Source organism: uncultured Microbacterium sp. (genome assembly GCF_945952435.1).
In the GTDB taxonomy this organism is placed as follows: Bacteria; Actinomycetota; Actinomycetes; order Actinomycetales; family Microbacteriaceae; genus Microbacterium.
In genome coordinates this window covers 1-109892 of record NZ_CAMFHZ010000005.1, presented here as the reverse complement: position 1 = coordinate 109892, position 109892 = coordinate 1, and the positions used below count along the sequence as shown (strand labels likewise).

Sequence of the window (109892 nt, the reverse complement as noted above, 5' to 3'; positions counted from 1 at the left end):
CTCCTCGGGCGTTCCGACCGTGAACGTGTGGTCGTACTTGTTCGCGTAGTAGCGGGCCTCGTTGGCGCGCAGTCCCGCCAGCGCCTCGGCCACGGGAGAGGCCTCCAGCCCGGCCGTGGAGACGTGGACGAAGTCGACGGTGACGGTCATCATGGGCTCCTGTCCGGGCGGGTTCCCCTCATGGTAGGCCTGGACGTGCTTCGTCGGTGAAGGCGCGGAGCAGCAGCGGACGCGTGATCCGCGTCGCGGCCCAGACCAGCCCGACACCGGCGGCCAGCACGAGGGCGATCGTGACGACCGATTCCGGGGTCGCGATCAGCGCGATCCCCAGCAGCGGCAGGATCAGCAGTCCGGCGCACGCCGCCGATCCGAGCACCGTCAGCAGCAGCGGCGACATGACCGCACGCCGCCGTGCCGCATCGACGGTATCGGCCGGCACGCCGAGCGCGTGCAGGCTTTGGTGCAGCGGGCGCTGATCGAGGATCTCCGACCCCTGGGTCACCGCCACCGAGCACGCCACCATGAGGAACGAGGCGATCAGGGTGATGACCAGGCCCGTGCGCATGTCCTCGACGAGCAGCGCGTCCTCGCGAGAGCCCGTCGCGTCGGATCCGATCGCGTTCATCAGGGCCACCCCCGTGCCGGCGAAGACGGCCATGAAGCTCGACATCGCGACGCCGTTGAGCGGCCGCCAGGCCGCCCGGGGGTCGTCCAGGACGATCCGTGCCGCGAGCAGGCGGCCCGCGTCCTTCGCCCGTCGTAGCCGGGCGCGGCCGCCGACCGCCATCGCCCAGGGGCCGACGAGGTTCAGCACGGTCAGCCCGACCGCGAACACCGCGACGATCCCCGCGACCAGGGCGACGCCGCTGCCGAGCTGGGGCACGAGCTTTCCCAGCGCGAACGCCCCGGCCACGGCGAGCAGCGCCACGACGGCCCTCACACCGTGCACCGAGCGCGCCGCGGCCCTGGTCCGCACGCCGAGAGGAGAGATCACGACCCTGCGCAGACCGATCACCGCGCTCACGACGGCGAGGAGCACGGTGCCCGCTGCGATCGCGAGGACGCCGACGGGGGGAAGCAGCGCCGCCGCGCCGAGCGGGGCGCCGCGGAACGGGATGAGGCCGACCAGGGGAGCGGTGGCGAGGGCGAGGATCACACCGGCCAGCACGCCCGCCGCGGCGATGAGGGTCGACTCGACGACCGCCAGCATGCCCACGCCGACCGGCGTGACCCCCAGCAGCCTCAGCGTCGAGAGGCGCTCGTCCCTGCGGCGCGCCGATAGTCGCGCGGCAGCCCCGCCGAGCGCACCGAGGGGCATCACGAGGAGGACGAGCGCCACGGAGGCGAGGAGTCGATAGAGCAGAGCGCGGTCGTCGGTCCACGTCCAGAAGGCCTGCGCCCCGCCGACCACGAGCAGGACGAGAGCCGACACGAGGGCGAAGGCGGTAGCGGGGATCAGCACGACCCCGAGCGCGCCGGGCGCCGGACGCAGCAGCAGGCGAATGGTCGACAGGTTCATGCGGACACCGCCGGGTCCACCACGAGCCCGTCGCGCACCGCGACGGTGCGCGCGCACCGCGCGGCCACCTGCGGGTCGTGCGTGACGAGGATCAGCGTGCGCCCCTGCCCGGTCGTGGACCACAGCAGCGCGTCGATGACCTCCGCCGACGTGCGGGAGTCGAGCGCGCCGGTGGGTTCGTCCGCGAACACGACCCCCGCGCCGGTGATCTGCGATCGCGCGATCGCGACGCGCTGCGCCTGGCCGCCGGAGAGCTCGCCGATCCGGCGTTCCTCGCTTCCCTGCAGGCCGAGGGCGGCGAGCCTCTCCGCCGCCCGGGCGGTCGCCGCGGCGCGGGGAACGCCGGTGATCATCGCGGCCAGCGCGACGTTCTCCACGGCAGTCAGCTCGGGCAGCAGCAGGCCCTGCTGGAAGACGAAGCCGAACGACTCGCGGCGCAGGCGGGACCGCTCGGCCTCCCGGAGAGCGGTCACCTCGATGGGTGCGGTTCCGGCGGGCCGGAAGACCACGCGCCCGGCATCAGGGCGGGTGATCCCGGCCAGAACGTGCAGCAGGGTCGTCTTGCCGGATCCGGATGCCCCCATGATCGCGACGGACTCGCCCTGATGCACACGGAGGTCGACACCGGCGAGGGCCTGGGTCGCCCCGAAACTCTTGAACAGGCCGTGGGCTTCGATGACGGAAGTGCTCATACGTCCAGCCTGCGCGGGCAGGGATGCCGGGCGCGTCGTCCCTGAGGACCAGATCCGTGGGCGTCCGTCATCCCGTGGGATGAGGGTGCGTACGAACGTCGAGGATACGGATCTGCTCGGGAACGAGCAGAAAACGCACCTCACAGAAATCGTTCAGGTTCGGCTGGATTGTGCTATTTTCTCTCGTATACGGTCCTTTCCTACAAGGAGCCACATTGTCGAGTCTTCCTCTCGTTTCTCCTGATTCCGGCGTGCTTTCCGAGCAGCGTCTGTCTCCGGAGCAGCTGGCGCGCGAGAACATGCCGCTCGCGACGTTCCTGGCCGTCGAGAAGGCGCGCACCGCGGAGCACGTCGATCTCGACGATCTGATCTCCGCGGCTCGACTGGGGCTGGCGCGCGCGGCGATGGCCTACGAGCCCGAGCGCGGGATCCCGTTCGGAGCGTACGCACGATCCCAGATCACCTGGGCGATGCTCGACGAGATGCGAGCGGCGGATCCCGCGGGGGAGCGCGGCCGGGTGAAGATCGAACGCGTGCGTGCGGCGGCCGAGGCGGTGCTGGCCCGCACGGGGCGGCCCGCGACCACCGTCGAACTGGTCCGGGACACGGGACTGGACGCGGAGAACGTGAACCGTGCGCTCGCGCTGGATCAGATGGTCCGCACCGCGACGAGCTTCGAGGCGCACTTCGACGCCGACGACGGGCGCCAGGCCGCGGATCTCACGGACAGCGTGATCCTGCCGGAGCACGCCGTGGAGCAGGCCGAGAGCCGCGCGATGCTGCTGAAGATCGTCGATGCGTTGCCGGCGGCGATGCGCGAGATCATCCGGGGGATCTACCTCGAGGACCGCATGGTCAAGGACATCGCGGCGGAGCTCGCCGTGAGCCACGCCTACGTCTCCAAGCTGCGCAAGACCGGGCTCTCCCTCATGCGGGAGGCGCTGGAGGCATGGGAGTCCGGTGTGCCCGCCGACCGGTCGACCAAGGCACGGGCGGGCTTCTTCGAGGCGGTGTTCGGGGCGCTGCCCGCGGGCGGGGATCGCGTGGGGGACCTCGCGCCCGCGGTCTGAGAGACGTTCGCCGGGAATCTTTCCCTGCGGTGGTTACCCGGTCCCGCCGCCGTCGCGAATGTCGGGAGTGCGGGACCACGGACGGACCCGCTTCCGACCCCCAACCACGGAGGATGAACATGGGTCTTCAGATCGCAACCAACATCGGCGCCCTCAACGCGTACCGCAACCTGGCTCACAACCAGCTGCAGGGCTCCAAGTCGCTGGAGAAGCTGTCCAGCGGCCTGCGCATCAACCGCGCCGCCGACGACGCCGCAGGGCTCGCCATCTCCGAGGGACTCAAGTCCCAGGTGAACGGCCTCAACGTCGCGGCGCGCAACGCCCAGGACGGCATCTCGGTCATCCAGACCGCGGAAGGCGCCCTGACCGAGGTGCACTCCATCCTGCAGCGCATGCGCGACCTCGCGGTGCAGGGCGGAAGCGACGCGAACAACGCCGACTCCCGCACCGCCATCGCCAAGGAGGCCGGTGAGCTCAGCAAGGAGCTGTACCGCGTCTCGCAGTCGACGAACTTCAACGGCATCGACCTGCTCAAGGGCGGCACGGCGCTGACGTTCCAGGTGGGCTCGGGCGCGACGGCGAACGACAAGATCGACGTCGCGCTGGCGGACGTCCCGACGGCCGTCGGCACGCTCGCCTCGGCGGACGGCGTGGCTGTCGGTGCGGGCTTCGACGTGACCAGCAACACCACGGCGCAGGCGACGATCACGGCGATCGACGCCGCGATCAAGAACGTCTCGTCGCAGCGCGCCGGTCTCGGTGCCGCGCAGAACCGCTTCGAGTCGGCCGTGAACAGCCTGAACGTCTCGGCGGAGAACCTGTCGGCCGCGAACAGCCGCATCCGCGACACCGACATGGCGTCCGAGATGGTCAAGTACACCGCCTCGAACATCCTGCAGCAGGCCGGCACCGCCATGCTCGCGCAGGCCAACCAGTCGGGCCAGGGCGTCCTCCAGCTCCTGCGCTGATCCGCCCGCGCCTGAGGCGCATCCCACGGGCCTGGGCGGGGTCGTGCACCCCGTCCAGGCCCGTGCCGCACACCATCTCCCGTAACGCACAGAAGGCTTCCGCGGATGAACATCGACGGGCTGGTCTCCGGTCTCGACACGACCAAGATCATCAACTCCCTGATGGACGTCGCGGCGATCCCGAAGAACCAGATCACCGCGAAGATCACCGACCGCACGTCGGTCATCACCAACCTGCAGTCGCTCAACGCATCGCTGCAGGATCTGGTGGCCAAGGCGAAGACGGCGAAGGACCCGCATTCGCTGGGCGCCTTCACGGCGACCGCGTCCTCGGACGCGGTCAAGGTCGTCGTCGGCGCGTCGGCCTCTCGCTTCAGTACCGGTGTGGTCGTGGACGCGATCGCCCGCGCTCACTCGGTGGTCACTGCGGCGGGCGGGGCGACGACGTGGAGCGGGCCGTTCACCGTCGTGGGCGCGGACGGCAAGACCACGGAGATCCCCGCCGGGGCCGCGAGCGCCGCCGAGCTCGCGAAGAACATCAACGCGGCGAAGGCCGGCGTGACCGCGAGCGTGGTCCCTGCGGGAACCGCGGCCGACGGAACGCCGCTCTCACGGCTGCAGCTGACCGCGACGGCGACGGGGGCCGCGAACACGTTCTCCTTGCAGCGTGGCACGGCGGCCGATGTGGCCACCGGCACGTCCGTCGACATCACGACGGAGCAGGGCGCGGCGATCGTGACGGCCGGCTCCGATGCCCGCATCCGGCTGTTCGCCGGCACAGCGGCGGAGCAGAGCCTGACCAGCGCCGACGGCTCGTTCACCGTGGGCGAGGGGATCACGGTCACCGCCGTCAAGACGACCTCCGATCCGGTGACCGTGGCCGTCTCGCCCGACACGAAGGCGCAGTCGACGACGGCGGAGACGTTCGTGAAGCAGGTCTCCGCGCTGCTCACCCGGATCGACAACGGCTCCAAGGCGACGATCGGGGCGCCCGGCAAGGACACCACGCTGGGCGTGTTCACCGGCGACAGCACGGTGCGCGCCCTGCGCGGAGCGCTCGCGAGCGCGGTGCAGTCCCCCGTGGACGGCGTCTCGCCGTCGACGATCGGTATCTCGATCGACCAGTACGGCGCGCTCAGCTTCGACGCGGACAGGTTCGCCACCGCGATGGCGGCCGATCCCGAGCGCACCCAGGCGATGTTCTCGGCGATCTCGGCCCGCGTCGAGTCTGCGGCAGGCACGTACTCCGACAAGTACGACGGACTGCTCACCCGCCGGATCACGGGCCAGCAGTCGGAGGTCAAATCCCTCCAGGACCAGTCGGACGCCTGGGACATCCGACTCGCGCAGCGCAGGGCGACCCTGGAGCGGACGTACGCGACGCTCGAGACCCAGCTCTCCGCGCTGCAGTCGCAGTCGTCCTGGCTCAGCGGGCAGCTGGGCTCACTCCCGCAGACGAAGTCGTCCCCGTCCTCCTGATCCCTCCGAACCCGAACCGCGAGGAGCACCCGATGTCCACCACGTCCCTGCAGCGCGCGCGGATGCAGTACCTCGAGCAGCAGGTCGCCTCTGCCTCGCCGGAGCGCCTCGTCACGCTGCTCTTCGACCGACTCCTCGTCGACGTGGACCGGGCGATCGCCGCGCAGGACAACGGCGATGCACGCGCGGCGGGGGATCACCTTCTGCACGCGCAGCAGATCGTGACCGAGCTCAACGCCTCGCTCACCGACGCCTGGGACGGCTCCGACGATCTCCGCGCGCTCTACACCTACCTGCACGGGAGGCTCGTGGTGGCCAACGTCGCGCGGGACGTCACGGTCACGGCCGAGTGCCGGGCGATCGTCGCGCCGCTGCGGGACGCCTGGCACGGTGCGGCGGAGGCCGTGGCGACGGCACCCGCGGCGGTGCGCGCCGTTGGCTGATCCCGGCGGATCCGACAATCTTGCCGCCTGGATCGCGTTGCTGGACGGGTTCGAGCGGGCGATCGACGCGGCCGAGGAACAGCTGCTCGTGGAGGAGTTCGTCCCCCCGCCAGGGCCTCCGCCCACGGAAGTCCTCGACAGGGCTCGCGCGACGCTGGCCCGGCAGCAGATGCTGATCGACGGTCTGCGGGTCTCGCGGGCGAACGTCGCGCGCGAGCTCGCCGCTCTCCGCCGGGTACCGGATCCCGGGGCGGGTTCGCCGGCCTTCCTGGACATCGAGGGCTGACTCCGGAGAATCCCGGAACGCATTCTGGTTACGCGCCGCGGATCGCGTCGCGATAGTCGGCCCAGAGCAGGGATCGCTCGACGAGTGGCCACGGATCGGCCTCGCCCCTCACGTCCGGAGTGCCGCCGTGCTCGAATCCGTCACCGCGACCGCGTTGTCCAGCGCGCTCGATGGCCTGTCCCTGCGACAGCGCGCGATCGCCGACAACATCGCCAACATCAACACGCCGGGCTATCACGCGCAGCGGGTGTCGTTCGAGGATCGGCTGCGCGATGCGGTGGCCGACGGCAGCGGCGCCGTCACGGCCGAGACCGCGCGCTCGCTGGAGCCCACGCGGCTGAACGGCAACAACGTCAACCTGGACACCGAGACGCTGTCGAACATCGACACCGTGCTGCGCTATCAGTTCGCCTCGCAGGCGCTCGGTGCGCAGAGCGCGGCCGTGACCAAGGCGATCGGGCAGGCCTCGGCATGACTTTCGACGCGATCGGGGTCGCCGGCACCGGTCTGGACACGCACCGCAAGTGGCTCGACGCCCTCAGCGACAACATCGCCAACGTCAACACGGCGACGCCCGCCGGTCAGGCCCCCTACCGGGAGAAGTTCGTCGTCGTGCGTGAGGGCGTGGACAGCCCCGGTGTGTACGTGGACGGTGTCGAGGAGTCCCAGGCCGAGGGCAAGCGCGTCTACGACCCGAGCCACCCCTACGCCGACGCGAAGGGGTACGTGCAGTACCCGAACGTCGACCTCGGGGACCAGATGAGCATGCTGATCCTGGCGCAGCGCGGCTACCAGGCCAACGCGGCCGTCGTCGACCGGGCCAAGACGCTCTACGAGTCGGCGCTGCAGATCGGCCGCGGCGCATGACCGCCCCCGTCTCCGGCGTGTCGGCCGCGGGTGTCGCCCCGCTCGCGCCGCTGAGCTTCGAGGACCCTGCGCGCGCGCAGGACACCGGATCCGGTTCGTTCGCGAACGCGCTCACCGGTGCCGTCGACGGGCTGCAGCAGCTGCAGTCGACGTCCAACGACCTCGCCGTGCGCGCCGTCACGGGCGACCTGCAGGACATCCATCAGGCGACCATCGCGGCGGCGCGTGCCGCGGTCACGCTCGACGTGGTCGTCGCGGTCCGCGACAGGGGCGTCGCCGCGTTCAACGACATCATGCGGATGCAGGCCTGAGCATGCCGACCTTCCTCGCCGGCTATGTGGATCGGGCCAAGCTCCTCGTCTCGCGCTTCTCGATCGCCCAGCGCACCATCGCCGTGATCGGCGTTGCGCTGCTCGTGCTCGGGGCGATCGCCCTCGGATCCTGGCTCGCGCGCCCGCAGATGAGCCCCCTGTTCACCGGGCTGAGCGCCGCGGACGCCTCGGCGGTGGTCGAGCAGCTGAAGTCGGCCGGCGTCGCGTACGAGCTCACGGACGGCGGCGCGACGATCCTCGTTCCCGACGACAAGGTCTACGCGCAGCGCCTGGCGGCCGCGTCCGCCGGGCTGCCCAGCGACACGAGCAAGGGATACACCCTGCTGGACAAGATGGGCGTCACCGCGAGCGAGTTCCAGCAGTCGGTCACGTACAAGCGCGCGATCGAGGGGGAGCTCGCCAACACGATCGGCGCGATGAACGGGATCACCGCGTCGTCGGTGCAGCTCGCGATCCCGAAGGAGAGCGTCTTCGTCTCGGAGAAGCAGAACCCGACCGCATCGGTGTTCGTGAAGACCCGCAACGGTGCGACCCTCAGCGACGGACAGGTCGAGGCGATCGTGCACCTCACGAGCGCGGCCGTCTCCGGCATGCGGCCGGAGGACGTGACGGTCACGGACCAGAACGGCAAGGTGCTCTCCGCCGCGGGGACGGGACTCACGGGCGGGGGAGCGAAGCAGGCGAGCGAGTACGAGGCGAAGGTGTCCTCTGCAGTCGGCAGCATGCTGGAGACCATCGTCGGCGCGGGCAACGCGACCGTCACCGTCGCCGCGGACGTCGCGAACTCGACCTCGGAGAAGATGGACGAGACCTACACGGTTCCCACCGGATCGCCGACGGGCGCGGAGACGAGCAAGACCGAGACCTACGCGGACGGCAAGGGCGGCAGCAGCGGCGTGCTCGGCCCGGACAACATCGCGGTCCCGAGCGGTGCCGCAGGCAGTGGCGGCTACAAGCTCGAGGAGACCACCAAGGACAACCCGGTCAACAAGACGACCGAGAAGACCGTGACGCCCGCGGGCGAGGTCACCCGTCAGACGGTGAGCGTCGCGCTCAACCAGGACGCCGTGACCGGCGTCTCGGCGGATCAGATCCGTTCCCTCGTCGCCACCGCCGCGGGCATCGACACGAAACGCGGCGACACCGTGACGGTGGAGTTCGTGCCGTTCAGCAAGACCGGCGCGGCGGGTGCCACGGCGGCGCTCGACGCGGCCGAGAAGGAGAAGCAGGACCAGGCGCAGGGCGATCTGCTGCGCACGATGATCATCGCCGCGGCCATCGTTCTCGCCGCGATCATCCTCGTCGCGTTCCTCGCCTTCCGCAGCAGGCAGCGTCGGAGGGGCATGGAGGACTCCGGACCGATCGCGATGCTCGAGACGATGTCGGAGTCGGAGGCGCAGAAGCTGCAGGCGCTGCGCTCGCTGTCCGACCCGATCGCCCTGCCGTTCGCCGATCCGGCGCACGAACTGCCCACGGCGGTCCTCGACCTCGAGGAGGAGCCGGAGGCGGATCAGATCCTCGTGGAGCGTCGCCGCCGCGAGATCGACGAGATCGTGCGCAGCCACCCGGAGTCGGCCGCGCTCGCGCTCGCGAACCTGATGGACGAGGCCTCCGCATGAGCACGGTCGTCACGCCGTCGACCGAGGTCGCGGAGGCCGCGCCGGTGATTCCCGACACGCCGATGAGCGGACTGCGCAAGGCCGCCATCGTGCTGCTCAACATGGATCGGGCGGCGAGCGCCGAGGTCCTGCGCCACCTCGGCGAGGCCAGAGCCGAACTGCTCGCCGCGGAGCTGACGCAGCTGGGCGGGGTGGACGTCGGCGCCACCGCGCGCGCGTTGGGCGAGTTCCGCCGCATCGCCTCGGGCGCCGCGGTGCCTTCGCGGGGCGGCGAGGAGCTCGCGACGGGGCTGCTGGAGACCGCGTTCGGCCGGGAGAAGGCGGTCGGCATGGTCGGGCGCGTCATGTCCCAGGGCGCCGTGTCCTTCGACTTCCTGAACGCCGCGGACCCGGCCCAGCTCGCGACGATCCTCGACGGCGAGCTGCCGACCACGGTCGCGGTCGTGCTGGCCAACCTCCGCGCGGACAGCGCCGCGGCGGTTCTGGCGGCTCTGCCGGACCCGCTGCGCACCGACGTCGCCCAGGCGATCGCGACCATGGGCGTCGCGACCCAGGAGGCGATCTCGATCGTGGCCGAGTCGCTGCGCTCGCGGACCGGGGTCTTCGCGATGCGCGACGCGCACGACGCGATCGGCGGAGTCCAGCCGCTCGTGGAGATTATCAACCGCTCCGACACCGCCCTGGAGAAGGCGCTGCTCGCGAGCCTGGAAGGACGCGATCTCGCCCTGGCCGAGGACATCCGCAGCCGCATGGTCACGTTCGCCGACATCGCCCGCCTCGAGGACCGCGACGCCCAGCGCGTGCTGCGCGGACTGGATCTGCGCATGCTCGCGCTCGCGCTCAAGGGCGCGGACGAGCAGATCGCCGAGGTGATCAGCCGCAACATGACCGAGCGCAACAGGGAGAGCCTCGCAGAGGAGGCGAAGGTGCTCGGCCCGGTGCGCGTGCGTCAGGTCGACGAGGCGCGCGCCGAGATCGTGCGCGTGATCCGCGAGCTCGAGGCCGCGGAGGAGATCACGATCTCGCGCGAGGACGACGAGATCGTCGAGTGACCATGACCGCCTCCGCGCCTTTCACTCCGTTCGTGCCGCCCCGGGTGGGTGAGGTCCCGGTCGACCTCGGGGCCGAGTCGGCGCGTGCGCGCACGCGCGGGTACGCCGAGGGGTACGCGGCGGGCCGCGCCGAGGCGGCGCAGGAGGCGGAGCGGCTGCGGCGTCGCGACGAGGAGGCGTTCCAGGAACGCCAGGACCGGGCCGACGCCGAGAACGCGTCCGCGGCGTCCGCCCTGCGCACGGCCGTCGTCGCGCTCCAGGCGCGGACGGAGGCGCTCGCCGGGCAGAGCACCGAACGGATCGAAGAGCTCGCGCTGTCCCTCGCCACCGTGATCCTCGACGCGGAGCTCTCCGACCCCGCGCGCTCCGCCGCGCACGCCCTGCGCCGTGCGGTCGCGGAGCAGCCCGTGCGGAGCTGGGTGAGGGTGGGTTTCAGCGCACGGGATGCGGCCGTCCTGGCCGCGGACCCCTCGGCGACCGCGCTGCTCGACGGCGTCGAGATCGTCGTCGCCGCGGACGTGGACCCGGGCGGCGCGGTCGTCGACCTGGAGGACGGGGCGGTCGATGCCCGGGTCGGCGCCGCACTCGCGCGCGCGACGGCCGCACATCGCGAGGGCGCATCCGAGATCGGGGAGGAGGTCGGATGAGCGCCACCTGGGAGCACGTCGTGCAGGCGGCCCGTCCCGAGCGATCCGGAACCGTGCAGACCGTGCGCGGTCTGGGCGTGGACGTGCGCGGGATCGCGGGCGCGATCGGCGACCGGGTGAGGATCGACGTCGCCGAGCGCACGGTGGACGCGGAGATCGTCGCCGTCGACGGAGGGACCGCGCGGTGCATGCCGCTCGGACCCGTCGACGGGATCACGGCCCGAGCGCGCGTGCGGCATGCGGGCGCCCCCCTGCTCGTACCGACGGGTTCCGCGCTGCTCGGGCGGGTCCTCGATGCCCAGGGACGCCCGATCGACGGGCGTGGTGCGCTGGCCGGCAGCGTCGCCGTGCCGCTCGGCAACCAGCCCCCTGGCGTGCTCGACCGTCGCCGGATCGACCGTCAGCTCGGGACCGGCGTGCGCGCCCTCGACACGATGACGCCGGTCGGCATCGGTCAGCGCCTCGGCCTGTTCGCCGGATCGGGCGTGGGCAAGTCGTCGCTCCTGTCCATGATCGCTCGCGGCTCGAGCGCGGACGTCGCCGTGATCGCCCTCGTCGGAGAGCGCGGGCGCGAGGTGCGCGAGTTCCTGGAGGACGACCTCGGACCGGAGGGACTCGCCCGGTCCGTGGTCGTCGTCGCGACCTCCGATCAGCCGGCGATGGCGCGACTGCGCTCGGCCTTCGTCGCGACCAGGATCGCCGAGGGCTTCCGCGACGAGGGGCGCGACGTCGTGCTCATGATGGACTCGCTGACGCGGGTCGCGATGGCCCAGCGCGAGATCGGGCTCTCGGCGGGCGAGCCGCCGGCCACGCGAGGGTATCCGCCCTCGACGTTCTCGGTGCTCGCCCGGCTCCTGGAGCGCGCCGGCACCGGCACCGTCGGCTCCCTCACGGGCCTGTACACGGTGCTCGTCGACGGGGACGATCACAACGAACCGGTCGCCGACGCCGCCCGAGGGATCCTCGACGGTCACGTCGTGCTGGACCGCGGCATGGCCGTGCGGGGGCACTTCCCCGCGATCGACGTGCTCGGATCCGTCTCCCGTGTCGTCTCGCAGATCACCGACGAGGGACAACGGCACGATGCGACGGCGCTGCGCAGCGTGCTCGCCGCCCGACGCGCGGCCAACGACCTCATCGACATCGGCGCCTATCGGGCGGGGGCGAATCCGCTCGTCGACGCGGCCCTCGCCCATCAGGACGCCATCGACGGGTTCCTCCGTCAGCGTCGGGACGACCTCGTCACCGCCGACTACGCCTGGCAGCGGCTCGCCGCCCTCGTCGCCCCGTTCGGAGGTCTCACGTCATGACGTTCTCGTTGTCGGGTCTGCTGCGCGTGCGCAGCGCCCAGGAGCGCATCGCCGCGGAGGCGCTGTCCCGGTCCACCGCGCAGCGCGTACGTGCCGAGGCCGCCGAGACCGGCGCCCAGGCGAGCCTCGCCGAGATCGCTGAGGAGGTCGGCGACAGCGCGACGCTCCTGGCGATGGCGGCCGCGCGCGCCGCCGGACGCAGCATGCTCGGGGATCTGCAGACCCTCACCGCGCTGCGTCGCGGCGAGGAGGAGGCGGCGAAAGCCGTCCACATCGAGGCGCGTCGCGAGCTCAAGGGTCTCGAACGGCTGGAAACGGCCGAGCGGGCACGTCGGACCTCGGCGGAGCTGCGTGCGGAGCAGACCGTGCTGGACGAGATCGCCGTCGGCCGTGCGAGCCGAGACGAGGGGAGCGCGGCATGACCGGCCTGGACAGCGTGATCGCCCGCATCGGCGACATCGAGGACCGGCTCGCGGCCCTGCGCTCGTCGGCGTCCCCCGCCGCGACGGCGACGTCCGGCAGCGGGTCGGCGACGTCCGCGTCGTCCGCCACCACGGGCACGGCCTTCGCCGCCGCGCTGGATGCGGCGCAGAAGACGGCGGAGACGGGCGCGGCGACCGCCGCCACGGGCGCCGCCACGGGGGCCGCCACGACCGCCACCGCGTCCGGTGCAGGGACGAGCACGGAGGTGCTCCAGGCGCTGCAGACCCTCTTCCGCGCCTCCTCCTCGACGGGCGCGAGCGCCGCGTCGTCGTCCGGCCTCTCGGGGATCCTCGGATGACCGCGGTCGCCTCGGCTCTCGCGCCCCTGCTCGCCTCGCCGACCGGGTCGGTGCCGCGCGGCGACGCGCCCGCCGATCGAGCGGCGCCCTTTGCGGCGACGCTCGCCGCGGTGGTGCGCGACGCGCCCCGTGGCTCGGATCCGCGCCGGGGTGCCGACGGCGCGGGGGAGGGATCGCGCGGGCGCGACGACGGATCCGCGATGCCGTCGGACGCGGACCTGTCCGCCCGGATGACCGCCGCGGCGCTGTCGCTCGGCGGCGCGGGGCAGACCCCGCCGCCTGCGCAGGCGGCGCAGGAGCGGCAGCTCTCCTCCGCCGAGGCGGATGCCTCGGGTGACACGGCGCTCGCGTCCCTTCTCCCGGGGGAAGCCGCGGCGTCGACCGCGGCGTCGACCGCGGCCGGCGGCGCCGCAGTGTCCGGAACGGTCGCCTTCCTCGACGGCGCGGCCGGGATTGCGACGGAGTCCTCGACCGCGGCCGACCCTGCGTCGCCCGCGGCCGCGGGGCTCGGCGATCCCGGCGCGCTCGGCCCGCCGGCGCACGGTCGGCACGAGGTCGGCCTGCGACCGGCGATCCCGCAGGACGCGTCCGCCGCCTCGCCGTCCGGTGCGATCGCAGCAGGGGATCCGGGCGCCTCCGCCGCCGAGGCAGCGGCCTCCGCACCGGGAAGGACGGCGGCCCCCGGAATGGCGTCCGCACTCGGACCTGCGTCGGGGCGGGGAGCATCGGCGGAGGGAGCCTCGGCGGACGGAGCATCGGCGGCGCACGGCCCGCAGGAGTCCGCGGCGCACGTGGCCGACGCGCCGACGGCGACCGTCCCCGCGATCCTCGCCGTGGACGGATCCACGTCGTCATCCGGCTCGCCGATCGTCTCCGCCTCGGAGGGAACGGCCCCGGCGACGTCCGCTCCCGGGGCGGCTCCCGCGGACACGTCCGCTCCGTCCGGCGCTCCCGTGGGCGTGCCCCTCGTCGCGACCGCGGCGACGAGCCCCCCTCCCGTGGTGCTCGCCGTCCCGACGGCGCCCGAACCGCCGCGCCCGGTCGCGGCGCAGGTCGCCCCCGCCGTGTTCGCGCTCGTCCAGCGTCCCGCCGGCGAACATCGCATGACGCTCACCGTGCATCCCGACAGTCTCGGTCCCGTCACCGTACGCGCGCACATCGGCCAGGACGGCGGGGTGAGGGTCGAGCTCCTCGGCGCCACGGACGCCGGACGCGACGCCCTCCGCGCGATCGTCGCAGATCTCCGCCGCGACCTCGCCGCCGTGCTGCCGCACGCGACCCTCGGCCTCGGCGCCGACGGGCAGCCCGCGGGTGGCCGCGATCCCGGTGCCCCCGGAACCGGACAGGATCCCTCCTCCGGTTCGCACGGCGATCGCGCCCCCAGGGACGCCGCGCCCGCGGGGACGCCCCGCACCGCGTCCGGCGCCGCCGGGACCGTCCCCGATCCGTCCGCCTCGCGAGGCACCGGCCTCGACATCATCGTCTGAGAGGAGCACCCCGTGCCCGTCGATCCGATCACCATCCCCACCGCGGGATCCGCCGCGCAGGCTGCGCCCACTCCCGCGCCCCGCAAGCAGACCCTCGACGGCGAGGTCTTCCTGCGCCTGCTCGTCACCCAGCTGACGAACCAGGATCCGTCGAGCCCGATGGACACGAACGCGATGATCTCGCAGACCACCCAGCTCGCGAGCATGGAACAGCTGACCGCGATGAGCAAGACCGGCACCGAGGCGTTCGCGCTCAGCATGCGCCAGGCCGCCACCGCGCTCATCGGACAGGAGGTCGGCTACACCGACGCCGCCGGCAAGGCCGCGAGCGGCGTCGTCTCCAAGGTCTCCTTCGCCGGCGCCGTCCCCACGGTCACGATCGGCTCCGCGACGGTCGCCCTCGACGCGATCACCGGCATCACCACCCGCACGACCCCCGCACCGACCGGCCAGGCCGGCTGACCCTCCCCACAGGAAGAGAGACACCATGCTCCGCTCGCTCTACTCCGGCATCTCCGGTCTGCGCTCGCACCAGACCATGCTCGACGTGACCGGCAACAACATCGCCAACGTGAACACCGTCGGCTTCAAGGCCTCCTCGGTCGTCTTCGAGGACTCGCTCTCGCAGCTCGTGGGCAACCCCGGCATCCCGGGCGATCAGGTCGGCGGACGCAACCCCGCCCAGGTCGGCCTCGGCGTCCAGGTCGCAGGCGTGCGCACCAACTTCGCACAGGGCTCCGCACAGAACACCGGCCGCGGCGGCGACCTCATGATCGGGGGAGAAGGCTTCTTCGCCGTGCGCTCCGGCGGCGACGTGCTCTACACGAGGGCCGGAGCGTTCTCCTTCGACGGAACGGGCAAGATGGTGACGGCCGACGGCGCCATCGTGCAGGGCTGGGCGGCGCAGAACGGCGTCGTGAACACCGGTCAGACCCCGGGCAACATCGTCCTTCCGCAGGAGGCGATCTCCCCGGCCAAGGCCACGACCTCGGCGACCGTCACCGGCAACCTGCCCTCGACCGCCAAGCCGGGGGACGCGATCGTGCGGGACGTCACCGTCTACGACGCGCAGGGCACCGGCTCGACCCTGAGCCTGACCTTCACGCGCACGGCGACCGGGTGGACGGTGTCCGAGCCCACGAGCGGTGCGACGGGCACCCTGTCCTTCACCGACGGGAAGCAGACCGGCGCGGGTCTGACCCTCACCGCGGGTGCGGTGACCGTCGACCTGACCGCGGTCACCGGTTACGCCGACCTCTCCACCGCCGCGTTCACCGGGCAGGACGGCGCCGCCGCCGGCACGCTGAAGAGCTACAGCATCACGAGCGACGGATCCGTCGTCGGCACCTTCAGCAACGGTCGTACGCAGACGCTCGCGAAGATCGCCCTCGCCACGTTCGCGAACCCCGAAGGACTCGAGAAGGCGGGCGGCACCTCCTACCGGACCACCGTCAACTCCGGGGCCGCGCAGATCGGGGAGGCGGGCAAGGCCGGGTTCGGCACCCTCGGTTCCGGGACGCTCGAGATGAGCAACGTGGACCTCTCCCAGGAGTTCACCAACCTCATCGTCGCGCAGCGCGGCTTCCAGGCGAACGCGCGCGTGATCACGACGAGCGACGAGGTCCTCCAGGAGCTCACGCAGCTCAAGCGGTGACGCCCGTAACGCGGCCCGACCCGGTTACCCGGGGCGGGCCGCGTCACGATAGTCGGAGCTGACCCATTCCCCTCCGCGCCCGCACCGCGCGCCCGTCCCGCCGCACCCGCCCTGATCCGAACCCGGAGCCCCGCTCGATGATCATCGTCACCCGTCTCGACCGCACGCGGTTCGCGGTCAACCCGGATCTGATCACGCGCGTGCTGGTCTCCCCGGACACGACCGTGCACATGGTCGACGGGCGGGTCCATGTGATCCGGGAGGGGCTCGACGAACTCGTCGAGCTCATCGTCGCGTACCGCGCGCGTGTCCTGGCCGCAGCGTCCACGCTCACGGAGGCCTGAGCGTGGATCCCGCATTCCTCATCGGCGTCGTCCTCGCGTTCGGCGCCCTCTTCGCGATGATCTCGATGGAGGGCGCGAACGTCTCGGCGCTCATCCTCCCGCCGCCCATGGTGCTCGTCCTCGGCTCGACGATCGGCGTGGGCATCGCCAGCCACACCCTGCGCGACACGATCCTCTCGGTGAAGAGCCTCGGGCGGATGATCCGGGGGCCGAAGACCACGCCCGCCTCCGTGATCCCCCTCCTCGTCCGCTATGCGGAGAAGGCCCGCAACGAGGGGCTCCTCTCCCTGGAGCAGGAGCTCGACACCGCTCCCGACCTGTTCACCCGTCAGGCGCTGCAGGCCCTCGCCGACGGCACCGACGGCGAGGATCTGCGCCAGGTCATGGAGGACGAGATGTCGGCGACCGCGACGCGCAACCGCGTCGCGTCGAAGTTCTTCTCCTCGCTGGGCGGCTACGCCCCGACCATCGGCATCGTCGGCACCGTCGTCTCGCTCACCCACGTCCTGGAGAAGCTGGACAAGCCGGACACGCTCGGACCGATGATCGCCTCGGCCTTCGTCGCGACGCTCTGGGGCCTGCTCTCGGCGAACTTCCTCTGGAACCCGATCGCGGGCCGGCTCAACCGGATCGCCGCCGTCGAGGAGGAACGGATGACGCTCGTCACGGAGGGACTGCTCGCCATCCAGGCCGGGAGTGCGCCGCGGCTGGTGCAGGAGCGGCTCGAGGCGCTCGTGAGCGTGAAGCCGAAGGCATCGGCCAAGAAGGCCGTGGGAGAGACGTCATGAGCGTCATCCGGCGTGCGGGCGGTCGTGGGCACGACGCGGGCGGCCACGACGAGCCGGACGAGCGCTGGGCCGTCTCCTACGCCGACATGGTGACCGTGCTGATGTGCCTGTTCATCGTGCTGTTCGCGATCTCCAACGTCGACAAGGGCAAGTTCGACCAGCTCGCGAACAGCCTGAGCACCGGATTCGGACAGGAGGCGACGAAGCACGGCGCCGACATCACGAAGGGGCTCGTGATCCCCCCGAAGCTCCTCGTCGCGGACGGCGTGCCGGATCTCGCGACCAGAGCCGCCAAAGAATTCGCCTCCCTCGAGCAACTGCGCGACAAGATGCGCTCCGCTCTCGCCGCGCAGGGCCTGGACAGCAGCGTTGACTTCACGATCGACGACCGAGGACTCAAGGTGGGGCTGATCGGCGCGGAGACGTTCTTCGCCGACAACAGCACCGACCTCTCGCCGAAGGCCGACGCGGTGCTGAACACGATCGGCGGCGTGCTCTCGGGCATCGGCAACCAGCTCAGCATCGAAGGTCACGCCGACCACCGCCTGGCCGCCGCGCCGTTCCCGACGAACTGGGAGCTGTCCGGGGGCCGCGCCACCCAGGTCGCGCGCTTCCTCGTCGAGTCCAAGGGGATCGTGGGGACCCGGGTGAGCGCGACCGGGTTCGGCGACACCCGTCCCCTCGCGGACGGCGACAGTGCGGAGGCGCTCGCGAAGAACCGCCGCGTCGACATCGTCGTGGAGTCGACCGAGCAGGATCCCGTCCGGGCGCTGCTCCCCGCCCTGGCCGCGGCCGCCGCGAAGAAGGGCTGACTCCCACCATGACCGCCCGAGCCGAGGAGAGCGCCCTGAGCACCGCGCTTGTGCACGACGACCACCCAGGCCGTCCCGCCCCGTACGACTTCAGCCGTCCGGCGCAGCTCGGGCGCGAGCACACCCGCCGGCTGGAAGCCGCCTTCGAGTCGTTCGCGCGGCTGTGGTCGTCCCAGCTCACCGCCAAGGTCCGGCTGCGGGCGCATCTGACCCTCGAGGGCGTCGAGCTGGTCTCGTACGACGAGTACGCCCGCACCCTGCCGTCGACGACCGCGATGGTCACGGCCTCCTTCGCCGACCGCGAGGAGCCCTGCGTCGTGCAGTTCCCGCTCGAGAGCGCCCTGCAGTGGGTCGTGCAGATGATGGGCGGAAAGCTCACCGCCCCTCTGGACCCGCGCACCTTCACCCCGATCGAGCTCGCCCTGGTCCGCCACCTCATGGGGGAGACGTTCGAGCACCTGGCCGCGGGCCTCGGCAGCCTTCTCCCCGGTCAGCCGGCGTTCCACGGCGTCCAGTACAACCCGCAGTACATGCAGCTCATCGCGGGCAGCGCGGCGGTGATCGTCGCACGGTACGCGATGCGGCTCGGCGAGAGCGAGTCTAGGGCCACGGTGATGCTGCCGGCCTCTGCGGTGGTCGACCGGCTCGCCGAGACGGACGGCGATCACGCGACGGCGCACGACGCGGCGCACACGCTCGCCCAGGTCCGCAGCACGCCGCTCGATCTGAGCCTGCGGCTCGCGCCGATCCGGATCGCCGCAGGGCAGGTCCTCGATCTCGCCCCCGGCGACCTGATCCGGCTCCCGCACCCCGAGACGCGGCCGTTCGAGCTCGTCGCCGACCGCACGCCGATCGCCCGTGCGACGGCGGGCAGCAGAGGCTCGCGGCTGGCCTGCACGATCACCACCCTTGACGAGGAGAGCACCCGATGAGCACCTTCCACGAGACCGCCGTCGCCGCCGCGATCGCCGGACGGCTCCCGTTCGGGTTCCCCGTGATCCCCGCTCCGTCCACGGACCCCGGCGCCCGCGGCGACGCGGTCGCGATCGCCTTCACGGGCACGCCCGGCGCGCGGATCGCGATCCAGGTCGCGGATCCGGACGCGCTCCAGGACGGATCGGCCGGCGCCGCCCTGGCCGACCGCCTGCATCCCGCTTTCGAGGCCGCGGTGGCCGTGCTGGGCGCCGGCGCGCTCGGCGCCGCGGAGACCGTCCCCGCCACGGAGGTCTTCACGACGCCCGGCACCCAGGTGTTCGACGTGGTCGGTGCCGACGGCACGGTGCTCGCGCGCGTCTCGGTGCGCATCGACGCCGGCGCGGGGACCGGATCGGCGGGGACGTCGGGCCGCCTCAGCAGGATCGCCGGGGTCGAGATGGAGCTGGTCGTCGAGATCGGGCGCACCCGGATGCCGGTGCGGGACGTGCTGACCCTCGAACCGGGCAGGGTCGTCGAGCTCGACAGGGCGGCCGGGTCGCCCGCGGACATCCGTCTCAACGGTCGCCTCATCGGCCACGGCACGGTCGTCGTCGCCGACGGCGACTTCGCCCTGCGCGTCGAGCGCATCCTGGACACCGCGGAAGCCGGCTGAGGATGGACGAGCTCCTCATCGCGCTGCGCGCCGCCGTCGCCCTGGGCGCCGTCCTCGGGCTGCTGTGGTGGATCAGTCGTCGGGTGCAGAAGGGCCAGACGCCCGGTGCCAGATCCGGCGGAGCGCTTTCGAAGAGGATCGGCGCGCTGTTCGCGCCGCGGCCGCCGTCGGGAGCGCGTCGGGACCCGGAGCGGATCACGGTCGTGGCGCGCTCCAGCCTCGGCGGCAGGACGCAGCTCGTGGTCGCGGAGTTCGGCGGGATCCGTTACGTGCTGGGCGTCTCCGAGCACGGCGTGAGCGTGGTGGACACGCAGGAGGCGCCGGGGGAGGAGAGCGAGCCCGAGCCCGGGCCCGTGCGGCGCGCGTCGCGGGTCGAGACGGTCCCGGTCGGCGACCCCTCGCCGTTCGACGGGCACGCGGTTCCGATCTTCCCGGACAGGGCGACGAGCCGCCGCCAGGTGCGCCAGCGGGACGGTTACCGCACGCCGCCGCTGTCGCGATAGTCGGCCGCGAGCACGGATCGCTCACCCCCGGCTACGGATCGGCCACTCATCGATGTCCGGAGTACCGCCGTGCCGCCCCTCGCCCCTGCCGCCCCGCCGCTCCGCGCGAGCGCGCGCCCGGGCACCAGGCTCGTCGCGCTGCTGGCGGCGGCGCTCGGGCTGACGGTCCTGCTCGTGCTGCTGGCCGCGTCCGGGGCGCACGCGGCGACGCCCTCGCCCAGTCCCGCCCCTGGTCCCGGCATCTCCATCACCGGGGTCGACGGCAAACCCTCCGACAGCATCATGACGCTGCTCGGGATCACGGTGCTCTCGGTGGCGCCCGCCCTACTGCTCATGATGTCGAGCTTCACGAAGATCTTCGTGGTGCTCGCCCTCACCCGCAACGCCCTATCGCTGCCCTCGATCCCCCCTAATCAGGTGCTCGCGGGGCTGAGCCTCTTCCTGACGCTGTTCATCATGTGGCCGGTGCTCACCGACATCAACACGGTCGCCGTCGCTCCGTTCTCCGCCGGGCACATCGACTTCGCCCGCGCGTTCGAGCTCGCACAGGAGCCGCTGCGGCACTGGATGCTCGCCTATACCCGGCAGGAGGACATCGCTCTCATGCATCGGGCGGCGCACATGCCGAACCCCACCGACACCTCACACCTGCCGCTCTACACGCTGATCCCGGCGTTCATGCTGAGCGAGCTGCGCGCCGCGTTCCTCATCGGTCTGGTCGTGTTCGTGCCGTTCCTCGTGATCGACCTGGTCGTGGCCAGTTCGCTCATGTCGATGGGCATGATGATGCTGCCGCCCGTGATGATCTCGCTGCCCTTCAAGATCCTGCTGTTCCTGCTCGTCGACGGGTGGGGCATGGTCGTCACCGCGCTCGTGCAGTCGTACGGGGGCAGCGGATGAACCCGGACTCCGTCATGGACATCGGGCAGGCGGCCCTGCTGCTCGGGGCCAAACTCTGCGCCCCGCTGCTGCTGACGGCCCTCGTGGTGGGCTTCGCGATCTCCCTGCTGCAGTCGATCACCCAGGTGCAGGAGATGACGATCTCCTTCGTGCCGAAGCTCGTCGCCGTCGGCATCGCGCTCCTGGTGTGCGGTCACTGGATGATGGCCGAGCTGATCGCGTTCACGAACGAGATGTTCGCCCGCATCCCCGGTCTGCTGAGCGGCGGCTGATGCACATCCCGATCGATTTCGCGTGGCTCGAGGCGACGTCGCTCGCCGGCGTGCGCATCACGGCGTTCCTCGTGCTCGCGCCGCCCTTCAGCCATGCGTCGATCCCGATGCGGATCCGCGCCATGCTCGGGGTGGGGCTGGCCCTCGCCGTCGCCCCCGCGGTGACGGCCGGGTACGTGCGTCAGGACACGGGCGGCTTCCTGCTCTCCCTCGCGGGGCAGGTCGTGACGGGGGCGCTGCTCGGCTTCCTCGTCCTCGTCGTGTTCAGCGCGATCCAGGGCGCGGGGCACCTCGTCGACACGTTCGGCGGATTCCAGCTCGCCCAGGCGTACGACCCGGGAATGGCGATCAACGGTGCGCAGTTCACGCGCCTGTTCCAGATGACCGCGATCGTGCTGCTGTTCGCTTCGGACGGCTATCAGCTCGTCCTCGGGGGTCTGTTCCGTTCCTTCGACGCGATCGGGGTGACCGGCGCCATCGATCTGCGCCGACCCGCCGAGGTGCTCGTCGGCGCCATCGGGCAGATGATGCTCAGCGCGGTGCAGATCGCCGGTCCGCTTCTCATCGTGCTGTTCCTGGCCGATGCCGGCCTCGGCCTCGTCACCCGCGTGGCGCCGGCGTTGAACGCCTTCGCGATGGGCTTCCCGATCAAGATCGGGCTGACCCTCCTGCTCGTGGCCTTCGTCTACGCCGCGCTGCCCGGTGCGGTGGCCGCGCTGACGGGATCGGCCGTCGAGCTGCTCCTGGGGGTGGTCCGGTGAGCGACGCGGGGGAGAAGACCGAGAAGGCCACGGAGAGGCGGCTCAAGGAGGCGCGCCGCAAGGGGCAGATCGGCCGGAGCCAGGACTTCACCGCGTGGATCTGCATCGCCGCGGCGGCCGTCATGATGCCGATCACGATCGGCGCGGCGATCCCCGTGCTCACCGCCCAGGTGCTGCAGGTGATCCAGGTCGCGCGGCATCCGGATCCGGCCGCCGCGCTCGAGGCGATGGGATCGGCGTTGACGGCGACGGGCGGCGTGCTGCTGCCCCTGCTGATCGCCGTGCTCGTCGCGACGGTCGTCACGGCCGTGGCCCAGGGCGGTGTGCACCTGCGCGGGATGGCGTTCCGGGGACAGCAGTTCGACCTGGTGGCAGGGTTCAAGCGGATGTTCGGCGCGCAGGCCCTGTGGGAGGGCGCGAAAGCCCTGCTCAAGACCGCGGCGATCGGCGTCGCGCTGTGGATCGTCGTCTCCGGACTGGTCCCCGTCCTCGTCGCGAGCGGGGGTCACGGGGTCACCTGGCTGATCGGGCAGGCCACCGGCGGGGTCGTCGCCCTGCTCCAGGTCGCGGTCGTCGTGGGGCTGGTGCTGGCGGCGATCGACGTGTGGGTCGTGATGCGCCGCAACCGCAAGCACACGCACATGACCAAGAAGGAAGCGAAGGACGAGCACCGTTCCAGCGAGGGCGATCCGCTCGTGCGGTCCCAGCGCCGTTCCCGCCAGATCGCGATGAGCCGCAATCGCATGATCGCCGCCGTCGGCGAGAGCGACGTGGTGATGGTGAATCCCACGCACGTCGCGGTGGCGCTGCGCTACGTCCGCGGCACCTCGGCCCCGAGGGTCGTGGCGAAGGGGGCGGGCGTCGTGGCGCAGAAGATCCGCGAGAAGGCGGAGGAGCACGGAGTGCCGCTGGTCCGCGACGTCCCGCTCGCCCGCGCGCTGCACTCCGCGTGCGACCTCGGGCAGGAGATCCCCGAGACGCTGTACACCGCCGTCGCCCAGGTGCTCGCGTTCGTCGACCAGCTGCACCGGCGCGGGTCGGCGCGCGGCACCCACACGATGCCGGAGAGCGCGACGAAGGGGCGGGGACTGTGACGCGACGGATCGGACGCGGGGACGACGAGAGGAGAAGGGCATGATCGGGAACGTGCTGTCCAAGGCGGCGGTGCCGGTCGGGGTCGTGGGGATCATCCTGCTCCTCATCGTGCCGATCCCCACCCCGCTGCTGGACGTCCTGATCGTCGTGAACATCTCGTTCGCGCTGCTGATCCTGCTGACGTCGATGTTCGTGCGCAAGCCGCTCGATTTCTCGGTGTTCCCGAGCCTCCTGCTCGTCGCGACGCTGTTCCGGCTCGGTCTCAACGTCGCCTCGACCCGGCTCGTGCTCAGCGAGGCGCACGCGGGACAGGTGATTCAGGCGTTCGGTCAGATCACGGTGAGCGGCTCGCTCGTGATCGGCGCGGTGATCTTCCTGATCCTCACCGTGATCCAGTTCGTCGTGGTCACCAAAGGTGCGGAGCGCGTCGCGGAGGTCGGCGCGCGGTTCACGCTCGACGCGATGCCCGGCAAGCAGATGGCGATCGACGCCGATCTGAACGCCGGCCTCATCAGCGACGTCGAGGCACGTGCCCGACGGGCCGACGTCGCCGCCGAGGCCGACTTCTACGGCGCGATGGACGGCGCGTCCAAGTTCGTCAAGGGCGACGCGATCGCCGGCATCGTCATCGTGGTGATCAACTTCGTCGGCGGCATCGTCATCGGGATGGTGCAGCACGGGATGGAGATCGGCACCGCGCTGTCGACGTACAGCCTGCTGACGATCGGCGACGGCCTGGTCACCCAGATCCCTGCGCTGCTCATGGCGGTGTCGACCGGCATGATCGTCACCAGGGAGAACGCCGAGGCGGAGATCGGCCAGGCCGCGGGCCGTCAGCTCATGCAGTCCCGCAACGCCCTCATCATCACGGGCCTCGCGGCGATCGCGATGGGCTTCATCCCCGGCATGCCGTTGCCGGCGTTCCTCGCGATCGGTGCCGTGCTGCTCTTCACGGCCTCCCGCGTCAAGGCGAACCGCACACGCAGCGAGGCGGAGCAGGCGGATCTTCGCGCGCTTGAGGCCGCGGAGGCGTCGGGCGACGGCCCGGAGGAGCTCATGGAGCGGATGAGGGTGCACGCCCTGGAGATCTCGCTGTCCCCGGACATCGTCGACCTGGCCTCGGGTGGCGCGGGGGATCTGCTCGGCCGGGTCAAGTCCCTGCGTCGCAAGATCGCGATGGACATCGGGTTCGTGATGCCGCCCGTACGCACGCGGGACAGCGTCGAACTGCCCGCCGAGACGTACGCGATCCTCATCGCCGGCGTCGAAGCGGGTCGGGGGACGGTGCCGCGGGGTCACGTCCTCGCGATCGGCGCCGAGCTCGACGCGCTGCCGGGGCGCGCGGTCGTGGATCCGGTCTTCGGGCTGGAGGGCAAGTGGGTGCCCACCGAGATGTCGCATGCGGCCGACATGGCCGGGGCGACGGTGATCGACCGCGCGAGCGTCATCATCACCCATCTCAGCGACCTGGTGCAGGCCCAGGCTCATCGCCTGCTGTCGCTCGAGGACGTGCGCCGGCTCACCGACCACCTCAAGCAGGGGAGCCCGGCATCGGTCGAGGAGCTGACTCCGGCGCTGCTCCCGCTGGCGGGCGTGCACCGGGTGCTCGTGGGACTGCTCGCGGAGCGGGTGCCGATCAACGACCTGGGGCGCATCTACGAGGCACTGGCCCTGCGCGCGCGGACCGCGACCGACACCACAGGACTGGTCGAGGCGGCACGCGCCGCCCTCGGCCCGGCGATCGCGGCTCCCTTCGCCGAGGACGGACGGCTCCGCGTGGTGATGTTCGACCCGATGCTCGAGCAGCAGATGCTCGAAGGGATGCGGATCGTCGAGTCGGAGCCCCAGATCGTGCTCACGCCGGAGAGCACGATGCACGTGCTGGAGGCCGTCCGCCGGACGATCGAGGAACTGGATCCGGTGGGGCCGGAGCCGGTGCTCGTGTGCGCCCCGTCCCTCCGGTCCGCGGTGCGACGCCTCGTGGTGTCGCAGGTCCCAGGACTGCCCGTGCTGTCTTACGACGAGGCGGCTGTCGGGGGGTTCGCCACCGACGTCGTCGGCGTGATCCGCCCCGGGCAGCCCGCGCTCGGTGCGGTCACGGGCTGAGCCGGATCCGCTCGTTTACCAACCGTCCGGCGCTATGCTGATCGCGGGACGACGCCGCGCGCACGCCGCGCCGCGTCGGTGTCGCGCAGAGGGCGCGACACCGCTGCCATGGAGGGCGGACGACATGCTGGTGCTCACGCGGCGGACGAACGAAAGCATCCTGATCGGCGACGACATCACGGTCACGATCCTGGGTGTGACGGCGGGCGGCGTGCGGATCGGGATCGACGCGCCGCGCGACCGGCGGATCAACCGCGCCGAGATCGTGATCGCCGTCGGCGCCGAGAACAAGGGCGCCGTCCGCGCCTCGGCGGACGCCACCGCGGAGGACGTGCTGCTCCAGGCGTTCGGACGGCTCGGCTCCGCCGACTGAGTTGCGCGGGCCCGCGGCCCCTGCCTACGGTGTCTTCACCGGTCCGCTCCGGGTTACCGCGGCGCTGCGCGTCGCGATAGTCGGGGGTGTGACGGGAGATCCCGTCGGAAGCCCCCGATAGCCCGAGACGTGACGAGGTGACGCACCGTGCCCGCCCATGAGCTGAGCATGCAGCTGCTGCGAGAACGAGACCTGCTCGAACTCCTGCTCTTCAAGCTGGACGTGCAGCAGACACTCCTCGCGACGGGTCGGACCCGGTGGGTCAAGCACGCCGCGAACGAGATCGAGCGCGTCGTCCAGGCGATGCCCGACGCCGCGATGCGTCGCGACGCGCTGGTCGCGACCGTCGCAGAGGCCTGGCATGCGCCCGAGGCGACCACGCTGCGCGAGCTCATCGCCGCCGCGCCCACCGAAGCCTGGCGCGAGGTGCTCTCCGGGCACCTCGATGCGATGACCGTCCTCGCCGAGGAGATCTCCGAGATGAAGAAGGTCAATGAGCAACGCCTGCGCACGGCCCTGCGCGTCACACAGGAGACGATCGCGAGCCTCGGCGATCCCACCGGGGCGTACGACACCCACGGAGGAGTGGTCCGCGACGGCGGCTCGCACCTTCTCGACACGAGGGCGTGACGGCGTGTCGACCTTCTCCGGACTGCGCGTCGCCGAGTCGGGGCTCGCGGCCGCCCGCGCGGCGATGACCGTCACCGGGCAGAACATCGCGAACCAGAACACCACCGGATACACCCGTCAGCGCGTGGACCAGACGCCCGTGGGCGCCACCGCGCAGACCGGCCTGTGGACCCTCGCCCCCGGGTTCGGCGGCGGGGTCGCCGTGACCGGAATCGCGCGCCTCGGCGACGACGTCCTCGACGCCCGCGTCCGCGACGCGCTCGCCACGAGCGGGTTCTGGGCCGTGCGGGCGAAAGCCGCCGACAACGCGGAGGCGGTGATGGCCGAGCCGACCTCCGACGGTCTCGCCGCGAACCTCAACCGCTTCTGGGCGGGGTGGTCCGATCTCGCGAACACCCCGACGCCGGCCGCCGCCGAGGCGGTGCTCACGAATGCGAACGTCGTCGCGAGTCAGATCGCCGAGGGGTATCGGAGCATCGCGGGCCAGTGGAGCGATCTGCGCGGCCAGCTGGACCGCCAGGTCTCCGACGTGAACGCGGAGGCCGCTCAGGTCGCCGACCTGAACGGACGGATCCGCGAGGCGCTGCAGTCCGGACGCAACGCGAACGAGCTCATCGACCAGCGCAACACCCTCGCCGAGAAGCTCGCCACCGCGGTCGGCGCGACCGGACGCGTCGAGGCCGACGGAACGCTCACGCTCCGTGTCGACGGCAACGCCCTCGTCTCGGGCGACCGCAGCCGAGCACTCGTCGCCGACGGCCCGCACGGGGTCGCGGAAGGCGGCCGCATCACGGTCGCCTGGGCGGATCGGCCGGGCGTCGCCGTGGCCGCGGGAGGCGTGCTCGCCGGCACCGTCAGCACGCTCGCGCCCGCGGAGGACGGAGGAACCCTCGCCCGGGTCGCGAAGGCTTACGACGACACGGCCGTCTCGCTCGCCACGGCCGTCAACGCCCTGCATCGCAGCGGCGTCACCTCGACGGGCGCCGCGGGTGGGGACTTCTTCGCCGTGGACGCCGCCGGACCCGCGGCGCTCGGACTCCACGTCGTGCCGAAGACGCTGGCGGAGCTCGCCGTCGCCGCGCCCGGTGCGGGGGCGAAGGACACGACCATCGCGGATCGCATCGCCGCCCTCGCGCACTCCGATACGGGTCCGAGCGCCCAGTGGTCCACCTTCGTGACCGGCCTCGCCGTCTCGGTCGCGGGCGATCGCCAGCGTGCGGAGATCGCCGACAGCGGTGCCGTCGCAGCCGTCACCGCGCAGCAGTCCGGCGCCTCGGTCGACGGCGACGAGGAGACCGTGAACCTGTTGACCTATCAGACCGCCTACCAGGCCGCGGCACGCGTACTCACGGCCGTCGACGAGGCGCTCGACGTCCTGATCAACCGCACCGGCCTCGTCGGCCGCTGACCGTCCCGGAGCTCCCCATGATCGGCCGCATCTCCAGCAGCACGCTGACGCAGCAGACGCTGCGCACCCTGCAGTCCCATCTCCAGGATCGGGATCGCCTGCAGAACCAGGCCACCTCGCAGCGCGCGTTCCGGGTTCCGAGCGAGGATCCCGCGGCCGCGGCCACGACGCTCGGTGTGCACGGCGAGCAGTCGCGGGTCGCACAGTACGCGCGCAACATCGGCGACGGGATCGCCTGGGTCACGAGCGCCGACAGCGCGCTCGCGTCGAGCGTCGGGATGCTGAACCGGGCCCGCGACCTCATCGTGCAGGGCGCGAACTCGGGAGCGCTGAACGACGCCGCCAGGGCGTCGATCGCGGCCGAGCTCGACGGCATCTCGAAGGAGCTCCTCTCCCAGGCCAACACGACCATGGCCGGCCGCAACATCTTCGCCGGTACGAGCGACGAGGGGGAGGCGTTCGATCCGACGACGTTCGCGTTCCGAGGCGTCCCGGGCGACGGCGTGCAGCGCCGGGTCGACGACGACACCTCGGTCCGTGTCGACGTGGACGGTGCGCAGGTCTACGGCGAGGGCGCGGGCAGCGTGTTCGCCCTTCTCGGCGACATCGCCGCGCAGCTCCGCAGCGGCGCGGCGGTCGGTCCGCGGCTGGACGACATCGACGCGCGACTCAAGACGATGGTCTCGGCGCAGGGCGCCGTCGGCGCCCGCCAGGCCCAGCTCGAGCGCGCCTCTTCGCAGAACCTGGCGTCGTCGACCGATCTCGAGGCGCGGAGGGCGTCGGTGGAGAACGTGGACAGTGTCGAGGTGCTCGTGAAGCTGCAGTCCGCCGAGCTGGTGTACCAGTCGGCCCTGCAGGTCACGGCGAAGAGCCTGCAGAGCAATCTCCTGGAGTTCCTGCGATGAGCACGGTGTCCACGGACGTGGTCACGGTCGCGTTCGTCTCCCCGCCGCCCGGGCTGCATCCCTTCACGGACTTCGAGCTCGACGCGATCCCCGGCGCCAGCGGCCTGCATGCGCTGCGGGCCGTCGACGCGGACGTGCGGCTGTTCGTCGTGGATCCGGCGGCGATCGGGCACCCCTATCCGGCCGCGACGCTGTCGGCGGCACTCGCGACGGTCTCCGCAGAGGTGCCGGAGGAGGCGAGGGTCTTCGTGGTGGTCAACCCGACGGCGGAGGGCGTCAGGGTGAACCTGCGCGCGCCCATCGTCGTGCATCGGCGCACGGGAAGGGCGACCCAGACGATCCTGGAGGGTCAGGAGCTGCCGGTGCGGCTGCTGCTCGACGTCTGAGGGTGTTCCCGCCGGCGAGGGCGGGTGCGCGATCCGGCGTGGTGCGCTGGAATGTGGAGCGAAACGAAGATTTCCCGGGTTTATCAGGGAAGAAGCGCTATTCTCTTCGTCAAGGCATCGGGCGATCCCGATGCGGGGGACATTTTGGGGAACGTCCTGCACGGCCGTGACGGCGGGCAGGACGCATCAGTCCGTTCTCGGAACGGCACACCTTGGGACGGTGAAGACGATGAACATGACGGATCTCGAACGAGGCAGGGTCAGCAAACGCGAGTTCGTGCAGCGCTTCGCACGGCGGGGGAATCTTCCTCTGCCGGTCGCGCAGCAGGCGTACGACGCGATGATCGAAGAGCTCCTGGACCTCGTGGGACAGGGCAACAGGGTCACTCTGACCGGCTTCGGCAAGTTCTACCCCCAGGAGCACAAGGGTCATCGCGTGCGCTTCGGCGAAGGCGGGGACGACGGGTCGGACGAGATCGGCGACTACACGGTGCTCAAGTTCTCGGCCACGCGCGCCGTGAACCGGAGCATCGACGTCGGCGATCGCTGATCCCTACGGCCATCAGGGGGTTCGCGTTCCCGGTCAGGCCAGCGTCTTCTTCCAGGCGCCCTCGTAGGCGATCGCGGCGAACCCGAGCTCCTCGTTGATCGAGAGCATCGGCCTGTTCTCCTCGGCGTTGTAGGTGATGATCTCGCCGGAGTGCGGGTACCTCTCTCGCCAGGACAGCATGCCCGTGGTCTTCACCAGCAGGCCCAGCCGGTGTCCTCGGTGCGCGGCCAGGACGAGCGTGTCCTGCTGGTGGGTCGGCGCGTCGGGAGAGCCGCGATGCTCGAGTTCGCTGAAGGCGGCGAGCTCGCCGCTCGCGCGATGGCGGGCCGCGGTCACCTGGACCGTGCTCCCCATCGCCGCCCAGCGGGCGTCGTTCGCGCGCACGCGCTCCTCGTCCCAGATCTCCTCGGGCGTCTCCATGCCCGCGTCCGGGGCGTCGGTCGACATGCGGGACTTCATCCAGGCGTATCCCGCCCTGTGCTGGTCCGGGGTCGGCAGCATCCACTGCACGACCTCGTAGTCGGCGGCCGCGGCGGTGGCGTCCGCGTTCAGCGACCGCAGGTGCCGATCCGAGCCGGCGGGGTAGGCACTGACGCGGTCGATCTGTTCGAGGGTCCACCCCTGCGCTTCGAGGAAGCGTGCGGTGTGATCGCGGGGCACGCGGCCGAATCCGGTCGGCGCGGCGATCGTCGGATCGTCGGAGGCGGGATGCTCCGCCCACACCCGGAGCGTGCGGACGCCGTCGGTCCGCGCGAGCGCTTCGAGATGGTGCGCGACCGCGGTCCCGATGCCGCGTCCCTGCACCTCCCGGAGCACGCTGATGAAGACGATGGCGGACTCTCCGCCGGCGTCGAGGGAGATGTTCAGCACGGCCACCCCGACCGTGCGGTCCTCACGGAGGATGCGCCACTGCCGCCGCCGCTGGTAGGCATCCGTGGCCAGCAGCGGGAGCAGCTGCGCGGGCGTCAGATGGTCGTCATCGCGGCCCGTCGACTCAGTGAGGCCCCGGTTGCGGGCGTCGGCGTAGTCGTGCAGGGGCGACGGTCCCGCACCCGCTCGCGCGGGGAGCACGAGCGGGTGCAGGACGGCGCCGGCGGTGAGGGGAACAGGCGCCAGGGCACCGGATGCGGCGATCACAGGATCGGCCGGGTGGTGCCGTAGCGGATGAGCTGCGCCTCGTGCTCGGCGAGGATGCGCCGAGCGAGCTCAGCCCGGGCGGCGCGTGCCTCCGCCCGGTCGTCGGAGTGCGCGCGCAGGACGAGGCGCAGCGCGATGCGCAGCGCCAGCCGCTCGGCGAACGTCAGGCGGCGCAGCTCCTCCTCACGGGGGAGACGGAGGGACAGTTCGCGCTCGTCCTGAGCGCGGTGCGTCGACTCGGTGGGAGGCGAAGCGTGCAATGCGGTGTTCACGGTGATTCGCTTTCGTTGGTCGTGCCGGAAAGGCGGTTTCGCTCCACGGCGCGCTCCGGTGGGAGACGTGTCCGTGTCACGGCGAGGGGATCCGGATCCCGGCGGGATCGGATCGTGCGGATGCCCGGATCGACGCAGAACGTGCGGGATCAGGCGGGATGCGGATGCATCGGAGTGGTCGAAGACCGTGCGAGCGAGCGCTCAGCGATCCCGCTCCGGATGCGGAGCGGGACGCGTGCCGCGGACTATGCCGTCGTGCGCGCGAAGCGGCCGACGGAAGGCGCCGAGGACGCATCGAGCCCGCGGGACGGGGTGATGTCAATGCGGATGATCATCATGTCGGCTGCCTCCTCTCTCGGCTGGGATCCCTCACGCTAGCGGTCGTTCACAGCAGACGTCAAGGCGACACCCAGAAATCCCTGAACCTCGGGCGTTTCCCCACGGCTCTCCGCGTCACGGCGCGCTAGCGTAGACGCGTGATCCCCGTTGCCCGCCGAGTGTGCGCATGCACCTGAAGAGCCTGACCCTCAAGGGGTTCAAGTCCTTCGCGCAGCCGACGACCTTCGCGTTCGAGCCGGGGGTGACCTGCATCGTCGGGCCGAACGGTTCCGGCAAGTCGAACGTCGTCGACGCGCTCGCCTGGGTCATGGGCGAACAGGGTGCGAAGACGCTCCGCGGCGGGAAGATGGAGGACGTCATCTTCGCCGGCACCTCGACGCGCGGCCCGCTCGGCCGGGCGGAGGTGCAGCTGACCATCGACAACGGCGACGGTGCGCTCCCGATCGAGTACGCCGAGGTCACGATCAGCCGGACGCTGTTCCGTAACGGATCCAGCGACTACGCGATCAACGGCACGAGCTGTCGGCTGCTCGACGTCCAGGAGTTGCTCAGCGACTCCGGACTGGGTAGGGAGATGCACGTCATCGTCGGACAGGGGCGTCTGGACACGGTGCTGCAGGCCTCGCCGGAGGACCGGCGTGGCTTCATCGAAGAGGCCGCGGGGATCCTGAAGCATCGTCGACGCAAGGAGAAGACGCTCCGCAAGCTCGACGCGATGGAGACCAACCTCACACGGCTCAGCGACCTGGCCGGAGAGATCCGCCGGCAGCTCAAGCCCCTGGGCCGGCAGGCGGAGATCGCCCGCGAGGCGCAGACGATCGCCGCGGTCGTCCGGGACGCGAAGGCGCGGATCTTCGCCGACGACGTCGTGGCCCTGCGCTCCGCCCTGGCTGACCACACGTGCACCGAGCACGAACGCCATGCGGAGCGCGTCGTGCTGAGTGAGCAGGCCGACCGGATCCGTGCCGAGATCACCCGACTGGAGAGCACGCAGAACTCTGCCGCCGTGGACGAGGCGCGTCGCGTCGCCTTCGCGCTGGAACAGGTCCAGGAGCGCATGCGCGGCCTGTTCACCCTCGCGAACCAGCGGCTCGCGCTGCTCGGCACCGACGACGATGACGCGGCCGTGACCGCCGTCACCGTCACCCAGGCGACGATCGACGAGGCGAAGGACGAGGTCGAGGAGTTCTCGTCCGGAATCGGCCGGGCCCAGGATCAGGCGCAGGAGGCCGCCCGAGCGGTCGCGCTCGCCCGCGCCGAGCTGGATGCGCTCGACGGGGAGATCGCGGAACAGAGCGCCCTGGTGTCCGCGCACGACATGCGCCTGACGACGCTGCGGGGTCAGGCGGAGGCCGCCGCATCGGCCCTCGCCGCCGTGCGGGGCGCGGTGCTCCGGCAGGAGAACGCGCGAGCGGCCGCGGACGAACGCCGCCGCCAGGCCGCCGAGGCGCGCGAGCGGATCGAGGGCGGCGAGGCGCCGGAGGGCACCGCCGCGCAGCACGCGGAGACGTACGAGCGCGCGCAGAGCCAGGTCGTGGCCGCGGAGAGCGCGCTGGAGGCACTGCGGGAGCGGCTGCACGCCGCCGAGCGCGAGGCGGAGGCGCTCACGGCCCGCGCGGCCGCGCTCGGCAGCGCGATCTCCGTGACGGGGGGAGCCGCCGAGATCGTGGCGCTGGGCCTTCCCGGCGTGCGTGGTCTCGTCGGCGACGCGGTGCAGGTGCGGTCGGGCTACGAGGCAGCGATCGCAGCGGTGCTGGGACCACTCGCGGAAGGCGTGCTGGTGGACGACGCCGAGGCCGCGTTCGTCGTGGTGGACCGCGCCGTCGGCGTGGGCGCCTTCGACGTCGTCATCGCAGACGGGGCGGCCGCGGCCGTCTCCGACGCGGGGATCCCCGGTGCCGTTCCCGCAACCTCGGTCGTCTCCGCACCGGAGGGCGTTCTCGGGATCCTCTCGCACGTCGTCGTCGTGGACGACCTGGCGGCCGCGCGTGCCGCACTCGCCGCCGCCGCGACCTCCTCCGGCGCTCCCGTCACGCTCGTCACCCGCGGGGGAGAGGTCGTCACGGCGCAGACCGTGCATGCCGGATCCGGCGGGGAGCGCTCCCGGCTGGAGCTGGTCGCCGAGCGGGACGCCGCGGTGGACCGGCTGAGCGAGGTGCGGGTCATCGTCGATTCGCTCCGTGAGGCCCGCGACGAGGGATCCGAGGCGCTCGACACGGCGCGGCGGGCATCGCGCGAGGCCCTGCGCACGCTCCGCGAGCACGACGCCGCTCTCGCCGCGCATACCGAGCAGGTCAACCGCGTGATCGTGCAGCACGAGTCCGCGGTCGCGGAGTGCGAGCGGCTCGAAGCGGGTCTCGCGCAGGCCCAGGCGGCGGTCTCCGAAGCGGAGTCCGCCGCGGAGAAGGCGAAGACCGCCCTCGCCACGGCGGAGGACGTTCCGCGTCCCGTGCTGGACGCGTCGGCACGGGACGGACTGCTCGAGGCGCTCGAAGGCGCGCGCGAGTCGGAGATGGACGCGCGGCTGGGGATCGAGACGCTGCGCGAGCGTGTCAGGGCGGCGCAAGCCCGCGTGGGCTCGCTGGAACGTCAGCGGGAGCGCGAGCGCGAGGCCGCAGCGGAGGCCGCGCGCCGGGCCGTGATCCGCCGCGCCCAGCGCGAGACGGCTGCCGGTGTCGCCGACGAACTGCCCCGGGTCCTCGCCTCGCTGGATCGCTCGGTGGCCGAGGCCAGGGTCTCCCTCGCCTCCGCCGAGGCGGCGCGCGCGGCGCAGAACGAGGAGCTCACCGACCTGCGACGTCAGGACACCACGATCCGGGAGCGCCTCGCCGCCCTCACAGAGAGCGTGCACGGCCTGGAGCTGCAGATCCACGAGAAGAAGCTGCACCTCACCAGCCTGTTGGAGCGGGTGCAGTCCGAGTTGGCGCTCGACGAAGATATTCTCATTGCGGAATATGGTCCCGATCAGCTGATTCCGCGGGACGGAGCGGATCCGGCCCCGAATCCAGTCGCGGAGTGGACGGAGGCGTCCGATCAGGAGTCGGCACCCGTCGCGAGCGGCGTCCCCTTCGACCGACCCGTGCAGCAGCGCCGACTGCAGGAGGCGGAGCGCAAGCTCGCTCAGCTGGGCCGGGTCAATCCGCTCGCGCTCGAGGAGTTCGCCGCGCTCGAACAGCGTCACGCGTTCCTCACCGAGCAGCTCGCCGATCTCACGAAGACCCGCGAGGATCTGCGCACGATCATCGCGGATCTCGACGAGCGGATGCAGACGATCTTCGCGGACGCGTTCGAGGACACGCGACGGGCGTTCGGCGAGGTGTTCCCCCTGCTCTTCCCCGGGGGCGCGGGAAGCATCTCCCTGACCGATCCGGACGACCTGCTGAACACGGGCATCGAGGTGGCCGTGCGGCCGGTGGGCAAGAAGATCGAGCGGCTCTCCCTGCTCTCGGGCGGCGAGCGCTCGCTCGCGGCGGTGGCCCTTCTCGTCGCGATCTTCAAGGCGCGCCCGAGCCCGTTCTACATCCTGGACGAGGTCGAGGCGGCGCTCGACGACGCCAACCTCGGTCGCCTGCTCACCGTGTTCGAGCAGTTGCGGGAGAGCTCGCAGCTGCTCGTGATCACGCACCAGAAGCGCACGATGGAGATCGCGGATGCCCTCTACGGCGTCTCGATGCGGCAGGACGGCGTCTCCGCCGTCGTGGGACAACGCGTGGGGGATCGCGCCGCGGCGACGGTGTGAGCGCCCCGACGCCGAGGGCGAACGTGCCCGTCGCAACGATCCGGGCCCCGTAGGCTGGTCGCATGGCGGAGAAGTCCTGGTCCCTCGGTCGCGCGCTGCGCGGCATGTTCGTCAAGCCCACGATCGACGAGGACACCTGGGACGAGCTCGAGACCGCACTGCTGACGGCGGATTTCGGTCCCGAGATCGCCGAGCGCCTCGTCGAGGAGCTGCGCGCCAAGGTCGAGCGCTATCGCACGACCGATCCCAAGGACCTCCAGCGGATGCTCCGGGAGACGCTCGAAGAGCATTTCGCGAAGTTCGACACGACGCTCAAGCTCACGGAGCGCCCCGCGGTGGTGCTCGTCGTCGGGGTCAACGGCGTCGGCAAGACGACGACGATCGGCAAGTTCACGAAGTTCCTGCGGGGCTATCAGCGCTCGGTCGTCGTCGGCGCCGCCGACACCTTCCGCGCGGCCGCCGTCGAGCAGCTGGCGACGTGGGCGCAGCGCGCCGGCGCCGCGATCGTCCGTCCGCAGCAGCAGGGCCAGGATCCGGCCTCGGTGGCCTACCAGACGGTCGAGTACGCCCAGCGGGAGGGCACGGAGATCGTCATCATCGACACGGCGGGGCGCCTGCACACCAAGGGCGGCCTGATGGACGAGCTCTCGAAGATCCGGCGCGTCGTCGAGAAGCAGGCGCCGATCAGCGAGGTCCTGCTCGTCCTCGATGCGACGACCGGGCAGAACGGCGTGCTGCAGGCCGAGGCCTTCCTCGAGCACGCGGGGGTCACGGGCCTCGTGCTGACCAAGCTCGACGGCTCGGCGAAGGGCGGTTTCGTGCTCGCGGTGCAGGAGCGGACCGGCATCCCGGTCAAGCTGCTGGGGCAGGGTGAGGGCATCGACGACCTCACCGGATTCACCCCGCACGTGTTCGTGCAGGCGCTCGTCGGGGCCTGATCCGGCACTCCGTGCCGATCCGTCCGCCGCGCGCGGGCCGTGCGGACTACCGCGCCGCCGACAAGGCTGGTTCTATAGGCGTATGGCGATCGAACACGACTTCTTCGGATTGCTCTCCTCCGGCCCGGACGGATCGATCTTCTGGTCCGAGACGGTGGAGTTCGGCGATCAGGCGCTCACGGTCGATCTGACCGCGCCCGATCAGGAGGACGTGTCCGCCGACTCGCTCGACATCGCCGCCGCGTTCGTGTCCGGGCTCGAGGCGATCGACGCCAAGGCGCGTCGAGGGATGCTCGCAGAGGTCGACGACCGCACGAGCGAGGTGACCGAGTACATCCTGCAGCAGCAGGAGGAGTACGGCGACGACCTGGAGGAGTACCTCGTCGACGTCTCCGGGGACGCGGCGGTGGACATCATCCGCTCGCTGCGGCTCATGAGCATGACGCTGCTCGTCGACGAGCACGGGGGCAGCGAACCGTTCGCGGTGCTCGAGTACGCGCTCGACGTCGAGGGCAACGAGGACGTGCTCCTGGTCAACTTCGGATCCGACGGATCCGTGCTGTCCGTGATGAGCGCCGACTGAGTTCCGGCGCCGCCGGGGTCAGACCGCCTGAGCGAAGCCCAGGTCGGCCGACGCGGCGATGTGGGCGAGGTGGGGAGGGATCTCCCGGCCCTTCGACACCATCGACTGCGCCCACAGGCGACCGGCGCGATACGAGGAGCGCACGAGCGGCCCGGCGAGCACGCCGAGGAAGCCGATCCGCTCCGCCTCCTCCTTGAACGCGACGAACTCGTCGGGCTTGACCCAGCGCGACACCGGGAGGTGCCGGGGCGTGGGGCGCAGATACTGCGTGATCGTGATGATGTCGCAGCCCGCGTCGTGCAGGTCCTGCAGCGCTTGCACGACCTCCTCCGGCTCCTCGCCCATGCCGAGGATCAGGTTCGACTTGGTGATGAGGCCGGCCTCGCGACCCTGCGTGAGGACGTCGAGCGAGCGCTCGTACCGGAAGGCGGGCCTGATCCGCTTGAAGATCCGCGGCACGGTCTCCACGTTGTGGGCGAACACCTCGGGTCGCGCGTCGAAGATCTGCCCCAGGAAGGCCGGATCCGCGTTGTGCTCGTTGGCGAGCAGCTCGACGCCGGTGTTCGGGTTGAGCTCGTGGATCTTGCGGACCGTCTCCGCGTTCAGCCACGCGCCGGTGTCGGGGAGGTCGTCCCGCGCGACGCTCGTGACCGTGGCGTAGCGCAGGCCCATCTGCTGCACGCTCTCCGCGACACGGCGGGGCTCGTCGGTGTCGTAGTCCGCGGGCTTGCCGGTGTCGATCTGGCAGAAGTCGCAGCGTCTCGTGCACTGCGAGCCGCCGATGAGGAACGTCGCCTCCTTGTCCTCCCAGCACTCGAAGATGTTCGGGCACCCTGCCTCCTGGCACACCGTGTGCAGGCCCTCGTCCTTGACGAGCGAGTGCAGAGCCTTGTACTCGGGGCCCATCCTGGCCTTGGTCTTGATCCACTCCGGCTTGCGCTCGATCGGCGTCTCGGCGTTGCGGATCTCGAGGCGCAGAAGCTTGCGTCCCTCGGGGGCGGCGCTCATGCGGCGACCTCTGTCGCATACTCGGCGGTGAAGGCCGCGGCGACCGCGTCGACGAGGTCGGCGGGGGAGAGGTCGCGCCCGACGATCTCGCTCACGGTCGTCACGCCGGCATCGGTGATGCCGCACGGGATGATCCCGCGGAACCCCGCCAGGCTGTTGTCGCAGTTGATCGCGAAACCGTGCATCGTCACGCCCTGCTGGACGCGCACGCCGATCGCCGCGACCTTGTCCTCGCTGAGCGGGCGGCGCACCCACACGCCGCTGCGTCCGTCGACCTGGTAGCCCTCCACGCCGAAGGGGCCGAGCACGGAGATGAGCAGACGCTCGAGGCGGCGCACGTGCGCCACGACGTCCATCGGCTCGGGCAGACGCACGATCGGATAGCCGACGAGCTGGCCGGGTCCGTGCCAGGTGATCTTGCCGCCGCGGTCCACGTCGACCACGGGCGTGCCGTCCTGCGGACGCTCCTGCGGCTCGGTGCGCTTCCCCGCGGTGTAGACCGCCTCGTGCTCCAGCAGCAGAAGCGTGTCGGGGCGCGAACCGGCCACGACGTCCGCGTGGACGCGGCGCTGCAGCTCCCAGCCGTCGAGGTAGGGCACGAACGCGGGGGCGAGGCCCGCTCTCTGGATGTCGATCATTCGGATCCTTCGGCCGGGGGTTGTTGAATGCTGTCCAACAATACCCCCGATTCGAGCGGGGTGCGCGGCGCGATACGGTGGCGTGGTGACCACCCCTCCCCGCGGAGTGGGCCGCCCCCGCGCGTCATCCCGAGAGACGATCGCCGAGGCCGCCTGCGAGCTCTTCCTCGAGCGCGGCTACGAGCGCACGTCGATCGCCGACATCGCGCAGCGCGCGGGCGTGAGCCGCTCCAGCTTCTTCAACTACTTCGCGTCCAAGAGCGACGTGCTGTGGTCCGGGCTGGACGAGAGGATCGAGCGCGCGATCCGGGCGCTCGCCGCGCCGGGCGCCGATGCGGCGCGGGTGGAGGCGGTGCTTTCCGCGATCCTGGACGGTGTGGAGCCGGATCCCCTCGCGCTCGCCTTCGGCAACGCGACGGCGATGGGGCTGCACGAGGAGCTGCAGCGCGAGTCGGCGCTGCGTCAGGGACGGCTCGCCGCGGCCCTGTCCGCCGCGGCCCGTGAGGTCGGCGTCGAGCCGATCCGCGCGGAGGTGCTCGGAGCGGCCTACGCGGTCGTCGTGCTCAGCTCGCTGCGGGTGTGGGCCGAAGGCGGTGCGGGTCACGGATCGCCCCTCGCCCAGCTTCAGCACGCGCTGCCGCGGATCACCGATCTGCACTGGGGCTGAGCGCCGACGACGAACCGCGCGTCCTCGACGCTCGACGAGGGGTGCGCTCGCGTAGAATTGCTCCACCATGGCTACTTTCAGCACCCTCTCCGATCGGCTCACCGAGACCTTCCGCAACCTGCGCACGAAGGGCAAGCTGACCGCCTCCGACGTCGACGGGACGGTCCGGGAGATCCGTCGCGCCCTGCTCGACGCCGACGTCGCGCTCCCCGTCGTCAAGGAGTTCACCGCCAAGGTGCGCGAGCGGGCGCTGGGCGATGAGGTCAACAGGGCGCTGAACCCCGCGCAGCAGGTCGTGCAGATCGTGAACGAGGAGCTCATCGCGATCCTCGGCGGTCAGCAGCGGCGGCTCGAGTTCGCGAAGAACCCGCCCACCGTGATCATGCTCGCCGGTCTCCAGGGATCCGGAAAGACGACGTTCGCGGGCAAGCTCGCCAAGCAGCTCCAGGGCGAGGGGCACACGCCCCTCCTCGTGGCGGCGGATCTGCAGCGTCCCAACGCGGTCACCCAGCTCACCGTCGTGGCAGAGCAGGCCGGCGCGACGATCTTCGCGCCGGAGCCGGGCAACGGCGTCGGGGATCCGATCCGCGTCGCCCGGGACGGCGTCGAGCACGCACGCCGTCAGCAGCACGACGTCGTGATCATCGACACCGCCGGGCGCCTGGGCGTGGACGCAGAACTCATGAAGCAGGCCTCCGACATCCGAAGGACCGTGGATCCCGACGAGGTGCTCTTCGTCATCGACGCGATGATCGGTCAGGACGCGGTCAACACCGCGAAGGCGTTCCAGGAGGGCGTGGACTTCACCGGCGTCGTGCTCTCCAAGCTGGACGGCGACGCGCGAGGCGGCGCGGCGCTCTCCGTCGCCTCGGTGACGGGGCGCCCGATCATGTTCGCGTCGACCGGCGAGAACCTCGACGACCTCGAGCCGTTCCATCCGGACCGCATGGCGAGCCGCATCCTCGACCTCGGCGACATCCTCACCCTGATCGAGCAGGCGCAGAGCGCCTTCGACGAGGCGGAAGCGCTCAAGGTCGCCGAGAAGCTCGCGACCGAGACCTTCACGCTCGAGGACTTCCTCGAGCAGATGCAGCAGCTGAAGAAGATGGGCTCGATGAAGAAGATGCTCGGGATGCTCCCGGGCATGGGGCAGATGAAGCAGCAGCTCGAGGACTTCGACGAGCGCGAGATCGATCGCACCGAGGCCATCATCCGCTCGATGACCCCGGGGGAGCGGCGCAACCCCAAGGTCCTCAACGGCTCCCGTCGGCTCCGGATCGCCCGCGGCTCCGGCATGACGGTCACCGACGTCAACCAGCTCGTCCAACGATTCGAGCAGGCGGCGAAGATGATGAAGACCGTGGCGCGGGGCGGTACCCCGAACATCCCCGGGATGGGAGCCGTGCCCGGCATGGGCCGCCCCGGGGCGTCGTCCAAGCGAGGGAAGAAGGGCAAGAGCTCCGGCTCCCGCTCCGGGAACCCGGCCAAGCGCGCGGCCGAGAACGCGGGACTCGCCACCTCCGCCCAGAACCCGACGGGCTCGGGCTTCGGTCTGGGCGGGCAGAAGGCGCCGAGCGAGGCCGACATGGCGGAGATCCAGAAGCTGTTCGGCAAGAACTGATCGATACGCGAAAGGCGGGCCGGAGGAGATCCTCCGGCCCGCCTTTCGCGTGCGGATCAGGTCACTTCACGTCGTCGTCGACCCAGTCCATCGACTTGTTCACGGCCTTGCGCCACAGCCGCAGCTGGCGGTCGCGCTCGCCCTCGTCGAGGGTGGGCTCCCAGCGGCGGTCCTCCTGCCAGTTGGCGGAGAGATCGTCCAGACCAGACCAGAAGCCGACGGCCAGACCGGCGGCGTACGCCGCGCCCAGGGCCGTCGTCTCCGCGACGACGGGGCGCACCACCGGCACGCCGAGCACGTCGGCCTGGAACTGCATGAGCGCGTCGTTCGCGACCATGCCGCCGTCGACCTTGAGCTCGGTGAGGTCGACACCCGCGTCGGCGTTGACCGCATCGATCACGTCGCGGGTCTGGAAGGCCACGGCCTCCAGGGCGGCGCGGGCGATGTGGTTCTTGTTCGCGTACCGGGTGAGGCCTACGATGGCGCCGCGCGCGTCCGGACGCCAGTACGGCGCGAACAGGCCCGAGAACGCGGGGACGATGTAGACACCGCCGTTGTCCTCGACCTTGTCGGCCAGCTCCTCGACCTGCGGGGCCGAGTCGATGATGCCGAGCTGGTCGCGCAGCCACTGGATGAGCGAACCTGTCACGGCGATCGAGCCCTCGAGCGCGTAGTGCGTCGGACCGTCGCCCAGCTTGTAGCCGACGGTGGTGAGCAGGCCGTTCTTCGAGTGGACGATCTCCTCGCCCGTGTTGAAGATGAGGAAGCAGCCCGTCCCGTACGTGTTCTTGCTCTCGCCGGTGTTGAACGCCGCCTGGCCGAAAGTGGCGGCCTGCTGGTCGCCGAGGATGCCGGCGATCGGGGTCTCCCGCAGCAGCGAGGAGTCCTCGGCGGCGCCGTAGACCTCGGAGGACGAGCGGATCGACGGCATCATGGACTTCGGCACGCCGAACGCCTCCAGGATGTCGTCGCGCCACTGCAGCGTCTCCAGATCCATGAACATGGTCCGCGAGGCGTTCGTGACGTCGGTCGCGTGCACGCCGCCGTCCGTGCCGCCGGTGAGGTTCCAGAGCACCCAGGTGTCGGTCGTGCCGAACAGCAGGTCGCCTGCCTCGGCCTTTTCGCGCGCGCCCTCCACGTTCTCCAGGATCCAGGCGATCTTGGTGCCGGAGAAATAGGTCGCGAGCGGCAGGCCCACGACCGGCTTGAAGCGCTCGACGCCGCCGTCCGCCGCGAGGCGGTCGACGATGTCCTGCGTGCGGGTGTCCTGCCACACGATCGCGTTGTAGACCGGCTTGCCGGTGGTCTTGTCCCAGACCACCGCCGTCTCGCGCTGGTTGGTGATGCCGACCGCGGCGATGTCGTGACGAGTGAGGTCGGCGCGGCTCAGGGCGAGACCGATGACCTCCTGGACGTTGGCCCAGATCTCGGAGGGGTCGTGCTCGACCCAGCCGGCCTTCGGAAGGATCTGCTCGTGCTCCTTCTGACCGGTCGAGATGATGTTGCCCTTGCGATCGAAGATGATGGCACGACTCGAGGTCGTGCCCTGATCGATGGCGAGGATGTAGTCAGCCATGTGTGTGGTTCTCCTTTGAAACGCTGTTCGGGTCAGTGGACGAGGTGCAGGAGGGCCGGTGCGAGAAGCGCGGCGATCGCGCCACCGATGAGCGGGCCCACGACGGGAACCCAGGAGTAGGCCCAGTCGCTCGAGCCCTTGCCGCGGATCGGGAGGATCGCGTGCGCGATGCGGGGGCCGAGGTCACGGGCGGGGTTGATCGCGTACCCGGTCGGTCCACCGAGGGAGGCACCGATCGCCACGACGAGCAGGGCCACGGGGAGTGCCGTGAGCGGGCCGAGGCCCCCGGGCGTCCCGACCTTGACGTCGCCGTAGTCCGCGAACGCGAAGATGACGAAGACCAGCACGAACGTGCCGATGATCTCGGTCACGAGGTTCCAGCCGTACGAGCGGATCGCGGGGCCGGTCGAGAACACGCCCAGCTTGTTCGCCGGGTCGGGCTCCTCGTCGAAGTGCTGCTTGTAGGCGAGCCAGCACAGGATCGCGCCGATGATCGCGCCCAGCAGTTCGGCGCCGGTGGCGACGAGGAACTGCGCGAACGAGATCTTCTGGGCGATCAGCAGTCCGATGCCCACCGCCGGGTTGAGGATGGCGCCCGAGTACGCCGAGACCAGGACACCGGCGAAGACCGCCAGACCCCAGCCCCAGTTGACCATCAGGAAGCCGCCGTTGAAGCCCTTGTTCTTCGCCAGGGCGACGTTGGCGACGACGCCGCATCCGAGCAGGATGAGCATCGCGGTGCCGACGAGCTCTGACAAGAAGTAGAGCCCGAGATTGACCTCAGTCATGTCTCCATTGACCTTTCGCAGAGCATCGGCCCCTCTGCCGATGCGGTGTTCGAGTACAACGCCGATGAGGGCGGCGGGGGATCCCCGTCAGCCGCGGGTGCGGGCGACGAGGGAAAGTCCGTGCCGGGTATTGAGCAGTTCTCGCGTCTGATCGATCTCGGCCGCCACGCGCGCGCGGTCCCAGTCCAGGAGCGGGGCGAGCGCCTCGGCGATCTCCTCGAGATTCTCCTCGGTGACGTCCCCGGTGAAGGCGAGGCTCGTGCGACGCAGCACGACGTCCTCCAGTCGGACGATCATCTCGTGATCGACCATCCACTCCAGCTCCCGGGTGGAGAGCTGGCCTCCGGCGAGCGGGGTGTCCTCGCCCTGCTCGACGTAGTTCCACACGTCGGCCGCGCGCGTGCCGTAGCGCACCAGCAGCCGCTCGGCACGGTCCCCGGCGCCGGGCAGGTTCTTCGCGAGCCAGGTGCGGCGCGCGGCCTCGCCCTGCGGGTAGTCCTTGCCCCCGCCGATCACGCGGCCGAGAGTCGACACGACGCGGGGGCGACCGAGGATGTCGAGGATCTTGTCGGAGAGCGACTCTCCGAGCGCACGGAACGTGGTCCACTTGCCGCCGACGAGGCTGAGGTGCGGCACCGCGTGGCTCTCGTCGACTTCGACGCGGTAGTCGCGCGAGACGAAACCCGGAGCCGTGTCCTCGTGGCGGGGGAGCGGACGGATTCCGCTGAACCGGTACACGATCTGGTCCCGGTCGACGTCGATCGTCGGGAAGACGTGATGCACGAGGTCGAAGAAGTAATCGACCTCCTCCTCGGTGCACAGCGGCACCTCGCGGGGATCCGCGTCGATGTCCGTGGTGCCCACGAGCACGCGTCCCTTGAGGGGGTAGATCAGCACGATGCGGCCGTCCGAGTGCTCGAAGAAGATCTCGCGTCCCTTGGTCGCTGCGAGCAGCTCGGGGTTGTCGAGCACGATGTGCGAGCCCTTGGTGCCGCCCATGAAGCGCGTGAGCTCGCCCATCGCCTCGTTGGTGAGATCGGTCCAGGGGCCGGAGGTGTTGACGACGACGTCCGCGGCGATGCGGAACTCCGTGCCGGTCTCGCGGTCGCGTACGAGCACGGCGTCCCCGTCGTGACCGATGGCCTCGACGTAGTTCAGTGCCACCGCGCCGGGGTGGGCGGCGCGACCGTCCTGCAGCACGTCGAGGGCGAGACGCTCCGGATCGTGCATCGATGCGTCGTAGTAGGTCGCCGTGTACTTGATCTTCGGATCCATCGAGGGCAGCTCGGCGAGGGACTTCTTGCGGCCCAGGAAGCGATGACGCGGAACCGTCCCCCCGTCGCGGGAGAACGTGTCGTAGATGGTCAGGCCCACCTTGATGAGGAACGCTCCGCGCTCCTTCGGCTTGCCCGACTTGTGCGTGAGGAAGCGGAGGGGCGCGGAGAGGATCCCGGAGAACGTGGAGTAGATCGGGATGGTGGTCTCGAGCGGCTTGACGTAGTGGGGGGCGATCTTGATGAGACCGTTGCGCTCGGTGACCGACTCCTTCACGAGACGGAACTCGCCGTTCTCGAGGTAGCGGATGCCTCCGTGGATCATGTGGCTCGAAGCCGAGGAGGCGCCCGAGGCGAAGTCCCCCCGCTCGACGAGGACGACGTCCACACCCTGCAGCGCCAGATCCCGGAACGTCGAGATCCCGTTGATGCCCCCACCGATCACCAGCACCGTGGTGCGTCCCGCCTCCCGAACGGTCGCGACCTCGGGTCGTTCTGCGGCGGTATGGGTGTTGTCGTTCATGTCCTGGTCCTCCCTGCGGATTGTTCACAGCATTCCCCCAGGTGCCCTTCCTCGCAAGCCTCATGCACGAATGTGCAAGAATCGCTCGCATCGATCCCGAGGAGTGCCCCTATGGATGAACGGAAGCGCCATTCGAAGGCGGTCGCGGCCCTCACCGCCGCGCGTCTCTACTACCTGCAGGACAAGACGATGGACGTCATCGCCAGGGAGCTGGACACGTCGCGCTCCTCAGTGTCGCGACTGCTCAGCTATGCCCGCGAGGTCGGACTCGTCGACATCAGGATCAACTCGCCGCTGGAGCACGCCGGCGAGCTCGAGCAGGAGCTGCACGACCGCCTGCACGTCTCGGCGCACGTCGTCCCGATGCCGGAGAGCGTGACGGAGGTCGAGCGGCTCGAGCGCGTGGCGCTGACAGCGGGCCGGCTACTCACCCAGATCATCGACTCCAACATGGTGGTCGGGCTGGCCTGGGGATCCACGATGAGTGCGGTCAGCCGCGAACTCGGCCAGAAGGAGACCAGGGGGACGACGATCGTGCAGCTCAACGGCGCGGGCAACACCCTCAACAGCGGCGTCGAGTACTCGAGCGAGATCCTGCAACGCTTCGGCACGGCGTTCGGGGCCCAGGTGCAGCAGTTCCCGGTCCCCGCGTTCTTCGACGACCCGCGCACCCGGGAAGCCATGTGGCGCGAGCGCAGCACTCTGCGCGTGCTGGACCTGCAGGCGAAGATGGACCTCGCGGTGTTCAGCGTCGGATCGCCGAGCGCCGACGTGCCGAGCCGGGTCTACGTCGGCGGCTATCTCAGCCGCGACGACTATCGGAGCCTGCGCGACGATCACGCCATCGGGGACGTGGCCACGGTGTTCTTCCGCGCCGACGGGAGCTGGAAGGACATCGCCGTGAACGCGCGTGCGACCGGGCCGGAGCTGGACCGCCTGCGCCGGGTGGCCCGCCGGTTCTGCGTGGTCGCCGGATCCCAGAAGCTGCCGTCGCTGCGCGCCGCGATCGGCGCCCGACTGGTCACCGACGTGGTCCTCGACGAGGGGCTGGCGCGCCAGCTGGTCGAGAGCTGAGCGCGGGCGATCCACGAAGGTCGCCGCGGCGGTGCGCGGCTCAGTCCCGCAGGGACTCGGGGCCCGAGCGGAACTCGCGGATCAGGTGCTCGACGACGGGGCGGAGCTCCCCGCCGTGGGCGTCCGCGACGGCGACCTGGCGCTCGTAGCTCGCCCCGCCGTGCAGGATCCGGGCGACACCGGCGAACTCCTCGGCGCAGCGGAGTTCCGCCGCGACCGGGGCGAGCCGTTCCGTCGTCTCCGCGAGATGGTCCCGCACGGAGCGCTGAGCCCCCCGCTCGTCGACGATGATCTCCGCATCCAGCCCGTAGCGCGCGGTACGCCACTTATTCTCCCGGTGGAACCACGGCCGGAGCGTCGGGAGCGGGCGGCCTTCGTCGAGGTCCCGCGAGAACGACTCCACGAGCGACTGCGCGAGAGCGGCGACGGCGGCGAGTTCGGCCAGCGTGGACATGCCGTCGCAGGCCCGTACCTCGATCGTGCCCCAGCGCGGCGCAGGGCGGATGTCCCAGCGGACCTCCGTCGCGTCGGCCATGACGCCGGTGCGCTGCATGTCGTCGAGGTAGGACTCGAACGCCGCCCAGTCCGGCAGCGCCCAGGGCAGCCCCGCGGTGGGCAGCTGCTGGAACACGAGGGCCCTGTTGGACGCATAGCCCGTCCGTTCTCCCGCCCAGAACGGGCTGGATGCGGCGAGGGCCTGCAGATGCGGGAGGTAGGCGGTGAGCGCGCCGACGATCGGCAGGACCTTGTCCCTGTCCTCCACGCCGACGTGGACGTGGATGCCCCAGATCATCATGTTCCTGCCCCACCACTGCGTCTTCTCGATGAGCGAGTGGTAGCGCGTCTTGTCCGTGACGCGCTGGTCGTACCACTGCGCGAACGGATGGCTCCCCGCGGAGAGGAGCTCGACGCCGGCGGGATCCGCGGCAGAGCGCACGGACGCGATCGCCTCCGCGATGTCTGCGACCGCGTCGGCCACGGTCGCGCCGACCCCGCTCGTGACCTCGATCGTGTTGGTGAGCAGTTCGCCCGTGACCGTGTGCCGTTGGTGGGCGCTCTCGGCCTCGAGGCTCTCCAGCAGCTCCGGCGCGCGCCCGACGAGATCCCCCGTCGTCGGGTCGGCGAGCATGAGCTCCCACTCCAGTCCCACCGTGGAACGGCGGGACGTTGCGAACTCGATCGGCATGGGGCCTCGTTTCGGTGCGGGAACCCGGATGGCCCATGATGGCATGGCGGGCGGGATCCACCGATCCGCGCCGACACCGGAGGACGCACCGCCCGTGTCGTTTCGCGGGAGCGGCCCGGATCTGGCAGAATGGACCGCTGGACCGCCGCTCGACCCTCTATCCGGCCGTGGTCCACCCGCAGAGCTTCCACCGGGTGTGCACCCCACGCTTCTGGTGATCAGTTCGTCTTTCCTTCCACACCATTCAGGAGAATCGTGGCTGTCAAGATCCGTCTCAAGCGCCTGGGCAAGATCCGTGCGCCCTACTACCGCATCGTCGTCGCCGACTCGCGCACCAAGCGCGATGGTCGCGTGATCGAGGAGATCGGCAAGTACCACCCCACCGAGGAGCCCTCCTTCATCGAGGTCGACTCCGAGCGGGCGCAGTACTGGCTCTCCGTCGGCGCCCAGCCGACCGAGCAGGTCACCGCCATCCTCAAGATCACCGGCGACTGGGGCATCTTCAAGGGCGACAAGGACGCGAAGTCCACCCTCAAGGTCGCCGAGGGCAAGGCGGAGTTCACCGCCGACGCCACCAAGAAGTCGGTCATCAAGCCCAAGGTCGAGAAGAAGGCGGAGGCGCCCGCCGAGGACGCCGCCGCCGAGGCTCCGGCCGAGGACGCAGCCGACGCTGCGACCGACGCGGAGTAATCCGTCGTGCTGGCCGCCGCGCTCGAGCACATCGTCTCGGGGATCGTCGATCACCCGGAGGATGTCACCATCACCGCCACCACGTCGCCACGCGGCGACGTCCTCGAGGTGCGCGTGCACCCCGACGACAGGGGGCGCGTGATCGGGCGCGGCGGTCGCACCGCCAAGGCTCTGCGCACACTCATCAGCGCGCTCGCGGACGGGCGTCGCGTGCGCGTCGACGTCGCGGACGACTGAGCGTGGCTGCCGCGGAACGCGCATCCGGCCGCAACCAGCTGCGGGTGGGGCGCCTCGTGAAGGCTCACGGCCTCAAGGGCGCGCTCAAGCTGGAGCTCTACACCGACGACCCCGCGGCGCGTTTCGTGCCCGGAGCGTCCTTCACGTTGCAGGTGCCTGAGGCATCTCCGTGGCACGGCAAGACCGTGACCGTCCGCGAGTACCGCGTCATGAACGGCAGTGCCGTCGTCTTCCTCGACGGCGTCGAGGACCGCACGGCCGCCGAGGGACTCGTCAAGGCGATCCTCTGGATGGATCAGGACGACGCCGAGGAGCCCGAGGACGACGCCTGGTACGACCACCAGCTCACCGGGCTGGACGTCGTCCGCGAGGGTGTCGTCGTCGGCAAGGTGATCCGGGTCGAGCACCTGCCGGCGCAGGATCTGCTCATCGTGCGCCCCACGGTCGGCGGCGGCGAGGTCATGGTGCCGTTCGTGTCGGCCATCGTCCCGACGGTGGACGTCGCCGAGGGCCGGATCGTCGTGACGCCGCCGGCGGGGCTCTTCGAGGAGCTCGAGGACGAGACCGCGGCCGGGGATACGCCCGAGGGCCAGTCGGCCGCCGACCGCTCCGACCGGGACGCGCCCGGTGCGGATTGACGTCCTCTCCATCTTCCCGTCGTACTTCGACGGACTGACGCTCTCGCTGCTCGGCAGGGCACGCGACAGCGGGATCCTGGATCTGTCGGTGCACGATCTGCGCGACTGGACCCACGATCGGCACCGCACGGTCGACGACACCCCCTACGGCGGGGGAGCCGGCATGGTCATGAAGCCCGAGCCGTGGGGCCTCGCGCTCGACGACCTCGCGCCGGCCTCGCCGGGTGGCGCGCGCCCCACGATCGTCTTCCCCTCCCCGGCGGGAGAGGTCTTCCGCCAGTCCACCGCCCGCGATCTCGCGACCCGCGAGCATCTCGTCTTCGGCTGCGGACGATACGAGGGCATCGACGAGCGCGTGTTCGAAGAGGCGTCGACCCGCGGCGAGGTCCGCCTGATCAGCCTCGGCGACTACGTGCTCAACGGGGGAGAGGTCGCGGTCATGGCGATGGTCGAGGCCATCGGTCGCCTCATCCCCGGTGTCGTCGGCAATCCGGAGAGCCTCGTGGAGGAGTCTCACGAGGACGGCCTACTCGAATACCCCTCGTACACGAAGCCCGCGGTCTGGAGGGGGCGCGAGGTGCCGCCGATCCTCCTCAGCGGCAACCACGGTGCGATCGCCGCGTGGCGTCGCGAGCAGCAGCTCGAACGCACCCGACGACGCCGTCCCGATCTGCTGCCCGACGACGAGGACTGAGGCTCGGCGCGGTCCCGCGGCGAGGTGGCTGCTAGCGTCGTCGGCATGGTGGATCTGCGGCTGGCCGCGTCTTTCCGGCGCATCGGCGAGGAATACGACCTGCGCCGCCCCGGTTTTCCCGAGGAGGCCGCGGCCGAGGTCCTCCCTGGCCCGGTCGGAAGTGTCCTGGACCTCGGCGCCGGTACAGGCAAGTTCACCGAACTGCTGATCGACCGCGCCGATCGCGTCATCGCGGTCGAGCCTTCGGACCCGATGCGCGCCGTCCTCATGCGCAAGCTCCCCGCGGTGGACGCCAGGGACGGATCGGCCGAGGAGATCCCGCTCCGCGCGGCAAGCGTCGACGCGGTCGTCGCCGCACAGGCCTTCCACTGGTTCGATCGCGAGCGAGCGTGTGCCGAGATCCGACGGGTGCTCGTCCCGCAGGGAGTGCTCGGGCTCGTCTGGAACCGCTCTGTTCCGGACTGCACCTGGGACCGTGCCTGCAGCCGCATCGCCCACCCGGCCCTGGAACCAGGACCGTCCGCCCTGGATGGCCCGTCCGAGCACCTGCCCGGCTTCGAGGGTCCGCGAGTCGTCCATGTGCCCTGGTTCGAATCGATCGGTCGTGACGAATACATCGCACGCTGGTTGACCGTCAGCTCGTTCCTCGCAGCCGACCCGCTCGAGAGCGCACGGATGGTCGCCCTCATCGAAGACGTGCTCGATACCGACCCCGCGACGGCGGGTCGGTCGCGGTTCACGCTTCCGCAGGTCACGGAGGTCTTCGTCTACCGTTCCCTCTGAACCCGAGGTGGGCGAGCAGCGGGCGTGGCCTTCGGAGCCCTCGTCAGCGCACGCCGAGGAACGAACGGTCGGTGAGGATGATCGGGCCATCCTCGGTGATCGCCACGGTGTGCTCGGCGTGCGCGCCCCGCGAGCCGTCCGCGCTGCGCAGGGTCCACCCGTCGGGGTCCGTGACGAGTTCGTCCGTCGTCGCGAGGAACCACGGCTCGAGCGCCATGACGAGCCCTGCGCGCAGCGGGAAGCCGCGGCCGGCGCGGCCGTCGTTCGGGACGTGCGGGTCGCCGTGCATGACACGTCCGACTCCGTGTCCGCCGAAGTCCGTGTTGATCGAGTAGCCCTCGCCGTGCGCGACCTCGGCGATCGAGGCCGAGATGTCACCGATCCGGTTGCCGACCACGGCGGAGGAGATCGCGGCGTCCAGTGCCCTCTCGGCCGTGTCGATGAGTCGCAGATCCTCATCGCGCGCGGTGCCGACGACGAAGGAGACCGCCGAGTCCGCGACCCAGCCGTCGACCGAGACCGCGAAGTCGAGGGAGACGAGATCGCCGTCCCGCAGGGTGTAGTCGTGAGGCAGGCCGTGCAGCACCGCGTCGTTCACGGAGGTGCAGATGACCTTGCCGAACGGGCTCGCGCCGAACGACGGGTGGTAGTCGATGTAGCAGGACTCTGCCCCGGCCTTGCGGATCATGTCGTGCGCTCGGCGGTCGATCGCGAGCAGGTTCGTGCCGACCTTCGTCTCCTCGCGGAGTGTGGCCAGCGTCTCGGCCACGAACCGCCCCGCGGCCCGCATCTCGTCGATCTCGGCCGGCGTGCGCAGTTCGATCATCGGTGTTCCTCTCGTCCCCTCCATTCTTCCGCATGGGACGGCGCCCTTCGCACCGGACGGGAGGTCGGCGGCCCGAGGCGCGATGCTCTCAGCGAACGCCCAAGGATCGACGCGACGCGCATGCGTACGATCTCGGTATGTGGATCCGGCGCGTGTTCTTCTCCTGGCTCTTCCCGGCCGCGCTCGCCCTGCCCGTCTGGCTGCTCATCGGTTGGGGGATCTTCCACGCCGGGGGATGGGCGTTCCTCTGGACGCTGTTCGTCGCCCTGCCGTCCGTTCTCATCGGCGAGGTGGTGCTCGCGCTGCTGATCCGCGCGCGTCCGACGGTCCGCGAGCAGCGGGCCGTGTCCTGGCGTGACGTCGCGGGGCTCACCCTCTGGCACGGGCTCACGATCGCGGTGGGCTTTTTCCCGCAGGCGGTCTTCGGGTGGATCCTCGCTGCGGCCATCGTCGCGTTCTTGGTGGTGTTCTGGTCGACACTGTGGCAGCTGTGGAAGGACGTGGCTGCTCGCGGGCGTGCCGTGTTCACGGTTGACGGCCGCGCCGCATTCCCAGATCCGAACGGCGGGATCCGAGAGGAAACCGTCCAGGCGGGCGCTCGTCAGGGCGGGGAGATCATCGTGATCTCCGAGACCGGCTCCGCCGGAGACGACCGCGCCGCGCGCTGATCGGCCGCTCCGGCGACGAGGTCGTTTTGGCGGCGTCGGCGAAGCATGGCAGAATAGTGCTTTGTGCCGTGACCCGGTTCTGCCTCAGGGGAACCCGCGGACGCCTCGCGCGCCGTTCGGCACACACCCTTCCTTTTCCTTCTGACGTGCACGCGACCTGAGGCGAGTGCAGAGAGAGACGATCATGCAGATCCTCGACGCCGTCGACGCGGCTTCGCTCCGCTCCGACATCCCCGACTTCTTCCCCGGCGACACCGTGAAGGTGCACGTCAACATCGTCGAGGGCAGCCGCTCTCGTATCCAGGTCTTCCAGGGCGCCGTCATCGGCCGCTCGGGCGACGGCGTGCGCGAGACCTTCACGGTCCGCAAGATCAGCTTCCAGGTGGGCGTCGAGCGCACCTTCCCCGTGCACTCCCCGGTGATCGACCACATCGAGGTCGTCACGCGCGGTGACGTGCGTCGCGCGAAGCTCTACTACCTCCGCAACCTGCGCGGCAAGAAGGCGAAGATCAAGGAGAAGCGCGACGCGCGCTGACCTCGGTCTCCTCGAAGCGCCCCGGGACACGACGTCCCGGGGCGCTTCTTTTGCGCAGGGACGTGAGATGCTGGACGATGCCGTCGGACGACGGTCCACGGCGGTGAAGGATGGCGGATGACGGACGAGATCGCGGTCGAGCCGGTCGGTGAACGGCAGGAGCGCAGGTCGGCTCCGGCTCGCCGGGGATGGCTCGTGTTCCTCCGCGACGTGCTGGTGATCCTGCTCGTCGCCGTCCTCGTCTCGTTCCTCGTGAAGACGTTCGTGGTCCGCAGTTTCTTCATCCCCTCCGGGTCGATGGAGAACACGCTGCTCATCAAGGACCGGATCCTCGTCGACGAGCTCACCCCGCACTGGAACGGGTATCACCGCGGCGACGTGATCGTGTTCAAGGACCCGGGCGGATGGCTGCCCGCCGCCCCGGCTCAGCCGCCGCGTTCGCCGCTTCTGGACGCAGGGGAGTGGTTCCTCACTCTGGTCGGGATCGCCGCACCCGACTCCGACGACCATCTGGTCAAGCGCCTGATCGGGCTTCCGGGCGACCACGTGGTCTGCTGCAACTCGCTCGGCCAGCTCACCGTGAACGGTGCGCCGATCGACGAGACCTCCTACCTCAAGCCGGGCGTCGGCGACGATCGCGCGTCCAGCATCCCGTTCGACGTGACGGTACCCGCGGGCACGGTCTGGGTTCTCGGCGACAACCGCACGCGCTCGGAGGACTCGCGCTACCACCAGCAGCAGCCCGGGCACGGCTTCGTGCCCATGGACAACATCGTGGGCCGTGCGTTCTTCATCACGTGGCCGTTCGATCGCTTCGGCACGATCGACGGGCACTACGCGGTGTTCAACGGCGTGCCCGATCCGCAGGCCCGGGGACGGCGACGACATGGTCGCCGAGCCTAGTCTCACGCTGGAGCGCCGCCTGCTGCGTGAGCACTCGCTGCTGATCTGCCTGGACGAGGTCGGCCGGGGCGCGCTTGCGGGCCCGGTCGCGGTCGGCGCGACGGTCGTCGACGCGGCGGCCGCGCGGCGGCGCGTGCCGCAGGGGTTGCGGGATTCGAAACTGGTCCCCGAGCGCCGCCGCGCCGAGGTGGCGGAGCGCGCCTCCGCCTGGGCGCCCGCGAGCGCCGTCGGCTGGGCGGAGAGCACGGAGATCGACGAGCACGGGATCATGCGGGCCCTGGGGATCGCCGCCTCGCGGGCGATCATCGCCGCCTGCGCCGAGACCTACGACGCCGCAGAGGCGCTGGTCCTGCTCGACGGCAATCACGACTACGTCTCCGCCGTGCACCCTGGCGCCCTCCGCGTGCGCCCGATCGTCAAGGCGGACCGCGACTGCGCCGCGGTCTCCGCCGCGTCGGTGATCGCGAAGGTCGCGCGCGATGCGCTCATGGTGCAGCTCGCTTCCGCGCATGCCGCGTATCAGTGGGAGCGGAACAAGGGGTACGCGAGCGTGGAGCACCGGGCGGCGATCCGAGAGCGAGGACTGACGCGCCATCACCGTTCCTCTTGGGCGATCGCGGACGCACCCACACTGTTCTGACGTCCGATCCGGCGACGGCCTCGCTCACTGCGCGTGCCGCGTTCGGGATGCGCTCCTCGTAGGATGGAGGAACCATGGATGACGACGCCTTCGACGACTACGACCGTGAGCTCGAGCTCGCCCTGTACCGCGAGTACCGCGACGTGGTGCAGCAGTTCCAGTTCGTGGTGGAGACCGAGCGTCGCTTCTACCTCGCGAACGAGGTCAACGTGGTGCGCCGTGACACCGAGCACGACTTCTACTTCGAGGTCTCGATGAACGACGTGTGGGTGTGGGACATCTACCGCGCCGACCGCTTCGTCAAGGCCGTGCGCGTGCTGACGTTCAAGGATGTCAATGTGGAGGAGCTCTCCCGTCGGGAGTTCGAGCTTCCCCAGGAGCTGTCGCTCGACGGGGAGTGATCCTCCGGAACGTCCTCCCCAACCCGGCGTCCTGACCGTCTCCGCACCGGTTGCGCACATCGCGCCCTGCGGCGTCGCCGGGTTGGACATGCTGTCGGCATGACAACAAAGGACGATCTGGGTCGAGCGGGGGAGGACAGGGCCGCGACGCATCTGCGCGCGCTCGGGTACCGGATCCTCGACCGCAACTGGCGGTGCGACCAGGGCGAGCTCGACATCGTCGCGCAGGCGCCCGGCGTCTTGGCGTTCGTCGAGGTGAAGACGAGAAGCACGCTCGACTACGGGCACCCGTTCGAGGCGATCGACGAGCGCAAGCGGGCGCGTCTCTGGCGCCTTGCGCTGGCGTGGGTGCGTGAGCACCCATCGCACGGTGGAGGGGTGGTGCTGCGGCTCGAGGCGATCGGGATCGTCGGCGCGAATCCGGCGACCGGCACGCTCGAGCACCTTCGGGATCTGCGGTGACCGCGCGCACCTGGGCGGTGGCGTTGACGGGTGTCAGCGGCGCGATGATCGATGTCGAGGCCGACCTGTCGCAGCAGACCCCGGGGTTCGATCTGATCGGGCTCGCCGATCGTGCTCTCGGGGAGGCGGTCCGACGCGTGCACAACGCCTGCCGCAACAGCGGGCTCGATCTGCCTCGTCGCAAGCTGACGGTGAACCTGTCGCCGGCCAGCCTGCCCAAACACGGGTCGGCGTTCGACCTGGCCATCGCGATCGCCGCCCTGGGCACCGAGGGAGGTCTCGACGCCTCCTCGCTCGCGCGGACCGTCCACCTCGGCGAACTTGGCCTCGACGGGCGCCTGCGGCCGGTCATGGGGGTGCTCCCGGCGTTGCACGCCGCGCGTCAGGCGGGCTTCGATCGCGCGGTCGTTCCATTCGCGAACGAGGCTGAGGCGCGTTTGGTGCCGGGTATCGAGGTGCATGCGGCCGCGAGCCTTGCGCACGTCGCCCTGCTGCACGGCGCCGAGATCGCGGATCCGGGGTGTCCCGAACCCGTGCTCATCCCGGAGCGTCTCGAGCGGGAGGCCCCCACGGACGAGCTGTCCGATGTGATCGGGCAGGACGATGCGGTCGCCGCGCTCGTGGTGGCGGCGGCCGGAGGCCATCACGTGCTGCTCACCGGACCTCCGGGGGCCGGCAAGACCATGCTCGCCCGCCGTTTGGCGGGAATCCTTCCCGATCTGGACGAGGACGAGGCGCTGGAGGCGACGTCCATCCGCTCGCTCATGGGCGAGCCGCAGACGAGACTCGATCTGCGACCGCCGTTCGTCGCACCGCATCACAGCGCGTCGATCGCCGCGCTCATCGGCGGCGGATCGAGCATCCCGCGGCCCGGCGCGATCGCGAGGGCGCACACCGGCCTGCTGTTCCTCGACGAGGCCGCCGAAGCGCCGCGGGCCGTGCTGGACGCGCTGCGTCAGCCGCTCGAATCCGGCACGATCGAGATCCATCGCTCGGAGTTCACCTCCCGGTTCCCCGCGAGATTCCAGCTCGTGCTGGCCACGAATCCGTGCCCGTGCGGCGTCTACGGCGTGGTCGGCGAGGAGTGCGTGTGTCCGCCGTCCGCCATACGGCGCTACGCCGCGCGCCTGTCCGGTCCGATCCGTGATCGTCTCGACATCGACGTGCACGTGGGCCGGGTCTCCGCGGCGGATGCGGCTCGTCAGGAACGAGGAACACTGACCACCGCGGAGGCGCGTGCCCGGGTGATCGAGGCGAGGGAGCGGGCCGCGCGGCGGTGGCGGGATCTGCCGTGGCGACGGAACGCGCACGTGCCGGGCACCTGGTTGAGGCAGGGCGATCGTCGTCTTCCCGCGGACGCACGGGCTCCGCTCGATCGGGCGCTGCAACGGGGCGCGATCACCCTGCGCGGCTACGACAGAGTGCTGCGGCTGGCATGGTCCGTCGCGGACCTCGACGGAGCTGACACGCCACGACTCGCTCACGTCGGTCGGGCGCTTTTCCTGAAGAAGGGGATCACGGCATGAGCACCGTGCCGGCGAGAACCAGGACGGGGTCGGCAGAGTTGCGTCTCAGGCTGCGGCAGGCGCGTGAGGACGCATCCTTCCGGCAGGACGCGGCGAGGCTTCATGAGGATGCAGACCATCCCTCGGTGCGGGATGCGCTCCTGTGGAACCTGGTCACCGAGCCGGGGGACCGGGTCGCCGGCGCGCTCGTCGCCGCGCTCGGTCCGGAGGATGCGCTGGACTATGTCTTCGGAGATCTGTCCGCACCGCCCGGAGGCGCGGACGACGGTGGCGACGGACGTCCGGCCCTGCGAGCTCTGCAGGAGGGACGGTCGCGCTGGGGCGCCAGACTCGAGGCGACGTATCTGCGTCAGGCGATGAGCACTGCGGTCCGGGTCGGTCTGCGAGTGCTCCTCCCTGGGGACCAGGACTGGCCGGAGCACCTCGCCGATCTCGGAGATCACCGCCCGCTTGCGCTCTGGGTGCGCGGCGATGTCACGGTGCTGTCCGACACGGGTGTCGCGATCGTCGGCGCGCGAGCATCGTCGAATTACGGAGAGCATGTGGCGGGCGAGCTCGCGGGGAGCCTCGCCGCGGACGGACTCGTCGTCGTCTCGGGTGGGGCGTACGGCATCGACGGTGTCGCGCATCGCGCCGCGCTGCGGGCGGGAGGCAAAACCGTGGCTGTGCTCGCCGGTGGTCTCGACCGTGCCTATCCGGCCGGCCACGCCGCGTTGTTCGAACGGATCGTTGCGGATGGCGCCCTGGTGAGCGAGGTCGCCTGCGGGGGAGCGCCGACGCGTTGGCGCTTTCTCGAACGGAACAGAGTGATCGCCGCGCTCGCTCGGGCCACGGTCGTGGTCGAGGCGGGGTGGCGCAGCGGCTCGCTGAACACCGCAGGACACGCCGCGACACTCGGACGCCCGCTCGGCGCCGTGCCTGGCGCCGTGACGTCGGCGACGTCGGCCGGATGCCACCGGCTCCTGCGCGACTACGACGCGCGCTGTGTGACGTCCGCCGCGGACGTCAAGGAGCTTCTCGGACACATCGGCGTGGGGTCGACGATCCCGCAGCAGGATCCTGAGCTCGAGCGCCTCGCCGACGTACTGAGTGCCCGTGTCCCGAGGACGCCCGAGGAGCTCGCACAGCGGAGCGGTCTGAGCGTCGAGCACGTCGAAGCGCTCCTGGGCGTCCTCGAGCTGGAGGGCGGCGTACTCCGGACCGAACGAGGGTGGCGCAGCATGCCCCTTTAGCGACGTCGAGTGAACGATCCGCCCAGTGTGCCGATCGGGAGACGCCGTTGACGGGCGCAGTGCCGTGCGAACGCCATGCAGCGCCAGGACGACGGCCGCGGGCACGGGGACGGACATGGGAGACACCGTCGTCCGCGCGTGCTCCCGGACGGGGCCGCGGCACGCGCCATCCTTGATGACATGCGAGTGTCTGAGGCGGCGGCGACGTTCACGGAGCACCTCGCCCGCGTGCGCCGGCTGTCCCCGTCGACGGTGCGGGCGTATCGCTCCGATCTTCGAGACCTGGCGACGGCGTGCGACGACGCGGACCTCGTTGCCGTCGACCTGGAGTCGCTGCGGGACTGGCTCTGGCGTGCCACACAACGGGGCGACGCCAGGGCGACGCTCGCACGACGGACGGCGGCGGTGCGTGCGTTCTTCGGCTGGGCGGCCGAGGCAGGACTTGTTCCATCGGATCCGAGCCTCCGACTCGTCTCGCCCAAACGGGGGAGGACCTTGCCCGCGGTCGCCTCGGCCGATGCGCTGCGCATCTTGCTCGACGAGATGAGGGATGCGGGGCTGGACGGCGATCCCGTGCACCTGCGCGACAGCGCGATCCTCGAGCTCCTCTACGGATCCGGGATGCGGGTCTCCGAGTTGTGCGGGCTGGCGGTCGACGATCTCGATCTCGATCGAGGCACCGCACGCGTGCTCGGCAAGGGAGGCAAGGAGCGCGTCGTGCCGTACGGAGCCCCCGCTCGCGACGCGATCGCGGCGTACCTCCGGCGTGCGCGTCCGGTGCTCCTGTCCCGGACGGAGCGCCCCGGACCCGCACTCTTCCGCGGAGTCAGAGGAGGGGAGCTCGGCACGCGTGCGGTGTACGAGCTGGTCGCCCGGGTGCTGGCGCCCGTCCTCGGTGCGGAGACCGTGGGACCGCATGCCCTCCGTCACTCCGCGGCGACCCACCTGCTGGACGGTGGCGCCGACCTCCGCGCTGTCCAGGAGATCCTCGGGCACGCGAGCCTCGGCACGACCCAGATCTACACGCACGTCTCGGCGGAGCGGCTCGCGTCCGCGTATCGCCTCGCTCATCCGCGCGCGTGACCGCTTCGCGCTCGCCGGGCGGACGTGCCAGGTTGCACCGGACCCCATGGCATCGGGCGTGGAGCGGTTCGGCGGAGCGATCCTGAAGGTCAGCATCCCCGTTCCCGCTCAACATCCCTCGCTTCCGCAGGGCAGAAGGATCGCACGGGGCACACGTCCGAACAGCGGTAGGGGGTTGATGTACTCCCCGTTCCGGCGCACTCCGACATGCAGCGTTCCGGGCGCGGCGTGGCCGCCCGTGGCGAGCGTCCCCACCGCTTCTCCGCGCTGCACGACGGTCCCCGCCGGAAAGGTCGCGGTCACGGGCTCCAGCGTCGTGACCAGTCCATCCGCGTGCTCGATCGTCAGGAGGGGGCGATCGACGACCGTCCCGGCGAAGGCGATCGTGCCGTCATCGGGAGAGCGCACGACGCCCGCGGCGGCGATGTCGATCCCGCGGTGACCCGGCCCGTACTCGTGGGCGGGCGCACGGAAAGGCTCCCGAACCGACCGGATGCCGTCGACCGGCCACACCCAGACGCGCTCCGGTCTTGCCCGCTCCTGGGAGCCGACATGGTCCCGGGACCAGGCGTGAGCCGGAGATCCGGGATGATCCCCCGACACGTCGTCGGCCGCGACGGCACGCGCGGACCCCGCACCGAGGACCAGCATCACCACCACGACCAGCGAGAGAGACCACGCTCCGAAAGGGAAGCGAGCTCGGGCATCGCGGACCGCACGCGACAGCCGGAAATGGCAGCGGAGGAAGGGAGTGCGTGCGGGCATGCGCCGATTCTGACGACCTCCTCGGGGGCGCGGCGGCCCGATCCTGCATCCGGAACAGAACGCCGCAGTCCCGGTGGTTGTGCAGGACGAACGCGGCGGGTGCGTCCTGCCGCCCGTGCACGCCGCGCAGTGCCAGGCCCTGATATGCTTGCAGGGCATCCCGTCCGTCGGGGTGACTACGCGTGCCCACAGCGTTCAACGTGGCGAACCCTCCACAGGTCCCTTGCAGAAGGGCGGAGTGTGCGCCGGGCACCAGGATCGCCGATCGCCCGATCGGCACTCAACCTCAACAACACAAGGAGTACGACCATGGCCGTCGTCACCATCCGCCAGCTGCTCGACAGCGGCGTTCACTTCGGACACCAGACCCGCCGGTGGAACCCGAAGGTGAAGCGCTTCATCCTCACCGAGCGCAGCGGTATCCACATCATCGACCTGCAGCAGTCGCTCGGCTATATCGACAAGGCCTACGACTTCGTCAAGGAGACGGTCGCCCACGGCGGCACCATCCTCTTCGTCGGCACCAAGAAGCAGGCGCAGGAGATCCTCGCCGAGCAGGCCACGCGTGTGGGCCAGCCCTACGTCAACCAGCGCTGGCTCGGCGGTCTGCTCACCAACTTCTCCACGATCGCGAAGCGTCTCGCCCGCATGAAGGAGCTCGAGGAGCTCGACTACGAGAACCCTGCCGCGTCGGGCTTCACCAAGAAGGAACTGCTGCTCAAGAAGCGCGAGCTCGACAAGCTGCACAAGTCCCTCGGCGGTATCCGCAACCTCACCAAGACGCCGTCCGCCCTGTGGGTCGTCGACGCCAAGCGCGAGCACCTCGCCATCGACGAGGCCAAGAAGCTCGGCATCCCGGTGATCGGCATCCTCGACACCAACGCGGACCCGGACGACTTCCAGTACCCGATCCCCGGCAACGACGACGCGATCCGCTCCGTCTCGCTGCTCACCCGGATCATCGCGGACGCCGCGGCCGAGGGCCTGCAGCAGAAGCACAACCCGGACGCCGGCGACGCCGAGCCGCTCGCCGAGTGGGAGCAGGTCCTCCTCGAGGGCGCGGACGCGCAGGTCGCCGCGACCGAGTCGGCCGCGGACGAGGCCGGCGAAGCGGCCCACGACGAGGCGATCGCCGACGCCGCCGGCGAGACCTCCACCGAGGTCGCCGACGCCGAGGCCGCCGACAAGTAATCCGCACACCCACTCGTACACACACGAAGCAAGGAGCCAGCACAACATGGCCAACTTCACCATCGCCGACATCAAGGCGCTGCGTGAGCAGCTCGGCACGGGAATGGTCGACACCAAGAAGGCGCTCGAGGAGGCCGACGGCAACGTCGAGAAGGCCGTCGAGATCCTGCGTCTGAAGGGTGCCAAGGGCAACGCCAAGCGCGCCGACCGTTCCACGAGCGAGGGCCTGGTCGCCGCGCGCGAGCAGGACGGCACCGTCACGATGATCGAACTCGCCTGCGAGACCGACTTCGTCGCCAAGAACGACCGCTTCCTCGCTCTGGGCGAGAAGGTCCTCGACGCCGCGGCCGCCGTCAAGGCGGACTCCGTGGAGGCCGCCCTCGCCGCCGACGCCGGCGGTCAGTCGGTCGAGCAGCTCATCTCCGACGAGGCCGCGATCATCGGCGAGAAGGTCGAGCTGCGCCGCGTGCGTACGCTGACCGGTGACGCGTTCCAGGTGTACCTGCACCGCACGAGCAAGGACCTCCCGCCGCAGGTCGGCGTGGTCGTCGCCTACACGGGTGACGACGCGGAGACCGCGCGCAGCATCGCACAGCACATCTCGTTCGCGAACCCCTCCTACCTCACCCGTGAGGACGTCCCTGCCGCGGACGTGGAGAAGGAGCGCGAGATCGTCACCGAGATCTCCCGCAACGAGGGCAAGCCCGAGGCCGCCCTGCCGAAGATCGTCGAGGGCCGCGTGACCGCTTTCTTCAAGCAGGTCGCCCTGCTGGAGCAGGACTACGCGAAGGACAACAAGCTGTCCGTGGGCCAGGTCGCGAAGGATGCCGGCATCACGGTGACCGGCTTCGCGCGCTTCAAGGTCGGCGCGTAACAGCAACGAAGGGGTTCGGATCCACCAGGGTCCGGACCCCTTCGTCATGCCCGCCCTCCTGTCACGGGCCGGCGCACGATATCTTTTCCCAGACGAGAGGAAGCACCCATGACCGAACGACAGGGGCGACGACGCGTCGTCCTCAAGCTCTCCGGCGAAGCCTTCGGTGGCGGCCAGCTCGGCGTCAACCCGGACATCGTCAGCCAGATCGCCCGGGAGATCGCCGCGGCGACCGATCAGGTCGAGATCGCGGTGGTCGTCGGCGGCGGCAACTTCTTCCGCGGCGCCGAACTGAGCCAGCGCGGCATGGACCGCTCGCGCGCGGACTACATGGGCATGCTCGGCACGGTCATGAACGCGCTGGCGCTGCAGGACTTCCTGGAGCAGGCGGGAGCCTCCCCGCGGGTGCAGTCGGCGATCGCGATGACGCAGGTCGCCGAGCCTTATCTTCCGCTGCGCGCCGAGCGGCACATGGAGAAGGGGCGCGTCGTGATCTTCGGCGCCGGTGCGGGGCTGCCGTACTTCTCGACCGACACGGTCGCCGCCCAGCGCGCGCTGGAGGTCGGGGCGGACGAGGTCCTCGTCGCGAAGAACGGCGTCGACGCGATCTACACGGCGGATCCGAACAAGGACGCCTCCGCCGAGCGGATCGAGGAGATCACCTTCCAGGACGCGCTCGTGCGCGGCCTCAAGGTCGTCGACTCGACCGCGTTCAGCCTCTGCATGGACAACGGAATGGACATGCGCGTGTTCGGCATGGAGCCCGCGGGCAACATCACCCGCGCGCTGCTCGGCGAGGCGATCGGCACCCGCGTCCTCGCCTCGTGACCTCGGAACCCCGCCCCACGCACCGTGCACAGGGGCGGGGTTCCCGCGCACCCCGGATAGACTGAACCGAACCCCCAGACGATAGGAGTCACCGTGATCGCGGATGTCCTCGCCGACACCACCTCCCGCATGCAGCGCGCCGTCGAGGCCGCCAAGGAGGACTTCAGCACGGTGCGCACCGGCCGCGCCAACCCGCAGATGTTCCAGAAGATCCTGGTCGACTACTACGGCACGCCCACGCCGCTCGCGCAGCTCGCCTCGCTGGCGAATCCCGAGGCCCGCACCCTCAACGTCACGCCCTACGACAAGTCCGCGCTCAAGGCGATCGAGCAGGCGATCCGGGACATGCCGAACCTCGGCGCCAACCCCTCGAACGACGGCAACATCATCCGGGTCACGATGCCCGAGCTGACCGCCGAGCGCCGCAAGGAGTACGTCAAGCTCGTCAAGAGCAAGGGCGAGGACGCGAAGGTGCATGTCCGTGGCATCCGTCGTAAGGCGAAGGACGAGCTGGACGCCCTCAAGAGCGACCTCGGCGAGGACGAGATCGTCCGTGGCGAGAAGGAGCTCGACGTCCTCACGCGCCAGCACGTCGACCTGATCGACGAGGCTGTCAAGCGCAAAGAGGCAGAACTCCTCGAGGTCTGAGAGCGCGCATGACCACCCCACTCGGGGACGACCAGGCGTCGCGGATCCCACCGCGGCCACCCCTGCCGAAGCGTTCCGACGGCGCGTCGCCGGCGCCCCGCACCGGCGACAACCTGCAGGCGCAGTGGCAGGCCAGGAAGGCCGAGTTCGACACCCACGTGTCGCATGCCCGGGATCAGATCGATCTCGCGAACGAGCGGATCAAGGAGCGCACGGGCCGCGATCTCGTGCTCGCCATCCTCGTGGGGCTGCTGATCGGCGCGGTGATCATCGGATCACTCGTGTTCGCGAAGTGGTCCTTCGTCCTCATCGGTCTCGCGATCGTCCTGCTGGCCGTCTGGGAGCTCGTGCTCGCGTTGCGGGCGGGCGGGCGCCGCGTGGATCTGTGGCCGCAGCTCGTCGTCGGAGCCGCCCTGGCCGCGGCCGGCTACTTCGCCGACCCGTGGCTCTGCTGGGTCATGCTGTTCGTCGCGGTCTTCGTCGTGGTGATCTGGCGCCTCCTGGGGCAGATGCTCGCCCGGGACGGGCGCACGTACGGCGATGTGCTCACCGACGTCTTCGCCGGTGGGTTCGTGCAGGTCTACGTGCCGTTCCTCGGCGCCCTGACCCTGCTGCTGCTGCGGCAGCCCCGTGGCGAGTGGTGGGTGCTCGCGTTCATCATCGTGGTCGTCGTCGCCGACACGGCCGCCTACGCCTCCGGACTGCTGTTCGGTCGGGGTGGGCGTCACCCGATGGCCCCCCGGATCAGCCCCAAGAAGACCTGGGAGGGCTTCGCGGGCGCGGTCGTGGCCTCGCTGGCGGCCGGTGCGCTGATCGGCGTGTTCATGCTCGAGATCCCGTGGTGGGCCGGGGTGATCTTCGGCGCCGCGCTCGTGGTCTCGGCGACCCTGGGGGATCTGGGGGAGTCGCTGCTCAAGCGGGACCTCGGCATCAAGGACATGAGTTCCTGGCTGCCCGGTCACGGCGGGCTGCTGGATCGTCTGGACAGCATCCTCCCCTCCGCCGTCGTGGCGCTCGCCCTCTTCCATCTCCTGACACCCTTGGCGGCCGCAGCATGAGCATCTCCACCGAGCAGACGGGCGCCGAGAGCCCGAGCTTCCCCCTCGTCGGGCGACGCGAGAAGGGCTATCAGCGCGCCGCGGTCGACGCCTTCCTCGGCCGCGCGCGTCAGGCGTTCGAACAGGGCGCGACCGGGATCGATGCGGCAGACGTCCGCTCGGCGTCCTTCCCGGTGGTGCGCGGCGGCTATCGCATCGACGCGGTCGATGCGGCGCTCGCGCGCGTGGAGGAGGCGTTCGCTCAACGGGAACGCGCAGCCGCGGTCGCGTCAGAGGGCGCGTCGGCCTGGGTGGGCAAGGCCCGCTCGGAGGCTCAGGTCATCCTCGATCACCTCAGCCGTCCGCCCCGCCACCGTTTCGCCCGTACGGGGATCCTCACGTTCGGATACCGCGTCGACGAGGTCGATCACGTCGCGCAGCGGATCACCCGCTTCCTGCGCGACGGCGACACGCTGAGCGTGGAGCAGGTGCGTCAGACCGCGTTCCGAATGCAGCGTCACGGCTACCGCGAGGAGCAGGTGGATGCGCTGCTGGACGCCACGATCGACGTCCTTCTTGCGATCCGCTGAGCGATTCTCATGGCGGATTCAGGTTCGTCTGGCTAAACTCGGACCCACTGTGACTCCCGATAACGATCTGATCTCGTCGCGCGCCCGAACCGCTGCCACGAAGGATTCCCCGTTCCGCGCACCTCGTGCCGGCGCACCGCGCCCACGTCGTCGCGCCCTGGCCGGCGTGCTCGCCGGCCTTGCCGTCGTCGGGTTCTCGGTCGCGGTGGTCGCACCGGCCGGATTCGCGATGGCGGGTCCCGTGCAGGCAGAGCCCGCTCCGGTGACGGCCTATTCGCTCGCCGCGAAGGATGCCCAGAACATCACCGTCTCCGTCCACGGGGCCGCACCGCAGGCGGCGACGCGGGACGTATTCGAGGTCTACGTCACGCCCAAGCCGACTCCGACGGCCGAGCCGGAGCCCGCGTCCTCGGACAGCTCGCAGAGCGATTCGTCCGCCGCCAACGCTCCGCTCTTCTACAGCGGAGGCGGAGCTCCGGCCGAGTGGATGGCCGCCGCAGGCATCGCGAGCAGCGACTGGGGTTACGTCGACTACATCGTGAGCCGCGAAAGCGGGTGGAACCCGAACGCGACGAACAGCAGCTCGGGTGCCTGCGGACTCGCGCAGGCCTACCCCTGCGGCAAGGTCCCGGGCAACGGCTACGACCCGGTGGACAATCTGCGCTGGGCGAACGGCTATGCCGTGGGGCGGTACGGAAGCTGGGGAGCCGCGCAGGCGTTCTGGTCTGCCAACAACTGGTGGTGAACGGGGTCCTCCATGCCTCGATCGCATCGACGCCGTGAGGAGCGCCCTCGCGAGGACTCGCTGGATCGTCTCATCGCCGGATGGAAGCGCGTCGAGACCCGCGGCGCCGCGCAATGGTACGTACAGCCCCTGAGCGCTGCGCAGGCGCAGAAGGAATACGTCTGCCCCGGCTGCTCCGGCGTCATCCCCGCCGGCACGGCCCATCTCGTCGTCTGGCGCGCGGACGGCGTGCTCGGCGATGCCGCGGACCTGGCCGCTCGGCGGCACTGGCACGCCGGCTGCTGGCGGAGGCGCTGACGTGGAGATCCGCGGACCCCGGGAGCTCCCGGCGCGCCGGGAGAGGATCGCCCTCCGCACGGACGACGGCCTCCGCCTCGTCGGCGAGCTCGCCCTCCCGGCGGACGTGCCGCCCGTCGCGACGCTCGTGACGCTGCATCCCCTGCCCACCGCCGGGGGCTTCATGGATTCGCACATCCTGCGCAAGGCGGCGTCGCGCCTTCCCGCGCAGGCCGATCTCGCCGTGCTCCGATTCAACACGCGAGGCACCTCCTCCCGGCACGGGGCCAGCGAGGGCGCTTTCGACGGTGGACGCGCCGAGCGGCACGACGTGGCGGCGGCGATGGATCTCGTCCGCGAGCGCGCACTGCCCCGTCCCTGGCTCGTCGGCTGGTCGTTCGGGACCGAACTGGCCCTGAAGTACGGTCGGGAGCACGACATCGAGGGCGTCATCCTGCTGTCGCCGCCGCTTCACCGCACGACGCCGGAGGAGGTCGCCGCGTGGGCGGAGGATCGTCGACGGGTTGTGGTGCTCGTGCCGGAGCTCGACGACTATCTGCGCCCCGACGAGGCGGCGGAGCGGTTCCGCGCGATCCCCGGTGCCGAGCTCATCGCCGTCGCCGGCGGACGGCATCTCTGGGTCGGGGAGACGCAGACTCGCCGTGTGCTCGACGAGATCGTGCGCGCCGTTCATCCGGAGGCGCTTCCTCTGCGCATGGACTGGCCCGCCTGATCGGGCGCCTGCGGTCCTGGGGGCGGATCCCGAGGGACCGGATCAGCGCTCGTTCATCCGGGGGATGAGCACCTGCCGGAAGATGATGAGGATGCTGGCCGCGACCGGGATCGCGATGAGGGCACCGAGGAGCCCGAGCAGCGCGCCGCCCGCGAGCGCCGCGATGACCACGACGGCACCCGGCACCGACACCGCGCGCTGCATGACCCGCGGCGAGATCACGTACGCCTCGATCTGCATGTAGACGAGGTAGTAGATCGCCGCGATCAACGCGGTCAGGAACGAGCCGCCGAGACCGGGGATCAGACAGAGCAGCACGATGATGGTCGACCCCGTGAGGGTCCCCACGAGTGGGATCAGGGAGAAGAAGAACGCGATCACGGCGAGCACGATGGGGAACGGCGCCTGCATGATCGAGAGGAAGACGAAGCTCAGGACGCCGTTGATCGCGCCCATCGTGACCTGACCCATCACGTAGTATCCGACGGAGGCGGTGATCTGCTCGGAGAGGTCGATGAACCGATCGCGCTTGGAGGCGGGAACCAGCTGATAGACGGCGCCCTTGAGCGAGGGGATCGCCGCCGTGAAGTAGATGGTGAGGATCAACACGATGAAGGCCCCGGCGAAGGTCGTGAAGACCGCGCTGCCGAGGACGATCACGCTCCGCCCGATCGAGTTGCTGATGTCGCCCAGGTTCTTGTTGACCCAGTCGTTGATGTAGACGAACGCCGTGTCCACATCGAGGTTCGGGAAGGCGTGGTTGATCCATTGCCTCGCATCGGTGAACGCGGTCCCGCTGTTCACGAGCGCCGTGATCTGTTGCACGAGCTGGGAGATCTGGTCGACCAGGATCGGGATCACCATGAGCACGATCCCCGCGAACAGGCCCAGCACGACCAGGATCGTCACGAGCACCGCCGCCCAGCGCGGAAGGCGTCGGCGGGTCAACCAGCTGACCATCGGGTCCAGTCCGAGGCTCAGGAACAGAGCGGTTCCCACGTAGAGCAGGATCGTGGAGAGCGCCTGCACGCTCTGGATGAGCAGGATCCCGAGGCCCACGCCGAGCGTCGCCACCAGGGCGGTGCGGAACGGGTTGTGCAGCTTCATGCGTCGGATCCTCCGTGCTCGGCCACTCAGCGTATCCGGATCGCCGGATGCCTTTCCCGCGCATCGCCGTGGTCGCCGCATCCCGCGGGCGCAGGGCCTGCTCGTGGCGACCTTCCAGGTCGTTTCGCTAGTCTGAAACGTCGAGCGGAGATCCCGGGCATCGGCCCGCGATTCGCGGAGGAGACTTTTCGTGCGATTTGTATGGGCCGTCCTGGCCTTCGTGCTGGCGGCCGTCCTGATCGGGACGGGCATCGCCCAGCGGACCATCTTCCTGGGACCCAGGGACGTCGTCGCGGAGCTGAAGGTCTCCGACCCGCAGCACTACACCGTGATCGATTCGGCGGTTCTCCGATCGCATCCCGGGGAGCAGAAGCTCACCGCGCACGGCGAGGGGACGATCTTCGTCGCGCAGGCGCGCACGGCCGACCTCGAGGCCTGGCTCTCCGACACGAGCTACAACCGCATCCGTCTCACGTCCGACGGCACCACGAAGAGCAGCGTCGTGAAGCCCGCAGAGCGCGCCTCCGACGGGGGATCCACACGCAACCCTGCCGGCTCGGACCTCTGGCTCGACAGCTTCACCGCCAAGGACGCCCTGACCGATCGCATGCAGGTGCCGGAGGGCGTGAGCGTGCTCGTGGCGTCGGATGGGAAGTCACCCGCGCCGACGGACGTGTCGGTGTCCTGGCCCCTCGACACCGCGACGCCCTGGGCCGGGCCGTTGATCGTGATCGGTGGCGCGCTCTTCGTGCTGGGCCTCGTGCTGTACGTCCTCGCGATCCGGCACTCGCGTCGTGGTCGCGGTCCCCGGCGCAAGGCGCCGCCGCCGCTGCCCGCGACCGAGCCGATCGACGTGGCCGATCGTGCGGATGCGGAGCGCGAGCTCGCCGAGACTCCGCGGGACGCCGCCGGTGCTCCCGACGCCGCCGAGACGGAACGGCCCTCGACGGCGGGATCGGAGCATCGCGTGGAGCGCCGCGGCGTGCGACCGAGGCGTCGAGCGCTGCTCGTGGTTCCGGCGATCGGCGTCGCTGCGGCGCTGCTCAGCGGATGCACGCCCGACGCCTGGCCGCACCCGGCGACCACCGCCACCCCGTCGCCGTCGGCCTCGCCCTCCACCGAGGCCGGTCAGCAAGCACCGGCGGTCACGGAGGAGCAGGCCTCCCGGATCCTGGCGAACATCTCGAAGACGCTCGGCGAGGCCGACAAGAAGCTCGATGCGAACCTCGCGGCGACGCGGCTCGAGGGCACGGCGCTGGACGCGCGCAAGACGGCGTACGCCGTGCGCGGGAGCGTCGCGGACTTCGCGCTGCCCGCGTCGATCCCGCCGGACAAGATCAAGATCCTCGTCCCGCAGGCCTACGACGCGTGGCCGCGGACGGTCCTGATGCTCGTCGAGCACGGATCGGACCAGACCGTCGCGCCGCTCATCATGACGATGACGCAGAACGATCCGTGGAGCGAGTACAAGATCTCCTCGGTCGCGGAGATGCAGGCCGCGGCCAAGCTTCCGAACATGGCTCCCGCCTGGCTCGGAGCCAAGCTGACCCCGCCCGATTCGCCTTTTCTCGCCGTCGAGCCGGACAAGCTCGCCGCAGAGTTCGCCGACGTCATCGACCAGGGCGAGAAGAGCGCGTCCTACGACGCGTTCGGCAAGAGCGCCCTCGACTTCGCGACGTCGGTGCAGGACAGTCGCGCCGCCGTGCAGAAGGCGCTGAAGGACGCGAACGCCGACACCACGTCCAGCCTCAGCTTCGCGGCGAAGGCCGGTTCCGCGGTGCCCGTGTCGATGTCCAGCATCGACAGCGGTGCGATCGTGGCAGTCACCGTCGACGACGCGCAGACGATCAAGCCGACGTCGGCGGACGCGGTCATCAAACTCGACAAGAATCCGTCGGCCAAGGCGCTTACGGGCGTCGACCAGTCCGCGGGCGGGTTCGTGTCGGTCTACAGCATCCAGCTGTTCTTCGCGGTCCCGGCTCAGGGATCCAGCGACAAGATCACGCTGCTCGCCGCCAGCCAGCAACTGCAGAGCGTTACGGAGATCAAATGACCGAGCTTTCCGCCGCCGCACTCCGCGGAGCCGTCGACCTGTCCTCGCTGCGCAACCGCCCGGCGGCCTCCGACCAGCCCGCCACCGGCGGGTCGTCTCCGCTCATCGTGCAGGTCACGGATGCGACGTTCCCGCAGATCCTCGAACTGTCCCAGACGGTGCCGATCGTCGTGGATCTCGCGGCCTCGTGGAGCGGACCCAGCACGCAGCTCACGCCCGTGCTGGAGAAGGTCGTGCTCGGACTCGCCGGACGGGTGGTCCTGGCCGAGGTCGACGTGGATGCGAATCCGCAGCTCGCCCAGGGGTTCCGTGCGCAGTCGATCCCTATGGTCGTCGCGCTCGTCGCGGGTCAGCCGGTGCCGCTCTTCAACGGCGCGCTGCCCGAGGAGCAGATCCGCGAGGTGCTGGGGCAGCTGCTCGAGCTGGCCTCGCAGCACGGCGTGACCGGCACGGTCCCGGTCGAGGATGCCGAGGAGACCGCGACGGAGCCCGTCGAGAGGGAACTGCCGCCGCTGCACCAGGCCGCGTTCGACGCGATCGAGGCCGGCGACTACGCCGCGGCGATCTCGGCGTACGAGAAGGCCCTGGCGGAGAACCCGCGCGACGAGGACGCTCGTGCCGGCCTCGGCCAGGTGCGTCTGCTGAACCGCACGCAAGGACTCGACCTGCAGGAGGTCCGTGCGGCCGCCGCGGCGGCGCCGACGGACGTCGACGCCCAGTTCGCGGTCGCGGACCTCGACGTCGCAGGAGGACATGTCGACGACGCATTCGCGCGCCTGCTCGACCTGTTCGCCGTCGTGCCGCCCGAGGAGAAGGGCCGGGTCCGCGAGCGGCTCGTCGAGCTCTTCGGGCTCGTCGGGGACGCGGATCCGCGCGTGGGCGCCGCTCGCAAGCGACTGGCCGCGCTGCTGTTCTGATCCCGGCGCGCCGGGAGAGAGCGTGAGCCGGAATAGCGGGCGCCCGGGCACGGTTGACCACCGTGTGAGCCAACCCATCTCGATCGACATCTGGTCCGACATCGCCTGCCCGTGGTGCTACATCGGCAAGCGCAATCTCGAGGCCGGGCTGGCCGCTCTCGCGGAGGGGGAGAACCCTCCGGAGGTGGATATCACGTTCCACTCCTTCGAGCTCTCGCCGGACACGCCGGTGGACTTCTCGGGGGACGAGGCCGACTTCCTGATGGGCCACAAGGGCATGCCTCGCGCGCAGGTCGAGGAGATGCTCGGACGGGTGACCGGGATCGCCAAGGACGCGGGTCTCGACTACCGCTTCGACCTGCTCCAGCACACGAACACCGTGAAGGCCCACGAGCTGCTCCACCATGCCAAGGCGCAGGGGCGCCAGCACGACATGGAGGAGCGGCTCATGTCCGCGTACTTCACCGAGGGCCGACACGTCGGTCGCGTCGATGACCTCGCAGACCTCGCCGAGGAGATCGGCCTGGACCGCGACGCCGCCCACGAGGCGCTCACCAGCGGGCGCCATCTGAGCGACGTGCGTCAGGACCAGGCGCAGGCCCAGGCGTACGGCATCCAGGGCGTGCCGTTCTTCGTGATCGACGGCAAGTACGGCGTCAGTGGGGCGCAGCCGCCCGAGGCGTTCGCCAACGTGCTCCGGGACCTCTGGGCCGAGCGCGGAGCAGAGCCTAAGGACGTTCCGGCCGACACCGGGGACTGAGCCGGGCTCAGCCCAGGGCGGCTTCGATCGCCGACACGATCTCCGGATCCTCCGGCACCTGGCGGGGGCGGAATCGGCGCACCGACCCGTCGGGCGCGACGAGGAACTTCTCGAAGTTCCACTCCACCCGTCCGGACTTGCCGTGGCCGTCCTCCGTCTGCTTGAGCGACTTGTAGAGCTCCGCGGCGTTGCGGCCGTTGACCTTCACCTTTTCGTTGATGGGGAACGAGATCCCGTAGGTCGTCGAGCAGAAATCGAGGATCTGCTCCATGGACCCCGGTTCCTGGCCGAAGAACTGGTTGCAGGGGAAGCCCACGACGGTGAGACCGCGATCGCCGAAGCGCCGCTGCAGCTCCTCGAGCTGCGCGTACTGCGGGGTCAGCCCGCACTTCGATGCGACGTTGACGACGAGGACCGGTCCCGTGCCGTAGTCGTCGAGGGTGCGCACGGCCCCCTCGGCGTCGGAGAACGGGATCTGGCGGACGGGAGTCTCTGACATAGTGCACAGCCTAGGCGGGGCGGGCACGACCGGCTCCAGATCTGGGACAATGGAGGGGATATGACTCTTGCTCCCGCTTCCGTCCGCCCGCTGCAGATCGGGCCGCTCCGGATCGACGTCCCCGTCGTGCTCGCGCCGATGGCGGGCATCACCAACACCGCCTTCCGTCGACTCTGCCGCGAGTACGGCGCGGGTCTCTACGTCAGCGAGATGATCACGTCGCGCGCCCTCGTCGAGCGCAACGCGATCACGATGCGTCTGATCCAGCATCACGAGAGCGAGACGCCGCGATCCATCCAGCTCTACGGGGTGGATCCGACCACGATCGCGGAGGCCGTGAGGATCATCGTCGCGGAGGACCGCGCCGACCACATCGACCTCAACTTCGGATGCCCCGTGCCCAAGGTCACCCGCAAGGGCGGCGGCGCGGCGCTGCCCTGGAAGATCGGCCTGTTCTCGGAGATCGTCGAGCGCGCCGTCAGAGCGGCGGGCGACGTGCCGCTCACGGTCAAGATGCGCAAGGGCATCAACCGGGAGCACCTGACCTTCCTCGATGCCGGACGCGCAGCGGAGGACGCGGGTGCGGCCGCCGTGGCCCTGCACGCCAGAACGGCCTCCGAGTACTACTCGGGGCACGCCGACTGGCCGGCGATCGGAGAGCTCAAGCAGGCCGTCACGTCGATCCCCGTGCTTGGAAACGGCGATATCTGGAGCGCGGACGACGCGCTGCGGATGATGGCGGAGACGGGCTGCGACGGGGTCGTGGTCGGGCGGGGATGCCTCGGACGTCCGTGGTTGTTCGGCGAGCTGGCCGGTGCGTTCGGGGACGAGCGCGCCACGCGGGTGGATGCGACGCTCGGGTTCGTGAAGGAGGCGTTCCGGCGCCACGCGGAGCTCCTCGTGGAGTTCTTCGAGGACGAGGATCGCGGCTGCAAGGACATCCGCAAGCACGTCGCCTGGTATTTCAAGGGCTATCCCGTCGGGGGAGACATCCGGTCGGCGCTCGCCCGGGTGTCGACGCTCCAGGAGATCGACGACATCCTCGGCGGGCTGGGCGACGCACCGTACCCCGGCGCCCCGGCCGAGGGTCAGCGCGGCCGCGCGGGCACTCCCAAGCGCACCGCGCTGCCCGACGGATGGCTGGACTCCCGCGAGGTCGCGGCGGACACGACCGACATGATGCGCGGCGCGGAGGTCGAGAACAGTGGCGGCTGAGGCATCGGTGGGCGGCAGGCCCTACGCCGAAGGCTACGCCGCGCACGACGCGGCCCGTTTCTTCGCGGAGACCCACCGATCCGAGCGGGACGACTTCGCGCGCGATCGTGCACGCGTGCTGCACTCGGCGGCGCTGCGTCGGCTCGCCGCGAAGACCCAGGTGCTGAGCCCTGCCAGCACCGCCGACTTCGCCCGCAACAGGCTCACGCACTCCCTGGAGGTGGCCCAGGTGGGGCGTGAGCTCGCGGTGGCGCTGGGCGTCTCGGCGGACGTCGTCGACACTGCCTGCCTCAGCCACGACCTCGGGCATCCACCGTTCGGGCACAACGGCGAGCGAGCGCTCAACGACTGGGCCGAGGACATCGGCGGCTTCGAGGGCAATGCGCAGTCGCTGCGCATCCTCACCCGTCTCGAGGCGAAGGTCCTCGACGACGACGGCCGCTCGGTCGGGCTCAACCTCACGCGGGCCAGCCTCGATGCGACCTGCAAGTACCCCTGGACGGCGGACAGCCCCCTGCCGGATCCGGGCGGTCGCCTCAAGTTCGGGGTCTATCCCGACGACGAGGACGTCTTCCGCTGGATGCGCGAGGGCGCGCCAGGGCGACTGCGCTGCATCGAGGCGGAGATCATGGATCTCTCCGACGACATCGCCTACTCCGTGCACGACTTCGAGGACGCGATCGTCAACGGCTATCTCGATGTCGCACAGCTCGCCGACCCGGCGGAGCACCATGCGCTCGTCGGGCGGATCCAGCAGTGGGTCGGCTACGACTACACCCGCGAGGATCTCGCCGACGCGCTCTACCGGCTCACCCGGCAACCGATGTGGTTGACGTCCTTCGATCGGTCGCGACGGGATCTCGCCCGCCTGAAGAACCTCACCAGCGACATGATCGGGCGGTTCGCGCGCGCGGCCGTCGCGGCGACCCGTGAGTCCTACCCGGGAGACACCCTCGCGCGCTACAACGCGCATGTGGTTGTTCCGAACGTGATCGAGGCGGAGATCGCGGTGCTCAAGGGCATCATGGGCCAGGCGATCGTCACGATCGATGCCCGCCGCGGCGTCTACAAGGAGCAGCGGCGGGTGCTCACCCGACTCGCCGACGCCCTCTGGTCGACGGACGCGCTGTGGACTGCGGGGGCCGACGTGCTCGAACCAGCCTTCGCGGCGGACTTCCACGCGGCGGACTCGGACGCCGGTCGGGCCAGGGTCGTGGTCGATCAGATCGCCAGCCTGACCGACCAGACCGCGGTCGACTGGCACAACCGCCTCGTCGGCGACATCGATCCGGCCGAGGTGGGCATCTGGAGCCCGCGTCATGCACGTCCGGGTGCGCGCGCCCGTGCCGCGCACACGACCGCAGCCCTGGCCGGCGGGGTGCCCGCAGGACGCGGCGCGCACTGATGCCGAGGATCCGGCAGGCCGACGTCGACGAAGTGAAGTCGCGCACGAACATCGCCGACATCGTCGGCGAGCGCGTGGCGCTCAAGTCGGCCGGTGTCGGATCCATGAAGGGCCTGTGCCCGTTCCACGACGAGAAGAGTCCCAGCTTCCACGTGCGGCCGCAGGTCGGCTACTACCACTGCTTCGGATGCGGGGCCTCGGGCGACGTCTACTCCTTCCTCCGCGAGATGGATCACGTCAGCTTCACCGAGGCCGTGGAGCGTCTCGCCGCTCGCGTCGGCTACACGCTCCACTACGAGGACGGGGGACCGGCGCCCGAGACCAGCGGGCGCAGCCGGCTCTACGCCGCGAACACGGCGGCGGCGGAGTTCTTCCGCGGCCAATTGCTGACCCCGGAGGCCGAGTCGGCCCGCGCCTTCCTCGGGCAGCGCGGGTTCGACGCAGGCGCGGCCGCGCATTTCGGGGTGGGGTATGCGCCTCGTGGGTGGGAGGGGATGCTCAAGGCCCTCACGGCGCAGGGCTTCACGCGGGAGGAGCTGACGGCGGCGGGCCTGGTGTCGACAGGGCAGCGCGGCGTCTACGACCGTTTCCGTGGGCGCGTGGTGTGGCCGATCAGGGACGTCACCGGCCAGACCATCGGCTTCGGCGCACGCAAGCTCTACGACGACGATCAGGGCCCGAAGTATCTGAACACCCCGGAGACGCCGATCTACAAGAAGGCCCAGGTGCTGTACGGGCTGGACCTGGCCAAGCGCGACATCTCCCGCGGCGATCCCAAGCGCGTGGTCGTCGTCGAGGGCTACACCGACGTGATGGCGTGCCATCTCGCCGGGGTCACGACGGCGATCGCCACGTGCGGCACGGCCTTCGGCGCCGAGCACATCAAACTGCTGCGCCGCGTCATGGGCGACGACTCCGCGGCGGGCGAGGTGGTCTTCACCTTCGACGGTGACGAGGCCGGGCAGAAGGCCGCTCTGCGCGCATTCACCGAGGACGACCGGTTCAACGCGCAGACCTTCGTCGCCGTCGCGCCCGATGGCCTGGACCCGTGCGACCTGCGGCTGCAGCGCGGCGATCAGGCGGTCAGGGCGCTCATGGCGACCAAGGTCCCGATGTTCGAGTTCGTCATCGATCGCAAGATCGGCGCCTTCGATCTGTCCACCGCGGAAGGCCGCGTCGGTGCGCTGCGGGCCGCGGCGCCGATCGTCGCCGAGATCCGCGACGCGCTGCTCCGCCCCGAGTACGAGCGGATCCTCGCCCGCAGGCTGGGAATGGATCCCACGGACGTGCACGCCGAGGTGCGACGCAACGAGGGGCGTCGACGGACCGGCGATGCGGCGACATCCCCGCAGACACCCGCGGAGCGGCAGGGGCGGGGAGAGACGGAGCCTGGTGCGACCCCGATCACGCTCGTGACCCTGGCTACGCTTCCGCGCACCGGCGATGCCGCGCTGGAGCGCGACGCGCTCATGGGCGCGCTGCAGTACGGGCATCAGCTGGACGCGGCGCTGCTGCAGCGCGCGATGGGCGTCGCGTTCGCCGTTCCCGCGCTCGATGCGATCCGCGAAGCGGTCGCGCAGCATCCGGAGCGGCAGCGGCCCGGATGGGCGCTGCAGGCGGTCGACGCCGTCCGCGAACCGTATCGCGCCCTGGCCGGCGAGCTGCTCATGGCCGCGTTCCCCGCACGTGACGAGGAAGGCGCGAGGGCGTCGGCGACCGGCCTGTGCAAGCGGGTCATCGTGCGCGGGCTGGAGCGGGAGAAGAACGAGCTGCTCGGTGAAGTGCAGCGTCTGCCTGCCGACTCCGACGGCGGCAGGGCGCTCCGTGTGCGGCTGCGGGATCTCGACGCGGAACGTCAGGGGTTCCTCGAATCCTGATCGCGGACGCGCGGCGGACAGGGCAGGATGGACGCATGGCGCGTGCGACAGAGGACGGATCAGCGGCGATCGTCTGCGAGGACATCGTGATCGATCGGATCGGCCACTCCGCCCCGACGCGCGCGATCGACGGCGTGAGCTTCTCCCTGCCGGCGGGTGAACTGATGTGCATCTCCGGGGCGACGGGCTCGGGCAAGTCCACCCTCGTGAGTGCGCTCGCCGGTGCGACGGATCCGTCGATCAGGGTCGTCGGCGGATCCGCGACCGTCTGCGGGGTGTCCGTGCGCCATCCCGGCCGACGCCTGCGAGAACTCACCTATCGGGTCGGCTTCCTTCCGCAGAGCGCCGGGGCGGGCCTCACGCCGCAGCTGACGGTGCAGGAGATCATCGCGGAGCCGATCCTGCAGCGCGAACGCCGCGTGAACGTCAAGGCTCTCGCGATCCGCGTGGCCACGCTTCTGGACGAACTGCACCTGCCGCTCGGGCTCGCCTCCTCGTTCCCGTACGAGCTGAGCGCGGGCATGCGCCAGCGCGTGGCGATCGCCCGGTCCTTCGTCCTCGAACCGAGGGTGCTCATCGCGGACGAGCCGCTCGCGAACCTCGACCTGGAGGTCCGGCACGTCGTCTTCGACGCGATCACCCGACGCCGACGGGACCAGGGCATGGCCGCGCTGCTCGTCAGCAACGACGCCGCGTTCGCGCGGGAGCTCGGTGCGGAGACGTTGATGATCCGCGAGGGCCACGTGGTCGCCCGGGGATCCGGCGCCGACCTCCTGTGGACACCAGGAGCCCAGCCTGCCGGCTGACACAGTTCAGTTCGCCGGGATGACCTCGTCGAGCCACGTGGTGAGGGCCGGGAGCGCGAGGTAGGCGACGGTGCCGTGGTCGGCGAGCGGGATCGTGTCGTAGGTCACCGCGATACCGAGGGCACGCTCGTGGACGGCGAAAGCGCGGGTGTCCGCAGGGATGACGAGGGTGTCCTGGGAGCCTTGTGCGAGAAAGAGCGGGGCGTCGAAGGCGCGCCCTCCGGCCGAGTTTTCCTGAAGCAGGGTTTTCCAGGGCTCCGCGGTCGTGGGATCGATGCGGAAGAACCGTCCCACCAGCGGCTGTCCGATCCGGTGCAGCTCGCCGAGATCGGAGAGCAGGCAGAGCGCGTTCATGCGGGAGGAGATCGCGACGGCCTGAGGGGTCAGGACGGATTCGAGCTGCGTGCCCGGCACGTCCGCGTAGACCTGTGCGTAGGCCGCGAACGCATAGGAGCCGATCGTCACCCCGGAGATGTCGTCGAGGTGAGCAGACACAAGCCGGCCGAGGTCCGCTGCGGGGGCCGCCGCGGCGACCGCGTCGATGCGGAGCTCCGGAGCGTAGTCGGCCGCTTCCTCTGCGGCACGCAGCACGGCCTGTCCTCCCTGGGAGTGCCCCCATAGCACGACGCGGTTTCCGACGTGCGCGTCCTCGACGTGCTGCGCAGCCCGCACCGCGTCGAGGACGTTGTGCGCCTCGGTCGCTCCGACGAGATAGGAGTCGGGTCCCTCGACGCCCATCCCGGTGTAGTCGGTCGCGACGACCGCATAGCCGCGGTCGAGCAACGTCCGCAGCCCTTCGATGAGCAGGAAGGGATCGTCCTGGAGTGACGGCGCGCACGCCATGGCGGATCCCGTCGTCGGATGCGCCCAGGACACGACGATGCGACCGCCGGGAGGCGCGGGGGAGAGAGGAGCGATCAGCACGCCGGTGGAAAGGACATCGGCGCCATGCAGATCCGTCGAGTGGTACATCAGCCGCCACCCCCGGGCGAAGAGGGGTGCGCCGATCAACTCCTCGTCGCGGACGATCGTGCCTGGTGCGCCCGGGGGGAGCGGATCCGGTGCCCTGGAAAAGGAGGCTCGACCGGGCGACTCCACCGCGTCGCCCGCGGCCCGCAGCGTCTCCGAGCCCACGACGAGCCCTGCCAGCGCGATGATCGCGGCGATCACGACGGTCGCCGTTCTGCGTAGCCGGGCGTGGGTCGGAGCTGTCCCGGGGATGGGCATGTGCTCATCATGCCCGGACGCGGGGAGGAGCGACAGCAGAAAGCCCCCACCCGAGCGGATCGGGTGGGGGCTTGTGAGCTCCCCGGCTTGGACTCGAACCAAGAACCTGCCGGTTAACAGCCGGCTGCTCTGCCAATTGAGCTACCGAGGAATGCTCCCCGCTGGGCGGGCAACTCGTCAACTATAGCAAAGGATCCTCGCGCGGACCGCCACGGCCGGACTCCCGGGCGCGTCGCTGCACAGCGTCTCCGGGGGCGGCCTGCTCAGCCTTCGAGGTCGTCGATGCCCGGCGTCCAGCTCGCGCCGGGGCGACCCCAGCCGCGCTTGCGGGCGATCTTCTGGACCGTCTTCCAGTCCCCGTCGTCGAGCCGGTCGACGTAGAGGACGCCGTCGAGATGATCGAACTCGTGCTGCATGATGCGAGCCCGCCAGCCGTCGACCTCGATGCGCACCTCGCCCCCTTCGAGGTCGGTTCCGGTCACGAGCACGCGCTCGGAGCGGCGCAGGGCGAAACGCTCACCGGGGAAGGAGAGGCAACCTTCGGACTCGAGGTCGGGATCGGGCGAGCCCGGCTCGAGCGGCGCCATCCAGAGCACGGGGTTGATGATCTCGCCGCGCCACGGGTTCTCGTCTTCGTCGACGTACGAGTACACGAAGATGCGCAGCCCCACGCCCACCTGTGGCGCGGCGAGCCCGACGCCGGGGGCTCGATCCATCGTCTCGTGCATGTCCGCGACCAGAGTGCGGATCTCGTCGGTGATCTCATCGACGGGGGAGGCGGGGGAATGCAGGACGGGATCGCCCATGATGCGAATCGGAAGCACAGCCACGCGTCAACCCTAGTCCGCGCGGATCGGCGGGTATGGTCGAAGGGTGTATCGGGAACTGACGCGGATCATGACCGAGGACGTCGGCGATCACCTCGCCGGAGTCTTCGGAAACCCCGGCCTGCTCTTCGGCATCCCGCTCGCCCTCGCCGGTGCGGTCTTCATGTCGCTCGGCGCGCAGTACCAGCATCGGGGCGTGGAGAAGGTGGAGCGCATCAGCGGCTCCGTCGGCACCACCGGGCTCACGTGGGTGCAGGTGCGCGGACTGCTGACGCGACCGTCGTGGATCGCGGGAACGCTCATGCTGGCCCTCGCGATCGTGTGCCAGCTCGCGGCGCTCACGAAGGCCCCGCTCATCGTCGTGCAGCCTCTCGGCGCGATCGCCCTGGTGATCACGACGCTCCTGAACGCCCGCGTCACCGGTGTCTCACCGACGAGACGGTCGATCATCTCGATCGTCGCGTGCGTCGGCGGGATCTTCATCTTCGTGCTGTTCGCCGCCCTCTTCGCTGCCGAGCACGAGATCACCGAGACGCAGCTGTTCACGATCCTGACCATCCTGCTGCTCGTCATCATCCTGCTCGGGGCCTGCTGGCTGATCCTGCGGCGCAGGATGCGAGCGCTCTTCTACGTCACGGGAGCGGGGATCCTCTACGGATTCGTCGCCACGCTCGCCAAGGTCATCATCAGCCGCATCCAGTTCGGTCAGTTCGACTGGCTGACGGTCGTGTGCGTCATCGCGCTCATCGCGGCCGCATCGGCGGGCGCCTACTTCGTGCAGACCGCCTACAGCTCGGGCCCGCCCGACCTCGTGATCGCGGGACTCACGGTCGTCGACCCCATGGTCGCGGTGCTCATCGGACTCCTGGTGCTCCAGGAGGGGTCCGCGGCGCCGCCCTGGGTCTTCTTCGCCTTCGGCATCTCCGGCGCGATCGCCGGCTGGGGCGTCGTCACGCTCGCCCGGTATCACCCGCAGGTCGTCAACGACAGCCAGGAGCTGCCGATCACCCGGGGCAGCTCCGGCGACGGCGAAGACGACAGCCGTACCGCAGGCGATCCTCCGACCGTGGACGGCGAGCCGTGGCCGCCGAACGTCTCCCCGCTCGCGCGCGAGGACAGGGGCGACCGCGCCGGCGACGGCCCGAGCCGCGAGCACGGGGCCTGACCCCGGGGCAGACCGCGGCGCCCGACTCGGACCGCCTGCCGGTTCAGTAGTCGATGTCGATGAGGTCGGGCGCGACCTCGAGGGCCGCCGCCTCGTCCACGAAGAACACGGTGCGCTTGCGCCCCTTCGCGCCCGCGGCGGGGACGTTCTCGTAGTTCGCTCCCGCCAGCGCCAGCCCGAGCGCGGAGGCCTTCTCCGCGCCGGTGAGCACGAGCCAGACGCGCTTCGACGCGTTGATGACCGGTCGAGTAAGGGTGATCCGTTCCGGCGGCGGTTTGGGAGAGTCCCGCACCGGGAGCACAGCGGCGTCGACGACCGTGATCTCCGGACGGTCGGGGAACAGCGAGGCGATGTGCCCATCGGGGCCGACACCCAGGAAGCAGACGGCGAAAGACGGCCACGCACGGTCGGCGTCGCCGAAGCGGGCGAGCTCCTCGGCATACGCGGAGGCGGCGTCGTCGAGGCTCAGACCCGCGTCACTGGGTGCCATCTCGTGGATGTTCTCGGCAGGGATTGGAAGGCGGTCAAGCAGTGCTTCGCGCGCCTGCCCGGCGTTGCGATCCGGATCCTTCGCGGGGACGAATCGCTCGTCGCCCCACCAGAAGTGGACGAGGGACCAGTCGAGACCTGCGGTGCGGGGATCCTCGGCCACCGCACGGAGCACGGCGCCCCCCATGCTGCCGCCCGTCAGGGCGATGTGCGCGATGCGGCCCTGCCGGACACGTGCGAGCACGCGTACGAGGAAGCGGTCGGCGACGACCCGCGCGAGCACGGCGGGATCGGCGCCGATGACGACACGGCGCACGGGATCGGCCGCCACGTCAGCCGACCTTCTCCGGAGCGGCGAGCTGTGCGAAGCCCTCCGTGATGACGCGACCGTAGAGCACGTCCGGGTCGAGCCGCCGCAGCTCCTCGGCCAGGCACTCGCGCAACGTCCGCCGGGGAAGGTGCAGCTCGTGATCGGGCTGACCGGGCTGAGTAAGGATCGCGGAGCCGGGAACGGGGCGCTCGAGGAGGATGTCGCCGTTCGCCCGGGTCAGTCGGACGGACTTGATTCCATGCGCCCAGTCCGACACGGGCTCGTACGCCCACCGGACCGGCACGTCCAGCGCCAGACCGAGCCAGCTCGCGAGCAGCGCGGTGGACGGCGAATCCGCCGCGCCGCGCACCTCGACCGCGGTGACCTCGTCGAACGGGGGCTGGTCGAGCACGGCGGCGAGCTGCTCGCGCCAGTGCGTGAGCCGCGTCCAGGAGAGATCCGTGTCGCCCGGCACATGCGTGCGACCCAGGACGTCGAGCTGCGCGCGCACGTCGCCCGCCGTCGCGGCATCCGTGATGCGGCGCTGCGCGATCCGGCCGAGGGGGGACTCCGCCGGAGCCTCAGGGGCGACGGTCGGCCACCAGACCACGACAGGGGCGTCGGGCAGGAGCAGCCCGGTGACGAGACTCTCCTCGTTGCTGGCGGCGGCGCCGTACGCGTGCAGCACGACGACCTCGCTCGCGCCCGCGTCGCCGCCGACGCGGATCTGAGCGTCGAGATGCGCCTCTCCCTCGCTCGTCGTCAGCACGATCACGCGCATCGGGTGCTCGCGGGACGCGTCGTTGGCGGCGTCGATCGCGGCCTCCACGTCCTCGTCCGTCGAGGCGATGATGAGCGTCAGCACGCGACCGAGGGCGACGACGCCGCCCTCCTCGCGCGCCTTGACGAGGTTCTTGGCGACCTGGCTGGTCGTGGTGTCGGGCAGATCGATGATCACGGGCGCCTCCAGACACGTCCGTCGCGGGCGAGGAGGGCGTCGGCGGACGCCGGCCCCCAGGATCCGGGAGCGTACTGCTCCAGCGGGCCGCCCTCCGCGGCCCAGAACTCCTCGACGGGATCGAGGATCTTCCAGGAGAGCTCGACCTCCTCGTGGCGGGGGAACAGCGGCGGATCACCGAGCAGCACGTCGAGAATCAGGCGTTCGTACGCCTCGGGGCTGGCTTCGGTGAAGGCGTGACCGTAGCCGAAGTCCATCGTCACGTCGCGGACGTTGGTGCCGTTGCCCGGCACCTTCGATCCGAAGCGGAGCGTGACGCCTTCATCCGGCTGCACACGGATGACGAGGGCGTTCTGACCGAGTTCCGAGGTCTGGCCGCTGGCGAACAGGTGCTCGGGCGCGCGCTTGAACACCACCGCGATCTCCGTGACCCGGCGACCGAGGCGCTTGCCCGTGCGGAGGTAGAAGGGCACGTCGGCCCAGCGGCGGGTGTTGATCTCGAGCTTGACGGCCGCGTACGTCTCCGTCGTGGACTCGGGGTCCATGCCTTCCTCGTCGAGGAATCCGGTGACCTGCTCTCCGCCCTGCCAACCACCCGCATACTGTCCGCGGGCGGTCGCGAGACTCAGGTCGTCCGGAAGGGTGACCGCGGCGAGGACCTTCTCCTTCTCGGCGCGCAGATGCGCGGCGCTGAGGCTGATCGGCTCCTCCATCGCGGTGAGCGCGAGCAGCTGCAGCAGATGGTTCTGGATGACGTCGCGCGCCGCCCCGATGCCGTCGTAGTAGCCGGCACGGCCTCCGACGCCGATGTCCTCGGCCATCGTGATCTGCACGTGGTCGACGTAGTTGCGATTCCAGATCGGCTCGTACAGTTCGTTCGCGAAACGCAGCGCGAGGATGTTCTGCACCGTCTCCTTGCCGAGGTAGTGGTCGATCCGGAAGATCGAGTCGGCGGGGAAGGTGCCCTCGAGCGCGTCGTTCAGCGCGCGCGCGGACGCCAGATCGTGGCCGAACGGCTTCTCGATGACGACACGCCGCCAGTGCTCGTCGGAGTCGGCCTTGCCGTCGACGAGGCCGGAATCGCGCAGTTGCTGCGCGACGAGCGGGAACTGCTTCGGCGGGATGGACAGGTAGTAGGCGTGGTTGCCCATCGTCCCGCGCTCGACGTCGAGCTTCTCGACGGTCTCCCGCAGCCGACGGAACGCCTCCGGATCGCCGAACTCCCCTGAGACGAACCGGATCCCCTGCAGCAGCTGCGCCCACGTCTCCTCACGGAACGGGGTGCGCGCGTGCTCCTTGACCGCGTCATACACCACCTGGGCGAAGTCCTGGTCCTCCCAGTCGCGGCGCGCGAAGCCGACGAGGGCGAACCCCGGAGGCAGCAGGCCGCGGTTGGCGAGGTCGTAGACGGCGGGCATGAGCTTCTTGCGCGACAGATCGCCCGTGACGCCGAAGATCACGAGGGCGCTGGGCCCGGCGATCCGGTTCAGGCGGCGATCGTCGGGATCGCGCAGCGGGTTGTGCCCGCGGGAGATGGGAGCAGTCATCGGTGGGGGAGTCTCCAGTGGAATCTGACCGGGTGACGCGGATCCGCGCTACTGCGCGGCCTCGAACAGATCGAGGACGTCGTCCTGGGGTTCGGTGATCGTGAGGGTGACGACCGGGCGGCCGTGCGCGGCGAGGACACCGGCGTCGCCGGCGGCCTGGGCCTCGATGAGCTGGCCGAAGGTGAACGGGCGCCCGGGGATCTCGAGGTCCACGTCCGTCCGCTCGGTGATCTGCAGGAACACGCCCTGCGCCGGACCGCCCTTGTGGTACTGGCCCGTGGAGTGCAGGAACCGGGGCCCCCAGCCGAACGTCGTGGGCCGTCCGGAGTCGGCGGCCACGAGCTCGCGCAGGCCCTGCAGCTGAGGCATCTCCAGACGGTTCACGTACGCCTGGATCGCGACGTAGCCGTCCTCGCCGAGTCGCGCCCAGAGCGCATCCAGCACGCCGGCGATCGTGCCAGAGGAGACGAGTTCCGGATCGGAGGCGCGGACCTCGACGCCGTCTTCGACGAACGCGGGAGCGTCCTGATCCGGCCGCGCGTCCAGGAGACCGCGCGTGGCGACCTTGGCGGACTCGACGTCGGGCTGATCGAACGGGTCGATGCCCAGCAGGTAGCCGGCGATCGCGGTCGCGTACTCCCAGACGAGGAACTGCGCCCCGAGGGTCCCGCTCACGAGCACCTCCCCGGGATGACGCTCGCGCAGGTGGAACTCGTCGGCGTCGTCCACGAAACGGACGATCTGCAGGTCCGCCGGTGCGGCGTCCACTTCCGGGGAGACGGGGAGCAGGACGACGGGCAGGATCCCGGTGCCGTCCTTGCCCGTCGACTCCGCGATGAGCTGCTCGATCCAGTCCGGCAGCCCGACGATGTGGGTGCCGTCGGTGATGAGTCCCAGCTTGTCGCGGCGGGGGCCGTCGGGACGCTGCCGGCTTCCGGCGATCGCCGCGGCCAGACGCAGAGCGGGGTTCTCGGGGGAGTCGATCGCGACGGGGAGCAGCGTCGCCTCCGCCTCGTCGAGGAGCTCCGCGATGTCGACGCCGGCAAGACCGGTCGGGACGAGCCCGAAGGCGGTCAGCGCCGAGTAGCGTCCTCCCACGTTCGGGTCGGCGGTGAACACGCGGTAGCCCGCCGCGCGGGCCGATTCCTCGAGCGGAGAGCCCGGGTCGGTGACGACGACGATCCGGCCGACGGGATCGATCCCGACGTCGCGGAACGCGGTCTCGAACGTGCGTCGCTGCGCATCGGTCTCGACGGTCGAGCCGGACTTCGACGACACGACGAGCACGGCGTCGTCGAGCCCTGCGTCGATCGCCGCGAGCACCTGCCCCGGCGACGTCGAGTCGAGGATCGTGAGCTCGACTCCGGCGGTCTGCGCGATCACTTCGGGAGCGAGCGAGGATCCGCCCATGCCGGCGAGCACGACCCGCGTGACGCCCTCGGCGTTCAGCTCGTCCCGCAATGCCGTGATCTCCGCGACCAGAGGGCGGGAGACGGACACCGCATCGACCCAGCCGAGCCGACGCGAGGCCTCGTCCTGCGCGCGCGGACCCCAGATCGTCGGGTCGCCGCCGGTGATCCGGGACGCGATGAGGTCGTGGACGAGCCCGGGGACGATCTCGTCGATCGCCGCCTTCGGCGCCCCTGAGGCGTGCAGCGCGAAGCTCACCGCTGCGCGTCCAGGCCTTCGCGCACCTGGGTGAGCAGGTCGTGCCAGGAATCGATGAACTTCGCGACCCCTTCGTCCTCGAGCACCTGGGTCACGTCGGCGAAGTCGATACCGACGGCTTCGAGGCCGGCGAACACGGCCCGCGACGCGTCGTAGGTCCCAGTGATCGTGTCGCCGGTCACGACGGCGTGGTCGTAGGTGGCGTCGAGGGTCTTCTCCGGCATCGTGTTCACGACGTCGGGCGCGACGAGCTCGGTCACGTAGAGCGTGTCCGGCAGCGCGGGGTCCTTCACGCCCGTCGACGCCCACAGGGGACGCTGGCGGTTCGCACCGGCGGCGAGCAGGGCCGCGGCACGGTCCCCGGAGAACACGTCCTCGTAGAGCTCGTAGGCCAGGCGGGCGTTGGCGAGCCCCGCCTTGCTCTTGAGCGCAAGGGCCTCGTCGGTGCCGATCGCGGCGAGCCGCTTGTCGGTCTCCGTGTCGACGCGGGACACGAAGAACGACGCGACCGACTCGATCGTGCTCAGGTCGATGCCGGCGTCCTTGGCCTGCTCCAGTCCGGCGAGGTACGCGTCGATGACCTCGCGGTAGCGCTCCAGGCTGAAGATCAGCGTGACGTTGACGCTGATGCCCGCGGCGATCGCGGCGGTGATCGCGGGCAGACCGGCCTTGGTCGCGGGGATCTTCACGAGCAGGTTGGGGCGATCGACCTTGGCCCACAGTTCCTTGGCCTGCGCGACGGTGCCCTCGGTGTCGTGGGCGAGATCGGGGGAGACCTCGATCGAGACGCGCCCGTCGACGTGACCGGTCTGCTCCCAGACGGGCCGGAACACGTCGAGCGCGTCGCGGACGTCCTGGGTCGTGGCCTCGAAGATCGCCTCCTCGGCGGTGGCCCCGCGCTGCGCGAGCTCCGCGGTCTGGCCGTCATAGGACGTGTCGTCCGGGTTGGTGATCGCGTTGGCGAAGATCGTGGGGTTCGTCGTGACGCCGACGACGTTGCGCGAGGCGATGAGGTCGGCGAGGTTGCCGGACGTGATCCGGGTGCGGGACAGGTCGTCCAGCCAGATCGAGACGCCGGCTTCGGAGAGGGCTGCGGTGGGGGTGGTCATGCGTTCTCCTCGGTTCTGTCTTACTGCGCCGCGTTGGCGGCGATGGTCTCGTGCGCGGCGGCGACGACGGCCTCGGTCGTGATCCCGAACTTCTGGAACAGGGTCTTGTAGTCCGCGGACGCACCGAAGTGGTCGATCCCGACCGAGCGTCCCGTGGTTCCGACGATGCCGTGCCACGTGAGCGTGGATCCGGCCTCGACCGACACGCGGGCCCTGAGCGCGGACGGGAGCACCGACTCGCGGTAGGCCTCGTCCTGCTCGTCGAACCATTCCAGCGACGGGGCGGAGACGACGCGGGCGTTGACGCCCTCGCCGGCCAGCACCTCGCGGGCGGAGACGGCCAGCTGCACCTCGGAGCCGGTGGCGATGATCACGACGTCGGGGTTCCCGCCCGGCGCCTCGGCCAGGATGTACGCGCCCTTGGGCGTGAGGGATGCGGACGCGAGCACGTCACCGGACGCCTCGCCGTCCCCGCGCTCGAAGACCGGCACGTTCTGCCGGGTCAGCGCGATGCCCGCCGGACCCTCGTGGCGGCGGAGGATCTCCATCCACGCCTCGCTGGTCTCGTTGCCGTCCGCCGGGCGCACCACCGTGAAGTTGGGGATGGCGCGCAGGGTGGCCAGCTGCTCGATCGGCTGGTGCGTGGGTCCGTCCTCGCCGAGCGCGACCGAGTCGTGGGTCCAGACGAAGACGCTGGGGATGTTCATCAGGGCCGACAGCCGCACCGGCGGGCGCATGTAGTCGCTGAAGATGAGGAACGTGCCGCCGAAGGGCCTGGTCGGCCCGTGCAGCACGATGCCGTTCACGATCGCGCCCATGGCGTGCTCGCGGATGCCGAAGTGCAGGACACGGCCGTAGGGGTTGCCGCTCCACTCGTGCGTGGACCACTGCTCGGGGATGAACGAGGCCGCCCCCTTGATGGTGGTGAGGTTGGACTCGGCGAGATCCGCCGATCCGCCCCACAGCTCCGGCAACTCGGCCGCGAGCGCGTTGATGACCTGGCCCGACGCGGCACGGGTCGAGACGTCCTTGCCCGCCTCGAACACGGGCAGAGCCTTCTCGATGCCCTCCGGCAGAGCCTTGGCCTCCAGACGGTCCAGGAGCGCCTTGCGCTCCGGGTTCGCCGCGGCCCAGGCGTCGAAGGAGACCTGCCAGGCGGCGCGGACCTCTGCGGCCCGTTCGCCGAGCTCCCTGGTGTGCGCGAGCACCTCGTCCTCGACGACGAACGACTGCTCGGGATCGAAGCCGAGCACCTTCTTCGTCGCGGCGAGCTCGTCGGCGCCGAGCGCGGATCCGTGGATCTTGCCGCTGTTCTGCTTGCCGGGCGAGGGCCAGCCGATGATCGTCTTCAGGATGATGAGGGACGGCTTCGAGGTCTCGCCCTTGGCGGCCTCGATCGCGGCGAACAGCTCGGCGACGTCCTCCTTGTAGACGCCGGTCTTCTTCCAGTCGACCCTGAGCACCTGCCAGCCGTAGGACTCGTAGCGCTGGGCGACGTCCTCGGTGAACGCGACGTTCGTGTCGTCCTCGATCGAGATCTGGTTCGAGTCGTAGATCGCGATGAGGTTGCCGAGCTGCTGATGTCCGGCGAGGGAGCTCGCCTCGCTCGTCACGCCCTCCTGCAGGTCGCCGTCGCCGGCGATCACGTAGATGTAGTGGTCGAAGGGGCTCGTACCCGCGGCCGCATCGGGGTCGAACAGGCCGCGCTCGTAGCGCGAAGCGTACGAGAAGCCCACCGCGGAGGCGAGACCCTGACCGAGGGGACCGGTCGTGATCTCGACGCCCTTGGTGTGGCCGTACTCGGGGTGGCCCGGCGTGAGAGAACCCCAGGTGCGCAGCGCCTCGAGGTCCTTCAGCTCGAGGCCGAAGCCGCCGAGATAGAGCTGCACGTACTGGGTGAGCGAGGAGTGGCCCGCCGACAGGATGAAGCGGTCGCGCCCGATCCAGTGGGTGTCGGCCGGATCGTGACGGAGCACGCGCTGGTACAGCAGATACGCCACCGGAGCGAGGCTCATCGCGGTGCCGGGGTGGCCGTTGCCCACCTTCTCGACGGCATCCGCCGCCAGGACTCGGGCGGTGTCCACCGCTCGCCGATCGATCTCATCCCACAGCAGTTCCGACACTCCAGAGCCCTTTCCGAGACAGTGAGAGCGCCCGGGTGCGCGCTTCCCGCATCGTCACGGAAGAACAAGCACCTTGGGGGCGCACATGTGGTTTCAGCATAGTGCGGTCGCGTCCCCGGCGGTCCGGTCGCGGTGAAGTGTTTCGGCCCTCGGAAGCCGCGTAAGATGGGGGTGTTCCCGTGTGCGCAAGAAGGAGGCGGTCAGCATCGCGACCACCATCGAGTCCGTCTCGGCCGAGCGCTCCGTCAAGCGGACCATCAAGGCCTACGTCGAGCTGACCAAGCCCCGCGTGCTCGAGCTGCTGCTCGTGTCGACCGTGCCGGTGATGTTCCTCGCCCAGCACGGGCTGCCCAACCTCTGGCTCGTGGCCGCGACGGTGATCGGCGGGGCGATGAGCGCGGGGTCGGCCGCGTCGTTCAACATGTACATCGATCGCGACATCGACGCGCACATGCACCGCACCGAGAAGCGTCCGCTCGTGACGGGCGAGGTCACCCCGCGCGGCGCCCTCGTGTTCTCCTGGGCCCTCGCGGTGCTGTCGACGGTCTGGCTGTGGGTCACCACGAACGCCCTCGCGGCCGCGCTGTCCGCAGGCGCGATCTTCTTCTACGTGGTCATCTACACGCTGATCCTCAAGCGGCGCACCGAGCAGAACATCATCTGGGGCGGCATCGCGGGCTGCTTCCCCGTCCTCATCGGCTGGGCGGCCGTGACGGGATCGCTGGACTGGCCGGCGGTCGTGCTCTTCGTCCTCGTGTTCCTGTGGACGCCGGCGCACTACTGGCCGCTGTCGATGAAGTACAAGGACGACTACGAGGACGTCGACGTACCGATGCTCGGCGTCACCCGGTCCGCGCCGCAGGTCGGCCTGCAGGTCATCCTGTACGCCTGGGCGACCCTGGCCTGTTCGCTCCTGCTGATCCCGGTCGCGGGCATGGGCCTGGTGTACTCGATCTCGGCACTCGTGTTCGGCGGCTGGTTCGTGTACGAGTCGCACCGGCTCTACGCGCAGGCGGTGAAGGGCGCAGCGGCGAAGCCGATGCGCGTCTTCCACGCCTCCATCACCTATCTGACGCTGATCTTCGTGGCCGTCGCGGTCGACCCGCTGCTGCCCTTCTGATCCTCATCCTCCGGACGATCCTCGTCCTTCGGCGTCGGATCGCTCGTCGGATCCTCCTCCTGCCGCGTCGCGTCGTCTCCGGGGCGGTCGCCGACGTTCTCCGCGGACGCGCCGTCCTCGTCGGACGCGTCGGTCGGGAGGTCGACGCGGGAGGCGTCGAGCTGCTCCGTCGCGGGCGCGGGCGTGTCGCGGTGCGTGAGCAGCCCGGCGACGATGAGAGCGAGGAGGGACAGCAGGATCCCGAGACCTCCGATCCCGAGCAGGGCGGCGCCGACGACGATCCAGGACTGCCCGGCATACACTTCGAGTCCCGTCGCGCTGCCGTCGGCGAGCGTCTTGGTCATCGTCCCGAGATGCTGGGCGATCACGACTGCTCCGGCGACGGCGAGGAGGACCGACAGAGCGACGAGGACCCAGAACGGGGGACGGCGGAGCACGTTGTTCTTCATGACGTCAAGGCTGCCCACACGATCCTGGCGTCTCCTCTGCGCGCGCTATGAGCGGCCTATCGATCCGTCGTCGGTGTTCCGTACGAACACCCGGCGGAGGGCGCCGACTCCGTTCAGAGGCGGATCGCGGTGGTCGCCGGGGACGCTTCGGCCGGCCGCTTGAGGGTGAGCACGAGAGCCGTGCAGACCGCGACGAGCACCGCCGCCAGCACCATGTGCGCACCGACCGCGAGCGGCGGCAGCGCGTTCCGGGCCTGATACAGGCCGACCGCGATCTGCACCAGCTCGACGGCGAGAAGGGCGATCAGCCATCCCCGGATCGTCGTCAGCCGCTGGGCGACGGCGAGGACGAGCAGCACCACGGTCAGCGCGAAGAGGGCGTACGCCGGCCAGGAGTGCACGTGCTCCAGCACGGTCGCGTCGAAGCCGTTGCGCAGGGTCACCGCGGGATCGCCGGAGTGCGGGCCCGCACCGGTCGTGAGCACGCCGACCACCACGGTGACGGCGAGGACGAAGGAGGTGACGTGCGTCAGGATCGCGACGCCCTTCGGCACCGCGCGCACACGGGCGCCGCGGGGGCGTCCCATCTGCACGAGGAACGCGGCGGAGACCGCGACGAGCACGAGCGAGACGAGGTAGTGGAAGGCGACCATGTTCGGATGCAGCGCGAACAGGACCAGGATCCCGCCGACGATGCCCTGCAGAAGAACGCCGCCGAAGACGATCCATGCCATCACCCACAGGTCCTTGCGGGCCTTCCGGATCTGCGAGAGGAGGACGAGCACGAGGACCGCGGCGAGGCCGACGAAGAAGCTGAGTCCACGGTTGCCGAACTCGATCAGCGAGTGATAGCTCTGGGCGGCGGTCGGGAAGAGGGAGTCCGGGGTGCACAGCGGCCACTCGCAGCCGAGACCGGAGTCGGTCAGACGCACGGCTCCGCCCGTGCCGACGATCGCCACCTCGAAGACGAACGAGATCCACGCCATCACCCGGATCCGGGCGTCCACGCGATCCGGCAGCCATTCCCGGACTCGGGACAGAAAATGAACGCCGACACGCGGGGCGGGCGGGGACGAAGTCTCGGGCATGGCTCCTCCGGAACCCTCCCTGCCCGGCCTGTGCGGCCCGGATGTCGGGGGGAACCTGTAGAATCAGGGGTGTTGGCGATGGCGGCGAGCGCGCGGGACGGATCCCGCACCGGGCTCGCCATCGACTGCACAGTTTAGGCGCGAACGCTATGCGCCGATGATGAGGGCCCCAGAGCGGCACCCGTCCCCTGCAGACTCGACAGGACCGACGGTGTACCGGGGCGGATGAACCGTTACGGCCCAAGAGGAGAGTGTGATGTCGGATGTGCTGATCGACCGCCCGGAGCTGGATGGGCTGGGGGTGTACGAGTTCGGCTGGCACGACCCCGATGCCGCCGGTGCGAGCGCGAGGCGTGGCCTCAGCGAAGCCGTCGTGCGCGACATCTCGGCGCTCAAGAACGAGCCCGAGTGGATGCTGAAGACCCGTCTCAAGGGCCTGCAGCTGTTCGGGCGCAAGCCGATGCCGACCTGGGGCGCCGACCTCAGCGAGATCGACTTCGACAACATCAAGTACTTCGTGCGGTCGACCGAGAAGCAGGCCCAGAGCTGGGAGGATCTTCCGGAGGACATCCGCGAGACCTACGAGCGCCTCGGCATCCCCGAGGCGGAGCGTCAGCGCCTCGTCGCGGGAGTGGCGGCGCAGTACGAGTCCGAGGTCGTCTACCACCAGATCCGTGAGGACCTGGAGGCGCAGGGCGTCATCTTCATGGACACCGACACCGCGCTGCGGGAGCATCCGGAGTTCTTCGAGGAGTACTTCGGCACGGTCATCCCGGCCGGCGACAACAAGTTCGCGGCGCTGAACACGGCGGTATGGTCGGGCGGATCCTTCGTCTACGTCCCCAAGGGCGTGCACGTGGAGATCCCGCTGCAGGCCTACTTCCGGATCAACACCGAGAACATGGGCCAGTTCGAGCGCACGCTGATCATCGCCGACGAGGACAGCTACGTCCACTACATCGAGGGCTGCACGGCGCCGATCTACAAGAGTGACTCGCTGCACTCGGCCGTCGTCGAGATCATCGTGAAGAAGAACGCCCGCGTGCGCTACACGACGATCCAGAACTGGTCGAACAACGTCTACAACCTGGTCACCAAGCGCGCCGTGGCGCACGAGGGAGCGACCATGGAGTGGGTCGACGGCAACATCGGCTCCAAGGTCACGATGAAGTACCCCTCGATCTATCTCATGGGCGAGCACGCCAAGGGCGAGACGCTCTCTGTGGCGTTCGCGGGTCCAGGGCAGCACCAGGACGCGGGCGCCAAGATGATCCACATGGCGCCGTACACGCAGTCGTCGATCGTCTCCAAGTCGATCGCGCGTGGTGGCGGCAGGGCGGGCTACCGCGGAGAGGTGCGGGTGGATGCGAACGCGCACCACTCCGCCAACACCGTGCGCTGCGACGCGCTGCTCGTGGACACCCAGTCCCGCAGCGACACCTACCCGGCGATCGACATCCGCGTGGACGACGTGCAGCTCGGCCACGAGGCCACGGTCTCGAAGGTCAGCGAGGAGCAGCTGTTCTACCTGCAGTCGCGCGGCATGCCCGAGGACGAGGCGATGGCGATGATCGTGCGCGGCTTCATCGAGCCGATCGCGCGCGAGCTGCCGATGGAATACGCGATGGAACTCAACAAGCTCATCGAGATGGGCATGGAAGGCAGTGTCGGCTGAGATGACGGCCCCCACGACCGCGCCCGCAGCGGCGCAGGATACGCATGCCCACATCGACCCGGCCGCCCAGGTCGCGGACGCCGGCAAGACGGTTCCGGTGCAGACCCGCTCCGAGCGCGCGCACTCGTTCGACCCTGCCGCTTTCGGGACGCCCACCGGCCGTGAGGTCAACTGGAAGCACACGCCGATCGATCGCCTCTCGGCGCTCTTCGAGCCCGCGGGCGGTGACGCGCTGACGGTCGAGATCAGCGACGAGGCGCTCCGGCGCGCTCCGCTCGGTTTCAGCGACGCGCCCCGCGGGGAAGTCTTCCGCCCCGAGGACGTCGTGTCGGCGGTGGCCTGGCAGGGATCCGCCGAGGCGTTGCATCTCGCGATTCCGGCCGATCAGGAGATCGCCGAGCCCGTCTTCGTGCAGCTGACGGGACAGGGCGCCGAGGAGCGTGCCGACGCCCACGTGGTCGTCGAAGCGGGCGCGAACAGCTCCGCGACCGTCGTGCTGCGACACGCGGGGTCGGCGCAGCTCGCGCAGAACGTCGAGATCATCGTGCGCGACGGCGCGAAGCTCACCCTCGTGACGGTTCAGCAATGGGAGGACGACGCGGTGCACGCCTCGGCCCATCAGGCCAGGGTCGGACGCGACGCGCATCTCACGCACATCGTCGTCAGCTTCGGCGGCGGCGTGGTGCGGGTGAACCCGAACGTCGAGCTCGCCGGTGCCGGCTCCGAGGCGCGCCTGTACGGCCTCAGCTACGCGGACGCGGGTCAGCACCTCGAGAGCCAGGTGTACCTGCACCACAAGGGTCCGCACACCGTCGGCGACGTCCTCTACAAGGGCGCGCTGCAGGGCGAGAGCGCGCACAGCGTGTGGATCGGCGACGTGCTGATCGGACCAGATGCGACCGGGACCGACTCCTACGAGGCGAACCGCAACCTGGTGCTCACCGAGGGAGCGCGGGCCGACTCGATCCCGAACCTCGAGATCGAGACCGGGGACATCCTCGGCGCCGGGCATGCGAGCGCGACGGGCCGTTTCGACGACGAGCAGCTGTTCTACCTGCAGGCGCGCGGGATCGACGAGGCCGAGGCACGTCGCCTGGTCGTCCTCGGGTTCCTGAGCGACATCGTCCAGCGTCTCGGCATCCCCTCGCTCGAGGAGGAGCTCCTTACGGCGATCGAGGCCGAGCTCGCGGCGGGCGCCTCGTGACCGCGCAGCGCGCCTGCGCGGTGAGCGACCTGCAGGAGGACACGCCGCTGCGTGTGGTGCTCGAGGGAGTGCCTATCGCGGTCGTCCTGGACTCCGACGGGGAGATCCACGCGATCGGCGACACCTGCACGCACGGCGACATCTCGCTGTCCGAGGGATTCGTCGAGGGCAAGACACTGGAGTGCTGGGCGCACGGCTCCGCCTTCTCGCTCTGCTCCGGCAAACCCCTCAACCTCCCGGCCTACGAGCCGGTCCCGGTCTACGTCACCGAGGTCGTCGGCGACGACCTCCTCATCGACCCGACCGTCACGAAGGACGTGTCGGCTCTCTGAGCCCCGCGTTCCGCGAAGCTTCCACGAACCACGAAGGAAAACCATGTCTGTCCTGGAGATCAAGGACCTGCACGTCACCGTCGAGACCGAGGCCGGCACGACGCCGATCCTCAACGGCATCACCCTGACCATGCGCACCGGGGAGACCCACGCGATCATGGGTCCGAACGGATCCGGCAAGTCCACCCTCGCGTACACGATCGCGGGCCACCCGAAGTACACGGTGACCGGCGGCACCATCACGCTGGACGGCGAGGACGTGCTCGCGATGAGCGTCGACGAGCGCGCGCGGGCCGGCCTGTTCCTCGCGATGCAGTATCCGGTCGAGATCCCCGGGGTCACTGTCACCAACTTCCTGCGCACCGCGAAGACCGCGCTGGACGGCGAGGCGCCGTCCATCCGCCAGTGGACCAAGGACGTCAAGGAGGCCATGAAGAACCTCCGCATGGACCCGAAGTTCGCACAGCGCAACGTCAACGAGGGCTTCTCCGGCGGCGAGAAGAAGCGTCACGAGATCCTGCAGCTCGAGGTGCTCAAGCCGAAGATCGCCGTGCTCGACGAGACCGACTCCGGACTCGACGTCGACGCGCTCAAGATCGTCTCCGAGGGTGTGAACCGGGCGAAGGAGCACACCGACCTCGGCGTGCTGCTGATCACCCACTACACCCGCATCCTCCGCTACATCCGCCCCGACTTCGTGCACGTGGTCGTTGCGGGCAAGATCGTCGAGGAGGGCGGCGCGGAGCTCGCCGACCGGCTCGAGGACGAGGGCTATGACCGCTTCCTCGACCCCGCCGCACCCATCGAAGCGTAGGCTGAAGCCATGACGGCAACCCTGACCGGAGAGAAGTACGACGAGGTCACCGAGGCGCTCAAGGACGTGGTCGACCCGGAGCTCGGGATCAACGTCGTCGACCTCGGCCTGATCTACGACCTCTCCTGGGACGAGGAGAATGACGCGCTGGTCATCCACATGACCCTCACGAGCGCCGGATGCCCGTTGACCGATGTGCTCGAGGAGCAGACCGGGCAGGCCCTGGACGATGTCGTGGACCGCTTCCGCATCAACTGGGTGTGGATGCCGCCGTGGGGCCCGGAGCGGATCACTGACGACGGGCGTGACCAGATGCGCGCCCTCGGCTTCGCGATCTGACGCATCCTCTTTCGAAGGCCTGTCACTGTATGACGGTGGCAGGCCTTCGTGGTCGCCCCGCTCGATAGGCTCGATCGTGTGACGATCGCTCCGCTTCAGGCCCTGCCGCTCGATCAGCTCCGTCGTCGATCCAGCACCAAGTGGCGCACCTATCCGGACGACGTCCTCCCTCTGTTCGTCGCCGAGACCGACTTCCCGCTCGCCGATCCGATCGCAGCCCGGCTGCGCGAGGCGGTCGAGCTCGGGGACACGGGCTACACGCCTCCCGAGCCCGGCCTCGGGGACGCCTTCGTCGCCTATGCGCACCGCCGCTTCGGGTGGACCGTCGATCCTGCGCGGGTGCGGTGGACGTGCGACGTGATGATGGGCGTCGTGGAGGTTCTGCGGGCGGTCATCTCGCCGGGCGACAGGGTGATCGTGACCCCGCCCGTGTACCCGCCCTTCTACGACTGCATCGAGGAGGCCGGCGGAGTGGTCGAGCGGGTGCCGCTGCGCGATGTGGACGGGGCGTGGGAGCTCGATCTCGTCGGGATCGAGCGCGCGTTGGCCGAGGGCGCGCGGGCTGTGCTGCTCTGCAATCCGCACAATCCGACCGGTACCGTGCACTCTCGCGCGGCCCTCGCCCGGCTGGCCGAGATCGCGCTCGCGCACGGAGCCGTCGTCGTGAGCGACGAGATCCATGCGCCGCTCGTGCAACCCGGTATCGCCTACACGCCCTTCCTCGACGCGTCGCCGGCGGCCGAAGAGGTCGGGTTCACCGTGACGAGCGCGAGCAAGGCGTACAACCTCGCCGGTCTGAAGTGCGCGGTGATGGTGACCGCGAGCGAGCGCACGGCGGCCGTGGTCCGCTCCTTGCCGGTGGAAGTGGAGTGGCGCACCGGTCTGTTCGGGGCGATGGCCGCGATCGCCGCCTGGGATCCCGCGAGCGACGCCTGGCTCGAGGCTCTTCTCGTCGCACTCGACCGCAACCGTCGTCTACTCGGCGAGCTGCTGGCGGAGCATGTGCCGGAGGCCCGGTATCGGATGCCGCAGGCGGGTTACCTCGCCTGGGTCGACCTGAGCGACCTGGGCTGGGGCGACGACCCTGCACGACGGATCCTGCGCGAGGCGAAGGTCGCGCTCAATCGCGGCCCGACGTTCGGGGACGAGGGTCTCGGGCACGTCCGGTTCAATCTGGGCTGCGCACCCGGGGTGCTGACCGAGGCCGTGCACCGGATCGCCGCGCTGCGCTCGTGAGCGGGCAGGATTCCGGGAGCGCTGCCGCCGCGGAGTCGATCTGGCGGGGGCGCAGGGGCGGGGTGACCGTCGGCGCCTTCGCGCTCATCTTCCTCGCCGCGATCGAGGCCCTGGCCGTCACGACGGTCATGCCGGTGGTGAGCGCGGACCTGCACGGCGAGGCGCTCTATGCCGTCGCGTTCTCCGGCACGCTCGCGACCGGGGTGATCGGGATGGTGGCCGCGGGGGCCGCGTGCGACCGGATGGGACCACGGAGGCCGCTGTACGCCGCGACGCTGCTGTTCCTCGTCGGGCTGGTGATCGCCGGTGTCGCGCCGAGCATGCCGGTGCTGCTCCTCGGGCGCCTGGTGCAAGGGCTCGGAGCCGGCGGCCAGACGGTCGCGCTCTACGTCGTCGTCGCGCGGTTCTACCCGCCGGCGGTGCACGGCCGCGTGTTCGCGGCCTTCGCCGCGGCCTGGGTCGTACCGTCGATGATCGGCCCGTTCCTGGCCGGCGCGGTGACGCAGTACCTGCACTGGCGCTGGGCGTTCCTCGGCGTCGCCGCCCTCGTCGCCCTTGCCTTCGGCCTCGTCGCGTGGCTGCTCCGTGGCGCCGACCTGGGCGGCGGTTCTCCGCGCACCGACGGACGGCTCGGGCAGCGCCTGCTCTGCGCGATCGTCGTCGCGGTCGCGGCGGTGGGCATCGGCTTCGCGGTGGACGCGCCGGGTCCCTCGCGGTGGCCCCTCGCGCTCTCGATCGCGGTCGTGATCGCCGTCGCGATCCGCCCGCTGCTCCCGCCGGGCACGCTTCGCGCGGATCGCGGACTGGCGAGCGTCGTGCTCCTCCGCGGCATCGTCTCGGGGGGTTTCTTCGCCGCCGAGACGTATATCCCGTATCTGCTCATCGCGCGCTACGACGTCACGCCGGTCCTCGCGGGTCTCGCGCTGACCTTCTCCGCCGTAGCATGGTCGACCGGATCCTGGGCGCAAGGACGCTTCGGGGATCGCTGGGGCACGCGAAGGATCGCCCTGGTGAGCGTCGGACTCATCGCCGTGGGCATCGGTGTGCAGCTCGTGGTCGCGCTCGGCGCACTGGCCCCGATCGCGGCGATGGCGGGATGGACGTTCGGCGGGGCCGGCATGGGGCTTCTCTATCCGCGGCTCACGGTGGAGACGCTCGCGGACTCGACGCCGGCCGACCAGGGCTTCAACTCCTCGGCGCTGTCGATCGCGGATTCGACGGGCTCGGCGATGGCGATCGCGATCGCCGGGGTCGTCTCGGGAACGGTCGTCCTCGCGGGTTCCGGATTCCCCGGCGTGTTCCTGGTCGCGCTCGGGGTGATCGCCCTCGGGCTCATCCCTGCGACACGGCTGACCGGCCCGCGCCGCGGCTGAGCAGGGCGAGTCCGGTGGCGAAGACGTCCTGATCGACCGGGGAGTCTGCAGAGGGGGGCGCCGCCGCGCCGTGGCTCTCGGCGTGCATGCGCTGCTGCACGATCAGCGTGTGCCCGAGTACGAACTGGAGCACGGCGGTCGCCGCCGCCGCGTCCTCGTCGAGGGCCGCGAGGAGCAGGTCGTGGGCTCGGGACGGCCCAGGGCGCAGGGCGGCGGAGCTCATCACGACCTCAGCCCCGTCCCGATAGGCGAGCAGAGCGTCCCGGATCCTTCGTGCCGCATCCGGGAGCGAGACGGTCGTCCCGGGTTCCGGCGGCGCGCCGATGCGGGAGAGGATCCGTTCCGCGACGGCAGCGAGGAGGTCCTGCTTGCTCGAGAAGTGCCAGTAGAGGGCGCTGGGCTGCACGTCGAGTTCGGCCGCAAGTCGTCGCATCGTCAGATCGGGAAGGCCGAAGCGGTCGAGGAGATCCAGGGCGACCGAGACGATGTGCTCGCGGTCGTGCCGGCCGGTGCGGGCGGGGGTCATGCTCCGAGTATACTGAACGGCGTTCAGGTGAACACTGTTCAGGAAAGACGATCCGAGGAGACCCATGTCACGCCGCCCCGCTTCTCCCGCCGCCGACATCGCGCGGATCGCGCTGTTCGCGGCCCTCATCGTCGTGCTGGGAGCGGTCGTCGTGCCGTTGTCCGGGGGAGTCCCGGTGACCGGTCAGACGCTCGGCGTGATGCTCGCCGGGGTGGTGCTGGGCGCGCGACGCGCCCCGTTCGCCGTCCTCCTCGTGCTGCTGCTCGCCGCGCTGGGGCTGCCGGTCCTCGCGGGCGGCCGCGGCGGGCTCGGGGTGTTCGTCGGACCGAGCGCGGGCTATCTGCTCGGCTGGGTGGCCGGGGTGGTCGTGATCGGTCTGCTGGTGGGACGAGGGCGGATCCGTGCGTGGCGCGTCGCGCTCGCCTCCCTGCTCGGAGGGATCGGGGTGGTGTATCTCTTCGGCGTCCCCGTGCAGGCGCTCGTCCTCGGCACGCCCCTCGGCGCGACGGCGCTGTCGAGCCTCGTCTTCCTTCCGGGGGATCTCCTCAAGGTCGCCCTCACGACCGTCCTCGCGGTCGCGCTCGCCCGCGCCTATCCCCGCGCGTTCGGGCCGCGCACGGCAGCCGCAGAACGGCCCGTCGCGGAGACCGTGACGCCGTGACCCACGACGGGAAGGGGGAGCGAATCCAGCTCGCGGACGTCACCGTCCACAGGGACGGGACCCGCATCCTCGACGGGGTGGATCTCGATATCCGCGCGCGTCGCATCGCCGTGATCGGCGAGAACGGATCGGGCAAGTCGACCTTCGCCCGCCTGCTCAACGGGCTGCTGACGCCGACGCGGGGGCGGGTGACGGTGCACGGCCTCGACACGGTGCGCGACGGGACAGAGCTGCGTCGTCGCGCGGGCTTCGTCTTCACGGACCCCCAGGCGCAGATCCTCATGCCGACGCCGAGGGAGGACCTCGCGCTCTCCCTGCGGAGCCTCCCGCCGGCGGAGGCCGCGCGCCGCGTCGCCGAGACGCTGGCCGAGCACGGACTGTCCGATCGTGCGGATGCGCCCGCGGCGGAGCTCTCCGGCGGGCAGAAGCAGCTGCTCGCCCTCGCCGCGGTCCTCATCACCGGCCCCGCGCTGCTCATCGCCGACGAGCCGACGACGCTGCTCGACCTGCGCAACGCCCGTCGCATCGGCGATCTCCTCCTGAGTCAGCCCGCTCAGCTCGTGGTCATCACGCACGATCTGGAACTGGCCGCCCGTTGCGACGTGGCCCTCCTGTTCCACGAGGGCAGGCTCGTCGCTCAGGACGAGCCCGCGGCCGTGCTGCACGCCTACCGGATGCAGTGCGCATGATCCAGCTCTTCGTTCCCGGCGACGGCGTGCTCCACCGGCTGCCGGCCGGGGTGAAGCTCGGCGCGCTGGCGGTCGCCGCGCTGCTCCTGTCGCTGGCGCCCAAGGATCCGCTCACCTCCGCGCTGTGTCTGGTCGCGGTGCTGGCGCTGTACCCGCTCGCGCGCCTGCCGTGGGCCGTGCTCGGCGCCGAGCTCTGCCGGCTGAGGTGGCTGGTGCTCGTGCTGGGCGCCGCGCTGTGGATCTTCGGCTCGGCACAGCTCGCGTGGGGGAGTACGACGCGCGTCGTCGCGGTCGCGCTGCTCGCGAGCCTGTTGACGCTGACGACGCGCATGGGCGCACTGCTCGCGGTGCTGCGGTGCCTGCTGCATCCCCTGCGACGGGTGGGGGTGGACGCGGAGGCGGTGGCGCTCACCGTGTCGCTGACGATCACCATGATCCCAGTGGTCGCCGGCTTCGCCGCGCAGATCACGGAGGCCGCCCGCGCCCGGGGGACGCGCCTCGGCGCACGCGCGGCGGTCCCGCTGCTCGTGCGCACGCTGCGCCACGCCGACGCGGTGGGCGAGGCCCTCGGAGCACGCGGCCTCGGATGAGCGTCCTGCGCTCCCGCGGGATCGCGTCCTGCGGGTCCGCCTATACTGGGAGGCTGGCCACCCGGCCGAACTCCCCCTGCTGAAGAACGGACGTCTGCTGTGCTCGCCGTGCACGACCTCGAGATCCGCGTGGGAGCGCGTCTCCTCATGGAGAACGTCTCCTTCCGCGTCGCCGACGGTGACAAGATCGGTCTCGTCGGCCGCAACGGCGCCGGTAAGACGACGCTGACGAAGGTCCTCGCCGGCGACCTGATCCCCTCGGACGGCAAGGTCGAACGCTCGGGCGAGCTCGGCTACCTGCCGCAGGATCCCCGTTCCGGCGACCCGGAGATGCTCGCGCGCACGCGGATCCTCGACGCGCGGGGCCTCGGATCCCTGCAGCTCGGGATCCGCGAGGCCTCGGAGCTCATGGGATCCGAGGACCCCGCCGTCTCCGAGAAGGCGATGCGCCGCTTCGGCACCCTCATGGAGCGCTTCGAGGCGCTGGGAGGCTACGCCGCAGAGGCCGAGGCCGCGTCGATCGCGCACAACCTGTCGCTGCCGGACCGCATCCTCGACCAGCCGCTGAAGACGCTGTCCGGTGGGCAGCGGAGGCGCATCGAACTCGCCCGCATCCTGTTCTCCGACGCCGAGACCATGATCCTCGACGAGCCCACCAACCACCTCGACGCCGACAGCGTCGTGTGGCTGCGCGACTTCCTCAAGGGCTACAAGGGCGGTCTGATCGTGATCAGTCACGACGTGGAGCTCGTCGGCGAGACGGTGAACCGCGTGTTCTACCTCGACGCCAACCGCCAGTGCATCGACATCTACAACATGAACTGGAAGAACTACCTGCGCCAGCGGGTCGCCGACGAGGAGCGCCGCAAGAAGGAGCGCGCGAACGCCGAGAAGAAGGCCACCACGCTGCAGCAGCAGGCCGCGCGGTTCGGTGCCAAGGCCAGCAAGGCGGCCGCCGCGCACCAGATGGTCGCCCGCGCGGAGAAGCTCCTCGCCGGGCTCGAAGACGTGCGTCAGGTCGACCGGGTCGCCAAGCTGCGCTTCCCGAAGCCCGCCCCCTGCGGGAAGACACCGCTCATGGCCTCGGGGCTGTCCAAGTCCTACGGCTCCCTGGAGATCTTCACGGATGTGGACCTCGCGATCGACCGCGGGTCGAAGGTCGTGGTCCTCGGACTCAACGGTGCGGGAAAGACCACGCTGCTGCGGATCCTCGCGGGCGTCGACCGCCCGGACACCGGTCAGCTCGAGCCAGGACACGGTCTCAAGGTCGGCTACTACGCGCAGGAGCACGAGAACCTCGATGTCGCGCGCTCGGTGCTGGAGAACATGATGTCGTCCGCGCCCGACCTCACCGAGACCGAGGCGCGCAAGGTGCTCGGATCGTTCCTGTTCACCGGCGAGGACGTGCACAAGCCCGCCGGCGTGCTCTCGGGCGGGGAGAAGACGCGGTTGTCGCTCGCGACGCTCGTGGTCTCCTCCGCGAACATGCTGCTCCTGGACGAGCCGACGAACAACCTCGATCCGGCGTCGCGGGAGGAGATCCTCGGCGCTCTCGCACACTACGAGGGCGCGGTGGTGCTCGTCTCGCACGACCCCGGTGCCGTCGCCTCGCTCAACCCCGAGCGCGTGCTGATCCTCCCCGACGGCGTCGAGGACATCTGGTCCAAGGACTACCAGGACCTCATCGAGCTCGCCTGAGCCGCGTCCCGCGGACCGCGTCCGCGGCGTGCTCGTGCCTCAGCGGTGCTCGACGGCGTCGAGCACAGCATCCTCGTCGTCCATGTCGCGGTCGCGGCGGCGACGAGGCCGCGGCGTGCGCCCCGCGGCCTCGTCCCGGTGCTTCACGATCTCGGTGCGGATCACGTAGCCGATGAAGATGAAGCCCATCACGGCGAAGAGGATCCACTGGATCGCATAGGACAGGAAGGGTCCCGGATCGTCCGAGGGGGCGTCGAAGGCGGCCGGACGGTGCGGCGGTGCAGGAGACTCCGAGACGAGCTCGCCCCAGGCCCCCGTGTCGACCGCGGATCCGTCGTCGATCTTGTCCGCCACGAGAGGCAGGTTGATGCTCGGGACCTGCCCCTCCGGCGCGCCGCGCCCGGAAGGGGGAAGCGGCTCTCCGGGACGCAGGCGGGCGGTGATCGTCACCTCTCCGGACGGCGGAGGTGGCACGGAGAGCGTCACGCCCTTGTCCGCCGGGGCGACCCAGCCGCGGTTCACGATGAAGACGCGCCCGTCATCGGTGCGGAACGGGACGAGCACCTCGAAGGCGCTCGTCCCGCCGTGCGGACGATTGCGCACGAGGAGCTGCTTGTCCGCCTCGTAGCGGCCGTGCGCCGTGACCGGGTGCCATTCGTCCGAGGCGCGCAGGGGCGCGCCGGGCGAGAGCAGATCGTCCAGGGGGACCGGGGCGGCGTGATAGTTCTCCTGCACGAGGTCGAGCTGCGTCTGACGACCGTCGTTGCGGGAGAACTGCCAGTGCGAGAGGTAGGCGCAGACGATCGCGAACACGATCGCGACGAGCACGTACCCGCCCCATCGGAGGAGCCTTTGACGCATCACTCGACCTCGCCCTCCCCGATGCGGGCATCGATGCGGACGGGGAAGTCCCTGGCGCGCAGATAGTCGTGCAGGAAGGCGAGATGCTCCGGGCATGCGAGCCAGATCTTCTCGCGCTCGGGGCCGTGGATGCGCGGATTGCGCCAGACGATGCGGTGGGTGGCCGCCGCGCGGCAGCCGGCCCGAGAGCATTTCGGGGCAGCGATCTCCGCGTTCACGAGCGAGGCTCGGCGGGGCGCGCGGGCGTCTCGGCAAGAGTGATGACCTGTGGCGAGGTCGTCTCGGGGCGCTGTTCCTCTGCGGCGTGCGGCGCCTCGATGCCGATGCGCGGCGATTCGACGGCGGTCGGCACGGAATCGTCTCCGGCGTTCGCGAAGACCACGGCGATGTAGGGGAGGACGGCGGCGGCGATCCCGAGGACCCAGGTCCACCATCCCAGCGGCTGGATCACGAACATCAGGATGAAGCACGCCGTGCGGATCCCCATCGTGATCGCGTACTGGCGCACGCGTCCCCTGGCCTCGTCCTGCGGTGCCCGCGGGAGAGAGGTCACGGCGGCGTCTGGAGTCCTTCTCACGATGGGTCCAGCCTACGCCGCCGTGACCCTCGCGGATGCTCAGTAGCTGTAGTCGCGGTACGAGAATGCGGCGACGATCGCGATGATGATCAACGCGCCGATGATCAGGCCGAGAGCGATGCCCACGTAGCCGGTGATCAGGCCCGTGATCGCGAGAGCCTTGCCGCCCAGGGTCGAGTCGTTCCTGATCTTCTTGAGCGACATGTGCCCCATGATCACCGCGGGGACACCGGCGAGAAGCGGGAGGATCAGGTAGGCCCAGCAGAACACCACCGAGGCGATGCCGCAGATCATCGACGCGATCGCGAGTCCGTTCGACTTCGCGGGTGCGGGATAGGGCTGTCCGTACGGCTGTGCGTACCCCTGCGGTGGCGCGTAGCCCTGCGGCTGGCCGTAGACCGGAGGCTGCTGCTGCGGATACCCCGGAGCCGTCGGCGCCGCACCGGGGTACGGCTGCGCGATGGGCTGCTGGGGCGGGACGGGTGCGCCTGACGGGCCCTGCGTCGGGGGCTGCGGCGGGACCGGCGCGCCCGGGTAGGCGGGCGGCTGCTGGCCCGGGTTCTGCGGCGCGCCGCTCTGGTCGTTGCTCATGGGATCTCCTCCTGGTCACCACACAGGTTTCCGGTCCGTGCGGTGCCCTGTCAATTCCTTCCGGGCAATCCGGCTCGCTAGGCTTGCGAGCCGTACACCTTCACCTCTGGGAGTCCTGCATGAGCACTGACCGCGTCGTCCTCGTCACCGGTGGGAATCGCGGCATCGGCCGCGCGATCGCCGCGCGTTTCGTCCGGGACGGATATCGCGTCGCGGTGACGGCCCGCAGCGGCGAGGGGCCGGAGGGGACGCTGACCGTGCGCGCCGACGTGACCGACGCCGCCTCGATCGATGCGGCGTTCACGCAGGTCGAGGAGAAGCTCGGCCCGGTGGAGATCGTCGTCGCGAACGCCGGCATCACGAAGGACACGCTGCTGCTGCGCATGTCGGAGGACGACTTCGACAGCGTCATCTCCACGAACCTCGGGGGAACGTTCCGCGTGGTCAAGCGGGCATCCAAGGGCATGCTGAAGGCCCGGTTCGGGCGCGTCATCCTGATCTCGAGCGTCGTCGGACTGCTCGGCTCGGCGGGGCAGATCAACTACGCCGCGTCGAAGAGCGCCCTCGTCGGGTTCGCGCGCTCTCTCACCCGCGAGCTCGGCGCACGAGGGATCACCGCCAACGTCGTCGCACCGGGTTTCATCGAGACGGACATGACGGCGAACCTCCCGGAGGACACCCAGAAGGACTACAAGGGTCGCGTGCCCGCGGGGCGGTTCGGTGCCGCAGACGAGGTCGCGGCCGCCGTCTCCTGGCTCGCCTCCGATGAGGCCTCCTACATCTCGGGGGCCGTGATCCCCGTCGACGGCGGCCTCGGCATGGGGCACTGATCGACAGGGGGCACTGATCGACAGGGTCGCTGATCGGCGCGCGGCCGTGACGAAGGGCGCACCGCCGAACACTCGCCCCTTCCCCAGGGCCGCGGGACGCCGTCTCAGCGGATCGCGGACACCAGGAGCTCGGCGAGACGGTCCGGCACGGAGAACTGGGGCCAGTGCCCGGATCCGAGCTTGACGACCTCGACGTCGTCGATCCGCCGGTACTCGTCCCCGTACGCACCCCACTGCTCGAGGTAGCCTTCGAGCTGTTCCTGCTCGAGAGCGCCCATGAGCATCGTGACGGGGACGTGGTATCGGCGTTCGTCGACGAGCGCGATCGGATCGGTCGGCACCTGCCGCGGAACGCTGAGCATGAGCGGTGCCGTGCGGGCTCGGGTGGCGTCGTCCAGATCGGACACGTCCTCGTCCGGGAAGAAGTCCCAGCCGGGGAAGGGGATCACCCCGTCGGCCACTTCGAACTCGCTGATGCCGCTGCCGGGAGGTGGGGGCACCGTGTCGACGAACACCGCGCGACGGATGCGATCGGGGCGCTGCTCCGTCGCGCCCCAGATCACGTTGCCGCCGCCCGAGTGACCGACCAGGACGACGTCGCCATCCGCGGCGTCGATCTCGGCGACGACCGCGGCGATCCAGTCGTCGAGGCGCAGATCGCCGGACGTCTCGGAATCGGCGCCGACGCCGGGGAGGGTGAGCGGTCGTGGATCGTGTCCGGCGGCACGCAACGGCTCGAGAACGGGCTGCCAAGACGCGGCGTCGAGCCAGAGTCCGGGAACGAGGATGATCTTCATGTCAGCCAGAGTAGGCGGGAACGCGGACATTACGTCCGCGGGCGGGCGATCACGGCAGCAGCGGGATGACCTGGGCGAGGTCCTGCGGTCCGATCACGAGGGACGCGGAGGCGCGCACGGCGGGTTTCGCGTTGAAGGCGAGGCCCAGTCCCGCCGTCGCCATCATGCGGAGGTCGTTGGCTCCGTCGCCGATCGCGATCGTCGCGGAGAGGGGAACACCCAGGTCCTCCGCCCAGCCGCGCAGCGTCGCGGCCTTGGCCTCCGCATCGACGATCGCCCCCTCCACGCGGCCGGTCAGCTCGCCATCGACGACCTCGAGCCGGTTCGCGCGCCACCGATCCACGCCGAGCGCCGGCGCGACGTCGTCCAGGATCTCGTGGAACCCGCCCGAGACGACCCCGACGACACCGCCGCGGTCGTGGACGGCGGCCACGAGCTCCTGCACCCCCGGGGTGGGCGAGATGCGGGCGCGGACGCGGGCGAACGCCGCCGAGGACACTCCGGCGAGCGCCTCGACGCGCGCGCGCAGACTCGTCGCGAAATCGACCTCGCCGCGCATCGCGGCCTCGGTCGCGGCCTGCACGTCGGCGCGCCGCCCCGCCTCGTCGGCGAGCAGTTCGATCACCTCGTCGCGGATGAGCGTGGAATCGGCATCGAGGACGACGAGGAGGCGCGCAGCAGTCACCCCCCGAGCGTATCCGGCGCTCCGACGCCGACCCGCGGATGTGACCTCCGGCGACCGATCAGCGCTCGATGCGCAGGCCCTTGCCCACCACCGTGAGCCCGGTCTCCGTGATCGTGAAGCCGCGCTCCAGGTCGCGGTCCCGGTCGACCCCGACCGTCGCGCCGTCCAGCAGCACGACGTTCTTGTCGAGGATCGCCCGATGCACGCGCGCGCCCTGACCGACCCGCACGCCGTCGAACAGCACCGAGTCCGTGATCGTCGACCCCCCGGCGGCGAGCGTCCACGGTCCGACGACGCTGCGTTCGAGATGGGTGCCCGAGAGCACGGAGCCCAGCGAGACGATCGAGTCGATCGCATTGCCGATCCGGCCGACCGAGTCCCGCACGAACTTCGCGGGCGGCGAGTTCACGGCTTGCGAGTGGATGGGCCACTCCATGTTGTAGAGGTTGAACACGGGCAGGGTGGAGATGAGGTCCATGTGCGCGTCGAAGAACGACTCGATCGTTCCCACGTCCCGCCAGTAGGACCGGTCGCGGGGCGAGGAGCCCGGCACGTCGTTCTGCTTCATGTCGTAGAACCCGGCCTCGCCGCGCCCGACGAAGTACGGCACGATGTCGCCGCCCATGTCGTGGTTGGAGGTCGCGAGCTCTCCGTCGACCTCGACGGCCTCGATGAGAGCGTCGGTGTCGAAGACGTAGTTGCCCATCGAGGCGAGCACCTCGTGCGGGGAGTCGGGCAGCCCGGCCGGATCGGTCGGCTTCTCCAGGAAGTCGTTGATCCGTCCCGATCCGTCCGCCGCGACGTCGATCACGCCGAACTGGGACGCGAGCGCGAGCGGCTGGCGGATGCCTGCGACCGTCGCGCGCGCCCCCGAGGCGATGTGCGCATCGATCATCTGGCGGAAGTCCATGCGGTACACGTGGTCGGCGCCGATGACGACGACGATGTCCGGCTTCTCATCGTTGATGAGGTTCAGGCTCTGCAGGATCGCGTCCGCGGATCCCGAGAACCAGCGCTTGCCGAGGCGCTGCTGCGCGGGCACGGAGGCCACGTAGGAGTCGAGCAGGGCGGACATGCGCCAGGTCTGCGAGATGTGACGATCCAGGCTGTGCGACTTGTACTGCGTGAGGACCACGATCTGGCGCAGTCCCGAGTTGATCAGGTTCGAGATCGCGAAGTCGATCAATCGGTACTGGCCGCCGAACGGGACGGCGGGCTTGGCCCTGTCTGCCGTCAGAGGCATGAGCCGCTTGCCCTCGCCCCCGGCGAGGATGATCCCGAAGACCTTCTTTGGTGCCGACATGCGTCCACCATAGAGGCAGGTCGGTGCATGTACTAGCGTTCACGACATGCGCGTCGACATCATCACCAAGGAGTATCCGCCGGAGATCTACGGGGGTGCCGGAGTGCATGTCGCCGAGCTCGTGAAGGCGCTCAGGGCGAGCATCGACGTGCAGGTGCGTGCGTTCGGGGCCGAGCGGGACGAGCAAGGCACCACCGCATACCGCACGCCCGTCGAGCTCGACGGCGCGAACCCCGCGCTGCAGACGCTCGGCACGGATCTGGAGATGGTGTCGGACGTCGCCGGCGCGGACGTCGTGCACAGCCACACCTGGTACGCCAACTTCGCGGGGCACATCGCGTCCCAGCTCCTGGGCATTCCGCACGTGCTCACGGCGCACAGTCTCGAACCGCTGCGTCCGTGGAAGGCCGAGCAGCTCGGCGGGGGCTATGCCGTGTCGAGCGGGATCGAGCGGCTCGCCTACGAGAACGCCGCGGCCATCATCGCCGTGAGCGACGGCATGCGCAACGACATCCTTCGCAGCTATCCGCAGGTCGATCCCGCGAAGGTCAAGGTCATCCACAACGGCATCGACGTGGAAGCGTGGCATCCGGTCGACGACGCCGATTTCGTTCGGTCCCAGGGCATCGATCCCGAGCGGCCGACGGTGGTCTTCGTGGGGCGCATCACCCGGCAGAAGGGCCTGCCGTACCTGCTGCGCGCCGCGGCGTTGCTGCCACCGGAGGTCCAGCTCGTGCTGTGCGCCGGTGCTCCAGACACCCCGGAGATCATGGCGGAGGTCCAGGAGCTGGTCCGCGGTCTCCAGGAGACGCGCCAGCGGGTCGTCTGGATCGAGCGGATGCTGCCGCGCCACGAGCTCTCCGCGATCCTCACGGCGGCCACGACCTTCGTCTGCCCCTCCGTGTACGAGCCGCTCGGCATCGTCAACCTGGAGGCCATGGCGTGCGGGGCCGCGGTCGTCGGCACCGCGACCGGGGGCATCCCCGAGGTCGTCGACGACGGCGTGACCGGGCGCCTCGTCCCGATCGAGCAGGTTCAGGACGGCACGGGGACGCCGGTCGATCCCGATCGATACGTGGCCGATCTCGCCCGCGTGCTCACCGAGGTCGTGGCCGATCCGATCCAGGCGAAGGCGTACGGCGAGGCGGGTCGGCGTCGCGCGGCCGAGGAGTTCAGCTGGGCGGCGATCGCCGACACGACGCGGGCGCTCTACGAGGAGCTGACGGGCCGGCCGATAGGCTGAGGGCATGTCTGCCGTCCTCGAATTCTCGGATGTCGTGGTGCGCCGCGACGGCCGCAACATCGTCGATCATCTGTCCTGGACCGTCGAGGACGACCAGCGCTGGGTGGTGCTGGGGCCGAACGGCGCCGGCAAGACGACGCTGCTCCAGCTCGCGGACACGCTCATGCATCCGACGTCCGGACGTGTGGACGTGCTGGGGGAGACCCTCGGACGCACGGACGTCTTCGAGATCCGCCCGCGGATCGGCTTCGCGTCCTCGGCGATGGCGCGGAGGATCCCCGCGGACGAGACCGTGCTGAACACGGTCATGACCGCCGCGTACTCCGTGATGGGGCGCTGGAACGAGTCCTACGAGGCGCTGGACGAGCGACGCGCGATGCGGGTGCTCGAGCAGTGGCACCTCGGCCACCTCGCCGATCGATACTTCGGTACGCTCAGCGACGGTGAGCAGAAGCGTGTGCAGATCGCCCGCGCGGTGATGACCGACCCGGAGCTGCTGCTTCTGGACGAGCCCTCGGCGAGCCTCGATCTCGGCTCCCGCGAGGAGCTGCTCGGGCTGCTCAGCGGCTTCGCGCAGTCGCCGACCACGCCGGCGATGGTCATGGTGACCCATCACGTCGAGGAGATCCCCGTCGGGTTCACGCATGTGCTGCTGCTGCGCGCCGGGAAGGTCGTGGCCTCGGGGCCGCTCGCCGAGACCCTCACGGCCGAGACGCTGAGCGAGGCGTTCGGGATGCCTATCGCGCTCGATCGTGCCGACGGCCGCTACGCCGCACGCGCGGCCGTCTGAGCCCGGCGCCTGCCGGCCCTCCGTGCATCCGGAGGAGAGCGGCAGAGATGCTAGAATCGATCCTTGGTGCATTCGCATCGCAGACTTCCCTCGCCCCTGGCACAATCCAGGGCACCACGTAAGGAATCCCATGAAGACTGACATCCACCCCGAGTACAAGGCCGTCGTTTTCCGCGACCTCGGCTCCGGAGACACGTTCCTGACCCGTTCCACGGTCACCAGCGACAAGACGATCGAGCTCGACGGCGTGGAGTACCCCGTCATCGACGTCGAGATCTCCTCCGCCTCGCACCCGTTCTACACGGGCAAGCAGCGCATCATGGACTCGGCCGGCCGCGTCGAGAAGTTCAACCAGCGCTTCAAG

General features: G+C 70.3%; 120 protein-coding genes and 1 tRNA gene (1 of these 121 running past the window's edge). 87 read left to right on the top strand and 34 right to left on the bottom strand.

What is annotated here, in order from left to right; all coding sequences use genetic code 11:
- The 3 genes in view from Q0P88_RS04075 to Q0P88_RS04065 are tightly spaced (at most 28 nt apart) and all read right to left on the bottom strand, a layout consistent with a single transcriptional unit that may run on beyond the window.
- Positions 1-150 carry the beginning of a phage tail protein gene (locus Q0P88_RS04075; protein WP_295011353.1) on the bottom strand. 312 nt of this gene lie to the left of the window's left edge, so only the first 150 of its 462 coding nucleotides appear in the window; it begins with the start codon at positions 148-150; its stop codon lies off the left edge, out of view.
- Positions 151-178: 28 nt separating this feature from the next.
- The gene (locus tag Q0P88_RS04070; protein ID WP_295011351.1) at positions 179-1519 is read right to left on the bottom strand and encodes an FtsX-like permease family protein; all 1341 of its coding nucleotides are present in this window, start codon (positions 1517-1519) and stop codon (positions 179-181) included.
- A complete protein-coding gene (locus tag Q0P88_RS04065; protein ID WP_295011348.1) occupies positions 1516-2211 on the bottom strand; it encodes an ABC transporter ATP-binding protein in 696 nt (231 codons plus the stop codon). The genes Q0P88_RS04070 and Q0P88_RS04065 overlap by 4 nt, the downstream gene beginning before the upstream one ends.
- Before the next feature lie 251 nt (positions 2212-2462).
- On the opposite strand from Q0P88_RS04065, the gene Q0P88_RS04060 reads away from it, so the two are divergent.
- The 34 genes from Q0P88_RS04060 to Q0P88_RS03895 all read left to right on the top strand — a co-directional run bounded on the left by Q0P88_RS04060 (position 2463) and on the right by Q0P88_RS03895 (position 29627).
- Positions 2463-3281 (top strand): sigma-70 family RNA polymerase sigma factor, encoded by an 819-nt coding sequence (locus Q0P88_RS04060; protein ID WP_295011346.1) that lies wholly within the window; start codon positions 2463-2465, stop codon positions 3279-3281.
- A 119-nt stretch (positions 3282-3400) separates the two neighbouring features.
- Positions 3401-4249: a flagellin gene (locus Q0P88_RS04055; RefSeq protein WP_295011344.1), complete on the top strand. Its 849-nt coding sequence runs from the start codon at positions 3401-3403 to the stop codon at positions 4247-4249.
- A gap of 105 nt (positions 4250-4354) precedes the next feature.
- Complete coding sequence (fliD, locus tag Q0P88_RS04050) at positions 4355-5728, top strand: flagellar filament capping protein FliD (RefSeq protein ID WP_295011342.1); 1374 nt, start codon at positions 4355-4357, stop codon at positions 5726-5728.
- Between the two features lie 32 nt (positions 5729-5760).
- Positions 5761-6171, top strand: a complete 411-nt coding sequence (gene fliS, locus Q0P88_RS04045; protein WP_295011340.1) for a flagellar export chaperone FliS — start codon at positions 5761-5763, stop codon at positions 6169-6171.
- Positions 6164-6457: a hypothetical protein gene (locus tag Q0P88_RS04040; protein WP_295011338.1), complete on the top strand. Its 294-nt coding sequence runs from the start codon at positions 6164-6166 to the stop codon at positions 6455-6457. The genes fliS and Q0P88_RS04040 overlap by 8 nt, the downstream gene beginning before the upstream one ends.
- A 127-nt stretch (positions 6458-6584) precedes the next feature.
- Positions 6585-6932, top strand: a complete 348-nt coding sequence (gene flgB / locus Q0P88_RS04035; protein ID WP_295011336.1) for a flagellar basal body rod protein FlgB — start codon at positions 6585-6587, stop codon at positions 6930-6932.
- Entirely contained in the window at positions 6929-7324 is a 396-nt protein-coding gene (flgC, locus tag Q0P88_RS04030) for a flagellar basal body rod protein FlgC (RefSeq protein ID WP_295011334.1), read from the top strand. The genes flgB and flgC overlap by 4 nt, the downstream gene beginning before the upstream one ends.
- Complete coding sequence (fliE, locus tag Q0P88_RS04025; RefSeq protein WP_295011332.1) at positions 7321-7635, top strand: flagellar hook-basal body complex protein FliE; 315 nt, start codon at positions 7321-7323, stop codon at positions 7633-7635. The genes flgC and fliE overlap by 4 nt, the downstream gene beginning before the upstream one ends.
- A 2-nt stretch (positions 7636-7637) precedes the next feature.
- The gene (gene fliF / locus Q0P88_RS04020) at positions 7638-9275 is read left to right on the top strand and encodes a flagellar basal-body MS-ring/collar protein FliF (RefSeq protein WP_295011330.1); all 1638 of its coding nucleotides are present in this window, start codon (positions 7638-7640) and stop codon (positions 9273-9275) included.
- Complete coding sequence (gene fliG, locus Q0P88_RS04015; protein WP_295011328.1) at positions 9272-10327, top strand: flagellar motor switch protein FliG; 1056 nt, start codon at positions 9272-9274, stop codon at positions 10325-10327. Before fliF ends, fliG begins: the two co-directional genes overlap by 4 nt.
- Positions 10324-10974, top strand: a complete 651-nt coding sequence (locus Q0P88_RS04010) for a FliH/SctL family protein (protein ID WP_295011326.1) — start codon at positions 10324-10326, stop codon at positions 10972-10974. The genes fliG and Q0P88_RS04010 overlap by 4 nt, the downstream gene beginning before the upstream one ends.
- On the top strand, positions 10971-12284 hold the full coding sequence (locus tag Q0P88_RS04005; protein WP_295011324.1) for a FliI/YscN family ATPase: 1314 nt from the start codon (positions 10971-10973) through the stop codon (positions 12282-12284). Before Q0P88_RS04010 ends, Q0P88_RS04005 begins: the two co-directional genes overlap by 4 nt.
- On the top strand, positions 12281-12706 hold the full coding sequence (locus Q0P88_RS04000) for a hypothetical protein (RefSeq protein ID WP_295011322.1): 426 nt from the start codon (positions 12281-12283) through the stop codon (positions 12704-12706). The genes Q0P88_RS04005 and Q0P88_RS04000 overlap by 4 nt, the downstream gene beginning before the upstream one ends.
- On the top strand, positions 12703-13065 hold the full coding sequence (locus Q0P88_RS03995) for a hypothetical protein (protein WP_295011320.1): 363 nt from the start codon (positions 12703-12705) through the stop codon (positions 13063-13065). The genes Q0P88_RS04000 and Q0P88_RS03995 overlap by 4 nt, the downstream gene beginning before the upstream one ends.
- The gene (locus tag Q0P88_RS03990; protein WP_295011318.1) at positions 13062-14552 is read left to right on the top strand and encodes a flagellar hook-length control protein FliK; all 1491 of its coding nucleotides are present in this window, start codon (positions 13062-13064) and stop codon (positions 14550-14552) included. The genes Q0P88_RS03995 and Q0P88_RS03990 overlap by 4 nt, the downstream gene beginning before the upstream one ends.
- Positions 14553-14585: 33 nt before the next feature.
- A complete protein-coding gene (locus Q0P88_RS03985; RefSeq protein WP_295011444.1) occupies positions 14586-15014 on the top strand; it encodes a flagellar hook capping FlgD N-terminal domain-containing protein in 429 nt (142 codons plus the stop codon).
- Between the two features lie 25 nt (positions 15015-15039).
- Positions 15040-16206: a flagellar hook protein FlgE gene (locus Q0P88_RS03980; protein WP_295011316.1), complete on the top strand. Its 1167-nt coding sequence runs from the start codon at positions 15040-15042 to the stop codon at positions 16204-16206.
- Positions 16207-16343: 137 nt separating this feature from the next.
- Positions 16344-16550, top strand: a complete 207-nt coding sequence (locus tag Q0P88_RS03975; protein ID WP_295011314.1) for a flagellar FlbD family protein — start codon at positions 16344-16346, stop codon at positions 16548-16550.
- A 2-nt stretch (positions 16551-16552) separates the two neighbouring features.
- The gene (locus Q0P88_RS03970; RefSeq protein WP_295011312.1) at positions 16553-17338 is read left to right on the top strand and encodes a motility protein A; all 786 of its coding nucleotides are present in this window, start codon (positions 16553-16555) and stop codon (positions 17336-17338) included.
- Entirely contained in the window at positions 17335-18150 is an 816-nt protein-coding gene (locus Q0P88_RS03965) for a flagellar motor protein MotB (RefSeq protein WP_295011309.1), read from the top strand. Before Q0P88_RS03970 ends, Q0P88_RS03965 begins: the two co-directional genes overlap by 4 nt.
- 8 nt (positions 18151-18158) lie before the next feature.
- Positions 18159-19082, top strand: a complete 924-nt coding sequence (locus tag Q0P88_RS03960) for a flagellar motor switch protein FliM (RefSeq protein ID WP_295011307.1) — start codon at positions 18159-18161, stop codon at positions 19080-19082.
- Entirely contained in the window at positions 19079-19738 is a 660-nt protein-coding gene (locus Q0P88_RS03955; RefSeq protein WP_295011306.1) for a FliM/FliN family flagellar motor switch protein, read from the top strand. Before Q0P88_RS03960 ends, Q0P88_RS03955 begins: the two co-directional genes overlap by 4 nt.
- Positions 19739-19740: 2 nt before the next feature.
- Positions 19741-20241 carry a flagellar biosynthetic protein FliO gene (locus tag Q0P88_RS03950; protein ID WP_295011304.1) on the top strand — a complete coding sequence of 167 codons (501 nt, stop codon included), beginning with the start codon at positions 19741-19743 and terminating at the stop codon, positions 20239-20241.
- A gap of 141 nt (positions 20242-20382) precedes the next feature.
- Complete coding sequence (gene fliP, locus Q0P88_RS03945; protein WP_295011442.1) at positions 20383-21141, top strand: flagellar type III secretion system pore protein FliP; 759 nt, start codon at positions 20383-20385, stop codon at positions 21139-21141.
- Positions 21138-21413, top strand: a complete 276-nt coding sequence (gene fliQ / locus Q0P88_RS03940) for a flagellar biosynthesis protein FliQ (RefSeq protein ID WP_295011302.1) — start codon at positions 21138-21140, stop codon at positions 21411-21413. The genes fliP and fliQ overlap by 4 nt, the downstream gene beginning before the upstream one ends.
- Positions 21413-22174: a flagellar biosynthetic protein FliR gene (locus tag Q0P88_RS03935; RefSeq protein WP_295011300.1), complete on the top strand. Its 762-nt coding sequence runs from the start codon at positions 21413-21415 to the stop codon at positions 22172-22174. The genes fliQ and Q0P88_RS03935 overlap by 1 nt, the downstream gene beginning before the upstream one ends.
- Positions 22171-23268, top strand: a complete 1098-nt coding sequence (locus tag Q0P88_RS03930; RefSeq protein WP_295011298.1) for a flagellar biosynthesis protein FlhB — start codon at positions 22171-22173, stop codon at positions 23266-23268. Before Q0P88_RS03935 ends, Q0P88_RS03930 begins: the two co-directional genes overlap by 4 nt.
- A gap of 40 nt (positions 23269-23308) precedes the next feature.
- Positions 23309-25375, top strand: coding sequence for a flagellar biosynthesis protein FlhA (locus Q0P88_RS03925; RefSeq protein WP_295011296.1), 2067 nt, complete (start codon positions 23309-23311; stop codon positions 25373-25375).
- Positions 25376-25499: 124 nt separating this feature from the next.
- Positions 25500-25748, top strand: a complete 249-nt coding sequence (csrA, locus tag Q0P88_RS03920) for a carbon storage regulator CsrA (protein WP_295011294.1) — start codon at positions 25500-25502, stop codon at positions 25746-25748.
- 147 nt (positions 25749-25895) lie between these two features.
- On the top strand, positions 25896-26378 hold the full coding sequence (gene flgN, locus Q0P88_RS03915; protein ID WP_295011292.1) for a flagellar export chaperone FlgN: 483 nt from the start codon (positions 25896-25898) through the stop codon (positions 26376-26378).
- A 4-nt stretch (positions 26379-26382) separates the two neighbouring features.
- Positions 26383-27786 (top strand): flagellar hook-associated protein FlgK, encoded by a 1404-nt coding sequence (gene flgK, locus Q0P88_RS03910; protein ID WP_295011290.1) that lies wholly within the window; start codon positions 26383-26385, stop codon positions 27784-27786.
- A 17-nt stretch (positions 27787-27803) separates the two neighbouring features.
- Complete coding sequence (gene flgL, locus Q0P88_RS03905) at positions 27804-28691, top strand: flagellar hook-associated protein FlgL (protein WP_295011288.1); 888 nt, start codon at positions 27804-27806, stop codon at positions 28689-28691.
- The gene (gene fliW, locus Q0P88_RS03900; protein WP_295011286.1) at positions 28688-29077 is read left to right on the top strand and encodes a flagellar assembly protein FliW; all 390 of its coding nucleotides are present in this window, start codon (positions 28688-28690) and stop codon (positions 29075-29077) included. Before flgL ends, fliW begins: the two co-directional genes overlap by 4 nt.
- Before the next feature lie 235 nt (positions 29078-29312).
- A complete protein-coding gene (locus Q0P88_RS03895) occupies positions 29313-29627 on the top strand; it encodes an HU family DNA-binding protein (protein ID WP_295011284.1) in 315 nt (104 codons plus the stop codon).
- 33 nt (positions 29628-29660) lie between these two features.
- Here the strand turns inward: Q0P88_RS03895 and Q0P88_RS03890 are convergent, their stop codons facing one another.
- Together Q0P88_RS03890 and Q0P88_RS03885 are read right to left on the bottom strand one after the other, a co-directional pair.
- Positions 29661-30764: a GNAT family N-acetyltransferase gene (locus tag Q0P88_RS03890; RefSeq protein WP_295011282.1), complete on the bottom strand. Its 1104-nt coding sequence runs from the start codon at positions 30762-30764 to the stop codon at positions 29661-29663.
- The gene (locus tag Q0P88_RS03885; RefSeq protein ID WP_295011280.1) at positions 30761-31036 is read right to left on the bottom strand and encodes a hypothetical protein; all 276 of its coding nucleotides are present in this window, start codon (positions 31034-31036) and stop codon (positions 30761-30763) included. Before Q0P88_RS03885 ends, Q0P88_RS03890 begins: the two co-directional genes overlap by 4 nt.
- A 505-nt stretch (positions 31037-31541) precedes the next feature.
- On the opposite strand from Q0P88_RS03885, the gene smc reads away from it, so the two are divergent.
- From smc to Q0P88_RS03870, 3 genes are all read left to right on the top strand, one after another.
- Complete coding sequence (gene smc, locus Q0P88_RS03880; protein WP_295011278.1) at positions 31542-35114, top strand: chromosome segregation protein SMC; 3573 nt, start codon at positions 31542-31544, stop codon at positions 35112-35114.
- A 62-nt stretch (positions 35115-35176) separates the two neighbouring features.
- Entirely contained in the window at positions 35177-36052 is an 876-nt protein-coding gene (gene ftsY / locus Q0P88_RS03875) for a signal recognition particle-docking protein FtsY (RefSeq protein ID WP_295011276.1), read from the top strand.
- Positions 36053-36134: 82 nt separating this feature from the next.
- Entirely contained in the window at positions 36135-36635 is a 501-nt protein-coding gene (locus Q0P88_RS03870) for a DUF2004 domain-containing protein (RefSeq protein WP_295011274.1), read from the top strand.
- An 18-nt stretch (positions 36636-36653) separates the two neighbouring features.
- Here the strand turns inward: Q0P88_RS03870 and lipA are convergent, their stop codons facing one another.
- A complete protein-coding gene (gene lipA / locus Q0P88_RS03865; RefSeq protein WP_295011272.1) occupies positions 36654-37643 on the bottom strand; it encodes a lipoyl synthase in 990 nt (329 codons plus the stop codon).
- Positions 37640-38281, bottom strand: a complete 642-nt coding sequence (lipB, locus tag Q0P88_RS03860; protein WP_295011270.1) for a lipoyl(octanoyl) transferase LipB — start codon at positions 38279-38281, stop codon at positions 37640-37642. Before lipB ends, lipA begins: the two co-directional genes overlap by 4 nt.
- An 85-nt stretch (positions 38282-38366) precedes the next feature.
- On the opposite strand from lipB, the gene Q0P88_RS03855 reads away from it, so the two are divergent.
- Positions 38367-38948 (top strand): TetR/AcrR family transcriptional regulator, encoded by a 582-nt coding sequence (locus Q0P88_RS03855; RefSeq protein WP_295011268.1) that lies wholly within the window; start codon positions 38367-38369, stop codon positions 38946-38948.
- Positions 38949-39015: 67 nt separating this feature from the next.
- Entirely contained in the window at positions 39016-40569 is a 1554-nt protein-coding gene (ffh, locus tag Q0P88_RS03850; protein ID WP_295011266.1) for a signal recognition particle protein, read from the top strand.
- Positions 40570-40630: 61 nt separating this feature from the next.
- Here the strand turns inward: ffh and glpK are convergent, their stop codons facing one another.
- From glpK to Q0P88_RS03835, 3 genes are all read right to left on the bottom strand, one after another.
- On the bottom strand, positions 40631-42145 hold the full coding sequence (glpK, locus tag Q0P88_RS03845; protein ID WP_295011264.1) for a glycerol kinase GlpK: 1515 nt from the start codon (positions 42143-42145) through the stop codon (positions 40631-40633).
- 32 nt (positions 42146-42177) lie between these two features.
- Positions 42178-42933 carry an MIP/aquaporin family protein gene (locus tag Q0P88_RS03840; protein WP_295011262.1) on the bottom strand — a complete coding sequence of 252 codons (756 nt, stop codon included), beginning with the start codon at positions 42931-42933 and terminating at the stop codon, positions 42178-42180.
- An 87-nt stretch (positions 42934-43020) separates the two neighbouring features.
- Complete coding sequence (locus tag Q0P88_RS03835) at positions 43021-44730, bottom strand: glycerol-3-phosphate dehydrogenase/oxidase (RefSeq protein WP_295011261.1); 1710 nt, start codon at positions 44728-44730, stop codon at positions 43021-43023.
- Positions 44731-44841: 111 nt separating this feature from the next.
- Here Q0P88_RS03835 and Q0P88_RS03830 point away from each other — a divergent pair, with 111 nt between their 5' ends.
- Positions 44842-45804, top strand: coding sequence for a sugar-binding transcriptional regulator (locus Q0P88_RS03830; protein ID WP_295011259.1), 963 nt, complete (start codon positions 44842-44844; stop codon positions 45802-45804).
- A gap of 40 nt (positions 45805-45844) precedes the next feature.
- Here the strand turns inward: Q0P88_RS03830 and Q0P88_RS03825 are convergent, their stop codons facing one another.
- Positions 45845-46990: a glutamate--cysteine ligase gene (locus Q0P88_RS03825; protein WP_295011257.1), complete on the bottom strand. Its 1146-nt coding sequence runs from the start codon at positions 46988-46990 to the stop codon at positions 45845-45847.
- Positions 46991-47245: 255 nt separating this feature from the next.
- On the opposite strand from Q0P88_RS03825, the gene rpsP reads away from it, so the two are divergent.
- The 5 genes from rpsP to Q0P88_RS03800 are packed head-to-tail and all read left to right on the top strand — an operon-like array spanning position 47246 to position 50032.
- The gene (gene rpsP, locus Q0P88_RS03820; protein WP_295011255.1) at positions 47246-47680 is read left to right on the top strand and encodes a 30S ribosomal protein S16; all 435 of its coding nucleotides are present in this window, start codon (positions 47246-47248) and stop codon (positions 47678-47680) included.
- A 6-nt stretch (positions 47681-47686) separates the two neighbouring features.
- Positions 47687-47917: an RNA-binding protein gene (locus Q0P88_RS03815; protein ID WP_295011253.1), complete on the top strand. Its 231-nt coding sequence runs from the start codon at positions 47687-47689 to the stop codon at positions 47915-47917.
- A gap of 2 nt (positions 47918-47919) precedes the next feature.
- The gene (rimM, locus tag Q0P88_RS03810) at positions 47920-48555 is read left to right on the top strand and encodes a ribosome maturation factor RimM (protein ID WP_295011251.1); all 636 of its coding nucleotides are present in this window, start codon (positions 47920-47922) and stop codon (positions 48553-48555) included.
- Complete coding sequence (gene trmD, locus Q0P88_RS03805; protein ID WP_295011249.1) at positions 48545-49249, top strand: tRNA (guanosine(37)-N1)-methyltransferase TrmD; 705 nt, start codon at positions 48545-48547, stop codon at positions 49247-49249. Before rimM ends, trmD begins: the two co-directional genes overlap by 11 nt.
- A gap of 45 nt (positions 49250-49294) precedes the next feature.
- Entirely contained in the window at positions 49295-50032 is a 738-nt protein-coding gene (locus tag Q0P88_RS03800) for a class I SAM-dependent methyltransferase (protein ID WP_295011247.1), read from the top strand.
- Positions 50033-50075: 43 nt separating this feature from the next.
- On the opposite strand, the gene map is transcribed toward Q0P88_RS03800, so the two are convergent.
- The gene (gene map, locus Q0P88_RS03795; RefSeq protein ID WP_295011245.1) at positions 50076-50858 is read right to left on the bottom strand and encodes a type I methionyl aminopeptidase; all 783 of its coding nucleotides are present in this window, start codon (positions 50856-50858) and stop codon (positions 50076-50078) included.
- A 137-nt stretch (positions 50859-50995) separates the two neighbouring features.
- On the opposite strand from map, the gene Q0P88_RS03790 reads away from it, so the two are divergent.
- From Q0P88_RS03790 to Q0P88_RS03750, 9 genes are all read left to right on the top strand, one after another.
- Positions 50996-51526, top strand: a complete 531-nt coding sequence (locus Q0P88_RS03790) for an MFS transporter permease (protein ID WP_295011243.1) — start codon at positions 50996-50998, stop codon at positions 51524-51526.
- 184 nt (positions 51527-51710) lie between these two features.
- Positions 51711-52061, top strand: a complete 351-nt coding sequence (gene rplS, locus Q0P88_RS03785; RefSeq protein WP_295011241.1) for a 50S ribosomal protein L19 — start codon at positions 51711-51713, stop codon at positions 52059-52061.
- 117 nt (positions 52062-52178) lie between these two features.
- On the top strand, positions 52179-52964 hold the full coding sequence (gene lepB, locus Q0P88_RS03780) for a signal peptidase I (RefSeq protein ID WP_295011239.1): 786 nt from the start codon (positions 52179-52181) through the stop codon (positions 52962-52964).
- Positions 52948-53604 (top strand): ribonuclease HII, encoded by a 657-nt coding sequence (locus Q0P88_RS03775; RefSeq protein ID WP_295011237.1) that lies wholly within the window; start codon positions 52948-52950, stop codon positions 53602-53604. Before lepB ends, Q0P88_RS03775 begins: the two co-directional genes overlap by 17 nt.
- 74 nt (positions 53605-53678) lie before the next feature.
- Positions 53679-54005 carry a DUF2469 family protein gene (locus Q0P88_RS03770; protein ID WP_295011235.1) on the top strand — a complete coding sequence of 109 codons (327 nt, stop codon included), beginning with the start codon at positions 53679-53681 and terminating at the stop codon, positions 54003-54005.
- A 99-nt stretch (positions 54006-54104) separates the two neighbouring features.
- The gene (locus Q0P88_RS03765; protein WP_295011233.1) at positions 54105-54467 is read left to right on the top strand and encodes a YraN family protein; all 363 of its coding nucleotides are present in this window, start codon (positions 54105-54107) and stop codon (positions 54465-54467) included.
- Entirely contained in the window at positions 54464-55993 is a 1530-nt protein-coding gene (locus Q0P88_RS03760) for a YifB family Mg chelatase-like AAA ATPase (protein WP_295011231.1), read from the top strand. The genes Q0P88_RS03765 and Q0P88_RS03760 overlap by 4 nt, the downstream gene beginning before the upstream one ends.
- A gap of 125 nt (positions 55994-56118) precedes the next feature.
- Positions 56119-57225, top strand: a complete 1107-nt coding sequence (gene dprA / locus Q0P88_RS03755; RefSeq protein WP_295011229.1) for a DNA-processing protein DprA — start codon at positions 56119-56121, stop codon at positions 57223-57225.
- 180 nt (positions 57226-57405) lie between these two features.
- Positions 57406-58308, top strand: a complete 903-nt coding sequence (locus tag Q0P88_RS03750; protein WP_295011227.1) for a tyrosine recombinase XerC — start codon at positions 57406-57408, stop codon at positions 58306-58308.
- Positions 58309-58416: 108 nt separating this feature from the next.
- Here Q0P88_RS03750 and Q0P88_RS03745 read toward each other — a convergent pair whose 3' ends face one another.
- The gene (locus Q0P88_RS03745; protein WP_295011225.1) at positions 58417-59073 is read right to left on the bottom strand and encodes a murein hydrolase activator EnvC; all 657 of its coding nucleotides are present in this window, start codon (positions 59071-59073) and stop codon (positions 58417-58419) included.
- Between the two features lie 309 nt (positions 59074-59382).
- Here Q0P88_RS03745 and rpsB point away from each other — a divergent pair, with 309 nt between their 5' ends.
- The 9 genes from rpsB to Q0P88_RS03700 all read left to right on the top strand — a co-directional run bounded on the left by rpsB (position 59383) and on the right by Q0P88_RS03700 (position 65995).
- Complete coding sequence (gene rpsB / locus Q0P88_RS03740) at positions 59383-60264, top strand: 30S ribosomal protein S2 (RefSeq protein ID WP_295011222.1); 882 nt, start codon at positions 59383-59385, stop codon at positions 60262-60264.
- Between the two features lie 46 nt (positions 60265-60310).
- Positions 60311-61138: a translation elongation factor Ts gene (tsf, locus tag Q0P88_RS03735; RefSeq protein ID WP_295011220.1), complete on the top strand. Its 828-nt coding sequence runs from the start codon at positions 60311-60313 to the stop codon at positions 61136-61138.
- A gap of 108 nt (positions 61139-61246) precedes the next feature.
- Complete coding sequence (gene pyrH / locus Q0P88_RS03730) at positions 61247-61966, top strand: UMP kinase (protein ID WP_295011218.1); 720 nt, start codon at positions 61247-61249, stop codon at positions 61964-61966.
- Between the two features lie 93 nt (positions 61967-62059).
- Positions 62060-62614: a ribosome recycling factor gene (gene frr / locus Q0P88_RS03725; protein WP_295011216.1), complete on the top strand. Its 555-nt coding sequence runs from the start codon at positions 62060-62062 to the stop codon at positions 62612-62614.
- An 8-nt stretch (positions 62615-62622) separates the two neighbouring features.
- Positions 62623-63672 carry a phosphatidate cytidylyltransferase gene (locus Q0P88_RS03720; protein ID WP_295011214.1) on the top strand — a complete coding sequence of 350 codons (1050 nt, stop codon included), beginning with the start codon at positions 62623-62625 and terminating at the stop codon, positions 63670-63672.
- Positions 63669-64241: a DivIVA domain-containing protein gene (locus Q0P88_RS03715; RefSeq protein ID WP_295011212.1), complete on the top strand. Its 573-nt coding sequence runs from the start codon at positions 63669-63671 to the stop codon at positions 64239-64241. Before Q0P88_RS03720 ends, Q0P88_RS03715 begins: the two co-directional genes overlap by 4 nt.
- Positions 64242-64290: 49 nt before the next feature.
- Positions 64291-64986 (top strand): transglycosylase SLT domain-containing protein, encoded by a 696-nt coding sequence (locus Q0P88_RS03710; RefSeq protein WP_295011210.1) that lies wholly within the window; start codon positions 64291-64293, stop codon positions 64984-64986.
- Positions 64987-64998: 12 nt separating this feature from the next.
- The gene (locus tag Q0P88_RS03705; RefSeq protein WP_295011185.1) at positions 64999-65283 is read left to right on the top strand and encodes a hypothetical protein; all 285 of its coding nucleotides are present in this window, start codon (positions 64999-65001) and stop codon (positions 65281-65283) included.
- A 1-nt stretch (position 65284) separates the two neighbouring features.
- Positions 65285-65995: an alpha/beta hydrolase gene (locus Q0P88_RS03700; RefSeq protein WP_295011183.1), complete on the top strand. Its 711-nt coding sequence runs from the start codon at positions 65285-65287 to the stop codon at positions 65993-65995.
- Positions 65996-66037: 42 nt separating this feature from the next.
- Here Q0P88_RS03700 and Q0P88_RS03695 read toward each other — a convergent pair whose 3' ends face one another.
- A complete protein-coding gene (locus Q0P88_RS03695) occupies positions 66038-67102 on the bottom strand; it encodes an AI-2E family transporter (RefSeq protein ID WP_295011181.1) in 1065 nt (354 codons plus the stop codon).
- 190 nt (positions 67103-67292) lie between these two features.
- Here Q0P88_RS03695 and Q0P88_RS03690 point away from each other — a divergent pair, with 190 nt between their 5' ends.
- The 3 genes from Q0P88_RS03690 (at position 67293) to Q0P88_RS03680 (ending at position 70832) form a co-directional block, all read left to right on the top strand.
- Entirely contained in the window at positions 67293-69155 is a 1863-nt protein-coding gene (locus Q0P88_RS03690; RefSeq protein ID WP_295011179.1) for a glycosyl transferase, read from the top strand.
- On the top strand, positions 69152-70072 hold the full coding sequence (locus tag Q0P88_RS03685; protein WP_295011178.1) for a tetratricopeptide repeat protein: 921 nt from the start codon (positions 69152-69154) through the stop codon (positions 70070-70072). Before Q0P88_RS03690 ends, Q0P88_RS03685 begins: the two co-directional genes overlap by 4 nt.
- Before the next feature lie 64 nt (positions 70073-70136).
- Positions 70137-70832 carry a DsbA family protein gene (locus tag Q0P88_RS03680; RefSeq protein ID WP_295011176.1) on the top strand — a complete coding sequence of 232 codons (696 nt, stop codon included), beginning with the start codon at positions 70137-70139 and terminating at the stop codon, positions 70830-70832.
- Positions 70833-70839: 7 nt separating this feature from the next.
- Here Q0P88_RS03680 and Q0P88_RS03675 read toward each other — a convergent pair whose 3' ends face one another.
- Positions 70840-71331 carry a glutathione peroxidase gene (locus tag Q0P88_RS03675; protein WP_295011174.1) on the bottom strand — a complete coding sequence of 164 codons (492 nt, stop codon included), beginning with the start codon at positions 71329-71331 and terminating at the stop codon, positions 70840-70842.
- Between the two features lie 60 nt (positions 71332-71391).
- On the opposite strand from Q0P88_RS03675, the gene dusB reads away from it, so the two are divergent.
- Genes dusB through Q0P88_RS03655 form a run of 4 tightly spaced genes read left to right on the top strand, consistent with a single transcriptional unit; the run spans position 71392 to position 76634 of the window.
- A complete protein-coding gene (gene dusB / locus Q0P88_RS03670; RefSeq protein ID WP_295011172.1) occupies positions 71392-72546 on the top strand; it encodes a tRNA dihydrouridine synthase DusB in 1155 nt (384 codons plus the stop codon).
- On the top strand, positions 72536-73951 hold the full coding sequence (locus Q0P88_RS03665; RefSeq protein ID WP_295011169.1) for a deoxyguanosinetriphosphate triphosphohydrolase: 1416 nt from the start codon (positions 72536-72538) through the stop codon (positions 73949-73951). Before dusB ends, Q0P88_RS03665 begins: the two co-directional genes overlap by 11 nt.
- Positions 73951-75828 (top strand): DNA primase, encoded by a 1878-nt coding sequence (gene dnaG, locus Q0P88_RS03660; protein WP_295011168.1) that lies wholly within the window; start codon positions 73951-73953, stop codon positions 75826-75828. Before Q0P88_RS03665 ends, dnaG begins: the two co-directional genes overlap by 1 nt.
- A 35-nt stretch (positions 75829-75863) precedes the next feature.
- Entirely contained in the window at positions 75864-76634 is a 771-nt protein-coding gene (locus Q0P88_RS03655) for an ATP-binding cassette domain-containing protein (RefSeq protein WP_295011166.1), read from the top strand.
- 6 nt (positions 76635-76640) lie between these two features.
- On the opposite strand, the gene Q0P88_RS03650 is transcribed toward Q0P88_RS03655, so the two are convergent.
- From Q0P88_RS03650 to def, 3 genes are all read right to left on the bottom strand, one after another.
- The gene (locus Q0P88_RS03650) at positions 76641-77861 is read right to left on the bottom strand and encodes an alpha/beta fold hydrolase (RefSeq protein WP_295011164.1); all 1221 of its coding nucleotides are present in this window, start codon (positions 77859-77861) and stop codon (positions 76641-76643) included.
- 78 nt (positions 77862-77939) lie between these two features.
- Positions 77940-78012: transfer RNA gene (locus Q0P88_RS03645), tRNA-Asn, on the bottom strand.
- Positions 78013-78124: 112 nt separating this feature from the next.
- Positions 78125-78691 carry a peptide deformylase gene (gene def / locus Q0P88_RS03640; RefSeq protein ID WP_295011162.1) on the bottom strand — a complete coding sequence of 189 codons (567 nt, stop codon included), beginning with the start codon at positions 78689-78691 and terminating at the stop codon, positions 78125-78127.
- 67 nt (positions 78692-78758) lie between these two features.
- Between def and Q0P88_RS03635 the strand changes: the two genes are divergently transcribed.
- Positions 78759-79853 carry a DMT family transporter gene (locus Q0P88_RS03635; RefSeq protein ID WP_295011440.1) on the top strand — a complete coding sequence of 365 codons (1095 nt, stop codon included), beginning with the start codon at positions 78759-78761 and terminating at the stop codon, positions 79851-79853.
- A 43-nt stretch (positions 79854-79896) separates the two neighbouring features.
- Here Q0P88_RS03635 and pgl read toward each other — a convergent pair whose 3' ends face one another.
- Genes pgl through tkt form a run of 6 tightly spaced genes read right to left on the bottom strand, consistent with a single transcriptional unit; the run spans position 79897 to position 88057 of the window.
- Positions 79897-80673 (bottom strand): 6-phosphogluconolactonase, encoded by a 777-nt coding sequence (pgl, locus tag Q0P88_RS03630; RefSeq protein ID WP_295011160.1) that lies wholly within the window; start codon positions 80671-80673, stop codon positions 79897-79899.
- 1 nt (position 80674) lies between these two features.
- Positions 80675-81610 carry a glucose-6-phosphate dehydrogenase assembly protein OpcA gene (locus Q0P88_RS03625; protein WP_295011158.1) on the bottom strand — a complete coding sequence of 312 codons (936 nt, stop codon included), beginning with the start codon at positions 81608-81610 and terminating at the stop codon, positions 80675-80677.
- Positions 81607-83157, bottom strand: a complete 1551-nt coding sequence (gene zwf, locus Q0P88_RS03620) for a glucose-6-phosphate dehydrogenase (protein WP_295011156.1) — start codon at positions 83155-83157, stop codon at positions 81607-81609. Before zwf ends, Q0P88_RS03625 begins: the two co-directional genes overlap by 4 nt.
- A gap of 48 nt (positions 83158-83205) precedes the next feature.
- Positions 83206-84825, bottom strand: coding sequence for a glucose-6-phosphate isomerase (locus Q0P88_RS03615; RefSeq protein ID WP_295011154.1), 1620 nt, complete (start codon positions 84823-84825; stop codon positions 83206-83208).
- On the bottom strand, positions 84822-85934 hold the full coding sequence (gene tal / locus Q0P88_RS03610; RefSeq protein WP_295011152.1) for a transaldolase: 1113 nt from the start codon (positions 85932-85934) through the stop codon (positions 84822-84824). Before tal ends, Q0P88_RS03615 begins: the two co-directional genes overlap by 4 nt.
- A 20-nt stretch (positions 85935-85954) precedes the next feature.
- Positions 85955-88057, bottom strand: a complete 2103-nt coding sequence (gene tkt / locus Q0P88_RS03605; RefSeq protein WP_295011150.1) for a transketolase — start codon at positions 88055-88057, stop codon at positions 85955-85957.
- 205 nt (positions 88058-88262) lie between these two features.
- Between tkt and Q0P88_RS03600 the strand changes: the two genes are divergently transcribed.
- Positions 88263-89177 (top strand): heme o synthase, encoded by a 915-nt coding sequence (locus tag Q0P88_RS03600; RefSeq protein WP_295011437.1) that lies wholly within the window; start codon positions 88263-88265, stop codon positions 89175-89177.
- On the opposite strand, the gene Q0P88_RS03595 is transcribed toward Q0P88_RS03600, so the two are convergent.
- Both Q0P88_RS03595 and Q0P88_RS03590 read right to left on the bottom strand, forming a co-directional pair.
- Positions 89123-89626 carry a hypothetical protein gene (locus Q0P88_RS03595; protein ID WP_295011148.1) on the bottom strand — a complete coding sequence of 168 codons (504 nt, stop codon included), beginning with the start codon at positions 89624-89626 and terminating at the stop codon, positions 89123-89125. The genes Q0P88_RS03600 and Q0P88_RS03595 overlap by 55 nt on opposite strands.
- Positions 89627-89739: 113 nt before the next feature.
- The gene (locus Q0P88_RS03590; RefSeq protein ID WP_295011146.1) at positions 89740-90633 is read right to left on the bottom strand and encodes a heme A synthase; all 894 of its coding nucleotides are present in this window, start codon (positions 90631-90633) and stop codon (positions 89740-89742) included.
- A 337-nt stretch (positions 90634-90970) separates the two neighbouring features.
- Between Q0P88_RS03590 and sufB the strand changes: the two genes are divergently transcribed.
- The 7 genes from sufB (at position 90971) to Q0P88_RS03555 (ending at position 97687) form a co-directional block, all read left to right on the top strand.
- Positions 90971-92389 (top strand): Fe-S cluster assembly protein SufB, encoded by a 1419-nt coding sequence (gene sufB / locus Q0P88_RS03585; RefSeq protein ID WP_295011144.1) that lies wholly within the window; start codon positions 90971-90973, stop codon positions 92387-92389.
- 1 nt (position 92390) lies between these two features.
- Complete coding sequence (gene sufD, locus Q0P88_RS03580) at positions 92391-93593, top strand: Fe-S cluster assembly protein SufD (protein WP_295011142.1); 1203 nt, start codon at positions 92391-92393, stop codon at positions 93591-93593.
- Positions 93590-93925, top strand: a complete 336-nt coding sequence (locus tag Q0P88_RS03575; protein ID WP_295011141.1) for a non-heme iron oxygenase ferredoxin subunit — start codon at positions 93590-93592, stop codon at positions 93923-93925. Before sufD ends, Q0P88_RS03575 begins: the two co-directional genes overlap by 4 nt.
- A 43-nt stretch (positions 93926-93968) precedes the next feature.
- On the top strand, positions 93969-94739 hold the full coding sequence (gene sufC / locus Q0P88_RS03570; RefSeq protein ID WP_295011139.1) for a Fe-S cluster assembly ATPase SufC: 771 nt from the start codon (positions 93969-93971) through the stop codon (positions 94737-94739).
- 9 nt (positions 94740-94748) lie between these two features.
- Positions 94749-95078, top strand: a complete 330-nt coding sequence (locus tag Q0P88_RS03565; protein WP_045252088.1) for a metal-sulfur cluster assembly factor — start codon at positions 94749-94751, stop codon at positions 95076-95078.
- Between the two features lie 78 nt (positions 95079-95156).
- On the top strand, positions 95157-96314 hold the full coding sequence (locus Q0P88_RS03560; protein ID WP_295011136.1) for a MalY/PatB family protein: 1158 nt from the start codon (positions 95157-95159) through the stop codon (positions 96312-96314).
- On the top strand, positions 96311-97687 hold the full coding sequence (locus Q0P88_RS03555) for an MFS transporter (RefSeq protein ID WP_295011134.1): 1377 nt from the start codon (positions 96311-96313) through the stop codon (positions 97685-97687). The genes Q0P88_RS03560 and Q0P88_RS03555 overlap by 4 nt, the downstream gene beginning before the upstream one ends.
- Here Q0P88_RS03555 and Q0P88_RS03550 read toward each other — a convergent pair.
- Positions 97647-98213, bottom strand: coding sequence for a TetR family transcriptional regulator (locus Q0P88_RS03550; protein WP_295011132.1), 567 nt, complete (start codon positions 98211-98213; stop codon positions 97647-97649). The genes Q0P88_RS03555 and Q0P88_RS03550 overlap by 41 nt on opposite strands.
- A gap of 64 nt (positions 98214-98277) precedes the next feature.
- On the opposite strand from Q0P88_RS03550, the gene Q0P88_RS03545 reads away from it, so the two are divergent.
- The 4 genes from Q0P88_RS03545 to Q0P88_RS03530 all read left to right on the top strand — a co-directional run bounded on the left by Q0P88_RS03545 (position 98278) and on the right by Q0P88_RS03530 (position 101851).
- Positions 98278-98874, top strand: a complete 597-nt coding sequence (locus Q0P88_RS03545) for a biotin transporter BioY (RefSeq protein ID WP_295011130.1) — start codon at positions 98278-98280, stop codon at positions 98872-98874.
- Positions 98871-99563 carry an energy-coupling factor ABC transporter ATP-binding protein gene (locus Q0P88_RS03540; protein ID WP_295011128.1) on the top strand — a complete coding sequence of 231 codons (693 nt, stop codon included), beginning with the start codon at positions 98871-98873 and terminating at the stop codon, positions 99561-99563. Before Q0P88_RS03545 ends, Q0P88_RS03540 begins: the two co-directional genes overlap by 4 nt.
- Positions 99560-100153 (top strand): CbiQ family ECF transporter T component, encoded by a 594-nt coding sequence (locus tag Q0P88_RS03535; protein ID WP_295011126.1) that lies wholly within the window; start codon positions 99560-99562, stop codon positions 100151-100153. Before Q0P88_RS03540 ends, Q0P88_RS03535 begins: the two co-directional genes overlap by 4 nt.
- A gap of 99 nt (positions 100154-100252) precedes the next feature.
- Positions 100253-101851 carry an ABC-F family ATP-binding cassette domain-containing protein gene (locus tag Q0P88_RS03530; protein ID WP_295011124.1) on the top strand — a complete coding sequence of 533 codons (1599 nt, stop codon included), beginning with the start codon at positions 100253-100255 and terminating at the stop codon, positions 101849-101851.
- Between the two features lie 39 nt (positions 101852-101890).
- Here Q0P88_RS03530 and Q0P88_RS03525 read toward each other — a convergent pair whose 3' ends face one another.
- Genes Q0P88_RS03525 through Q0P88_RS03510 form a run of 4 tightly spaced genes read right to left on the bottom strand, consistent with a single transcriptional unit; the run spans position 101891 to position 103880 of the window.
- On the bottom strand, positions 101891-102712 hold the full coding sequence (locus Q0P88_RS03525; protein WP_295011122.1) for an SURF1 family protein: 822 nt from the start codon (positions 102710-102712) through the stop codon (positions 101891-101893).
- A complete protein-coding gene (locus Q0P88_RS03520; RefSeq protein WP_295011120.1) occupies positions 102712-102930 on the bottom strand; it encodes a hypothetical protein in 219 nt (72 codons plus the stop codon). Before Q0P88_RS03520 ends, Q0P88_RS03525 begins: the two co-directional genes overlap by 1 nt.
- Positions 102927-103289: a DUF3099 domain-containing protein gene (locus tag Q0P88_RS03515; protein ID WP_295011118.1), complete on the bottom strand. Its 363-nt coding sequence runs from the start codon at positions 103287-103289 to the stop codon at positions 102927-102929. The genes Q0P88_RS03520 and Q0P88_RS03515 overlap by 4 nt, the downstream gene beginning before the upstream one ends.
- A 39-nt stretch (positions 103290-103328) precedes the next feature.
- Positions 103329-103880: a DUF4190 domain-containing protein gene (locus tag Q0P88_RS03510; RefSeq protein ID WP_295011116.1), complete on the bottom strand. Its 552-nt coding sequence runs from the start codon at positions 103878-103880 to the stop codon at positions 103329-103331.
- A 119-nt stretch (positions 103881-103999) separates the two neighbouring features.
- Here Q0P88_RS03510 and Q0P88_RS03505 point away from each other — a divergent pair, with 119 nt between their 5' ends.
- Positions 104000-104710: a beta-ketoacyl-ACP reductase gene (locus Q0P88_RS03505; RefSeq protein ID WP_295011114.1), complete on the top strand. Its 711-nt coding sequence runs from the start codon at positions 104000-104002 to the stop codon at positions 104708-104710.
- 104 nt (positions 104711-104814) lie between these two features.
- Here Q0P88_RS03505 and Q0P88_RS03500 read toward each other — a convergent pair whose 3' ends face one another.
- From Q0P88_RS03500 to Q0P88_RS03490, 3 genes are read right to left on the bottom strand one after another with little or no spacing between them, the layout of a single operon-like run.
- Positions 104815-105507, bottom strand: coding sequence for an alpha/beta fold hydrolase (locus Q0P88_RS03500; RefSeq protein WP_295011111.1), 693 nt, complete (start codon positions 105505-105507; stop codon positions 104815-104817).
- A 49-nt stretch (positions 105508-105556) separates the two neighbouring features.
- On the bottom strand, positions 105557-106192 hold the full coding sequence (gene serB, locus Q0P88_RS03495; RefSeq protein ID WP_295011109.1) for a phosphoserine phosphatase SerB: 636 nt from the start codon (positions 106190-106192) through the stop codon (positions 105557-105559).
- Positions 106193-106250: 58 nt separating this feature from the next.
- Complete coding sequence (locus tag Q0P88_RS03490) at positions 106251-107495, bottom strand: glucose-1-phosphate adenylyltransferase (protein ID WP_295011107.1); 1245 nt, start codon at positions 107493-107495, stop codon at positions 106251-106253.
- A gap of 46 nt (positions 107496-107541) precedes the next feature.
- Here Q0P88_RS03490 and glgA point away from each other — a divergent pair, with 46 nt between their 5' ends.
- The 3 genes from glgA to Q0P88_RS03475 all read left to right on the top strand — a co-directional run.
- The gene (glgA, locus tag Q0P88_RS03485; protein ID WP_295011105.1) at positions 107542-108738 is read left to right on the top strand and encodes a glycogen synthase; all 1197 of its coding nucleotides are present in this window, start codon (positions 107542-107544) and stop codon (positions 108736-108738) included.
- Between the two features lie 4 nt (positions 108739-108742).
- Entirely contained in the window at positions 108743-109528 is a 786-nt protein-coding gene (locus Q0P88_RS03480) for an ABC transporter ATP-binding protein (protein ID WP_295011103.1), read from the top strand.
- Between the two features lie 130 nt (positions 109529-109658).
- The coding region (locus tag Q0P88_RS03475) for a type B 50S ribosomal protein L31 (RefSeq protein WP_295011101.1) at positions 109659-109892 on the top strand (234 nt) is incomplete at its 3' end.

What these genes read in the sequence shown, in the direction of transcription:
- Q0P88_RS03995 (WP_295011320.1), top strand. Translation starts at nt 12,703, where the DNA reads ATGACCGGCCTGGACAGCGTGATCGCCCGCATCGGCGACATCGAGGAC.
- Q0P88_RS03830 (WP_295011259.1), top strand. Translation starts at nt 44,842, where the DNA reads ATGGATGAACGGAAGCGCCATTCGAAGGCGGTCGCGGCCCTCACCGCC.
- fliQ (WP_295011302.1), top strand. Translation starts at nt 21,138, where the DNA reads ATGAACCCGGACTCCGTCATGGACATCGGGCAGGCGGCCCTGCTGCTC.
- Q0P88_RS03750 (WP_295011227.1), top strand. Translation starts at nt 57,406, where the DNA reads ATGCGAGTGTCTGAGGCGGCGGCGACGTTCACGGAGCACCTCGCCCGC.
- Q0P88_RS03960 (WP_295011307.1), top strand. Translation starts at nt 18,159, where the DNA reads ATGACCGCCCGAGCCGAGGAGAGCGCCCTGAGCACCGCGCTTGTGCAC.
- Q0P88_RS03490 (WP_295011107.1), bottom strand. Translation starts at nt 107,495, where the DNA reads ATGTCGGCACCAAAGAAGGTCTTCGGGATCATCCTCGCCGGGGGCGAG.
- Q0P88_RS03950 (WP_295011304.1), top strand. Translation starts at nt 19,741, where the DNA reads ATGGACGAGCTCCTCATCGCGCTGCGCGCCGCCGTCGCCCTGGGCGCC.
- Q0P88_RS03965 (WP_295011309.1), top strand. Translation starts at nt 17,335, where the DNA reads ATGAGCGTCATCCGGCGTGCGGGCGGTCGTGGGCACGACGCGGGCGGC.
- Q0P88_RS04055 (WP_295011344.1), top strand. Translation starts at nt 3,401, where the DNA reads ATGGGTCTTCAGATCGCAACCAACATCGGCGCCCTCAACGCGTACCGC.
- rpsB (WP_295011222.1), top strand. Translation starts at nt 59,383, where the DNA reads ATGGCCGTCGTCACCATCCGCCAGCTGCTCGACAGCGGCGTTCACTTC.
- flgC (WP_295011334.1), top strand. Translation starts at nt 6,929, where the DNA reads ATGACTTTCGACGCGATCGGGGTCGCCGGCACCGGTCTGGACACGCAC.
- Q0P88_RS03525 (WP_295011122.1), bottom strand. Translation starts at nt 102,712, where the DNA reads ATGCGTCAAAGGCTCCTCCGATGGGGCGGGTACGTGCTCGTCGCGATC.
- Q0P88_RS04000 (WP_295011322.1), top strand. Translation starts at nt 12,281, where the DNA reads ATGACGTTCTCGTTGTCGGGTCTGCTGCGCGTGCGCAGCGCCCAGGAG.
- Q0P88_RS03705 (WP_295011185.1), top strand. Translation starts at nt 64,999, where the DNA reads ATGCCTCGATCGCATCGACGCCGTGAGGAGCGCCCTCGCGAGGACTCG.
- sufB (WP_295011144.1), top strand. Translation starts at nt 90,971, where the DNA reads ATGTCGGATGTGCTGATCGACCGCCCGGAGCTGGATGGGCTGGGGGTG.
- Q0P88_RS03695 (WP_295011181.1), bottom strand. Translation starts at nt 67,102, where the DNA reads ATGAAGCTGCACAACCCGTTCCGCACCGCCCTGGTGGCGACGCTCGGC.
- Q0P88_RS03775 (WP_295011237.1), top strand. Translation starts at nt 52,948, where the DNA reads ATGGTCGCCGAGCCTAGTCTCACGCTGGAGCGCCGCCTGCTGCGTGAG.
- Q0P88_RS03925 (WP_295011296.1), top strand. Translation starts at nt 23,309, where the DNA reads ATGATCGGGAACGTGCTGTCCAAGGCGGCGGTGCCGGTCGGGGTCGTG.
- sufD (WP_295011142.1), top strand. Translation starts at nt 92,391, where the DNA reads ATGACGGCCCCCACGACCGCGCCCGCAGCGGCGCAGGATACGCATGCC.
- Q0P88_RS03595 (WP_295011148.1), bottom strand. Translation starts at nt 89,626, where the DNA reads ATGAAGAACAACGTGCTCCGCCGTCCCCCGTTCTGGGTCCTCGTCGCT.
- glgA (WP_295011105.1), top strand. Translation starts at nt 107,542, where the DNA reads ATGCGCGTCGACATCATCACCAAGGAGTATCCGCCGGAGATCTACGGG.
- fliS (WP_295011340.1), top strand. Translation starts at nt 5,761, where the DNA reads ATGTCCACCACGTCCCTGCAGCGCGCGCGGATGCAGTACCTCGAGCAG.
- Q0P88_RS04065 (WP_295011348.1), bottom strand. Translation starts at nt 2,211, where the DNA reads ATGAGCACTTCCGTCATCGAAGCCCACGGCCTGTTCAAGAGTTTCGGG.
- Q0P88_RS03955 (WP_295011306.1), top strand. Translation starts at nt 19,079, where the DNA reads ATGAGCACCTTCCACGAGACCGCCGTCGCCGCCGCGATCGCCGGACGG.
- Q0P88_RS03825 (WP_295011257.1), bottom strand. Translation starts at nt 46,990, where the DNA reads ATGCCGATCGAGTTCGCAACGTCCCGCCGTTCCACGGTGGGACTGGAG.
- smc (WP_295011278.1), top strand. Translation starts at nt 31,542, where the DNA reads ATGCACCTGAAGAGCCTGACCCTCAAGGGGTTCAAGTCCTTCGCGCAG.
- fliW (WP_295011286.1), top strand. Translation starts at nt 28,688, where the DNA reads ATGAGCACGGTGTCCACGGACGTGGTCACGGTCGCGTTCGTCTCCCCG.
- Q0P88_RS03535 (WP_295011126.1), top strand. Translation starts at nt 99,560, where the DNA reads ATGATCCAGCTCTTCGTTCCCGGCGACGGCGTGCTCCACCGGCTGCCG.
- Q0P88_RS03545 (WP_295011130.1), top strand. Translation starts at nt 98,278, where the DNA reads ATGTCACGCCGCCCCGCTTCTCCCGCCGCCGACATCGCGCGGATCGCG.
- Q0P88_RS03770 (WP_295011235.1), top strand. Translation starts at nt 53,679, where the DNA reads ATGGATGACGACGCCTTCGACGACTACGACCGTGAGCTCGAGCTCGCC.
- rplS (WP_295011241.1), top strand. Translation starts at nt 51,711, where the DNA reads ATGCAGATCCTCGACGCCGTCGACGCGGCTTCGCTCCGCTCCGACATC.
- sufC (WP_295011139.1), top strand. Translation starts at nt 93,969, where the DNA reads ATGTCTGTCCTGGAGATCAAGGACCTGCACGTCACCGTCGAGACCGAG.
- Q0P88_RS03510 (WP_295011116.1), bottom strand. Translation starts at nt 103,880, where the DNA reads ATGAGCAACGACCAGAGCGGCGCGCCGCAGAACCCGGGCCAGCAGCCG.
- zwf (WP_295011156.1), bottom strand. Translation starts at nt 83,157, where the DNA reads ATGACTGCTCCCATCTCCCGCGGGCACAACCCGCTGCGCGATCCCGAC.
- Q0P88_RS03720 (WP_295011214.1), top strand. Translation starts at nt 62,623, where the DNA reads ATGACCACCCCACTCGGGGACGACCAGGCGTCGCGGATCCCACCGCGG.
- glpK (WP_295011264.1), bottom strand. Translation starts at nt 42,145, where the DNA reads ATGGCTGACTACATCCTCGCCATCGATCAGGGCACGACCTCGAGTCGT.
- lipA (WP_295011272.1), bottom strand. Translation starts at nt 37,643, where the DNA reads ATGAGCGCCGCCCCCGAGGGACGCAAGCTTCTGCGCCTCGAGATCCGC.
- fliG (WP_295011328.1), top strand. Translation starts at nt 9,272, where the DNA reads ATGAGCACGGTCGTCACGCCGTCGACCGAGGTCGCGGAGGCCGCGCCG.
- Q0P88_RS03505 (WP_295011114.1), top strand. Translation starts at nt 104,000, where the DNA reads ATGAGCACTGACCGCGTCGTCCTCGTCACCGGTGGGAATCGCGGCATC.
- Q0P88_RS03685 (WP_295011178.1), top strand. Translation starts at nt 69,152, where the DNA reads ATGACCGAGCTTTCCGCCGCCGCACTCCGCGGAGCCGTCGACCTGTCC.
- Q0P88_RS03500 (WP_295011111.1), bottom strand. Translation starts at nt 105,507, where the DNA reads ATGAAGATCATCCTCGTTCCCGGACTCTGGCTCGACGCCGCGTCTTGG.
- Q0P88_RS03565 (WP_045252088.1), top strand. Translation starts at nt 94,749, where the DNA reads ATGACGGCAACCCTGACCGGAGAGAAGTACGACGAGGTCACCGAGGCG.
- flgL (WP_295011288.1), top strand. Translation starts at nt 27,804, where the DNA reads ATGATCGGCCGCATCTCCAGCAGCACGCTGACGCAGCAGACGCTGCGC.
- Q0P88_RS03980 (WP_295011316.1), top strand. Translation starts at nt 15,040, where the DNA reads ATGCTCCGCTCGCTCTACTCCGGCATCTCCGGTCTGCGCTCGCACCAG.
- Q0P88_RS03935 (WP_295011300.1), top strand. Translation starts at nt 21,413, where the DNA reads ATGCACATCCCGATCGATTTCGCGTGGCTCGAGGCGACGTCGCTCGCC.
- Q0P88_RS03895 (WP_295011284.1), top strand. Translation starts at nt 29,313, where the DNA reads ATGACGGATCTCGAACGAGGCAGGGTCAGCAAACGCGAGTTCGTGCAG.
- csrA (WP_295011294.1), top strand. Translation starts at nt 25,500, where the DNA reads ATGCTGGTGCTCACGCGGCGGACGAACGAAAGCATCCTGATCGGCGAC.
- Q0P88_RS03990 (WP_295011318.1), top strand. Translation starts at nt 13,062, where the DNA reads ATGACCGCGGTCGCCTCGGCTCTCGCGCCCCTGCTCGCCTCGCCGACC.
- Q0P88_RS04005 (WP_295011324.1), top strand. Translation starts at nt 10,971, where the DNA reads ATGAGCGCCACCTGGGAGCACGTCGTGCAGGCGGCCCGTCCCGAGCGA.
- Q0P88_RS03870 (WP_295011274.1), top strand. Translation starts at nt 36,135, where the DNA reads ATGGCGATCGAACACGACTTCTTCGGATTGCTCTCCTCCGGCCCGGAC.
- Q0P88_RS03840 (WP_295011262.1), bottom strand. Translation starts at nt 42,933, where the DNA reads ATGACTGAGGTCAATCTCGGGCTCTACTTCTTGTCAGAGCTCGTCGGC.
- tal (WP_295011152.1), bottom strand. Translation starts at nt 85,934, where the DNA reads ATGACCACCCCCACCGCAGCCCTCTCCGAAGCCGGCGTCTCGATCTGG.
- Q0P88_RS04070 (WP_295011351.1), bottom strand. Translation starts at nt 1,519, where the DNA reads ATGAACCTGTCGACCATTCGCCTGCTGCTGCGTCCGGCGCCCGGCGCG.
- lipB (WP_295011270.1), bottom strand. Translation starts at nt 38,281, where the DNA reads ATGATCGACATCCAGAGAGCGGGCCTCGCCCCCGCGTTCGTGCCCTAC.
- dusB (WP_295011172.1), top strand. Translation starts at nt 71,392, where the DNA reads ATGACTCTTGCTCCCGCTTCCGTCCGCCCGCTGCAGATCGGGCCGCTC.
- pyrH (WP_295011218.1), top strand. Translation starts at nt 61,247, where the DNA reads ATGACCGAACGACAGGGGCGACGACGCGTCGTCCTCAAGCTCTCCGGC.
- Q0P88_RS03765 (WP_295011233.1), top strand. Translation starts at nt 54,105, where the DNA reads ATGACAACAAAGGACGATCTGGGTCGAGCGGGGGAGGACAGGGCCGCG.
- fliE (WP_295011332.1), top strand. Translation starts at nt 7,321, where the DNA reads ATGACCGCCCCCGTCTCCGGCGTGTCGGCCGCGGGTGTCGCCCCGCTC.
- ftsY (WP_295011276.1), top strand. Translation starts at nt 35,177, where the DNA reads ATGGCGGAGAAGTCCTGGTCCCTCGGTCGCGCGCTGCGCGGCATGTTC.
- Q0P88_RS03745 (WP_295011225.1), bottom strand. Translation starts at nt 59,073, where the DNA reads ATGCCCGCACGCACTCCCTTCCTCCGCTGCCATTTCCGGCTGTCGCGT.
- Q0P88_RS03715 (WP_295011212.1), top strand. Translation starts at nt 63,669, where the DNA reads ATGAGCATCTCCACCGAGCAGACGGGCGCCGAGAGCCCGAGCTTCCCC.
- dnaG (WP_295011168.1), top strand. Translation starts at nt 73,951, where the DNA reads ATGCCGAGGATCCGGCAGGCCGACGTCGACGAAGTGAAGTCGCGCACG.
- Q0P88_RS03975 (WP_295011314.1), top strand. Translation starts at nt 16,344, where the DNA reads ATGATCATCGTCACCCGTCTCGACCGCACGCGGTTCGCGGTCAACCCG.
- map (WP_295011245.1), bottom strand. Translation starts at nt 50,858, where the DNA reads ATGATCGAACTGCGCACGCCGGCCGAGATCGACGAGATGCGGGCCGCG.
- Q0P88_RS03790 (WP_295011243.1), top strand. Translation starts at nt 50,996, where the DNA reads ATGTGGATCCGGCGCGTGTTCTTCTCCTGGCTCTTCCCGGCCGCGCTC.
- Q0P88_RS03655 (WP_295011166.1), top strand. Translation starts at nt 75,864, where the DNA reads ATGGCGCGTGCGACAGAGGACGGATCAGCGGCGATCGTCTGCGAGGAC.
- Q0P88_RS03675 (WP_295011174.1), bottom strand. Translation starts at nt 71,331, where the DNA reads ATGTCAGAGACTCCCGTCCGCCAGATCCCGTTCTCCGACGCCGAGGGG.
- lepB (WP_295011239.1), top strand. Translation starts at nt 52,179, where the DNA reads ATGACGGACGAGATCGCGGTCGAGCCGGTCGGTGAACGGCAGGAGCGC.
- fliF (WP_295011330.1), top strand. Translation starts at nt 7,638, where the DNA reads ATGCCGACCTTCCTCGCCGGCTATGTGGATCGGGCCAAGCTCCTCGTC.
- fliD (WP_295011342.1), top strand. Translation starts at nt 4,355, where the DNA reads ATGAACATCGACGGGCTGGTCTCCGGTCTCGACACGACCAAGATCATC.
- Q0P88_RS03635 (WP_295011440.1), top strand. Translation starts at nt 78,759, where the DNA reads ATGACCGAGGACGTCGGCGATCACCTCGCCGGAGTCTTCGGAAACCCC.
- Q0P88_RS03550 (WP_295011132.1), bottom strand. Translation starts at nt 98,213, where the DNA reads ATGACCCCCGCCCGCACCGGCCGGCACGACCGCGAGCACATCGTCTCG.
- Q0P88_RS03650 (WP_295011164.1), bottom strand. Translation starts at nt 77,861, where the DNA reads ATGCCCATCCCCGGGACAGCTCCGACCCACGCCCGGCTACGCAGAACG.
- ffh (WP_295011266.1), top strand. Translation starts at nt 39,016, where the DNA reads ATGGCTACTTTCAGCACCCTCTCCGATCGGCTCACCGAGACCTTCCGC.
- Q0P88_RS03480 (WP_295011103.1), top strand. Translation starts at nt 108,743, where the DNA reads ATGTCTGCCGTCCTCGAATTCTCGGATGTCGTGGTGCGCCGCGACGGC.
- Q0P88_RS03800 (WP_295011247.1), top strand. Translation starts at nt 49,295, where the DNA reads ATGGTGGATCTGCGGCTGGCCGCGTCTTTCCGGCGCATCGGCGAGGAA.
- tsf (WP_295011220.1), top strand. Translation starts at nt 60,311, where the DNA reads ATGGCCAACTTCACCATCGCCGACATCAAGGCGCTGCGTGAGCAGCTC.
- Q0P88_RS03835 (WP_295011261.1), bottom strand. Translation starts at nt 44,730, where the DNA reads ATGAACGACAACACCCATACCGCCGCAGAACGACCCGAGGTCGCGACC.